Raw genomic sequence first — 115,343 nt, 5'->3', positions numbered from 1 at the left:
AAAACACTAGCGGACATCGGATTTACGGAAGAGGTTGAGGAAACAGGACATACCTTTGAAGAAAATGCGATCATCAAAGCCGAGGCCATTCAAGCCAAAGCAGGTGAAATGGTGATTGCAGACGACTCGGGTCTGTCGATTGATTACCTTGGCGGAAAGCCTGGCGTCTATTCAGCGAGGTACGCGGGCGAGCATAAAGACGATGCCGAGAACGTGGAAAAGGTGCTGAATGAGCTGCAAGGCATCAAAAAAGAAGACCGCACTGCTAGATTTAGATGTGCCCTGGCTGTCAGTATACCGGGGAAAGAAACAAAAACGGTAGAAGGATCAGTAGAAGGCTTTATCGCAGAAGAACCGATCGGCGAAAACGGCTTCGGATACGACCCAATTTTCATCGTCAAAGACAAAGACCAGACGATGGCCGAGTTATCACCAGAGGAAAAAAACAAGATCAGCCATCGAGCGGTCGCGCTTCAAAAGCTTTCATCACTGCTAGACGCAAATGAATAAGGGGGAATGAAGCCATGAAGATACTCATCATTAGTGACAGTCATGGACTCACAGACGAACTTCAAACCATTGCCAAACGGCATGCGGCTGAAGTGGACATGATGATTCACTGCGGAGATTCAGAACTCGAAACGAACCACCCAGCACTCGAAGGATACAAAGTCGTCAAAGGAAATTGTGACTTTATGGGCGATTTTGAAGAAGAGCTCCTGCTCCCACTGGATGGAGGCGGAAAACTATTTCTCACTCACGGACATCTGCATGGCATCAAACAATCCTTGCTTCAAGTCTACTACCGTGCAGAAGAGCTAGGCGCAGACATTATCTGCTTTGGCCACTCGCACATCCCAGGCAGTGAACTGCTAAGAGGAAAACTCCTCATTAACCCAGGCAGCGTGCACCTGCCAAGAGTGCGCAAAGAGCGCAGCTATGCTATACTGACACTAGATGGAAGCGAAGCAAACGTACAGTTTTTCACGGACGAAGGTCACGTCATACAAGACCTCGAAAACACTGTCACATTGGAAGGTATTTCATAAGGGTGCAGCATTTGCCCCTTATGAAAAAACTTTCGAAAAACCGTTGACTTTAAAGAACAATAGTAATATAATAAATCTTGTCGCTGAGGTAATACGCCAAAGCACACTACATAACAACATGTCCCAGTAGCTCAGCAGGATAGAGCAACGGCCTTCTAAGCCGTCGGTCGGGAGTTCGAATCTCTCCTGGGACGTATTTTTATTTAAAACCGTTAAAAAGCCAGAAACGTTGATAAAACAATGTTTCTGGCTTTTTTGTTTTCTCCTAGTTGTCGTTTTAAATTTTTTGCGCAAATTTTTCATATAATTAAACGAGCATAGATGCAAACGTCGAACATAGTATGAGTGTGTTGTATCTATGTGGCTGTGGCCTAAACGTTCAGAAACATAATAAATTGAGACTCTTTTAAATAGTACACTAGCGTGGGTATTTCTTAAACGGTGCGCATTAATTACTTTAATATGCAGTAGAAAAGGATGTAAAAGGTCTTTCACTTGATCGACCATTACACACGATCACAGCTGGCGGCAATAGATTCGGACTAGTGACCGTTGCCTTTTTGAATAAGTATTACGGTCAAGGCATAGGCCAGCAATTAGACGAGCCACTGTATACCATTACAACAAAATGCCGTTTCCCATTAACAACAGTTTGCACAAATGGCTAGAGGATCGCAGACATCGGATTGCGTATGTTGCAACCAAACGAACTATTTGCAGGGCAAGGGTTCCCGCCTGGATATACATTTAACATCGGTAATAAATCGGATCAAATACGTAGGGTGGGGAATAGTGTTCCGCCGCAATTCGCAGAGCAGCTGGCAAGGGCTAACCTCCCTGATGCGTGTGTACATGAACATATGAACAAATATAGCAAAGTGAATTAACAGCTTATTGGGGGTTAAGAGATTATGGAATGATTGAGCAAATTGGTTTATTGCGAACGGCCGTACTCGGAGGACAAGCCCAGTGGTTCATTCAAAGGGAAGTATGGTGACTTAGCATGCAGAGCTATCAGGAATAAGTGGAATAAGCGTTCAGTCTGGACCGTTGAAACCAAGCTAACCAAAGATGCTCATTTTCCAACATATCCAGTGGAGCTGATAGAGCCGTGTGTATTAGCTGGTTGCCAATTGTATTCGATCCATTCATGGGTTCAGGAACTACGGGTATAGCGGCACTCAAGCATAGCAGAAATTTTATCGGAATTGAATTATAAAGATCGCAAACAAACGCTTAAACGGCATACAAATTGAACTGTTGCATCACCTTTAAACATAGAGATGATCACAAAATAATTCCGATTGAAGAAGCCCTTGAGTATTTAACGAACGAAGAAGAAATGGTGCTGATTATTGATGGCAGCTTGCTATAAATAAAAAAGAGGGAATTTTCCCTCTTTTAAAAGTAATATTCACGTCAATGTTGTGTACCAGCAACGCTCATAATAACCATACCAGGTACCTTTCCAAGATCTCACACCTTTTAAGTACCAGTTATGGGTTCCATCGTTATGGATTGCTGGGATTGCATTTCTTGAATTGTAAGGGCCAACTTCTTTATTAGCGCATTCTTTCCATTGTTCATTTGGAGTAGCTGCTTCTGCCTGTGCAGTAAAAAAAGCAGATGAAGAAATTAGCAAAGCGAATGACAGAAATGAACTTGCAATTACTTTTGTAATTTTCATAGTTTGACTCTCCTTTATAGTTGGGATTAAAGACTTACAAGTTTAATAATACTATATATTCAAATTTAATCCATTTAAAAATTTATTTAGCATATATGGGAATAAATATTGGAGGTTATGAAATGAAGAAACTACTACTCACACTAACTATTATTATTGCGGCTGTGCTTTATGCGCCGTCTGCTCAGGCTGTTTAGTCAAACTGGCAAACCGAGGGATATGGTCATCAAGCACGAGTCTTTACGGATGATACCAATTACTATGCAGGAGCGAAAACGGTCGATTGGCGAGCTGAAAAGAAAGGATCGAGCACACTTTACTACACCACTGGCGTTTACAAAAAGAGATCCAATGGCGGGCTAACTGATACGAATCTTGTACAAAGGGGCAGCTTCAAAGCGTCAACGCCTCTAAAGTCATTTAGTGTAAGTGAAATTCGCAAACGTACCGGCAAAGGAACATACGTGATCCAGATTGATTGCTACACGGAGTCAGCAAAGAAAAAATACATCGGGACCTTTGAGTCCGTTAAATTCAGTATCCGATAGTCTGAAAGAGTATATTGAAGATTTTGGGGAGAATTACGGAATCGACATTCCATTAGAAGAATAAATCATATGACATAGATCGGTGCAAAATTGCCCTGGTCTATGTCTTTCATTGTTTATAGGAGGAGGTTGAGAAACATGGGAGCTGAACAATTGTGTTTACTGCCAGAAATCGATGAGAAACAAGTCGGGAATGCTCTGATAAAGGAGCTAAAGGTTTATAGAGCTCTCAAGATGAAGGAAGAAAACAGAAAGGAACAAGAGGCAAATGGTGCAACAGGCCTTTTTCCTTCTCTCAGGAATCAGGAAGTTTTAAATGAACTGATGGTACGGAAGATAGAAAGGGCGTTAAAAAATAGTTTAGACGAAATTGAACAAGATATTATCAGGATGAAATATCTTACATCACGATTCGTAAAAGATTTAGAAATAAGCGAAGAATTGGGATTGAAAAAACACCAGTACTATAGGTTGAAAAAGCAAACCACATTTAACCTCTCAACAGCACTGGGCATAATTTAATACAAAAAACACCAAATCCTATTAGTTAAGAAATATTTAAGATTTAATAGTTACTATCTTTAATTAGTGACAAAACAATAAAATGGAGGATTAATTGAAATGAGAAAAAAATTTATTAATTTAGTTGGCTTTGCTGCGGTAATGGCTGTTATTTTAACAGGTTGTTCGCAGTCAAAAAGCTCAGACGGTGTGAAAGCAAAAGCAGAAAAAGTCTCAGCTGAAAACGAAAAAAATAAAGGAAATGTGTATGTTGAAAGTGAATTTGCTCCATTAAAACGTGTCGTTATGTCTCAATCTGAAGTCTATTTTCCAGAAGATAGCGGCTCAAACATGATGGAAGATATGAACGATATTCAAATCAAAATGGAAAAAGAACGTGATGAGTTTAAGAAAATACTCCAGAAATACGATGTAGACATCCAAATGCCACGCCTTTTAACGGAGGATGAAAAGAAATTAGGTATAGCTGAAAATGGTATAACTGGTGGAGCTGGTGCTACGAATTTCTTTGTTAGAGATCCATTCTTTACAATTGGAGATCACATAATCGAAGGATCGTTTTTATCAACTTACCGCAGACTTGAAGTGCTTCCAGCAAGGGATATCCTTTTAAAAGAGGTAAAAGCGAACAAAAATCCATATGTTGCTGTTCCACAGCCCGATGTTTCAAAAGGCATAAATTCCAAGAATGGTCCATTTTTAGAGGGTGGAGATATTCTTGTGTACGGGAAAACAATTTTTGTTGGGAACTCTGGTCAAGCATCTAATAAAGAAGGAATCGATTGGCTCCGTAATTATTTAACACCAGATGGTTATAAAGTAGTTGAAGTAAAACTCGAAAAAAATACACTTCATCTAGATTGTGCTATTAGTTTTGTCCGAGACGGACTGATGATTGTGAATGAAGATTCACTACCAAACGGGATTCCAGATGAATTAAAGGATTGGGATAAAATAAAAGTAAGTTACAAAGATGCGCAAGATTTGGCCATAAATGGTTTACCTATTGATGAAAAAGTATATGTAACGGATTCTGCATATAAAAATACGATTGGAAAAGAACTAGAAAAAAGAAATATCAAGGTGGAATATGTAGATTTTAAAATAACAAGAAGCTATGGTGGCGCTTTCCGATGTACTACTCAACCATTACTCCGTAAATAAACTAGAGACGAAACATCCTTGTTAAGGATGTTCTTTTATTTAAATAAGAAAAAGCCGACAAAAAGGGGGATAAAAAGGGGACCTTTTTTCCTGTGTGGATCATCGTATGATAGAGACAAGCAAAACGAACGTGAATATTTTGTCCAAGACGGAGAGCCTGCGGACACTGATCAACACCTTTTACGGGTGCTGGTTGGTGTCCGTTTTTTATTTGTCGGAAAGGAGGATGAACATGAAGAAGGAGAAACCAAAAAAACAGCCGCAGGAGCTTACAGAAAGAGAGATAAAAGAGCTTATGGGTCACAAAACATGCAGCGGTTAAAAAGAGCCAAAGGCGGAGCCATGCGCCGAAAATAAAGGGGGAATTATCATGAATCAAACAAGCTTAGACATTCCGCAGATCGACGAGGAAAAAACAAGATTCAAAATGGAAAAGATGATGGAAAAATATAAAATACTTAGGTTGCAAACGCCGGAAGACTTTCTTCCAAAGATCACAACAACATACACCATTACGCCGCCGAGTTTCTCAAATCAGTTCCACTCAACCACAGAAGAAGCAGCGCTAAAAAAAATGGATTGGGAAATCGAGCGTGATCAATTCATGAAACGGATTCAGCGTGCAATCAATCGTTTTACGCAAAAAGAGCGCCGTATTTTAGTTATGCTCTATATGCAGGATGAAGAAATGTATGATTACGAGATTTACGCAGAAATGGGACTCAGTCAAAGGAATTATTATCGTGTTAAAAACAAAGCATATTATAGACTGGCATTCGCGCTTAGAGAAGAAGTATATAAGCAGGTGGATAAGTCATGAATTTCGTTCAGCCGATAAGGGACCTTGATCAGATCCATTATATAAAGAAATATCTTGGAGAGCGGAACAAAAGGAACTTGCTGCTTTTTGTGGCCGGAATCAATCTAGGCTTGCGTATATCTGATTTGCTGGAATTAAGGGTGAAGAATGTGAGAAAACAGTACGTATCCCTTAGAGAACAAAAAACAGGTAAAGAGAAAAGAATCAAAATAAACAAGACGCTTCGAAAAGCGATAGATCAATATATCAAAGACAAAGATGATCAAGAGTATCTTTTTAAGAGTAGAGAAGGACTCAACAAACCAATCAGCCGCAGCAGTGCATACAACATTTTGAGAGAGGCAGCGGAGTATGTCGGGCTAGATAGCATAGGTACACATACATTAAGGAAAACATTTGGATACTGGCATTATAAGAAGTTCAAGGATGTGGCCTTGCTGCAAGAAATATTCAACCACTCAAGTCCAGATATTACATTGAGATATATCGGGATCACACAAGACACAATGGATAGAACAATGGACGACTTCGGCTTATAGGCTCATCTGTTCAAATGGCAGGTGGGTCTTTTTTTGTGCTCTTTTTTATCAACTAACCATAATGAGAAAACGTCCAACTCATTTTAAGGAATTGGCTGAAAAGCAATAGGGGCAAAGGATTCAGCGATTCCCTGAGTTAGACACAATAATAGATATGGTTAATTGGTGGATTGTGTGGATAAATGACAATTCTAGATATATAATGATGTTAAAAATTGATTGGAGATTTATGGTGAAAGATAAACAAATAGGTGTTTCTCATTTTGTATACGTTTGTATCATTGCATTATTAATCATGTCATTTATATTAGTATTTGCTTTTGGTGGTAGCCAGGATGCTGGCAACCAAGTGAATGTAATGGCTACTGGAATTTCTATAATTCTAGCAGTGATTGCGATATTTATGACTTTAGTAGATGTCGCTGGTCAAAGGCAGTCAATTATTGATATCAAAGAAACTGCTGAAAAATTAGCTGAATCACAAACGATTTCTCAAGAAACTGTACAGAAGTCAATAGAAACATTAAATGAATTAGCTGATTTTAGAAAAGAACTGTTGAAATCAGTATCTGATTATAGAAATGGCACAGAGGAATTAATACTCGAATTATTTAAAAAGGAAGAGCAATCAATAAGTAAAGAAGAATTGCAAGAATTGTTAAATAAACTTAATAGGAAAACTTCAGATTTAGAATCAAAAGTACAAAAAATTGCTCCAAATGAAAAAATTGAATATAGATCGCAAAGGCAAATTCTTAATGATTTTAAACAATGGGTTAGAAGTAAATATCAAAATCAGTCAAAAATAAAAAGTAGCGAATTTTTCGAAGAAATATATAGAAAATTCCCTAATATGGAAATAGCAACTATTAAGAACTATATATTATATACAAGAGGTGTATATATAAGTACTGAAGAAAACGAAGACTATATTGATTTAGAAAAGTTAAAGAATGTTGAAGACACAAGACCATTTGTAAGAACAAAATCCGGCATAATTTTGTAAGTTGAAATAAAAAAGGCACACTTTTGGCACAATCTTGGCAAAGCGTTTTGTCTGAGAGTGGTTATGATGGTATTAGGTGATAAATTGAGAGCGGCTTCCATTACGGAGGTCGTTTTTTGTTCAAATACTCATAATCACTCTCTTCCTTCCGATAAAAATAAAAGGGGGGATAATATGTCTAATGAAAACAAATATCTTGAGTCAGCAAAAATAGCAGCAGAAACAGCTGCGAGTAATACACAACTCACGATGGTAGTGACCGTGATATGTACCTTGATTGCTTTGATAGGAACTGGATTAACTGCTTGGTTTGCATATAAAAGTGCATACAGGACAGCTGTTGTTGATACTTTGACCAAACAAAGGATAGAATGGTTAAATAACTTAAGGGCAAAATTTGTTGAATTTAATACCTTAGCTACTGAATTTTATTATAATAAAAATAATCCACATCAGACAAATTACAACGTTTTTGATAAATTTAATTTGTTAGATAAAACCAAAAATCATATTAGATTATTGCTCAATCCAAAAGAGCCTGTTGCTAAAAGTATTAATGTGAAATTTCAAGAGGTTATTAATCTTTTACTTGATGAGAATTCATTCCGTTCTTCACAATTAGGTGCTCTGCTACTAGTAATTGATAATTTTCAACAAATTATATTGAAAGCAGAGTGGAAGAGAATAAAAGAAGAGATAAAAAAAGGTAGAGAACTAAATCCAGATGAGGTAAGTGAGATTTACATGAATGTTTCTAAGAAACTAAAATTAGAAATTTAGCCTTGAGCATCCTGCGGGGTGCTTTTTATTTTGGGGAGGGACACAACGTGGACAACTCACTCAGGGAACTAATCATTAATACAGCAATTGGACACGCAATAAGGACAGACCAATTGTATAACGGTCTTAAAGCTCTTAATAAAAGGGGATGCATATGGGCGGATGGGGAGATCATCAGGGGATTAGGCATGCTTGGATCTTATGGAGTTAGGGCAGGGAAGCTATAGACAGCCTCCTACATGTCAGCCAGATTCTGTCCTATGAAGCAACACGATCCTATTTAGCATCATATCAAAGCCAGTACAGGGAGTTTTATGCCGTACAGAAAGTGGGACACCTTCATGCCTTTGTTTTGTTTGCGATGTTAGATGAGAGGAAAGCTGGTGAATCCAATGCCTACTAAACCGTTGAGAGAGTGTAAGGTGCGAGGATGCAGGGGGTTAACAAGGAATGGTTATTGTACTACTCATGCTGATGGTAAGCAGCAGGAAGCAAAGTATTACAACAACATGTTCGAGATAAACAATCAACAAGCTTTTACAAATCGAAAGAGTGGAAACAGACAAGACAACTTGTTCTAATGCGAGACAATTACCTTTGTCAAAGCTGTTTAAAACAAGATCGTGTCGTGCCTGCTGACATGGCACATCACATAGTGGAACTAGACTCAAACAAACGCCTAGACTAAACAACCTTGAAAGCATGTGTATATCACGTCTGCATCTGAATATCACGATGGGTAACAATAATAAACTGAAAAGCCCTTCCATAATAATGAAGGGACTTTTTTGTTATTTAACACGCTCGATGTTAGTATCTACTTCCGAGATCCATTTTTTTGTTGTGGTTGTTTTGTATTTGCCGTTAACATATATTTTTGTGTTTGCTTGGTATTCAGCTTTAGAATACTTCTTAATCCATCTATACTTTTGTACTGCTTTTAATTTTATTTCACCTTTTGCCGAGATATAACCAGATACCATCCCAGCAAACGCAGCCTTCTTTCTATGAAAAAATGTAATTTAATTTCATTATAAGAAAAAATGTTTTAATTCCAATTTTTATGTAATAGAATTTATATGATTTAAACAAAGGAGTGAGATGGCGGTGAAGCATTTTTTAACGGCAATCGTAGTAGCTATCATTGTGGGGATCATTGTTTATGTTGCAGATAATCGTTTAGGTATGTTTCCGTTGATGCTAATTTTAGCGGTTGCGATCTATATCGTAAGCAGGATTAGTGAATCATTGATAAAAAAATACTCCAAAGAAAATAGTTAATTACACAGCCCCTCCCACTGGAAGGGCGTTTTTTAATGAACCTTCATTTTTTCTTCTCTTTATCTCATTCTAATACAACATTAATTAAGACAAGCTTTTTAACAGCCTTACGAATCTCCTGCTCAGTCACCGCAGAGATTAATGTTAAATAGAAAGAACATTCTTTCTCTAACTTAAAAAATTAAGGTGTATAGTAGAAGGAGAATATGAAATGAGTAAGGAGGAATTCTGGGGTGTACAAAATCAAATCAGTGATTGACAAGGGGAGCAGTTCTTTGGCTACAGAGTTGATACTGGAAAAGGATATTTTATAGAAGAGCATGCTTTGACATTTATACTTTCCGAACATGATTACATATATGATGTACTTGAAGAGAAATTTGAGAAATGTTATGAGGATACAAGAAGCTAGTTAGTCACGCGCTTTCAGGAGAAAGCTGATTTAGAGATCTTTTCTATTGGTTTTGGGGACAGTGTGTATCCAAGCTTTGGAGGCTGGATGAAAACGGGGAACCTGCTTGTCTTGTGACGGATTTTTTAATAATGGACTGATGAGAAACCCATGAATCATGGGTTTTTTTGATGGAGGAATACAAAAATATGAATTGATTCTAATGCGGAAGTCTGATTTTAGAAATTTACAGGCGTATTGGGGAAACAGTAAGTAAATAAGTAATAAATATATATAAAAGTAACAAAAATATGAAAAAAATAAATAACTATCCGATATTTGTTGTGTAAACAAATTGAAGGAGTGTGGTTATCTTGAAAAAATGGTTTTTTATTTTCATTTTATTATTTTCTGCATTAAGTTATCCATTACAATCAATAAAAGCAGAAACACTTGAATGGGAAAAACGAGAAGAGCTACCAGATGCAAGAGTAGGAGCTGTAAGTGAAGTATATGATGGGAAAATCTATGTAATAGGTGGAACGGGTCCAAGTAAGGCATATTCTAATACTACTTATGTATATGATCCGAAGTTAGATAAATGGTCAGAAAAAGCTGGTATGAAAACAGGCCGTATGGGTGCTGCCAGTGTAATAGTAGATGAACGTATATATGTAATGGGTGGTAGAACAGAACAAGGATCCACAAATAGCGTAGAAGTTTATAATATCAAAACGGATACATGGGAGAATTCAGAAGACCTTCCATTTGAATTGAAGATATCTGCATATAATTTATACGCTGGTGTTATAGATAATAAAATCTATGTTGTTGGTTATAATAGTTCGTTAAAGCCAGAGAGGTACAATAATACATTTAGTTACGATACAAAAACAAAGGAATGGACAAAAAAGAAAAAATTCACCAATGAGGCTACTGCTGGAAATGCTGTGGTTATAAAAAATAAACTCTATGTTTTAGCTGGATCAGAATTAATAGGTCCAAAAACGTTTGAGTACGATCCATTATTAGATCAGTGGACAGTTTTAGGATCGGGAGCAATTGCACCTTATCATGATGCATTAAATTTTGAGGATTATATTATAAGAACAGGTGGAACTTCTAGAGTTACACTCTTTGATATAGAAGCTATGAAATCGAAAACTATACCTAACACTTCTGCACCTTATCGAATGGGACATGTATCAGCGCTTGTTGATGATACACTCTATGTAATTGGAGGAGTTGAACAAAGTTCAAGTGCTCCTACTAACGCTAGAGCAAATTTCAAAACTAATTTATCTATCTCGTTAAAGAGTCTAAAAAACACTGAAACCGAACCACCTGGCGACAAAGACCCAGAACCAACAACACCACCAAAAGACGATGCAACAGATGAAGACGGAGATGCTCTTCTCATCATCACAATGGTTAATGGCTTACAGAAAGAGTATGACCTTTCAATGAAAGAAGTCAACGCCTTCCTATCCTGGTACAAAAAACGTGATGCCGGCGAAGGTCCAGGGTTTTATGAAATTGACGAGCATGACAACAACAAAGGTCCCTTTGAAAGTAAGAAGGATTATGTGGTGTTCAAAAACATACTCATGTTCGAAGTCAATAAATATAAGAAGTAATTGATATCAAAGCCATCTAGTCAAACTAGGTGGCTTTTGCGTTTGTTCGACAGTTTTCACCAATTTTAAGGCAAATTTAAGCTTCCATTTCATTTCAATTACATTAAATCTTTGTTACAATAAGACAGCTTTGCCCGAAGACACGTTCATACTTTGGACATCTTTTTTTCATCAATTCTTAAAATTTTTATGTTTTGATATGAAACTCTTTTGATGATCCATGCGTCTTTATAAGTGTCAAAAGAAAAGAGGTTATCAATATGCTATTCAAAAAGCTATCAGAAAATAAGTCTGTAAAATGGATAGGATATACAAGCTTTTACTTACTTATTTTGCTATTATTGTTCTTTATTTACGGATTCCATACAGCAAATACGGGATCATTCATTTACAACGATTTTTAATTGGAGATTAAACTATGAAACTATTACACACGATTCATGAATACCAACAAACGAAACCGACACAGCCAGCATTTGTTTCTCAACATGCTTCGATCACATATGATGAGCTTTGGCGTCTATCAGACCAAATGGCTGGTGCGATCGATGCAGTCGCAACTGACAGTGCACCTGTCATTGTATACGGTCATATGGAGCCAGAGATGCTGATTTCTTTCTTAGGCAGTGTGAAATCAGGCAGACCTTATATTCCGGTCGACATCTCAATACCTGTCGAGCGCATCGTCTCAATCATTGAAAGCTCAAAAGCCAGTCTATTGATATGTGCAAATGAGCAGAATGTATTAGATGTAGAAGAACACATTGAAGTGAAGAGTGCGGCATCGCTTTTAGCACTTGAAAAAGAAGCACCGCCATCCACGCAGTGGGTTCAACAAGATGATGTTTTCTACATTATTTATACGTCTGGCAGTACCGGAAAACCGAAGGGCGTTCAGGTAACAGCCAATAATTTAGAAAGCTTTACAGAGTGGATGTGCCGTGACTTCCCAATTGGTGAGGGACGCACATTCTTAAATCAAGCACCATTTTCTTTTGACTTATCAGTGATGGATCTCTATCCAGCGCTTCAATCAGGCGGCACGCTGTACTGTTTAGTGAAAGATCTTGTGAATAAGCCGAAGGATATGTTTGCAGCGCTTGGTCAATCTGACGTTGAAGTGTGGACATCAACACCTTCCTTTGTGCAAATGTGCTTAATGGATCCTTCCTTTACAGGGGAGCTTTTACCAGAGTTGAAAGTTTTCTTGTTCTGCGGAGAGGCACTTCCTGTTTCTGTAGCAAGTGCGCTTCTTGAGCGTTTTCCTAAGGCGCAGGTTTTTAATACGTATGGTCCAACTGAAGCAACTGTTGCGATTACATCGATTGAAGTCACGCAGGAGATTCTTGATCAGCACGATTCTTTACCAGTGGGTTATGCCAAACCGGATACAGATATCGTCATTTTAGATGAAGAAGGCAAGACACTCCCTGATGGGAAAAAAGGGGAAATTGTCATCGTGGGGCCAAGCGTCACGAGAGGCTATTTAGGTGAACAAGCTTTAACGGATAAAGTGTTCTTTGAATACGAAGGACGCCCTGCTTACCGCACAGGTGACGCAGGTGTGGCGCAGGATGGTTTGATTACGTGCCACGGTCGTCTGGACTATCAAATTAAGCTACATGGATACCGGATGGAGCTTGAAGAAATTGAATATCATGTGAGCGAGACAACGTATGTCAATGCTTGTGTGATTGTGCCATTCCAGCCAAACGGTCATGTGGAGTACTTGATTGCAGCCATTGTTCCAGCAGCGCATTCTTTTGAAAAAGAATATCAGCTGACAAGTGCGATTAAGAAAGAAATGGCGGATTCACTTCCTGCGTACATGATTCCAAGAAAGTTTGTCTATCTTGAGCAGCTGTACATGACGCCAAACGGGAAGGTTGACCGTAAAAGAATCGCGAAAGAGGTTCTTCTATGATTCCGTTTAGTTCATTCTTTTTCTTCATTCTAATTGGTATTCTTCTTCTGCCGACGATGATTCTTGGTCTTCGCGGCAAAAGAATGCAGGGCTACAACATGTTTGCAACGGTTGTGGCACTCGCGCTTATTTTCTCAAAGGATGCACATGGCGCTTTGTTGCTGTTCTTGTTTACAGTGTGGCAAGTCTTGATCATCCGCCTATACCTTGCGTACCGGCTGAAGGCGAACCGTGCGTCTGTCTTCTATATGGCAGTGGTGGCATCGATTTTGCCGCTTGTGCTATCAAAGGTTTTACCGTTCTTTTTAACTCATCAGCCGCACCAACCGCCGCCAATGAACTGGCTGAGCTTTTTGGGGATCTCGTACTTAACATTTAAAGGTGTTCAGTTAATTATCGAGACAAGAGACGGCTTGATTAAAAAGAAAATCCCGATTCACCGTTTGGTCTATTTCATCGTCTTTTTCCCGACGATTTCATCCGGTCCAATCGATCGTTATCGCCGGTTTGAAAAGGATATGGATACACCGCCTGAAAAAGAAGCGTACAGTGACCTTCTATATGCAGGGATTCATAAAATTTTTATTGGGTTCTTATATAAGTTCATTATTGGTTATCTCATTCACACATATATTCTCATGAATATTCATCACATTAGTAGCAGTCACTTTGTTCAACAGTTAACGTATATGTATGCGTACAGTATGTATTTGTTCTTTGACTTTGCTGGATATACAGCATTTGCTGTAGGTGTGAGTTATATCATGGGTATTAAATCACCAGAAAACTTTAATAAACCGTTTATCAGCCGTAATATTAAAGACTTCTGGAATCGCTGGCACATGTCGCTATCCTTCTGGTTCAGAGATTATGTGTTTATGAGATTTGTGTTCTTTATGACAAAGAAGAAGTGGATCAAGAACCGAATGGCTGTATCAAATATTGGGTACTTTGTCCTCTTTCTATTGATGGGTGCTTGGCATGGTCTCGCCCTTCAATACATTATTTACGGACTATACCATGCAGTTGTGATGTCCGGTTACAATTTATTTGAGAAGTGGAATAAAAAGCACAAGTGGTGGCCGGATAATAAGGTCACAATGGTTGTGTCGATCATTATTACATTCCATGTGATTTGTTTCGGATTTTATATTTTTTCAGGAAAACCATTTCATCATTAATGATTAAGGGAGTAGAAAATTATGGAATTTAAAAATCAAGTATACGGTATTATTGCAGAGGTTTGTCAGGACGACGTTGTGAAAGAAAATCCAGAGATTGCAATTTTTGACGAAGGTCTTCTAGATTCATTTGGTACAGTAGAACTACTTATGGCAATTGAAAGTCAACTTGGAATTACTGTTCCGATTACAGAGTTTGATCGTGATGTGTGGGATACACCGAATCACATTGCTGAGCAGCTGGCAGAGATGAAGTAATGAAAAAGCGTTTTTTTGGGCCGCTTATTTTAGCGGCTGTTCTATTCATTGGTGTTCTTCTTGTACCAAATGCATGGCTCTCACATCTGATCCCAAAAGACAAATTACAAAAGTCAGCCACAGAATTAGATCCAGGGATGTTCCAAGGGCTTTATTTACAAGATGAAATGCTAAAAGATCCAACTTATTTGCCGATCTATGGATCTTCTGAACTATCCCGTTTTGATCCATATCACCCTTCGAATTTCTTTCATGAAAATCCTCAAGGGTTTACACCTTATCTTGTTGGAAAAGGTGGATCGCAATCATTAATTCATGCCATGAACTTTGCAGCGCATATGAATGAATTAAAAGGGAAAAAGCTTGTGTTTATCGTGTCCCCGCAGTGGTTTGTCAAAGGGGGATCAGACGAGAATCACTTTGCTCCTAACTATTCAGCGCTTCAGGCGCTTGATCTTGCTTATAATAAAGAAATTGATCCAGCTGTGAAAAAAAAGCTCATCAAAAGGATCATGAAGTTTAAGGCAGTAAAGAACGACATGGTCATCACAGAGCTTTTTAAAGCAGAGCTTTCTGGGAACAAATTCGCTTATGGCGCGATTTCTCCTATTGCAAAAATGTATTATGGCATGCTTCAAAAGAAAGACATGTACTATACGATCGGGTCTGGGCATGAGCGCAAGCATCGTCCGTCTCCTTCAGTGAAAGGGAAAACATGGACTGAGCTTGAAAAAGAAGCGAGCGTCTTAGGATCCGAAAAAGCAGGGGACAACCCGTTTTATATTGATCAGAGACTGTTTGATCGTAAGCTGAAGCCGATCATGAAAAAGATGAAGGATTCTCGTCGTGACAATTCTTATGCAGCATCACCTGAATATAAAGATTTCCAGATCATGCTGGATATTTTAAAACAGGCAGGGGCGAAGCCTTTATTCGTGACGATTCCCGTCAACGGAAAATGGTATGATTACACTGGTTTTCCGAAAGAGGGACGTACAGATTATTATCAAAAAATCAATCGTCAAATTCGAGATAATGGGTATGAAGTCGCAGATTTGACTTCGCATGAGTATGACCCATATTTCTTTAAGGACACGATTCATGTGTCGTATAAAGGATGGGTATACATCGATAAGGCGATCGAAAAGTTTTACAAAGAGCAGTAGATTGCAGCAGCTTTCTGCTGCTTTTTGTTTGTCGAATGAGTGGATTTCTTGTATAACTAAGGTGGAAGGGCTATGCTGAATATGGAGGCGATACGATGAATCGTTCTGAGGAAAAAGAACTATTAAAGCGTTCAAAGAAGCATTTTAATGATCATGCCTTTTGGGAAAAGTTAAAAAAGACGGCACAAAAAGCTGGAGTTTCTCTTGTCTATGCTGTGTTATTACTTTATTATACATTGCAAAAACCCGAAGTACCGGTTAAAGCGAAGACCCTCATCATTGGGGCGCTAGGGTACTTTATCCTTCCGATTGACCTGATCCCTGATACATTGGTGGGGATCGGCTACACAGATGATCTAGGCGCCATCACATTTGCTCTGCTTCAAGTCGCAATGTACATTGATGACGATGTCAAAGGAAAAGCAAAAGACAGGCTGGGAAAATGGTTCGGTGAAAAAAGCGATACGTCTTTCATTGATCAAAAGCTTGAAGATGGCGGTATGCCGTCTGCTTAAAGAAAAGCCTCCTAAACGGGGGCTTCAGCGTGTAGACAAACCCTCGCATTCTTTGTCAGTCCTGCGCTCCGGTGCTTGTTCTTCCTAGACTTCAAGGGTTTTCAACTACGCTGAAAAAAAGACAAAGGGCTAAAATAAAGGTCATTTTAGCCCTTTGTCAACAATCTATTGCCTCCTAAACGGAGGCTTTTTTCATTATCCTAAAAATTTCACGCAAACCGGATGCGGAACGGTGATGTCTGTTTGTAAGACAGTGAGTCGACCGGTTTCTTTGTCACGTTTGTATAACACAAGATTACTAGATTCTTGGTTTGAGCCGACGAGAAATTCTTCTGTTGGATCAAGGACAAAGTCTCTAGGCCAATTTCCTTCAGATGAAGCAATTTCAACGAGGCTTAGTTTGCCGTCATGATCTGCTTTGAAAATGGCAATGCTGTCATGTCCACGATTTCCTGCATACACAAAGTGACCGTCAGAAGACACATGAATGGCGCTGCCTTGATTATTCTCTGTGAAGTCATTAGGAATGGTTGCGATCGTTTGGATCTCTTCGAAATGACCATCTTCAAAGTAACGAAGTACAATGACCTCTGAGCTGAGCTCTGTCATCACATAGGCCACAGGTTTCGTTGGGTGGAATGTGATATGACGAGGGCCGCTTCCTGGTTTTGTTTCAAATGTATGGGTAAGCTCAAGTTTGCTGTTTTCTTTCTTATACGTATAAATTCCGTCTGTGCCAAGGTCAACAGCTACTGCAAATTGTTCATCAGGTGTCAAACCCATAAAGTGAGTGTGCGGTTTTTCTTGACGGTCTTCGTTTGGTCCAGTGCCTTCATGCTGCGCCTGTGACAGCGTGCGAATCACTGAGCCGTTTTCAGCATCAATTTCGTACATCTCTGCTGTTCCTTTATGATAGTTTGCTGTAAACGCTGTTTTCGTTTGGCTGTCCACGCTGACGTGACAAGGAGAAGCCCCATCGGCAAGCTCTTGGTTGATGAAACGAAGTGCGCCGGTGTCGGCATCAATTTGATACGCAGCAAGACCGCCCTGTGCTCCTTCTTTCACAACAGCATACACAAACTTTTGAGAATCTGAGACAGTTAAATATGTAGGATTTTCAAGTTCTGCAGCCACTTCTACTTGTTCAATCTGCTGCTTGTCCGTATTTAAAGTAAAAGAATAGATTCCTTTGCTGTCTCCTTTTGTATACGTTCCGATATAACCTCTGATGTTAGCCATGTATTGCCCTCCTTCTATTAGATGCTCTCATTCTATCACAAATTCATAGGAAAACGCTTTAGAAAGGCATGCTGAAGGAAAAAACAAACGCAATGAAATCTCACAATATTCTTCAAAAACCGTGTAAAAAAATATCACAAAAGCTTGTTCAAAAGAAAACCGTTCATGTAGAGTAAATAAATTGAAGAAAAAATACAAAAAATTTTAAGTTTTTTCATTCCTTGTCTAGCAAAGGTGTAAGCGTATACATTTTATTTTGATTAGTCTAAATTGTCTAATAATTTTAAAAATGCTGTTGACACTGTATGGAAAGCGGCGTAAGATGGGTTCAACAAAAGCAAACAGACACGCAGAGTAAGCGTGAGACACTTCAATATAAAGTGTCTGAAAATTCAACTACTTTTTGTTTGAAAGAGAGGGTGCTCACTGAAGATGGAAGACCAAAAGGAACAGTGGATCTTTTTAAACGATGAACTCGTGAAAAAAGAGGATGCGAAAATTTCAGTTTATGATCATGGCTTCTTATATGGTGACGGTGTGTTCGAAGGAATACGTGTTTATAACGGAAATATCTTTCGAATGAAAGAACATTTAGACCGCCTGTATGATTCCGCTAGATCCATTATGCTGAACATTCCATATTCACTTGAGGAGCTCACTGAAAAAATGATTCATACAGTTGAAAGGAACGGCCTAAAAGATGCCTATATCCGCCTTGTTGTCTCAAGAGGAGCCGGTGATCTTGGCTTAGATCCAAACAACTGTGGGAGAGCCAATACAGTGATCATTGTAGAGCCGCTGGCCATCTTTCCAAAGCACCTATATGAAACAGGTATTGATATTGTGACAGTACCAACGAGGCGAAATCGTCCTGACGTACTAAGTCCAAAAGTGAAATCATTAAACTATTTGAATAACATCCTTGTCCGAATCGAAGCCCATATGGCCGGTGTGAGTGAAGCGCTGATGCTGAACGATCAAGGGTACGTGGCAGAAGGTTCTGCAGACAATGTGTTTATTTATAAAAAAGGTAAGCTCTATACACCGCCAGGTTATATCGGCGCTCTTGAAGGCATCACAAGAAATGCCATCATGGAAATCGCAGAAGACTTAGGCTACGAAGTGAAAGAAGAACCTTTCACAAGACATGATGTGTATACAGCTGAAGAAGTCTTCCTGACAGGAACCGCTGCCGAAGTCATCGCTGTTGTAAAAGTTGACGGCCGTATCATTGGCGAAGGAAAACCAGGGTTCCACACAAACAAACTTCTTGAACAATTCCGCAAGCGAGTCGTTGAAGAAGGAGAAAAAGTAGTCTTTACCGATGAAAACATTCACGCAAGCTAAATAGATATCGATAAACGTTGAAGAGGACTAGTAGCTTTAGAGTCAGTATCTACAGAGAGCCGGTGCTAGCTGGAAACCGGTGTTACTTTCTAAAGTGAACTCACCTCTGAGTGTCTGCTTGAAATGATAGTAGGGCAGACCGAGTGACATTGCATCACTCGTTACCAAAATGGATGAAAGATGTCCATGAGACGGCAGCATGATTTGCCGTGAACAAGGGTGGTACCGCGAAAAACAAAGCTTTTTCGCCCCTTTGACCTAGTGAAAAGTAGTGTCATTGTGGGGTGAGAAGGCTTTTTTATATGGTCTCATATCTCTATCTTGAATGGAAAAGGGTGAAAGGACTTGACTGAAGCAAGACAAAGAGGAGGAAATCAAATGGGGACAAATGTACAAATGGAGACGGAAAAATCAAATGCACCACAAACGATGAACGGTGCACTCATGTTAATTGAAGCACTCAAAAGAGAAAAAGTAGAAGTCATTTTTGGTTATCCTGGCGGAGCTGTTTTACCGATCTACGATAAAATTTACGATTCTGGTTTATTTCATGTCCTGCCAAGACATGAGCAAGGAGCGATTCACGCAGCGGAGGGATACGCAAGAGTATCTGGTAAACCAGGCGTTGTTATTGCCACATCAGGACCGGGGGCAACAAACCTAGTCACAGGAATTGCGGATGCGATGATTGATTCACTACCTATGGTTATCTTCACTGGACAGGTGGCAACCTCAGTCATTGGATCAGATGCTTTCCAAGAAGCAGATGTACTTGGTATCACAATGCCAATCACAAAACACAGCTATCAAGTGAGACGTCCAGAAGAGTTACCGGGTGTCATTAAAGAGGCATTTCACATCGCAACAACCGGCAGACCTGGTCCAGTCTTGATTGATATTCCAAAAGATGTCGCTGGCATTGAAGGGACATTTGAATACGATCAGCCAATCGACTTGCCTGGTTATCAGCCGAAAATTGAGCCGAATTATTTGCAAATTCGCAAGTTAGTAGAAGCTGTAAGCAGAGCAAAGAAACCAGTTATTCTAGCAGGAGCTGGCGTTCTTCACGGCAAAGCGTCGGAAGAATTAAGGCAATATGTAGAGCAGCAGCAAATCCCTGTCGCTCATACATTGCTTGGGCTTGGTGGATTCCCAGCAAAGCACCCTCTTTTCCTAGGAATGGCGGGTATGCACGGCACATATGCAGCGAACATGGCACTACATCAATGTGACTTACTCATTTCAATCGGAGCGAGATTTGATGACAGGGTAACTGGCAACCTCAATCATTTTGCAAAGCATGCGAAGGTGGCTCACATTGACATCGACCCAGCGGAAATTGGTAAAAACATTCACACCCATATCCCAGTTGTTGGTGACAGTAAGCTAGTGCTTCAAGAACTGATCAAGCAGGACGGGAAACAAGGTAAATCAGACGAGTGGAAGAGCCAGCTAAATCAGTGGAAGGAAGAATATCCACTCTGGTATGTCGAAAACGAAGCTGAAGGCTTTAAGCCTCAAAAGCTGATCGAATACATTCATCAATTTACAAAAGGTGAAGCCATTGTGGCAACTGATGTCGGACAGCACCAAATGTGGGCTGCACAGTTCTATCCATTCGAAAATGCCGATAAATGGGTGACATCTGGTGGGCTTGGCACAATGGGATTTGGTTTACCGGCAGCGATTGGCGCGCAGCTAGCTGATCAAGAGGCAACGGTTGTAGCGATTTTAGGAGACGGAGGTTTCCAAATGACCCTGCAAGAACTTGCCGTTATCCGTGAGCTGAACCTTCCAGTGAAAGTGATTGTTCTCAATAATCACAGTCTTGGAATGGTAAGACAATGGCAAGAAATTTTTTACGAAGAACGCTACTCGCATTCTAAATTTTCAGAGCAGCCAGACTTTGTGAAATTATCTGAAGCTTATGGCATTAAAGGGATCAGAATCTCATCAGACGAAGAGGCGCAAGAAAAGCTAGAAGAAGCATTAACGTCTAGAGAGCCTGTTTTCATCGATGTCAATGTAGCGAGAGATGAGAAAGTATTCCCGATGGTAGCACCGGGGAAAGGACTTCATGAGATGGTGGGGGTGAAACCTTGAAAAGAATTATTGTGTTGACTGTATTAAATCGATCAGGCGTACTGAACAGAATCACAGGCCTTTTTACCAAAAGACACTACAATATTGAAAGCATTACGGTCGGCCATTCTGAGATTCAAGATGTATCACGCATCACGTTCGTCGTCCATGTAGACCAGGAGAAAGACATCGAACAGCTGACAAAACAGCTGAACAAACAAATCGATGTCCTCAAAGTAACGGATATTACAAACCAATCAATCGTTCAGCGAGAGCTGGCTTTGATAAAAGTCGTATCTGCACCAGCATCTAGAATGGAGATCACGGGGGTCATTGAACCTTTTAGAGCTTCTATTGTAGATGTGAGCAGAGAAAGTGTCGTCATTCAGGTGACAGGTGAGTCTTCAAAAATTGAAGCACTCATTGAATTACTTAAGCCATACGGCATTAAAGAAGTCGCCAGAACTGGCACCACGGCCTTTGCGAGAGATAATCAGCAAAAGCCACAAACAAATAAAACAATTTCAATTGTCTAAACAAAAGGAGAGAGTCAAATGGTAAAAGTATATTATAACGGTGATATTCAAGAAAACGTATTAAACGGTCAAAAGGTAGCTATCATTGGTTACGGGTCACAAGGTCATGCACATGCATTGAACTTAAAAGAGAGCGGCGTAGATGTCATTGTCGGCGTAAGAAAAGGCGGATCTTATACAAAAGCACAAGAAGACGGTCATCAAGTATTCACAGTAAAAGAAGCAGCAGCACAAGCAGATGTCGTCATGGTATTACTTCCAGATGAGCAGCAAAAGAAAGTATATGATGAAGAAATCAAAGATCAATTAGAAGCAGGGAATTCACTTGTATTCGCACACGGATTCAACGTTCACTTCCATCAAATTGTTCCTCCAAGTGACGTAGATGTGTATCTTGTGGCTCCAAAAGGTCCAGGACATCTTGTAAGAAGAACATATGAGCAAGGCGCTGGTGTACCTGCACTATTTGCTATCTATCAAGATGTATCAGGTCAAGCGAAAGACAAAGCACTTGCTTATGCAAAAGCAATCGGCGGAGCAAGAGCGGGCGTTCTTGAAACAACATTTAAAGAAGAAACAGAAACGGATCTATTCGGTGAGCAGGCAGTTCTTTGTGGAGGTCTTACTTCATTAGTAAAAGCAGGTTTTGAAACATTAACAGAAGCTGGTTATCAGCCGGAGCTTGCATACTTCGAGTGTCTGCATGAACTGAAATTGATCGTTGACCTTATGTATGAAGAAGGATTAGAAGGTATGAGATATTCCATCTCTGATACAGCGCAGTGGGGTGACTTCGTATCAGGACCACGCGTTGTGGATGCAAAAGTAAAAGAATCAATGAAAGCAGTCTTGACTGACATCCAAAACGGAACATTCGCGAAAGAATGGATTGTTGAAAACCAAGTGAATCGTCCACGTTTCAATGCGATCAATGCAAATGAAAATGAGCACCAAATTGAAATCGTCGGAAGAAAGCTTCGTGAAATGATGCCTTTCGTTAAACAAGGAAAGAAAAAGGAAGCGGTGAGCGTCGGTGCGAAAAATTAATTTTTTTGACACAACACTTCGAGATGGAGAGCAATCACCAGGAGTGAACTTAAATGCACAAGAAAAGCTAATCATTGCTAAGCAGCTTGAGCGCCTTGGGGTTAATATCATTGAAGCGGGTTTTCCCGCTTCATCCCGAGGGGATTTCTTAGGCGTACAAGAAATTGCAAGAACGATTAAGAACTGTTCAGTTGCAGGACTTGCACGATGTGTGAAAGGTGACATTGATGCTGCATGGGACGCATTAAAAGATGGAGCTCAACCAAGAATACACGTCTTTATTGCGACTTCTGACATTCACCTCAAGCATAAACTAAAGAAAACACGTGAAGAAGTGGTTGAACAAGCTGTTTCAATGGTGAAATACGCGAAAGAGCGCTTCCCAGTTGTTCAGTGGTCAGCAGAAGATGCATGCCGGACAGATCTTTCTTTCCTAGCAGAAATTGTAGAAAAAGTGATCGACGCAGGCGCAAGTGTCATTAACTTACCTGACACTGTTGGATACCTAGCACCAAAAGAGTACGGAAATATCTTTAAATATATGAAGGAACACGTTCCAAATATCGATCAAGTCATCTTGTCAGCACACTGTCATGATGATTTAGGAATGGCTGTAGCGAACTCACTTGCTGCCATTGAAAATGGAGCAGATCAAATTGAAACAGCTGTCAACGGTATTGGAGAGCGCGCAGGAAATGCTGCTTTAGAAGAAATTGCAGTTGCCCTTCATATTCGCAAAGACTTTTACCAAGTCGAATCAACCATTCAGTTGAATGAAATTAAGCGCACAAGTGATGTAGTGAGCAAATACTCAGGTATGATTGTACCGCGTAATAAAGCAGTCGTTGGAAACAATGCATTTGCCCATGAATCAGGTATTCACCAAGATGGATTCCTCAAAGAAAAAACAACCTATGAAATTATCTCTCCAGAGCTTGTAGGCGTCACAACAGATGTGCTTGTCCTTGGTAAACACTCCGGAAGACACGCGTTTAAAGACCGCTTAAAAACACTCGGCTTTAAATTGACTGAAGAAGAAATCAATAAGTTCTTCGAAACGTTTAAGAACTTAACAGAGAAGAAGAAAGAAATCACAGATGATGATTTGATCTCTATTATATTAGAAGAAAAAGTAGCAGATCGTAAAATTGGCTATGAATTTGAAAGTCTTCAAGTTCACTATGGGACAGAGCAAATGCCGACAGCAACAGTCTCTCTTAAAAATCAAGAAACGCAGGAAGTCATTCAAGAAGCAGCTACAGGTGCAGGCAGTGTAGAAGCTGTGTACAACACGCTTGAGCGCTGTATGGAGGAAAGAATTCATTTGCTAGATTATCGTATTCAATCCAATGGAAAAGGCAGAGACGCACTAGCGGAAGTATATGTCACTGTTTCAATAGAAGGAAAAGAAACAGCAGGACGCGGTGTAGCGCAAGATGTGCTGGAAGCATCGGCTAAAGCTTACGTCAATGCAGTGAATAGACATTTAATCTTTAAATCAAACCTAATAGAAATTGAGAAACATCACGCCATCTCATAAGAAAGGAGGAAGGGACTCATGAAAAAGAAAATTGCACTTTTGCCCGGCGATGGAATCGGACCGGAAGTCGTCACATCAGCCGTCGCTGTCCTGAAAGAGACAGCGGCTCAATTTCAACACGAATTTGAATTCGAAACAGCTCTCATTGGCGGTATAGCGATAGATGAAAAAAACAATCCGCTCCCTAAAGAAACAGTAGAAGTGTGCAAAAGCGCAGATGCGATTTTATTAGGAGCCGTTGGCGGACCAAAGTGGGATCAAAACCCGCCAGAACTTCGCCCAGAAAAAGGCTTGCTCTCCATTCGCAAGCAGCTGGACTTATTTGCGAACATCCGCCCTGTCAAAGTATTTGATAGCTTGAGTGAGGCTTCACCGTTAAAACAAGATCACATTAACGGAGTAGATTTCGTCATCGTTCGTGAATTAACTGGAGGCCTCTACTTTGGCGAACCAAGTGAGCGCTACACGGATGATGAAGGAAAAGAAGCTGCGGTTGATACACTTCTTTATACAAAGGAAGAGATTGTTCGTGTATTAAAAGAAGCGTTCGACATGGCGTTAACGAGACGGAAAAAAGTAACGTCTGTGGATAAAGCGAATGTTCTCGCTTCGAGTAAACTATGGCGGGATGCGGTAGAAGAAGTTGCATCCCAGTATCCAGATGTCGCATATGAGCACATGCTCGTCGATAATGCCGCGATGCAGCTGATTTATAAGCCCGCTCAATTTGATGTCATCGTGACAGAGAATATGTTTGGTGACATTTTAAGTGACGAAGCATCTATGATTACTGGCTCACTCGGCATGCTGCCATCTGCTAGTTTATCAAGCACCGGCCTTCATTTATATGAGCCGATTCATGGTTCAGCACCCGATATTGCGGGGCAAAATGTCGCAAACCCTCTGGCTACTATATTGTCAGCAGCCAGCTTGCTTAGAACATCCTTTGCTCTAGAAGAAGAAGCGGCTGCAATTGAAGCAGCTGTGGAAGCCGTTCTTGCCTCTGGCAAACGAACAAAGGACCTAGCAGCAAAAGAGGGAACGTATGAAACGACTGATGATATCACGAAAGCCGTTGTAGATGCACTCAAACAACGTACGAAAACCATTGTATAAATAGAAATCTTGTTGAATTAGGTAGAGGGAGGAAAAAGGGTTATGCCTCGAACAATCATCGAAAAAATATGGGATCAGCATGTTGTCAAAAATGGCGAGGGAAAACCAGACCTTTTATATATTGATCTGCACTTGGTGCATGAGGTGACGTCACCTCAAGCATTTGAAGGATTAAGACAAAAAGGGCGCAAGGTGCGAAGACCACAAAACACATTTGCGACGATGGATCATAACATTCCGACTGTGAATCGATTTGTGATCAAAGATGAGATTGCGAAGAAGCAAGTCAGTGCTCTAGAGCGCAACTGTGCTGAATTCGGGGTCCGTCTAGCTGACCTTCACAGTGTAGACCAAGGAATCGTTCATGTCGTTGGACCAGAGCTTGGTTTAACACTTCCGGGTAAAACAATCGTGTGTGGAGATAGTCATACATCTACTCATGGCGCATTTGGTGCACTTGCCTTTGGGATTGGCACAAGTGAGGTTGAGCATGTGCTTTCCACACAAACACTTTGGCAGCAGCGTCCGAAGACACTAGAAATTAGAGTAGACGGAACGCTTCAAAAAGGGGTAACAGCCAAAGATGTCATTTTAGCAGTCATTGGCGCGCATGGCGTGAAGTTCGGTTCAGGTTATGTCATTGAATACACTGGGGAAGTATTCAGAAACATGTCAATGGATGAGCGGATGACCGTTTGTAATATGTCAATTGAAGCAGGCGCAAGAGCAGGATTGATCGCACCGGATGAAGTGACCTTTGAATATTGCCGCGGACGCAAATACGCACCGCAGGGTGAAGATTTCGAAGCAGCGATCAAAGAATGGAAAGAATTAAGAACAGATCCGGGTGCGACCTATGATAAAACCATTGTTTTAGATGGAAATCATATTTCACCAATGGTCACGTGGGGAATTAACCCAGGAATGGTGCTCCCTGTGGATGCAGCAATTCCAGGACCTGAAGATTTTGCACAAGAAGATGACCAAAAAGAAGCAAAACGTGCTTATGAATACATGGGGGTTCACCCGCATCAGCGTATTGAAGATATTACGATTGAGCATGTGTTTATTGGCTCATGTACGAACTCAAGAATGACTGATTTACGCCAAGCCGCTTCTATGATTGAAGGACAAAAAGTAGCTGATCATGTCAGAGCGATTGTGGTTCCTGGCTCACAAAGTGTCAAACTGCAAGCAGAAGAAGAAGGTCTTCATAAAATTTTCCTAGAAGCAGGATTTGAATGGAGAGAATCTGGCTGTAGTATGTGCCTCAGTATGAATAACGATGTGGTGCCAGAAGGTGAACGCTGTGCATCTACATCAAACCGTAACTTTGAGGGACGTCAAGGGAAGGGTGCAAGAACGCATCTTGTCAGCCCGGCAATGGCTGCAATGGCTGCCATACATGGCCGATTTGTCGATGTCAGGAAGTTTAATCAAGAGAAAACAGTCGTGTAAGGAGTTGTGTCATAGATGGAGCCTTTAGTCACTCATAAAGGAAAAGCCGCTGTGCTTAACCGTATAAATGTAGATACAGATCAAATCATTCCGAAACAATTTTTGAAAAGAATCGAACGAACAGGATATGGCCGATTTGCCTTTTTTGACTGGCGATATTTGGCAGATGGTAGTCCGAATCCAGATTTTGAACTCAATCAGCCGATTTATGAAGGAGCCTCTATTTTGATCGCAGGCGAAAACTTTGGCTGCGGATCATCAAGGGAACATGCGCCTTGGGCACTTGATGATTATGGATTCAAAATTGTCATTGCCCCATCTTTCGCCGATATTTTTCATCAAAACTGTTTTAAAAACGGGATGCTTCCAATTCGTCTTGATTATGATGTGTGGAAAACGTTTGCTGCATCATATGAAAACAAAGGATATGAAATGACAGTTGATCTGGAAAAACAACAGATTCAAGACCATGAAGGGAATGTTACTCCTTTCGATGTAGATCCACACTGGAGAGAAATGCTCCTGAATGGCTATGATGAGATTTCATTAACATTGTTACTAGAAGATGAGATTCAAGCATTTGAAGAAAAACGTAGCAGCTGGCTGCGTGCATAAACAACGAGAAGCCGTCCCCGTGGTGTGACGGCTTCTTTTTTGCATGAAAACCTCTCGTTACTTGTGTTTACTAACCTTCGTTGGTAAACTGATAAAAAATATGCGCCCGAAAGGAACGTAAGCATGAAACATGACAAGAAGAAAGATAATGTCATTTTGTTTCCTGGTCTGAAAGAAAGACTGATTGAAAAAGGAATGGCAGCATTAAAAGATAAACAGTATCAAGAGGCGCTTCACTTATTTTCAGAAGCGAAATCGTATGATGACGATGAAGAATCCGATATTCATCTCGGTATGGCGATTTGTTTTCTAGAGCTTGGTGAGCTGCAGGATGCAAAGCGAGTCTGTGAAAAGATGCTACATGAAGGATATGGCCACTATTTCACTGTGCTTCAAGTATATATGACCATCTTAATTCAGCTGAAAGAGTACGAGGAAGTCAAACAAACAATTGAGGCAGTCCTTGAAGAAAATCACCTTCCAGCAGAAAGCGCGGAGCATTTTTATAAGCTGCTTGAATTTAGCAGAAAGATGATTGAATCACCAGAAGAGATTTTAGACGAAGACGAGGAAGGCAGCGGAGAAATCAATATAGATGAAATGCTCGAGCGGCCAGAAGAGCAGGTGCAGTTCATCCATTCGCTGAAAGACCGAAACATCACGCCGCATATGGGTCTATTAAATACGATCCTACAAAAGCCTGATGGAAACCCTTTGGTCAAATCATTGATCCTGCAACTTCTGTCAGATCATGATGTGGCAAAGCCGGTTCATGTGACGAAGTTCGGTGATTCTTTAACGCTTGTTCCTTCTGAGGCTGTCAAGCCAGAGCAAATGCCACTGCTTCAGCAAGTCCTTCGAAAGCTCGATGACACACTCGGCAATGAGAACCCAACCCTTTACCAAGGAGTTGAAGAGTTATGGCGCCGGCACTTATTTGTGCTATATCCATTTCTTCCTAAATATACGGATCCGAATCTTTGGGCTGCGGCACTTCATAAAGTCGGCTATGAAATGCATGGAATCGAGATTGACCTCGAAGAATTGCATTTATTGTATGATTTTAACGAACGAGAGCTGAGAGAAGCTTGTACAATGCTGAAAGATATTGAAGAAATTTCTTATTTGTAATTTGTCGATTTAGTTGAAAGACGGACTTGTTATGTTATAATATAATGGTTGTATTTGTGCATATATCGTGCGGTTGTAAGATTCCAACGGTTGAAAGACGTTATGTATAATCAAGTCAAATGTTGTATACATAAGACCGCTTCTTTAGCGGAGTGCGTGGTTTTTGATTGGACGAAGTCTTTATGATGCTTTAGAATGTAACAACGCACAATCTGAATAGATTTTTGGAGGGAAACACACATGTCAGTAAAATGGGAAAAACAAGAAGGTAACGAAGGTGTCTTAACAGTAGAAGTTGACGCTGAAACATTTAACAAAGCACTTGATGATGCATTTAAGAAAGTAGTTAAGCAAGTATCAATCCCTGGATTCCGTAAAGGGAAAGTACCACGTGGTCTTTTCGAGCAGCGTTTTGGAGTAGAATCTCTTTATCAAGATGCACTAGATATTCTTCTTCCAGTTGAATATCCGAAAGCAATCGACGAAGCTGGTATCGAGCCGGTTGACCGCCCTGAAATCGATGTTGAGAAAATCGAAAAAGGCGAAAGCTTAATCTTCACTGCAAAAGTAACAGTGAAGCCAGAAGTAAAACTTGGTGACTACAAAGGTCTTAACGTAGAAAAAGACGACACATCTGTATCTGATGAAGATGTCCAAGAAGAGTTAAAAGCTATGCAAAACCGTCAAGCTGAGCTTGTTGTCAAAGAAGAAGGCGCAATCGAAAACGGCGATACAGTTGTTCTAGATTTCGAAGGATTCGTTGATGGAGAAGCATTCGAAGGCGGAAAAGCTGAGAACTACTCTCTTGAAGTAGGTTCTGGTTCATTCATCCCTGGTTTCGAAGAGCAATTGGTTGGTCTTGAAGCAGGTGCAGAAAAAGACGTTGAAGTGACATTCCCAGAAGAATATCATGCTGAAGACCTTGCAGGTAAACCAGCTGTATTCAAAGTGAAAATTCATGAAATTAAAGCAAAAGAACTTCCAGCACTTGACGATGAGTTCGCTAAAGATGTTGATGAAGAAGTTGAAACGATTGCTGAATTAACTGAAAAAACGAAGAAACGTCTTGAAGAAGCAAAAGAAAACGAAGCAGAAGGCAAACTTCGTGAAGAGTTAGTAGCAAAAGCTTCTGAAAATGCGGAAGTTGACGTTCCTCAAGCGATGGTTGACACTGAGTTAGACCGCATGATGAAAGAATTCGAACAACGTCTTCAAATGCAAGGGATGAACCTTGAGCTTTACTTCCAGTTCTCTGGACAAGATGAAGATGCGCTAAAAGAGCAAATGAAAGAAGATGCTGCTAAACGCGTAAAATCTAATCTTACTCTTGAAGCAATTGCTGCTGCAGAAGACCTACAAGTGTCTGATGAAGAAGTGGAAGAAGAACTTTCAAAAATGGCTGAAGCATACAACATGCCAGTTGAAAATATCAAACAAGCGATCGGTTCTACTGAAGCAATGAAAGAAGATTTAAAAGTTCGTAAAGCAATTGATTTTCTTGTAGAAAACCGTTAATATGGTGCATAATAATAAAACAGGGCGCGAGTGACTCGTGCCTTGTTTTGTACAATTTTTGACTTATCATCGCTTCTTTTGGAAACGATAGTGTAAGTCGCATCTTTCTGTCATACATATCTCAATGTGCAGTGTTACAAACACATCATTACCGTCTTTTAGGAAAGTATGGTAAAATGCATACATACTGGACCCAGAAGGGTAGCTGACTGTTAGCTACAGGCAAGTGAAGAAGAATAAGGGGTGAAAGAATGTTTAAATTCAACGAGGAAAAAGGTCAATTAAAATGCTCGTTTTGCGGAAAAACGCAAGATCAAGTGCGTAAACTGGTCGCAGGACCTGGCGTATATATATGTGATGAATGTATCGAGCTTTGCACGGAAATAGTTGAAGAAGAGCTCGGTACTGAGGAAGAAGTTGAATTCAAGGATGTTCCGAAACCTCATGAAATCCGGGAGATTCTTGATGAATATGTCATCGGACAAGAGAATGCGAAGAAATCCTTAGCTGTAGCGGTTTATAACCATTACAAGCGGATTAATTCCAACAGTAAGATTGATGATGTTGAGCTTTCGAAAAGTAACATTTCTATGATTGGACCTACAGGAAGCGGTAAAACATTACTTGCTCAAACGCTTGCACGTATTTTAAATGTTCCATTTGCGATTGCAGATGCGACGTCTTTAACAGAAGCAGGTTACGTTGGGGAAGACGTAGAGAATATTTTACTAAAGCTGATCCAAGCAGCAGATTATGATGTAGAAAAAGCTGAAAAAGGCATTATCTACATCGATGAGATCGATAAAGTAGCAAGAAAATCAGAAAACCCTTCTATCACCCGTGATGTATCTGGGGAAGGTGTACAGCAAGCCCTTTTGAAAATTCTTGAAGGAACAGTCGCTAGTGTACCGCCTCAAGGTGGACGTAAGCATCCTCATCAAGAATTCATTCAAATTGATACAACAAATATCCTCTTCATTTGTGGTGGAGCCTTTGACGGCATTGAGCAAATCATCAAACGCCGCCTAGGTCAAAAAGTCATTGGATTCGGTGCGGAAAATAAAATTGAAGATCTTGAAAAAGAAGTCCTTCTATCAAAAGTTCTGCCAGAAGACTTACTTCGCTTCGGTTTAATCCCAGAATTCATCGGTCGTCTTCCGGTTATTGCAAGCCTAGAGCCGTTAGATGAAAAAGCACTTGTAGAAATCTTGACGAAGCCTAAAAATGCGCTCGTTAAGCAATATACAAAAATGCTTGAGCTTGATGATGTTGAGCTTGAGTTTGAAGAAGATGCTCTTAGCGAAATTGCGAAAAAAGCAATTGAGCGTAAAACAGGAGCTCGTGGTCTTCGCTCCATCATTGAAGGCATCATGCTTGATGTGATGTTTGATCTTCCATCTCGTGATGATATTGAGAAATGTGTCATTACTGGTGAAACGGTTGCTGATGGTGAGCCGCCACGTCTTGTCTTAAAAGACGGTACAGTCGTGAATAAAGATACAAAAACATCAGCATAAGCCCATTTGATGACTCCTGAATCTTTTGATTCAGGAGTTTTTTATTTATCGTGGAAGTTGTGTTTATTCCGTCCAGCTCTAGGAAATACTAGCAGACAGAAACCAATACATAACGATAGATGAAGGAGGGAGCACCGATTGAGCTGGACAGGAATCGTATTATTCATACAACTGTTCTTTGGTATCGTCATCGGGTTGTACTTTTGGAACTTACTGAAAAATCAGCGCACACAAAAGGTGACGATCGATAAAGAATCGAAGAAAGAAATGGAAGCACTCAGAAAGATGCGATCCATTAAACTGAGTGAACCTTTATCAGAGAGAGTCCGGCCAAAGGGGTTTCAAGATATTGTAGGGCAGGAAGACGGTATACGTGCACTTAAAGCTGCCCTGTGTGGACCGAACCCGCAACATGTCATCGTCTACGGGCCGCCTGGTGTTGGAAAAACAGCTGCTGCCCGTCTAGTGATGGAAGAGGCGAAGCGTCACGCTGATTCACCATTTAAAAAAGATGCAGTATTTGTTGAGCTTGATGCCACAACGGCAAGATTTGATGAACGAGGCATCGCAGACCCCTTGATTGGTTCCGTACATGATCCCATTTATCAAGGAGCAGGAGCCATGGGACAGGCAGGCATTCCGCAGCCGAAACAAGGAGCCGTCACACATGCTCATGGGGGCGTTCTCTTTATCGATGAAATTGGAGAACTGCATCCGATTCAAATGAACAAAATGCTTAAAGTGCTAGAAGATCGAAAAGTGTTTTTAGATAGTGCTTATTACAGTGAAGAAAATACGCAGATCCCGAATCACATCCATGATATTTTTCAAAATGGGTTGCCTGCTGATTTCCGACTGATTGGCGCCACGACAAGAACACCGGACGAAATTCCGCCGGCTATTCGATCAAGATGTTTGGAGATTTTCTTCAAGGATTTGGATCAGCATGAGCTGAAAATTGTTGCAGCTAAAGCAGTCGAGAAAATACAGAAGGAATTAAGTGACGAAGGACTGAACCTGTTAACATCCTATGTGAAAAATGGACGTGAAGCGGTCAACATGGTACAGATCGCCGCAGGTATGGCTGTCACTGAAAACCGAAAAGATATTACGATCGCCGATGTAGAATGGGTCATTCATTCAAGCCAGCTGACACCAAGATATGAACAAAAAGTACCGGAAAAGCCAAAGGTAGGAGTAGTAAATGGTCTTGCCGTGTATGGACCGAACAGCGGGGCTCTACTTGAAATTGAAGTGAACATTTGTAAAGCGCTTGAAAAAGGCAGTATCAATATTACTGGTATTGCAGAAGAAGAAAGCATCGGCAATCAGTCGAAATCAATCAGACGGAAAAGTATGGCGAAGGGCTCAGTTGAAAATGTCTTAACCGTGCTTCGAAACTTAGGCATACGAACAAATGAATATGATATCCACATTAATTTTCCGGCTGGTGCCCCGATTGATGGGCCATCTGCTGGAATTGCGATGGCCACAGCCATTTTCTCAGCCATTCATCAAATTCCGATTGATCATTTAACGGCGATGACCGGTGAGATTGGATTACAAGGTCAGGTGAAGCCGATCGGCGGTGTCATACCAAAAATCAAGGCAGCCAAACAAGCGGGTGTCAAAACAGTGATCATCCCTTATGACAATCAGCAGTCGATCTTAAAAGAGATTGAAGGGGTTACGATTGTGCCTGTGAAGCACTTCCAAGAAGTGCTGGATCAGTGTTTGGTCAATCCGCCAGATGAGAAGAAAGATGGACTAGAAGAAGAAATGAAAAGGAAATCTGTTTAATCCCCATCTCATATGGGGATTTTTTAGTGAAATAGATCTTTTTTTCTTTTTCAAGATAAAAAGAAAGGGTATACTACGGTAAGATCATCATTTCTCAAGTCTTTTACATTGTACAAGACTGAAACAGGTATATTATAATGATTCATACTAGTGACGGAGGTGTCTATCAACATGGCAGATGAAATCAAAAAGAATGTTCCGCTCCTTCCGCTGCGAGGCTTGCTTGTTTATCCAACAATGGTCTTGCATTTGGACGTTGGGCGCGAAAAGTCTGTTCAAGCATTAGAACAGGCGATGATGAACGATCATATGATTTTTCTAGCAACACAGCGGGAAATTTCAATAGATGAACCAGGTGAAGAGGAAATTTTCAAAGTCGGCACCTACACAAAAATTAAACAAATGCTGAAGCTGCCAAATGGAACGATCCGTGTGCTCGTCGAAGGCTTAAATCGAGCGCAGATCGAATCCTACATGGAGCTAGAAGACTATACGTCAGTCGATATTAAAGAGTTGACAGAAGAAGAATTAAAGGACGCAGAAGCAGAAGCACTCATGCGCACTTTGTTAGATCACTTTGATCAGTACATAAAAATTTCAAAAAAAATCTCAGCTGAAACATATGCAACGGTGACGGATATTGAAGAACCTGGAAGAATGGCGGATATCGTCGCTTCCCACCTTCCTTTGAAATTAAAAGACAAGCAAGAAGTGCTGGAAACAGTCGATGTCAAAAAACGGTTGAATCGGGTCATCAGTCTCATTCACAATGAAAAAGAAGTGCTAGAGATTGAAAAGAAAATTGGCCAGCGTGTCAAACGTTCAATGGAGCGAACGCAAAAAGAATATTATTTGCGCGAACAAATGAAAGCTATTCAAAAAGAGCTTGGAGACAAAGAGGGGAAAACAGGCGAAGTCAGTACGCTTATGGCTAAAATTGAAGAGTCCGGCATGCCAGATTCCGTTCGTGAAACGGCTTTAAAAGAACTGAACCGTTATGAAAAAATCCCTTCAAGCTCTGCTGAGAGTTCTGTCATTCGCAATTATATTGATTGGCTGATCAATCTGCCGTGGGGCACTTATACAGAAGATCGTCTAGATTTAAAGCTTGCAAGCGAAATTTTAGATGACGAGCACCACGGGCTTGAAAAAGTAAAAGAGCGGGTACTCGAATATCTTGCTGTTCAGAAACTGACAAATTCATTAAAGGGACCGATTCTTTGCTTGGCAGGACCTCCTGGGGTAGGGAAGACGTCACTTGCTAAATCCATTGCCAAATCACTCGATCGAAAGTTTATCCGTATCTCTCTTGGCGGTGTACGTGATGAATCTGAGATCCGTGGTCATCGAAGAACCTATGTAGGTGCGATGCCTGGTCGTATCATTCGCGGGATGAGCAAGGCGGGCACGATGAATCCGGTCTTTCTTTTAGATGAAATTGATAAAATGTCTTCTGACTTTAGAGGAGATCCGTCTTCTGCGATGCTTGAAGTGTTAGATCCAGAGCAAAATCATAATTTTAGCGATCATTATATTGAAGAGACATTTGATTTGTCTCAAGTCTTATTTATCGCAACTGCCAACAATTTAGCAACCATTCCAGGTCCACTTCGTGATAGAATGGAGATTATCACGATTGCAGGGTATACGGAAGTTGAAAAAGCAGAAATTGTGAAAGATCACCTTCTGCCGAAGCAGCTAAAGGAGCACGGATTAAAGAAAGGGAACTTGCAGCTTCGTGAAGCAGCGATTTATGATATGATTCGCTATTACACAAGAGAAGCAGGAGTCCGCGGGTTAGAGCGTCAGCTTGCGGCGATTTGCCGAAAAGCGGCAAGAGCAATTGTGGCTGAAGACCGCAAACGCATCACAGTGACGGAAAAAAACTTATCTGAATTCCTCGGAAAAAGACTTTACCGTTATGGTCAGGCGGAAACGACAGATCAGGTCGGCGTTGTCACAGGCCTTGCATATACCACAGTTGGCGGAGACACCTTGTCCATCGAGGTCTCACTCTCGCCGGGTAAAGGCAAGCTTTTGCTAACAGGTAAGCTCGGTGATGTCATGAGAGAATCTGCGCAGGCGGCATTCAGTTATGTTCGTTCAAAAGCAGATGAACTGAACATTGATCCTCAATTTAATGAAAAGCACGATATTCACATCCATGTTCCAGAGGGTGCGGTTCCAAAGGACGGGCCATCAGCTGGTATTACCATTGCGACGGCTCTTGTATCAGCACTCACAGGACGTCCTGTTTCAAAAGAGGTTGGCATGACAGGAGAAATTACGTTAAGAGGAAGAGTGCTTCCGATTGGCGGATTAAAAGAAAAAGCATTAGGCGCACATCGTGCAGGACTGAAAACGATTATTCTTCCAAAAGACAATGAGAAGGATATTGATGATATTCCTGAAAGTGTGAGAGAAGGATTAACTTTTATTCCGGTTTCACATTTAGATGAGGTGCTTGAGAAAGCGTTAGTAGGAGAGGGAAGATGAAAGTAACAAAATCAGATATCGTCATTAGTGCGGTGAAACCAGAGCAGTACCCGAGCGGGGGACTGCCTGAGATCGCACTTGCTGGACGATCAAATGTTGGAAAGTCCTCGTTCATTAACTCATTGATTAATCGGAAAAATTTAGCGCGTACGTCTTCTAAACCAGGAAAGACCCAGACGCTTAATTTTTACATTATTAATGATATGCTCCATTTTGTGGACGTCCCAGGTTATGGCTTTGCAAAAGTATCAAAAACAGAGCGCGAAGCATGGGGGAGAATGATCGAAACGTATATTACAATGCGTGAAGAGTTAAAAGCAGTCGTCCAAATTGTGGATCTGCGTCATAAGCCATCCGCAGATGATGTGAACATGTATGAATTCCTTAAATACTATGGAGTTCCTGTGATCATTATTGCGACAAAGGCCGATAAAATTCCAAAAGGCAAATGGGAAAAGCATGCGAAAGTCGTCAAACAGACACTCGACATCGACCCATCAGATGAATTAATCCTTTTCTCTTCTGAAACAAAAAAGGGAAAAGATGAAGCATGGAATGCGATTCTTGCGAAGATTAACAGTTAAAAGAAAGGCATCTGCACATAGCAGATGCCTCAGCGTGAAGACAAACCCTCGCATTCGTTGTCAGTCCTGCGTGCTGGTGCTCACGAATGACATATTCGCTCCGCGCCAGTACTCGTCCTTCCTAGACTGCAAAGGTTTTCTATCACGCTGAAAAGAAGACAAATGGCTAAAATCAAGTTCATTTTAGCCATTTATCAACATTCTAAGGCATCTGCACAATGCAGATGCCTTTTTATTGTATAAGTTATTTCCTTTTTAAAAATAATAAGAGGAGACTGACGGCAATCAATACATATGGCCAGTACAATTCAAAACCGGAAGTAGGGATCGAAAGTGTGCTAAGTTGCTTTGTAATTTGTTGAAAGAAATAAAGGAATAGACCGAGTGCAATGAGAACAACACTTTCTATTCGATATTCCTTTTTCTGTGATGATTTCATCAAAAGCGCGAGGCCGACGATGAACACAATCATCGTAAATGTATCTGGCCAGTGTTCTAATTTCGGCTGAAGGATAAAGTGTAGCGCAAGGCCTGTCATGAGCATACCGATAAACACATGAGAGGTTTCCTGTTCCTTCTTTCCTTGATATAAGAAAGCAAGGCCAAAAAGCAGTACAAGTGTATACCATTTCTCCTGATCTTTCCAAATGTCAAATTGATCTCCTGAGAGAATGGCATATAGTGCTACAGCCAGCAAAGTGAGCGGCAGCAAAATAGATTTCTTCTTCAAAGATGTCACCTTCTTATAAGCAGATCATTTGTCCGCACGCGCCAAATCTGGTAAATTGCTTGAAGTGATGATATGGCATTCGATGTCGAACATTTTTCTACTATATCACAACATTTTTGAAATCTGTTCACAATTTTTATCCAGTTAAAAATGAATATATGTTATAATCATTATAAATAATAAATTCTATATTGTAATTATTATAAATTAGACAGGGCGTTGGGGGTGCAAGCTGAAGTTATGCATATTCTTGTTGTGGGTTTAGATTATAAAACAGCCCCTGTTGAGATACGGGAACAGCTGAGCTTTGAACCGAGCGAGCTCGGAACAGCGATGTCCAAGCTTAAAGAAGAAAAAAGCATTCTAGAGAATATCGTCATCTCAACATGTAATCGAACAGAGATCTACGCAGTTGTAGATCAGCTTCATACTGGTCGGTTTTATATAAAAAGATTTTTAGCAGATTGGTTCGGTTTAGAAAAAGAAGATGTCTCTCCATATTTGAAGTTTTATGAAAATGATGGAGCGGTTGAGCATTTATTCCGGGTTGCCTGTGGACTTGATTCTATGGTCATTGGTGAAACACAAATACTCGGTCAAGTGCGCTCAAGCTTTAAAGTCGCTCAAGAGGAGAAGACCATTGGTACCGTTTTCAATTATTTGTTTAAGCAGGCGGTAACAGTTGCGAAGCGCTCTCATGCGGAAACAGATATTGCGTCTAATGCTGTATCTGTCAGCTATGCGGCAGTGGAACTTGCCAAAAAAATCTTTGGACGTCTTTCTGATAAACATGTCCTTATTCTTGGTGCGGGTAAAATGGGCGAGCTGGCGGCTCAAAACCTTCAAGGTCAAGGGATTGGCCAGGTAACAGTCATCAATCGAACGTTTGAAAAGGCCAAAGAACTGGCCGGCCGCTTTTCAGGAGAGCCTAAGAGCTTGAATCAATTAGAAAAAACTTTATCTGAAGCGGATATTTTAATTAGCTCTACTGGGGCTAAACAATTTGTGATTACAAAAGAAATGGTCGAAAAAGCGAACAAACAGAGAAAAGGCAGACCTCTATTCATGGTGGATATTGCAGTACCACGTGATTTAGATCCAGCTATTTCTGAAGTAGAAGGTGCTTTTTTGTATGACATTGATGACCTTGAGGGCATTGTGGCAGCTAACCTGAAAGAGCGCCGTGCAGTAGCTGAAGAGGTGGAGCTTCTCATCGAAGCTGAAATTGTGGAATTTAAGCAATGGCTTAATACGCTCGGAGTGGTTCCTGTGATTTCTGCTTTAAGAGAAAAAGCACTCTCGATTCAAGCGGATACGATGCAAAGCATCGAACGAAAGCTTCCAAACCTCACAAATCGTGAAATGAAGCTGTTAAATAAACATACGAAAAGCATCATCAATCAAATGCTGAAAGATCCTATCTTAAAGGCCAAAGAAATTGCCGGGGAGCCGAATGCAGAGGAAAAACTTTTACTCTTTAAAGAAATCTTTGATTTACAGGTTGAAGATGAAGAGCAAAAGGCAGAGCCGATGCAGGTGGAGCAAGGGGCATTTCAGCTGTTTAAAACAAATATGGCACAAGGCCTTGCTACAGTTGCCAGTGAGTGATTAGGCGATGATGGAATCCATTGTAGCGAGACTAGGTGAAGCGACGACCTTGATCTATGCACTCAGTGTCTTGTTCTATTTCATAGATTTTCTTCAACACAACCGGAAGGCTGGAAAAATGGCTTTCTGGTTGCTTTCTATTGTCTGGCTGCTGCAAACAGTCTACATGTTTTATATTATGATGGAAACAGACCGATTCCCTGTGTTGAATGTAGCAGAGGGGTTATATTTTTATACGTGGGTGCTTGTGACATTGTCACTTGTTTTGACAAAAGTATTACGCGTTGAATTTATTGTCTTTTTTACAAATGTGATTGGTTTTTCCATGATGGCGATTCACACCTTTACACCATCCGATCTTCATTCTGCCGAACTGACGGGAAAGCTGACGAGTGAGCTGCTCGTCATTCATATTACGATGGCCATTTTATCATACGGCGCTTTTTCACTTTCATTTGCTTTTTCACTACTCTACCTATTTCAATATCGTTTGCTGAAAAAGAAAAAATGGGGAAAATGGCTTTTGAGAATTGAAGACTTATCAAAGCTTGATCATATGGCGTATGTCTTAAATATTATTGGCGTACCGATGCTCTTGCTTAGTTTAATTCTTGGCATTATATGGGCATATATTTCGTATGATACGTTGTACTGGACAGATGCAAAGGTGCTCGGTTCGTTTATTATGCTGTTTTTATACGGCTTTTACTTATACATTAGACTGGTGAGAAATATGCAGGGCAAAATCGTGGCGCGATGGAATGTCGCTTCATTTCTTGTGCTGATGATCAATTATTTTCTGCTTGGTAGCTTATCAACCTTTCATTGGTTTCAATAATGATGAGTCTTAAGGGCATTGTCGGGAGGAAGACGTAATGCGTACAATTAAAGTAGGTTCTAGACGAAGCAAACTTGCGATTACACAAACAAAATGGGTCATTCAAAAGTTGTCTGAACTAAACCCTTCTTATTCTTTTGAAATTAAAGAGATTGTGACAAAGGGTGATCAAATTTTAGATGTGACCTTATCAAAGGTTGGCGGAAAAGGTCTGTTTGTTAAAGAGATTGAACAGGCAATGCTGAACCATGACATTGACATGGCGGTACACAGCATGAAAGATATGCCGGCCTCTCTTCCGGAAGGTTTAGTCATCGGCTGTATTCCTGAGCGTGAAGATGTGCGGGATGCATTGATTTCAAAGGATCATCTCCGTCTTCATGAACTGCCAAAGGGAGCGGTTGTGGGAACGAGCAGCTTACGGCGCAGTGCCCAGCTTCTTCAGGAGAGACCAGATCTTGAGATTAAATGGATCCGTGGAAACATTGATACGAGACTTGAAAAACTGAAAAATGAAGAATATGATGCGATTATTCTAGCGGCTGCCGGATTGTCTAGAATGGGCTGGAGTCAAGAAGTCGTGTCGGAATTTTTATCTCCTGATACTTGCCTTCCTGCTGTAGGGCAGGGCGCATTGTCGATAGAATGCCGAGGAGATGACGAAGAGCTATTGCAGCTGTTAGCTCAATTCACAAATGAGTATACAAAGAAAACGGTCCTTGCTGAAAGAGCTTTCCTTCAACAAATGGATGGAAGCTGTCAAGTGCCGATCGCTGGTTACGCAACGATGAATGAGCGTGATGAAATTGAATTGACAGGTCTTGTGGCATCTGCGGATGGGCATACGATTATTCGAGAAACCGTAACAGGTACTGATCCTGAGGCAATCGGAACAGCATGTGCGAAGCAGATGGCTGATAAGGGAGCAAAGGATTTGATCGACAAGGTGAAAAAGGATCTGTCTTCCCAATGACGATAGCCAAATCGCTTTACGGACAGACGGTGCTTGTCACTCGAAATGAACGTCAAGCGGGTGCGTTTCAGCAGAAAATTGAAGCGCTGAACGGCCATGCTGTTTTAACCTCTCTTATCAGGTTTGAGCCAACGCTGACAAAAGAAAAAGCGAAGGCATTTTTAGAAGATTTAGAAGCAAGCCATTGGCTTGTGTTTACGAGTGTAAATGGTGCGTCTTTTTTTCTCAGTTATATAGAGAAGCATCAATTACATCAAAGCTTATCCCACTTGAAAGTGGCGGCCGTAGGTGAAAAAACATCTGCCTATCTGATGCAGCACGGCTTAAAAGTGGATGTGGTTCCAGAACGTTTTATAGCAGAAGAACTGGCAGATGCTTTAATTGAACATGTACACCCAGAAGAATGTGTCTTTGTAGCAAAAGGTCACCTGTCACGAGATGTGGTGAAGAATACCCTCGTTCCGCTTGGCATTGACGTAAAAGAGTGGATTATATATGAAACAGTGAAGGATGAGGACGGAATTATCGCACTCAAGTCGGCAATGATGGAGCAATCATTTGATTTTATTACATTTACAAGCTCCTCCACTGTTCATTCTTTTATGCACGCCATGGAGGCTGATATCGATAGATTAGCTGCATCAGACACATGTTTTGTGAGCATCGGTCCTCTTACACAAGAGGCACTGCTTCAATACGGGATTTCTTCTGAAACCCCAGATACTTATACGATAGACGGGATGCTTGATTTGATGTGCCGTTTATCTGAAAGGAAGTTGAACCAATGATGAAATTTAACAGACACCGCAGATTGCGTACAAGCGCAGGAATGAGAGAATTGGTGAGAGAAACATTTTTAAGACCCTCTGATTTCATTTATCCCATCTTTTTTGTAGAGGGAGAGAATGTCCGGAAAGAAGTCCCTTCAATGCCGGGTGTCTATCACATTTCAGTTGATCTTGTGAAAGAAGAAGTCCAAGAGCTTGTTGACCTTGGGATTAAATCTATCATTGTTTTTGGGGTACCAGACCATAAAGACCATGTAGGCAGTGAAGCTTATCACGATCATGGGATTGTTCAAAGAGCAACGCTTGAAATCAAAAAGCATTTCCCAGAGCTTGTGGTCATTGCTGATACTTGCTTATGCCAATATACAGATCACGGACATTGCGGAATCGTTGAAGATGGAGAAATTTTAAATGATGAATCTCTTCAGCTCTTAGCGAAAACTGCTGTCAGTCAGGCTCGTGCAGGTGCAGATATCATTGCTCCATCAAACATGATGGATGGCTTTGTTATCGCAATTCGTGAGGCGCTTGATGAGGCCGGCTTTGTTCATGTGCCTGTGATGTCATATGCTGTGAAATATGCAAGTGCTTTTTACGGTCCGTTTCGTGATGCGGCGCATAGCACACCGCAGTTTGGAGATCGTAAAACGTATCAAATGGACCCTGCAAACCGCTTAGAAGCACTGAGAGAAGCGCAGTCTGATGTAGAAGAAGGCGCTGACTTCCTGATCGTGAAGCCGTCACTTTCATACTTAGATATCATGCGTGATGTGAAAAATGAATTTACACTTCCTGTTGTTGCGTACAATGTGAGCGGAGAGTATGCAATGGTGAAAGCAGCAGCTCAAAATGGCTGGATTTCTGAAAAAGAGCTTGTTCTTGAAATGCTGACTAGCATGAAACGTGCAGGCGCAGAATTAATCATTACGTATCATGCAAAAGATGCAGCGAAATGGCTCTCAGAATAAAGAACGGATAGACAGGAGGACATTGAAATGGGACGTAGCTATGAAAAGTCAAAGCAAGCATTTAAAGAAGCGCAGCAGTTAATGCCGGGTGGTGTGAACAGCCCTGTGCGCGCATTTAAATCAGTCAATACAGACCCGATTTTTATGGAACGAGGCAAAGGCGCAAAAATATACGATATTGACGGAAATGAATATATTGATTACGTCTTATCGTGGGGACCGCTTATTTTAGGTCATACGAATGACCGTGTGGTTGAAAGTATTCAGCGAGTAGCTGAACATGGTACAAGCTTCGGTGCTTCTACTTTAGTTGAAAATGAATTAGCTAAGCTTGTATCAGAACGAGTTCCTTCTATTGAGGTCATTCGTATGGTCAGCTCTGGAACAGAGGCGACGATGAGTGCGCTTCGTCTAGCACGTGGTTTTACAGGCAGAAACAAAATTGTGAAATTTGAAGGCTGTTATCATGGCCACGGTGATTCTTTGCTCATTAAAGCTGGTTCGGGTGTGGCAACGCTTGGACTTCCGGATAGCCCTGGTGTCCCTGAAGGTACAGCAAGCAATACGATCACCGTTCCATACAATGATTTAGAAAGCATCAAAGTCGCTTTTCAAGAATTTGGAGACGACATTGCAGGTGTCATTGTAGAACCAGTTGCAGGAAATATGGGGGTTGTCCCTCCGCAAGAAGGTTTCTTGCAAGGATTGAGAGACATCACTGAGCAATATGGCTCTTTACTCATTTTTGATGAGGTCATGACAGGCTTCCGTGTGGATTATCATTGTGCACAAGGCTATTTTGGCATTACGCCTGATCTGACATGTCTTGGTAAAGTCATCGGAGGTGGCCTGCCAGTTGGTGCTTACGGCGGTAGAGCGGACATTATGAGACAAATTGCGCCAAGCGGCCCGATTTATCAAGCAGGAACGTTATCCGGTAACCCGCTTGCGATGACAGCAGGTCTTGAAACATTAAAACAGCTGACACCTGAGTCTTATGAAGAGTTTAGACGCAAAGGAGATCGTTTGGAAGAAGGCATTTCAAAAGCGGCGAAAGCACATGGGATTCCATTAACATTTAACCGTGCCGGTTCCATGATCGGATTCTTCTTTACAAACGAACAAGTCGTCAATTACGATACAGCGAAAACAGCTGACCTCGCTTTATTCGCTGAATTCTACAAGGAAATGGCTGATCACGGCATCTTCCTTCCACCTTCACAATTCGAAGGGCTGTTCCTCTCAACTGCTCATACGGATGAAGACATCGAGTATACAATTGAGACAGTTGAAAAGGTATTTCAAAAATTAGCTCAGTAACCAAAAGCCGATATGGAGACATATCGGCTTAGATCGTTGACAAAGGGTTAAAATGAACTTTATTTTAGCCCTTTGTCTTCTTTTCAGCGTGAAAGAAAACCTTTCAGTCTAGGAAGGACGAGTACTGGAGCGGAGCGAATTTGACATTCGTGAGCACCAGCGCGCAGGACTGACACCGAATGCGAGGGTTTGTCTACACGCTGAGCCGATATGGAGACATATCGGCTTTTTGCTTTGCATAAAACCAATCATATTTTCACCGCCTTCTTCATACACCTGTATTGACATCTAATTTTATTTTGAAGGATTAGATGAAAGGAGGACACCGACTTGTCTCAAAATAATCGTTTACAGTTTTCGGTAGAAGAGTCCATTTATTTCAAAAACGGACAGGAAGTCAGTGAGCTACTGTCAATTTCTCTCGATCCTGACATTCTCGTTCAAGAAGTGAATGATTATGTTTCCATTAGAGGTTCACTCGAGCTAACAGGAGAATACAACATAAATCAAGAGGAGCTAATGGGTGAATCCAGTTCCTATGCATCATACAGGCAGGCTGATGAGGTGAAGGTAAGAGAGGACGGAACGGCGGAGCTGCTGCATCAATTTCCGGTGGATATCACGATCCCCAAGAACAAAATTAGTCATTTAAATGATGTATTTGTGTTTATTGATGCATTTGATTACCAGCTGACAGAAAGCCGTTTGCTCACGATTCAGGCTGATTTGGCCATTGAAGGTCTGTTAGATGAAGGAACGCCTGAACCACTTGTAGAAGAGCCATATGAATTTGTCCATCGTGCTGAAGAGGAATATGGCGATGTCACCTATGAATATCAGGCGCAGCCTGAATATGAAGAGCAAGAAATGTTGCCACGTGAAGAGCATGAAGAAAATGCAGAACAACAGGCCGCTTTGCAACATGAAGCGCGAACTGAACAAGAAGAGGATGAAATAGACATCGAGACGGTGATGGTGGAAGAAGCAGAAGAAGAGGAGGAATATGAGGAAGAAGAAGCCGTGGCGCTTGGGTATCGTTCCTTCCCAGAAGCTCAAGTACAAGAGCCGCCATTCTTTGACCCGCCTAAGCTTTTAGAAGAAGAAGAGCGGGATGAGACGTTCTTTGAGGTGGAAGTGAGGAAAGACCCTGAAGCAGAGAGCAAGGAAGAAGAAGAGCCGCCAGCTTATCCAGCCTTTGAATCACCTACTTATCAGATGGAACAGACGCAGGAAGAGCGGGATGACAGCTATCAGTTCGAACGATTATATGAACGTGAAGCACCAAAGGTGTATGAATCAGCTCAAGAAGCTGAGGAGTTTGAACATGACCAGAGAGAAGCGTCTGGCAGTGAGAATTCTCTTTATTTAACGAAGCTGTTCGCTAAGCAGGAGGAGGAAGATTTTTCTCGCATGAAAATATGTATAGTTCAGCAAGAAGATACGGTCGATCGTATTTGTGAGCGATATCAGTTGAATGTGCAGCAGCTCCTTCGAACGAATTCATTGTCGGTGGATGCAGAGCTTGAAGAAGGGCAGATTCTTTATATTCCTGAATATCAAAAAAGCAACGCATAGTATGAGATGATGGACCGAGAAAATGTGGTGAGAGAACGTGGATGAAATCCAATCTGTCCTATACGAATACGGGCTTGAGGCTGAATATATCGAACCTGTCAGTCCAGCTGTCGTTAGAGTGTATACAAAGCAGGGCGTATTTGCACTAAAGCGGGTAAAGCCCCATCGACACATGCAGTTTACAGAGCAAATGCTTGAACTAGAATCAAAAGGCTATCGCTCCTTTGTGCCAATTTATCGCACGAAGAGCGGTTCCTTTTTCTCAAATCATCGAGAAAGCCAGTACACGTATTATCTCATGCCATGGCTGACCAATGAAAAGAGAGAAGAGCAGGACGATAAACATGAATATTTATTTCAAGAGATTGCAAGACTTCATAAACGAACAGAAGTCATGATGGACATTACTGAGCAGGAAATAGAGGCTCACTACACCCAAATGAAAAGCAAATGGGAAACAGAGAAAGACATGTATGAACGATTTATCGAGCGGGCAGAACAAACATGGTATATGTCGCCATTTGAGCTGGCTGCTGCTATGTATTTTTCAGAAGCGATGTCTGCAAGTGAATTTGCACTTGAACGTTTAGAGGATTGGCATGAGGAAATGAAAGACCAAGAGACGACACGTATTGTGTTAAACCATGGGCAATTGTCGATCCATCACTTTTTGTACAATGATGTAGGTACAGGACATTTCACCAATTTTGAGCGGTCCAAAAAGGCTGCCCCCATTTATGACCTTTTGACCTTTTACTATCGCACATTCAAAACCTACCCTACTCCTTGTCCTGAATGCACATCTTTGTTTTATACGTATCAAAAGGGAAATAAACTTCGTGAGGAAGAGATTCATTTGTTCTTGAGCTACCTCGCTTATCCGCAGAGTTTGTTTGATACGGTGAAAGCCTATGAAGCAGGCGGACAGGATGAGATGGAAAGTTGTCAGGAGCTGTTAAGGGCGTATTGGCAAATGAAAAATTCTGAGCCGACCGTCATGAAAATACACGAAATTGAGCAGGCTAGACGCCTTGAAGAAGAACAAAACGCCTCGTCATCAGAAGAGTGACGAGGTTGTTTGCTGTTGCGCTATGAAATGTCTAACGAGGGACCTATACATAAGAGTGAGCCTGCAGCTTTCAGCTCTCTTAAAACCAATCAAGGTGAAAGGCACAGGCGAGAAATATAAGAATTCCTAAGATGAGGACGTCAAATGTTGTGGGAAAAATGATCGTGCGAAAGCCTTGAAATATGGCAATCGGGAGAACGACTTGGGAGGCAACTGCCCGAATTTGTCTAAGCCATGGGGGGAGTGTGTAAGGATTGATCTTTTTCAAAATAAAACGCCCTCCTTCTTTATTTTGTTATTATCATATGGGCAAAGAGGCAAAGGGTGCCTGCCCAATTTGTATAAAGAAGAAGAAAAGCGGAAAAGATGATTGACGAAAACAAAAGGCATTTAGTAATATTAATAAAAGATGAGTATAAGCTGATGAACGTGATATATCGTAAGCGTGGATCAGGAAGAGTACGAGCAAGACCCTAAAGAGAGGGAAACCAATAGCTGAAAGGTTTTCTAGGATGCACTTGTTTGGAAGGTCGCCTGTGAGCTTAATTTCTTGAAACATGTAGTAGAGAAATTCGGGAGATCCCCGTTATCCTTTAGAGAGTACGGGACACGTCTAAGTGTTTCGTGAAAAAAGGTGGTACCGCGAAAAAGCTTTTTCGTCCTTTTATAAGGATGAAAAGGCTTTTTTTATGTTTCATCAGCCGAAAAAATGTGGAGGTAACACAAATGGGAACAAATAATCAAGAAATGCCAACAAAGTACGATCCAAATGCGATTGAAAAAGACCGCTATACGTACTGGCTTGAAGGGAAATTCTTCGAAGCACAAAATGACAAAACGAAAGATCCATATACAGTCGTCATTCCTCCACCAAACGTGACAGGAAAATTACACTTAGGGCATGCTTGGGATTCAACTCTTCAAGACATCGTGACTCGTATGAAACGGATGCAGGGCTATGATGTTTTATGGCTACCAGGAATGGACCATGCGGGTATTGCAACACAAGCAAAGGTAGAGGCGAAGCTTCGCGAAGAAGGTGTGAGCCGCTATGATCTCGGACGTGAAAAATTTGTAGAAGAAACGTGGAAGTGGAAAGAAGAGTATGCCGATTTTATTCGCAGCCAGTGGGCGAAAATGGGTCTAGGTCTAGACTATTCGCGTGAGCGTTTTACATTAGATGAAGGCTTGAATAAAGCGGTCCGCCAAGTGTTTGTTCAATTGTATGAAAAAGGATTGATCTATCGCGGAGAATACATCATTAACTGGGACCCAGCAACAAAAACGGCCCTTTCTGATATTGAAGTCATCTACAAGGATGTGCAAGGAGCGTTTTATCACTTGAGATATCCGCTTGCAGATGGATCAGGTTCAATTGAAATTGCGACAACAAGACCTGAAACGATGCTGGGAGATACGGCAGTCGCTGTACATCCTGAAGATGAACGCTATCAGCATTTGATTGGGAAAACAGTTGTTTTACCAATTACAGGCCGAGAGATTCCAATCGTTGGGGATGACTATGTCGATATGGAATTTGGATCAGGAGCTGTAAAAATTACGCCGGCTCATGACCCGAATGACTTCGAGCTTGGAAACCGTCATAACCTAGAGCGCATTCTTGTGATGAATGAAGATGGCACAATGAATGGAAACGCACTTCAATACAAAGGAATGGACCGCTTTGAATGTCGTAAACAGCTTGTGAAAGATCTTCAAGAAGAAGGCATTTTGTTCAAAATTGAGGACCACATGCATTCAGTTGGTCACAGTGAGCGCAGTGGCGCTGTAGTGGAGCCATATTTATCAACACAATGGTTTGTGAAAATGCAGCCGCTCGCAGATGAAGCCATCAATCTGCAAAAAGGTGATGAGCAAGTTCAATTTGTTCCAGACCGATTTGAAAAGACGTATTTACACTGGATGGAAAACATTCGTGATTGGTGTATTTCTCGTCAACTATGGTGGGGACACCGCATCCCGGCTTGGTATCATAAAGAAACGAAGGAAGTATACGTGGGACTTGATGCGCCAGAAGATATTGAAAACTGGGAGCAAGATAACGATGTACTTGATACATGGTTTAGTTCAGCGCTTTGGCCTTTCTCTACAATGGGCTGGCCGGATGCAGACAGTGAAGACTTCAAGCGCTACTACCCAACCAATCTGCTTGTAACAGGCTATGACATCATCTTCTTCTGGGTATCCCGTATGATCTTCCAAGGTCTTGAATTCACAGGAGAAAAACCATTTAAAGATGTCCTCATTCATGGTCTTATCCGCGATGAACAAGGGCGTAAAATGAGTAAGTCACTTGGCAACGGAATTGATCCAATGGAGGTCATCGACAAGTACGGAGCGGATTCATTGAGATATTTCTTAGCGACTGGAAGCTCTCCAGGTCAAGATTTACGTTTTAGCTTTGAAAAGGTTGAATCCACTTGGAACTTTGCGAACAAAATTTGGAACGCATCCCGTTTTGCTCTCATGAATATGGATGGTTTAACGTACGATGAGCTTGATTTGACAGGAGAAAAATCAGTTGCTGATCAATGGATTTTAACACGCTTAAATGAAACAATTGAAAGTGTCACACAGCTTGCTGACAAGTATGAATTCGGTGAAGTGGGCAGACATTTATACAACTTCATTTGGGATGATTTCTGTGATTGGTACATTGAAATGGCGAAACTTCCGCTTTATGGAGAAGATGAAGCAGCGAAGAAAACGACTCGTTCGATCCTTGCGTATGTATTAGATCAAACGATGAGACTTCTACATCCGTTTATGCCGTTCTTAACAGAAGAAATCTGGCAACATCTACCTCATGAAGGTGAGTCCATTACTGTAGCGGCATGGCCTGAAGTGAAGCCGGAGCTTTCCAACGAACAAGCTTCTGCTGATATGAAACTGCTTGTTGAACTGATTCGTTCTGTTCGTAACATTCGCAGTGAAGTGAACACGCCAATGAGCAAACAAGTTGAGCTTTACATTAAAGCATCTACGTCTGATGTTCAGGAACGTTTAGAGAAAAATCGTTCATATATTGAGCGCTTCACGAACCCAAGTGTTCTTGAAATTGGCACAGATGTCCCAGCTAGTGATAAAGCGATGACGGCTGTTATTTCTGGAGCAGAACTCATTCTGCCGCTTGAAGGCTTAATCAACTTAGATGAAGAAATTGCCCGTCTGCAAAAAGAGCTTGATAAACTGACAAAAGAAGTGGAACGAGTTCAGAAAAAGCTTGGCAATGAAGGCTTTATGAAAAAAGCGCCTGAAAGTGTCGTAGAAGAAGAGCGTGCGAAAGAACGTGATTATGTCGCAAAACGCGAAGCTGTTCAAAAGCGTATTGAAGAGCTGAAAGCATAAGAGTGAAAAGACGGCTCCTAATGAATTGGAGTCGTCTTTTTTGAAAATTTCGTATGAAATGAGAGATGACATTGTTTACAACCTATCATGAAGCCATTGAATGGATTCATAGCAGACTCGCTTTCGGTGTCAAACCGGGACTTGAACGAATGAAATGGCTGATGGACAGACTAGACCATCCTGAACAAAAAATAAAAGCGGTGCATGTAGCTGGAACAAATGGAAAAGGATCAACGATTGCATTTACGCGATCCATTTTACAGTCAGCGGGCTATTCAGTTGGAACCTTCACCTCGCCATTTATTTTAACGTTCAATGAACGAATTAGTGTTAATGGGGAGCCGATTTTGGACGAAGAGTGGCTGAGTTTGGTGAACGAAATCAAGCCTTTAGTTGATGAATTAGATGACACTGAGCTTGGTGCAGCAACAGAGTTTGAGATTATTACAGCATGTGCGTTTGCTTATTTTGCCTATGTGCACCAAGTAGACTTTGTCCTCTTGGAAACAGGGCTTGGCGGAAGACTTGATTCTACAAATGTAGCAGCGCCCATCTTAACAGCAATTACGTCGATTGGACACGATCATATGGCCATTTTAGGCGACACACTTGATCAGATTGCAGCAGAAAAAGCTGGCATTATTAAAGCTGGGATTCCGATGATCACGGCCGTTCATCAAGCGGAAGCTCTTACTGTGATTCAACACAAAGCCGAAGAAAAGAATGCGCCGTTTATCTCGTTACATGATACTTGTACCTTTAGGGACCAGCATCCGACTGAAACAGGTGAACGCTTCACATTCACTACCCCAAAAAGGGAGTACTCGCAGCTAGAGACAGGGTTAATCGGAACGCATCAACGGCAAAATGCTTCCCTTGCTGTTCTACTCATTGAATGGCTGGAGCAAGAAGGATATATCCATGTGCTAAATGAGCAAGTTTATGAAGGAATTCGGCAGGCGGTGTGGGCTGGAAGATTTGAAAAGGTCCAAGATCAGCCTCTTGTTTATTTAGATGGTGCTCATAACGAAGAAGGAATGGACCGTTTAATCGAAACTGTACAAGCTCATTTTTCTAGTAAACAGGTTCATGTATGTTTTAGTGCGTTAAAAGATAAACCTTACAAACAAATGATCGAAAAGCTTGAAAGGATTAGTTCATCGATTCATTTTGTTTCCTTTGACTTTCCAAGAGCAGAATCAGCGGAAAAGCTTTATGCTTGCAGTCATTTAGAAGCAAAATCGTTTGATGAAGACCCTCGTGCAGTGCTTGACTTCATTCAGAAGAAAAGAGATGACCCTTCAGCAATGATTCTGGTGACAGGTTCCCTTTATTTTATCTCAGATGTACGAAGTCGTATTTTACAGTAAGGAAAAGACGCAAATTGCTTCTATGCAATGTGCGTCTTTTTTCTTTTGATATGTAGGAGAGGGGGAAAATCACTTTTTCGCAAGGTGATCAAAGGTGAATCGCTATGGTACAATCCGGTCTATTCTATTTCCGGAAGGAGTCACCTAATTTGATTGATTTTTTTATGTTTTTCACAGGCATGGTCATGGGGTCATTTTTTCATCTAGTTGGTGAGAGGCTTCCAATGAAGCGGTCTATTCTTTTTCCTCGTTCACACTGCGGAGCTTGTAAAGAGCCGCTTTCTTTTCACGACATGCTCCCGCTTTTTTCTTATATTGTATTGAAAGGGTCATGTAAGCATTGTGGAACCCGGCTCTCTTTGCTTTATCCAATGGTTGAGCTGTTGACAGGCGGCCTTTTTTTACTCGTTTATAGACATGCTGGTTTCTCTTTTGAGGGCCTTTTTCTTGTGAGTCTATGTAGTTTATTCGTGATTGCTGTCGTGAGCGATCTTTTTTATATGAGAGTACCCAACGAGCTCTTTCTCTTCTTTTTTCCTCTTTTCGTCATATACCGCACGCTAGAACCGCTTTTTATTTGGTGGGAAGGAGCGGCATCTCTTCTTATTTGTCTTCTTTTGTTTTATAGTTTAGAACATTTCAAGCCAAATAGTGTGGGGGGAGCGGATGTCAAACTATTTGGTGTGCTTGCATTTTGCTTCGGATTTAAGCCGTTTCTGACCATTCTTTTTCTTTCGTCTGTCACGGGAATGGTTTACGCAAAGGTGTTTTCTTACAAGGCAAATGAACCCTTTCCTTTTGTTCCTGCCATCGCTTGTTCTTTCTGGTTTTATCTTTTTTTGTGTGATCTGTTAAACCCAATTGGTGATTTTTTTGGATGAGAAAATTGGCGAACACTTTTTGAACCTGCCGACAAAAGTCTTGTTCTTTTTTTTATTGGCTATGTTAAAGTGTGAAACAGAAAGAAGGACGGGTTACATTCGCGCTATTTCATTGGACAGAAAGGTCTTTCTTACAAACAATGTCAGAAAGCGGGGAATGACAGTGAAAAAAAGGCAGGCAAAAAAACAAGGGTTAAAGGTCAATATTAATGGCAAGGAAGAAATGCTGCATGGAAAAGAGCATCAGCCTCAAAAACAGCAAGAGGATCAAGTGACGTTTTCGAACTGGGAGGAAAAGAGGCAGTCGGAACAGGAGACAGCCGCTTCCGGGGAAGAACCGTCCAAACCGAAAGAAGAAGATTTTCAATGGGACGATGCAGCTGATCACATTTATCATTCGGATCCAAAGGTCGTCACACCTTATCAAAAGAAAAAAGGTTCTTTTGACCAGAAGTTCAGTAAAAACCGCGGTCCCTTCAAACGAGTGATGACAACGATTGTGTTTGCAGTCGTTCTAGGGACAGGCCTCGGTGTATTTGCACTAAGTTTAAGCAAAGATGGATCTGCCAATCCATCAGGAGGCGATCATATCAGCGTCTCAGCATCTGGAAGCGGGCCTTCGGCGAAAGCTGGGGGAGATGCACCACCGGCTGATCTTGCAGATACGTCAAAGGACAATGAAGGTGAAAAAAGTGCAGCAGGTCATTTTTCAACCTTTGTGGTGCAGGCTGGAAAGTTTTCTTCTGAAAAAGGAGCAGATGACTTAGTTGACAGTTTAAAAGAGGCAGGATATGCAGGTAAAAAGGTATCAATGGATGATGGATATTATGTTATTGCCGGACTTGCCACAGAACAAGGAATGACAAGTGCCGTTGGGAAAAAATTGATCGATCAGCATTTTGAAGCATGGGGAGGAAAAGAACTCTCATTTCAAGTGCCGGATGAGCTGACAGGTTTAATAGAGAAGGCATCTGTCTTATCCTCTAAGGTGATTGCAGGAGAAGATGTGGATCAAAAAGAAGTCACTCAGTTGATTTCTGAGCTTGAAAATGCCAAAACAACTGACGCACCAGCCAAAAGCAGTTTGCTGAAAGCTGTACAGCTTTTAAATGACCCATCTGCTGAAAATGGCTGGAAATCTCAGCAAGCGCTATTGGATCAACTAAATACGTAAAATCATGTTTTTAACAGCCAAACTAGTCAAAAAATGACTAGTTTTTTTCTTTTGCTTCCAACATAATGATGTAGGAACATGAAAATGGCATTTTCGTTAATTGTCGGTAAGATGTTCATTTGATAGGATGAATGGGTATCTTATTTCTTAGGCTAAACCCTGAAAGGATGAACAAACATGAACCAGTTAATACTCGCATCTCAATCACCTAGAAGAAAAGAATTGCTTGATTTAGCAGGGTTTTCTTATGACATTCAAGCAAGTGATTTAAAAGAAGAAATAAATCGAAACCTTTCTCCTGCTGAGAACGTCCAATGGTTGGCAGAACAAAAAGCAAATGATATTCAAAAAATACATCCCAAAGCTGTGATCATTGGTGCAGATACAATTGTTGCAATTGATGGCAAATGTCTTGGAAAGCCAAAAGACAAGGAAGATGCAGCCTCAATGCTTCAATTATTGTCAGGTAAGACACATCAAGTCTTGACTGGTGTCACGATTCAATCAGAGAATAGAAAAGAAACATTTTATGAACAGACAGACGTGACATTTTGGCCGCTTACACAAGATGAAATAGACCGCTATATTGAAACCGGTGAGCCTCTTGATAAAGCTGGAAGCTACGGCATTCAAGGAAAAGGTGCCCTGTTTGTACAAAAAATAGACGGTGATTATTTTTCCGTTGTAGGACTCCCTATTGCTAAAACAGTCAGAGTGCTTGAAACATTTGGTATCACCCCTTTTTGATGACGGGAAGGAATCAAAAAAGGAGTGTAGATCTTGAATCATTTCCCTATGCTGCTGAAGCATTTTCCTCATGATGAAAAGCCGCGCGAACGATTTGTCAAATATGGCCCAAGCAGCTTATCAAACCATGAACTTGTCGCGATTCTTTTGAGAACAGGCACAAAAAAGGAATCAGTTCTTCAAGTGTCTGCAAGACTTTTGCAAACATTTGGTGGTCTTCGTTCTGTGAAGGAAGCTTCGATTGAAGAACTGTCAAAAATTCGAGGAGTTGGAAAAGCGAAGGCGATCTCTCTTTTAGCTGCTTTAGAACTCGGCACTAGATTACACCATCAAACGACGGACAATCGTTATGTGATCCGCACGCCGGAGGATGGTGCGAATTTTGTGATGGAAGATATGAGATTTTTGACGCAGGAGAATTTCGTTTGTCTTTATCTCAATACCAAAAATCAAGTTCTTCATAAACATACTGTGTTTATCGGAAGTCTAAATTCGTCGATTGTTCACCCGCGTGAAATTTTTAAAGAGGCCTTTAAACGTTCGGCCGCTTCATTTATATGTGTGCACAACCATCCATCTGGAGATCCGACGCCCAGCAGGGAAGATATTGAAGTCACACAGCGACTTTTTGAATGTGGAAAGCTGATTGGAATACAGCTGCTTGATCATCTAGTGATCGGTGATCAAAAATTTGTGAGTTTGAAGGAAAAAGGGTATTTGTAACACTTTTTTTTTCAATGTTTTACGATATAATAGAGTTTATGAGTTTTTCCCTAAAGGGAATTTTGGTTTAAGAAAGGAAGATACATACATATGTTTGGAATTGGTACAAAAGACCTTGGAATAGATCTTGGAACAGCGAATACGCTTGTTTTTATTAAAGGAAAAGGCATTGTTGTGAGAGAACCTTCGGTCGTAGCTTTGGAAACTGATACGAAGTCTATAGTGGCGGTTGGAAATGATGCTAGAAACATGATCGGTCGTACACCTGGTAATGTTGTGGCACTGCGCCCAATGAAAGACGGAGTCATTGCAGACTACGAGACGACAGCAACAATGATGAAATATTACATTAATCAAGCATTAAAAGGTAAAGGGCTTTTTGCTCGTAAACCGTACGTGATGGTGTGTGTACCATCTGGTATTACAGCAGTAGAAGAGCGTGCAGTTATTGATGCAACAAGACAAGCTGGTGCTCGTGACGCATACCCTATTGAAGAGCCATTTGCTGCGGCAATCGGTGCTAACCTTCCTGTATGGGAGCCAACTGGAAGCATGGTTGTAGATATTGGCGGCGGTACAACAGAAGTAGCCATTATTTCACTTGGCGGTATTGTGACATCTCAATCGATCCGTGTTGCAGGAGACGAGATGGATGATGCGATCAGCAGCTACATTCGTAAAACGTATAATCTTATGATTGGTGATCGCACGTCAGAAGCGATTAAAATGGAAATCGGTTCTGCGCAGCCTGACGTACATGATGAGATGGACATTCGCGGCCGTGACCTTTTAACAGGTCTGCCAAAAACGATCTCTATTACGGCAGAAGAAATTGCAAAAGCGCTTCGCGATACGGTGGAAACAATTGTCGATGCGGTCAAAATGACACTTGAAAAAACGCCACCTGAGCTGGCAGCAGATATTATGGACCGTGGAATCGTTTTAACAGGCGGTGGTGCATTGCTGCGTAATCTTGACAAAGTCATTAGTGATGAAACAAAAATGCCGGTCATTATTGCTGAAGATCCGCTTGACTGTGTGGCGATCGGAACAGGGAAAGCACTAGAACATATTCACTTGTTCAAAGGAAAATCTAAAGATAATCGATAATTGGGCTTAAATAAAGAGGTGTAAGACATGCCGCAGTTTTTTATGAATAAAAGATTAATGTTGCTCCTTGTCTGTGTCATCGTACTGGTGGCCATGATTGGTTTTTCAGTGAAAAGCGGCAGAGGTGCTTCATGGCCGGAAAAATTAGTGGGGGATACGACAGGCTTTTTTCAAGGTGTCTTTCATAAACCATCACAATTTATTGCCGGTATTTATGGGAACGTACAAGATTTAAAGAACACATATGATGAAAACGAGCGTCTTCGAAAAAAACTTGATGGACAAACCCAATATGAGGCGAAACTTCAAGAACTAGAAGATGAGAACAAAAAACTTCGCAAGCAGCTCGGATATGTGAACTCTATTCGTGACTACACGCCCATTCTTTCAACAGTCATTGCGAGAAACCCGTCCCTTTGGGATAGTTTTGTCATGATTGATAAAGGGAAAAAACAAGGCGTTGAAAAAGATATGGCGGTCACCAATGAGAGTGGTGCGTTAATTGGGAAAATTGAAAGTGATAAGCTCAACAATTTTACGTCGACTGTAAGGTTGCTAAGCTCTACAGATCAAAATAATAGAATTTCAACGAAAATTTTTGCGAAAAAGGGCAAAGAAGAACTCAATGGAATTATTAACGGTTATGACAGCAAGAAAAAAATGCTGACAATGAACATTTTAAAATCCGATGCTGATGGGGATGTCAAAAAAGGAGATCTTGTTGAAACATCTGGAGCAGGGGGCGTATTCCCGCAGGGCTTGACGATTGGAAAGGTAAGCGAAATTGAGCCGGACCATTACGGACTGACAAAAATTATTTATGTAGAACCAGCTGCTGAACTCAATAATTTAGACCGCGTGATTGTTGTGAATCGCAGCACAAGTACGGCAGATGCATCTCAATTAACGAAGGAGGAAGGCTCGTGAAACGTGTCCTTCTTGCTTTCGTCATGTTGTTTATTTTCGTATTTGACAGTATTTTTGTCGATTTAGTGAAGCTCCCATTTGTTTCAGATAATCAAATTTTAGCACCTCATTTCATCTTACTCGCACTTGTATTTATGACAGCTTTTGTGAATCAAAAATATGGTGTGATTTATGGATTTATCTTTGGGCTTTTATATGATATTTCGTATACAGGTATTCTTGGTGTTCATATGTTTGGCTTTGGTGCGCTCTGCTATTTGTTAGCAAAAGCCTTCAAAGTTCTCCAAACGAATATGTTAGTCGTTGTCTTTCTATCGATGATTGCTGTTGCAGTGATGGAGCTTTATGTGTACGGCGTTCAAGCGACGATTCAACCAGGTATTATGCCTTTTAATACGTATGTCATCGAACGCTTTATTCCAACGATTCTTTTAAATACTGCTGCGTCTCTCATACTTGTTGTGCCGCTTAGGCTCTTTTTCATCAATGTGAAACAAGGACTGATCGACGAATAAAAGCAGGAGTTTGTCCAATTACGGCGAAATGAGTATGTTGTTGAGGTGAGCATCTTGAAAACTCAAAAACAGCAGTATGTGACAATAAAAGGTACAAAAAACGGATTAACATTACAGTTAAATGATGACTGTTCGTTTGAAGACCTTCTTTCTGGCTTGCGAGAGGTTCTTTTACTTGAGCAATATACAGATGGAAGAGAAGGACATAAAGTCAATGTGCATATTAAACTTGGTTTTCGATATTTAACAGAGGATCAAGAGGCGCGTTTAACTGAAGCGGTGTCTGAAAATGAACATCTCGTCATTCACTCTATTGAAAGTGACGTCATGTCAACTGAAGAAGCGAGACGTTTAAAAGCAGAGGCTGAGATTACTTCTGTAGCAAAAATTGTACGCTCTGGACAGGTGCTTTATGTCGAAGGAGATCTTTTATTAATAGGAGATGTCAACCCTGGTGGAACCATTCGTGCAGGGGGAAATATTTTTGTGCTCGGTGCGTTAAAAGGTGTAGCGCATGCTGGATGTAATGGAAACAAGCAAGCTGTGATTGCGGCATCTCATATGATTCCAACCCAGCTTCGCATCGCACAGGTGTTTAACCGTGCACCGGATCAAAAAGAAGATGGAAATGAAATGGAATGTGCTTATTTAGATATAGATGGCAATATGATCATTGAACGCCTGCAGCAATTGGCTCATATAAGACCTAATCTGACAAGGCTTGAGGGAGGAATGTGAAATTGGGCGAGGCTATTGTGATTACCTCAGGAAAAGGCGGCGTTGGCAAAACAACAACATCTGCAAACTTAGGCACAGCACTAGCAATTCAAGGAAAAAAAGTGTGTCTAGTTGATACCGACATCGGCCTTCGGAACTTAGATGTCGTGATGGGGCTTGAGAACCGCATTATTTATGATCTAGTCGATGTAGTAGAAGGAAGATGCAAGATTCACCAAGCGCTTGTGAAGGATAAGCGGTTCGAGGATCTTTTGTATCTTTTACCTGCTGCTCAAACAAGCGATAAAACGGCGGTAGAGCCGGAGCAGATCAAAGAATTAATTCAATCATTGAAACAAGACTTTGATTATGTTGTCATTGATTGCCCTGCTGGAATTGAGCAAGGCTTTAAAAATGCTGTATCAGGTGCTGACAAAGCGATTGTGGTCACGACACCTGAAATCTCAGCTGTGAGAGATGCAGACCGAATTATCGGCTTGCTGGAACAAGAGGATATTGAACCGCCTCGTTTGATTGTGAACCGCATTCGTACTCACATGGCGAAAAATGGCGATTCGATGGATGTGGATGAAGTTGTCCATCATTTATCAATTGATCTTCTCGGCATTGTAGCCGATGATGATGATGTCATTAAGGCTTCAAACAATGGTGAACCGATTGTCATGGATGCTAAAAATAAAGTTTCCATTGCGTATCGCAATATTGCTCGCCGCGTACTAGGTGAATCTGTTCCTCTTCAATCCTTTGAAGAAGAAAACAAAGGGATGTTTGCAAAGCTGAAAGCATTTTTCGGTGTAAGAGCATAATGATTCACGTGAGATGAGACCGATTCGATGAGAATCGGTCTTTTTGTTGCATATCATATGAGGTCGCCACATAAAATGTACAAACTGTTTGTATGTAAAGGGTGATCTTATGAAAAGAGTGGACGAGTATCGAAAGAAAATAGCGCAGCGCCGCAAAATGAAGCAGCCAGCTGCTGCCCCTAAGAAGGCAGCTTTCAAGAAGAAAGATGATATCCCGCCATGGGTCATGTTAACAGAAGAAGAAAAGCATTCTGGCTCGGCTTCCTACGAGTCAACGTCTCATCAGCCGAAAAAATTTCGCCATCCGTTATTTCATTCAAATACATTTGTGCTTAAATGTTTACTTTCTGCCTCTCTTGTACTGATTGCCGCTATTTCATTTAAAGGGCAGGCGGGGCCTTTTCAGCAGCTAAAGCCGATGATCAGTCAAACCTTTGAACAAGATTTTCAATTTGCCGCCGCCAACCGGTGGTTTGAGAAAACTGTCGGAAACCCACTTGCCTTTTTAACCGATAAAAAAGAAGGACAAAAGGACGTACAAGCCAATCAAGAGCTGGCTGTCCCTGCCTCTGGAAAAGTGCAGGAATCCTTTACGCGAAATGGTGCTGGAGTGAAAGTTGAAACATCTGCTGAAGCCATCGATAGTATGAAAGAAGGCTATGTCGTAGAAGTGAAAAAGAAAAGTGATACGGGGCTCACAGTCGTGGTGCAGCATGCAGATAACAGCTACAGCTGGTACGGCCAACTAAAAGAAGCTGATGTGGCTTTATACGATTTTGTCGATAAAGGGGAAAAAATTGGTCAAATTGCGCTTGATAAACAAGGCAAGGGGACATATTACTTCGCCATTAAGCAAAATGAACAGTTTATTGATCCCATTCAGGTGATGACCTTTGAATAGATGGCTGCTCATGCTGACAAAGGTCCATGTTCACCCGCTCCTTTGGATAGTCATGGCATTTGCCATGCTATCAGGTCAAATTAAGCCGTTGCTTTGTCTGCTCATCATCGTCTGTGTCCATGAGCTTGGACATGCAGCGGCTGCTTGTTATTATCACTGGCGGATTCGGCGGATTTTTTTACTGCCATTTGGCGGGGCGGTAGAAGTAGAAGAGCATGGGAACCGTCCGCTAAAAGAAGAGTTGGCGGTCATTTTATGCGGACCGCTTCAGCATGTCCCGCTCCAGCTCGTCGCCTGGCTTCTCATGGAAGCCTCACTTATCTCATATGATGTCTTTACGATGTTTACTTTTTATAATGTAGCGATTTTTTTAGTGAACCTTTTGCCCATTTGGCCACTTGATGGCGGGAAATTATTCTTTTTGCTCTTATCTGTTTTTTACCCTTTCCAACAGGCACATGCCCTTGCAATAAAAGGCTCTCTCATTTTTTTCGGTCTTTTGACAGCAGGGTTACTCTGTTTTGCTCCGCTACAATTCAACGGCTGGATCCTGCTCACTTTTTTAGCCTACTCGCTTGTGATGGAGCACCGGCAGCGGCATTATATCAGGGTACGTTTTTTACTAGAACGTTATTACGGTAAAAAAGAGCAAAAGGTAGAGAAACTCATTCCGCTGAGAGCCGGTGCTGAGGAGAAAATATATGAAGTGATGGCGCGATTCCAAAGGGGCTGTAAGCATCCCATTATTATCGAACGGAATGGTGTGAAAATGAGCCAGCTAGATGAAAATGAATTGCTCCATGCTTATTTTTCAGATCGAAGAACCACCTCTTCCATGGAAGATCTTCTTTTGCCGTACTAATGGTGAAAATACATTGACATTCAGCGTCTAATTTGATATATTTTTTAATGTTATGGATATGTAGCACCCGTGCTACAACCGCGCGGAGCAGGTGTAAAGTGCCTATTGGCCCCCTGTATTCGGCGAGTCTGAGTTTATTAGGAGGTGCAGAGATGTACGCAATTATCGAAACTGGTGGTAAACAAGTAAAAGTTGAAGAAGGTCAAACTGTTTATGTTGAAAAACTAGCTGCTGAAGCAGGTGAAACAGTTACTTTCGAAAACGTATTGTTTGTCGGCGGAGACACTGTCAAAGTGGGTAACCCTTCAGTTGCTGGAGCAACAGTAACGGCTAAAGTTGAAAAACAAGGTCGCGGTAAGAAAATTACTGTGTTCAAGTACAAACCGAAGAAAAACAACCACAAGAAACAAGGTCATCGTCAACCTTACACTAAAGTTGTTATCGAAAAAATCAACGCTTAAGGCGTGTGAGTGATATGATCAAAGCAACCATTACTCGGTCGCCAGCAGATGAAAGCATTACGTCTTTTCAGATGACTGGACATGCCGAGTTTGCTGAAAAAGGTCAGGATCTCGTTTGTGCAGGTGTATCTGCTGTTGTTTTCGGGTCAGTCAATTCAATTATTGCACTGACAGGAATGGATCCACTGCTTGATATTGGAGATGAAGGCGGGTATTTCTCTTTTGAACTGCCAGCTGATACAGATCCAGTCACCTTTGAAAAAGCCCAGTTGCTTTTAGAAGGCATGGTCGTTTCCTTAGAAACAATTGAACGAGATTATCACGATTATGTGAGAATATCTACAAAAAAATAGGAGGTGAACTTCATGCTTAGATTAGATCTTCAATTTTTCGCATCTAAAAAAGGGGTAGGTTCTACAAAGAACGGACGTGACTCTGAGTCTAAACGTTTAGGCGCTAAACGTGCTGATGGTCAATTCGTAACTGGTGGTTCTATCCTTTATCGTCAACGTGGAACGAAAATCTATCCAGGTGAAAACGTTGGACGCGGAGGCGACGACACTCTTTTCGCTAAAATCGACGGAACAGTTAAATTCGAACGTTTCGGTCGTGACCGTAAAAAAGTGAGCGTATATCCTGCGGCACAATAATTGCTAAAAACTCCGGTCATTGACTGGAGTTTTTTTCACTATTCAGGGAGCTTTTGCGCTTTTTACAAGTAGTACCGAAGATGATAAAAGAAGATGCACTCCATAGAATATCAAAGAATGTTTGCTGACTTTGCCTCATTTTCTCCTATACGATCAGAAAAAACAACCTTTCCTCACATAACTAGTGTTTTTCTATGCTGTCTTCTCTGTTATAATTCAGGGAGACATATTGATGATAAGACTCCTAAAAGAGAGACCAAACGATTGGGAGTGCGATAATGGAAGAGATACCAAGTAAACAAAACGAAAAATTAACTCACGTTGCATTAACGAATGAATTGATCCATTTGCTTAGTCGTTCAAGACACGACTGGATGAATAAATTGCAGTTAATCAAAGGCAACTTGACATTAGAAAAATATGACCGAGTGTTCGAAATAATAGAAGAAATGGTCATTGAAGCACAGCATGAATCCAAACTCTCAAATTTAAAAATTCCCCAATTGGCCTATTACTTTCTAACCTTTAATTGGGAGTCGCATTTTATCACCCTAGAATATGAAGTGCTTGGTGAAACCCGAGACTTATCAGCATATGAATCGCAGCTGCTAACGGTATCACGGGAGTTGTTTTCGATATTCGATCAATCAGTTTGCCAAAAAACTGAAAATCATTTAACGGTCACTTTCCAAACGGATCATGAAGAGAATGATGTGATCTTATATTTTGATTTCAAAGGAAAATTAACAAGTTTGGATGCGTTAAATGCGTTTCATGACGCAAACTATCCATGTATGAGTATAACGCAATTTCATGTGACGAATCACGAGTCCATGATTGAGCTTTGTTTGAGGCAAGAACGAGATATGTGATGCAGAGAAACGGAGGAAGTTATGTTTGTAGATCAGGTTAAAGTGTATGTTAAAGGCGGTGACGGCGGAAACGGTATGGTGGCGTTCCGTCGTGAAAAATATGTGCCAAAAGGCGGGCCAGCAGGCGGCGACGGCGGAAATGGTGCAGATGTAGTATTTGAAGTAGACGAAGGACTCAGAACATTAATGGACTTTCGTTATAAGCGTCATTTCAAGGCGGACCGCGGTGAGCATGGAATGAGTAAAAACCAGCATGGTCGAAATGCGGAAGAAATGATTGTTAAAGTTCCGCCGGGTACAGTGGTGACAGATGCTGAGACGGAACAAGTACTAGCTGACTTGACAGAGCATGGACAGCGGGCTGTGATTGCCAAAGGTGGACGTGGCGGACGTGGAAATTCACGCTTCGCAACACCAGCAAACCCTGCACCACAGCTTTCTGAAAACGGTGAGCCAGGTAAAGAACGTGACGTCATCTTAGAATTAAAAGTACTTGCAGATGTTGGACTTGTTGGTTTCCCAAGTGTCGGGAAGTCAACGCTGCTTTCGATTGTCTCTTCTGCGAAACCAAAAATTGCGGATTATCATTTTACAACGCTTGTGCCAAACCTCGGAGTTGTTGAAACAGACGATAACCGAAGCTTTGTCATGGCGGATCTGCCGGGACTGATCGAAGGAGCGCACGAAGGTGTTGGCTTAGGTCATCAATTTTTACGCCACATTGAACGTACACGTGTCATTGTCCATGTCATTGATATGTCTGGACTTGAAGGGCGTGACCCATACGAAGATTACGTGACGATCAATGAAGAGCTTGAGCAATACAATATGAGATTGACAGAGCGTCCGCAAATCATTGTAGCGAACAAAATGGACATGCCGGATGCAGCTGACAATCTAGCGGCATTTAAAGAAAAATTAACAGATGACTATAAAGTGTTCCCAATTAGTGCGATCACAAGAGAAGGGCTTCGTGAGCTCTTATTTGAAATCGCCAATCAGCTTGAAACAACACCGGAATTCCCGCTCTACAATGAAGAAGAGCTCTCTGATAACCGTGTGATGTACAAGTTTGATGAAGGAGAAGCAGCATTTGAGATCTCAAGAGATCCTGATGGTACGTTTGTCTTAACTGGTAAAGCACTTGAGCGACTGTTTAAGATGACAGATTTCTCAAGAGATGAGTCAGTGAAACGATTCTCTAGACAGCTGCGCGGAATGGGCGTTGATGATGCCCTGCGTGAACGTGGTGCTAAAGATGGAGACATCATTCGTCTGCTTGAATTTGAATTTGAATTTATCGATTGATCAAAAGGAGGGTCCAGTTCATGGGCTCTCCCGTTTTTAAAAGGGGAGAAAACAGGTGAAAGAAGAAACGTTCTATTTAGTAAGAGAGGATGTACTTCCGGATGCGATGCGAAAAACGCTTGAAGTCAAAAAGCTTCTCGATCGCAAAAAAGCGGATTCAGTTGCTGATGCTGTTCAAAAAGCGGATTTAAGCCGCAGTGCTTTTTATAAATATCGAGATGCTGTTTTTCCATTTTATACTATGGTCAAAGAGCAGATCATCACATTGTTTTTCCACCTGGAGGATCGGTCTGGGGCTCTGTCTAGGCTGCTGCAAATTGTGGCTGACTCTGGCTGTAATGTGTTATCCATTCACCAAACGATTCCGCTGCAAGGAAGAGCGAATGTTACCCTGTCGATCAGTACGGCCGGCATGGCAGATGATATCAATACAGTCATGAATCAATTAAGAAAACTTGAATTTGTCGAAAAAGTTGAAATTCTAGGTTCTGGGGCGTAAAAGGAGAGATCATAGCAGATGAAGCAATTAACGGTAGGTTACTTTGGACCAGAGGCCACATTTACTCATTTGGCTGTCTGTTCTTGTTTTCCAAAAGAAGCAGAGCAACGGGCTTATGCAACCATTCCGCAATGTATGGATGCCGTGTCAAAGGGAGAAGTAGATTTGGCGGTCGTTCCACTTGAAAATGCACTCGAAGGATCTGTGAACTTAACGATTGATTATTTAATTCATGAGGACGCTTTGTCCATTGTGGGCGAAATGACAGCACCGATTCGCCAGCACCTGCTTGTCCATCCATCGAGAGCGGAGAGCTGGGAGACATTAGATGTGATTCAGTCACACCCGCACGCCATTGCGCAGTGTCATCAATTTTTGAAGAGGCAGTTCCCTAATATCCCGCATCGGCCAGTGGAATCAACAGGTTATGCAGCAAAATACATCAGTGAGCATCCAGATGAAGCTGTTGGTGCGATTGCGAATGAAATCGCCGCAAAAACGTACGGATTGACGATTGCGAAAAAAGACATTCATGATTATCCGCACAATCATACACGTTTTGTTATTTTACATAAAGAGGCGAAGGCATCGTTCCCAATGAATTCTGGTTTTTCTTCAAAGCCAAAAACGACCATTGTTGTCAGCCTGCCAAAGGATGATCAGTCAGGTGCATTGCACCGCGTGTTATCAGCTTTTTCATGGCGGAATCTCAATTTGTCCAAAATTGAATCGCGTCCGACAAAAACAGGCCTTGGACACTATTTATTTATCATTGATATCGAAAAAGAGATGGATGATGTACTTGTCCCTGGCGCCATTCAAGAATTAGAAGCGATTGGCTGTGAAGTGAAACTACTCGGCAGCTATCAAACATATGAATTAACGAATGAAAAATAGTGTCCTGCAGGGGACACTATTTTTTTAGTCTTTAATAAGAAATCCAGCGTCATCAAGCGCTTGAATGGCTTGGTCAAGCTGCTTTTGGCTGTAGGAAGTAAGGGTATGTAAGTGTACGCCGTCTGTCAGCTCTGATAAGTAGGAGGCGCCTGTATTAGAAATATGATGTACGAAGTCAGCCACTTGTTTGCGCGTACTCACTCGAATAGAGGCCGTTAGCTCCCCGTAGACAGGGTGCTCAATCATCACGTCTTTCACCGTTACACCGTAGTCTACAATCAGTGTGAGCTCCTCTTCTGTACGATGAGGATCGTGCTTGCAAGCGATAATCTGTTCAATTTCAGTTTCCGGTGTATGCTGCGCCATATACACATAGCCTTGGCTTGTGGCAATAATGGGTTCGTTTTTTGCTTTGAGTAATGAAATATCTTGTACAATGACTTGTCGTGAGACAGCGGCTTTTTTGGCTAAAAAACTTCCGGTGAGTGGTGTATCTGTCTCTTTCAGCCACTTTAAAATGGCGTTTCTTCTTTCTTCGCCAATGAGTTTTCTCTCTTGTTCCACGTTTTATGCTCCTTTCTTCTCCTTTTGCAAGCGCTCAAATGTATGCAAAAGCTGATCGATGTCATCCTTTGATGATCCTCGTCCAAATGATAGTCGAATGAATTGAAGGGCATCACGATCTGATACATGTAATGCCTTTACAGCAGGGGAAGGGTGATGATAACCAGAAGCGCATGCACTTCCAGTAGATATACAAATTCCCTGCCGATTACAAGCTAACATTACATATTGTCCTTCAAACCCTTCAAAAAAACAACCAATAATATGAGGGAGCGTGCGGCGCTGGTCATTTTCTTGCAGCATGCGGACAGGCAGCTGCCTTTTTTTTAGCTGCTGAAGAAAATAATCACGAAGCTGAATATCCAGCTGCTGCTGATGCTCTATTTTCAGCATGATTTGCTCGCTCGCGGCAACAAAAGCACCGATACATGGAACGTTCACTGTCCCTGGGCGTAGACCATTTTCCTGTACAGTATGTTGATATATAGGCTTCCAAGGGACATGTGCTCCCATATAGACAGCACCGGCGCCCTTAGGTGCATACACTTTATGACTCGAAATGGAGAGGGCATCAACCCCAAGTTCTTTAATCGACACATGCATTTTTCCGAATGTCTGCACTGCATCTGTATGAAAAAGAATATCTCTTTCTTTTAAGAGCGTCGCTAATTCAGCTAATGGCTGAATAATCCCAGTTTCTGAGTTGGCATGCTGGATGGATACTAGTCCGGTTTCAGGCAATAGAGCCTGTTTGAGAATCTCCTTTGTGATAATTCCTTCTTGATTCGGGTCTATGACCGTCACCTTCACACCGAGACGCTTCAAGGCATTGACCGCATGATGAACGGAAGGGTGCTCTACTGATGTGGTAATGACATGCTGTTTATGTGGAGGTAGCCCATTTATGATCGATTGAATCGCAAGGATATTGGATTCAGTTCCGCCACTTGTAAAGTAAATGCCATCAGGTTCGCCCTCTAGAATCGCTGCAAGTGATTGTCTGCTGTAAGACAAGATTTCATTTGCTCTTCCTCCTGCATCATGCAGGCTGCTCGCATTTCCGTAACATTCTTTGCTCAACTGCTGAAATACATGCAGTGATTCCTCAGAAACAGGTGTAGAAGCTGCATAATCTAAATAAATCAAATCCATCCATCTCCTGTGTGAAAATTTTTTCTTGTATTTATTGTAGTGTTGTGTAATGATATGTGTCAAGACAGGTGTAAATGACAGGAGGGGCAATTGTGTCATCTATTAAAAAAGTCATTGTGGTGGGGTCGGGCATTGCGGCTCTTTCCTTTGTGAATACGATCTCAGAGAACTGCCAAGTCATCATGATGACAAAAAAACAATTTTCCTCTAGTAATTCCATGCTCGCACAAGGGGGAATCGCTGCAGCCTTTTCCGCACATGATTCTGTCGATCAGCATGTGCAAGACACTTTAGCTGCGGGGTGTGGTCACAATGATGACAAAACTGTACAGGAGATCGTCCGTCATGGAAAAGATCTTGTAAAGAAGCTCGTAGAAGAGGGCTGCCCATTTGATCGAGATGAAACGGGAATCCCGCAGTTAGGTAAAGAGGGAGCCCATACGACCCATCGTATTCTGCATGCAGGAGGAGATCAAACGGGAAAAACCCTCGTGCAGTTTTTGAAAGGGAAGCTCGGCTCACACATTCATGTATACGAAAATCATCATGTCATGGATCTATTGGTTCATGAAGGGATATGTACCGGTGTTGTGTGGAAAGACGAAAAAGGTCATGTACATACAATGACCGCAGATGCAGTTGTATTATCCACTGGCGGCTGTGGATCCTTATATGAGACAAACACAAATGATCCGTCTGTGACAGGAGATGGTCTGATGATGGCCTATCGCGCAGGGGCACAGCTAGTAGATCTCGAATTTGTGCAATTCCATCCGACCCTTTTGACCACTTCAGGTAAAGCGATCGGGCTCGTATCAGAGGCAGTCAGGGGAGAGGGCGCCTATTTAGAAGATGAATCAGGCAGGCGGATCATGAAAGGAATCCACCCACAGAGCGATTTAGCGCCTAGAGATGTGGTGGCAAGGACCATTTTCCATGAGCAGCAACTCGGTCATTCCATTTATCTGAACATCCGTGATATTCCGCATTTTTCTGCACGTTTTCCTGCGATTGCTTCGATGTGTCAGCGTGCGGGAGTTGATATGGCAAGCGGAAGGCTGCCAGTTTCACCCGGTATGCACTTTTTAATGGGTGGAATTAAGGTGAATGAACATGGAGAAACAACTGTTCCATCACTTTTTGCCATTGGTGAAGCAGCTTGTACAGGTTTACACGGCGCCAATCGACTTGCAAGTAATTCGCTCTTAGAAGGTCTCGTTTTAGGAAACAAGGCGGCACGGTATGTTGAGCGGTTGCAAGCCCATCAAGATAAAAACCCTGCTCTTTCCATTCAAGAAGTATGGTCTGTCCCAACGGTGTCACAGGCTCAGCTCAGAAAATGGATGACAGCATATGCCGCAATTGTGAGAGATGAGAAAGGCTTACAGACTTTGCTCGATCATTTAGAACAAGTCTCTTTTCAGCAAATTAATGTGAAGAATATCACAAATGAACAGATCGAAATAACTAATCAATGGGCTTTAGCCATATGCCTTGTCCAATCTGCATTACTCCGAACAGAAAGCAGGGGCGGTCATTATCGCACCGATTATCCAAATCGGCACGATGCTTCGTGGCGAGCAAAACAGATTGTACATGAACAGGGCCATATTTATATCGTAAAAAATGAAAGGATTGGTGCCAAATGGAACGTTTACAGTTAAAGCAAATGCTCACTCATTTTTTAAAAGAAGATATTGGGTTTGGAGATGTATCCGCTGATGCCATCTTTGGAGACAAGAAAGGAACAGCTTACATCATGGCGAAACAATCAGGCGTATTGGCCGGGACGCAAGTCATTGATATGGGATACAAACTGCTGAATGAACAAGTTCAAACTGAGCTGTTTTTCCAGGAAGGTGATTGGATTCAGGAAGGGGCTGTACTGGCACAAATAACTGGCCCCGTCAACGACTTGCTGAAAGGGGAGCGGGTGGTGTTGAATATCCTGCAAAGAATGACAGGGATTGCTACACTAACGCATGAAGCAGTAGAGCGATTAGCTGATCCATCTATTACGATTTGTGATACGAGAAAGACGACACCCGGTTTGCGCATGCTGGAGAAGTACGCAGTAAAAGTCGGAGGTGGAAAGAATCATCGTTTCAGCTTATCCGATGGGGTGATGATTAAAGATAATCATATTGCGGCTTGTGGTTCTATCAGGGAAGCTGTGGAGAAAGCAAGAGCATACGCCGGTCATATGGTGAAAATTGAAGTGGAAATTGAATCAGAAGCACAGCTGATGGAAGCCATTGATGCCAAAGCAGATGTCATCATGTTTGACAACTGCTCTCCAGACGAAGTGAAGCGCTTTAAACAAATGACCCCTGAAACCATATTGACAGAGGCATCTGGCGGCATCACGTTAGAGAATGTGGCTAACTACCGGGGGACAGGTGTAGACCTTATTTCACTTGGATTTCTCACACATTCTGCTCCATCATTCGATTTTAGTATGAATATGGAATTCAGCCATAAAGGGGGAACGACTCATGTCCATGCTTGATGTGTTAGCAGCGCAGCATACAGCCATGATGCCAGATGAATATAAACGGCGCTCTTATGATGAAATGAAAGAGAGAGTATTAGAGATTAAACGCGCCTTTGGATCAAAGCTTTTTATACCGGGTCATCATTATCAAAAAGATGAAGTCATCCAATTTGCTGATGTGACAGGTGATTCATTGCAGCTTGCACAAATTGCTGCTGACAATCACGAAGCAGAATACATTGTATTTTGCGGGGTTCATTTTATGGCAGAAACGGCCGATATGCTATCAAAAAAGAATCAGCACGTCTTTTTGCCAGATATGAGAGCAGGTTGTTCAATGGCAGATATGGCGAATATGAAACAAACAGACAGGGCGTGGGATAAGCTCACTGAGCTGTTTGGAGATACGATCCTTCCACTGACGTATGTAAACTCAACGGCTGATATTAAAGCATTTGTCGGCAAACATGGCGGATCGACTGTCACATCTTCAAACGCTAAAAAAGTATTGGAGTGGGCGCTGACCCAAAAAGAGCGGATTCTTTTTCTTCCTGATCAGCATTTAGGGCGTAACACGGCCTATGATTTAGGGATTCCGCTAGAGGAAATGGCTGTCTGGGATCAAATAGAAGAAAAGCTCATCACCGACCAACCGCTTCATCGAATCAAAATGATTTTATGGAAAGGTCATTGCTCTGTTCATGAGAAATTTACCATTGAGAATATTGAACAAACGAGAAAACGAGACCGTGACATACAGATTCTTGTTCATCCAGAGTGTACACATGAAGTCGTAAAGGCTTCTGATCTAGCTGGTTCAACGAAATTTATTATTGATACGATCAAGCAGGCACCAGCAGGAAGCAAGTGGGCCATTGGAACAGAAATGAATTTAGTGAAACGCATCATTGACCAGCACCCTGACAAACAAATCGAATCCCTCAATCCAGATATGTGTCCATGTTTGACAATGAACCGTATTGATCTGCCTCATCTACTATGGTCACTTGAAAGCATTGAAAAAGGGGAGCCGGTCGGTTTGATTCAAGTGGATGAAGAGACGACAAAAGAGGCATTGCTCGCTTTAAATAAGATGCTCACCATTAAATAATGAAGTGTCCCCTCCTATCAGAAAACAAGTTTTTATCATATCGGCTTGTAAATAGGCATAAATTTATGTTGAAACATATTGTACTTCTGACATAACCGCTACGTTCACGTTTTGCATAGGAGGGGAAAACGTTGAAAATTCATATTGTGCAAAAAGGAGACTCCCTTTGGAAAATTTCAAAGAAGTACGGAGTCGACTTTCAAGAATTGAAAAAATTAAATTCGCAGCTCAGTAATCCAGATTTGATCATGCCAGGAATGAAAATCAAAATTCCATCTAGTGGTGTTCCTGTGAAAACCGATCATCACAAAGCAAAAGAAATGCCAAAAGCAAAAGAACACCCGTATGTAAAAGAAAAGCCAAAGGATGTCGTGCAAGTTCAAGATACGAAGCCGAAGGAAAAGCCGAATGAACCGGTACCTTATGTGCCACCAGTACCAAAGATTGAACAGCCAGTTTTTCCACAAGTTGATGTAAACTATTATCAGACGAATCTCTACCAGCCATTCACGCCTCCTCCCAAAAAAGAACATCATGAGAAAAAAGATCACGTTCATGAAAAGAAAGATCATGTTCATGAGAAAAAGGATCATAAAGATCACAAGGACCATTTTCATCATGAAAATAAGGATCATTTCAAAGATGAAGTGGCAAAGGGATATGATCCATTCATTCATATCCCACATCAAAAAGAGGAGGGAAAAGATATGGAACATAGTAATTACCCAAACCTTCCTAATTTCCCGCAAATGCCGAATGTTGGAGGGGCAGCAGTAGGGGGCATGGCTGAAAATAAAGAGCATCACCACCATCATCAAGAGTCATATGATCCTTATTATGGTTATGGTCATTACATGCCAGCAATGTATCCATATCCGCAGCAAATGGTACCCGCTTCTCCTATTTTACCGGGATCAGGCCTTTGTTATCCGGTACAGCCGTATTATCACCATCACATGATGCCGTATCCTTACCCGGCGGCTCAGCCTTATTATCCTGCGTATCAAGCACCGGCTTATTACGGTGAACATCATGAGCATCATGCAAACGATGGGCATCACTGGCACCACCATATGCATCCAAATGCAGGCGCAAATGCAAATGCAAATGCCAATGCCAATCAAGGCTTTTATCCAAACGCTCCAAATGAAGCATATGGCAAGGAAGACTGCGGATGCGATGATGGTATGAAGCATCATCAACCATGGCCTGGACATTATCCAAACCCTGTTCCATATGGTCAAATGGGTGCTTATCCAGCTCAGCCTTATATGCAGCAGCCTTATCAAAACCCATCTGTTTTTGCAAGACCAGAAGAAGACGAAGAAGATTAATGACACAAGGGACGATCTCAATCGTTCCTTTTTTTGTTTATAACTGACAGCTTGTTTTTGTCCTCAACTGTACATGCTAAAACAGAGCCTGTTTTGCGCTCATGAGATTCAATTTGTACAGGGGGTTTTTCGTTTGAGACAAAAATGGCAAAAAACAATCGCCTTAGTGCTTCTACCTATTGGATTAACGGCATGTGGTACAAATAACAATGCGGGTGTAGATACACGTCATAATCAATCAGGCCAGCCAGTTGGATACCACTCCAATCAACAGGCAACAGACAACAATCAAGATCATCAAGGACCGGTTTCTGAGCTTATGGAGGGAATGAACGGAAGAAATACAACAAATGTTGATTATCGTTCACGCCCTACACAGGATCAAGTGAGAATGCCACTTACTGGTGGAGATGGACGCTACAGTCATGGAGATATGAACTATCATAACCAAATGTCGTTCTCTGGCTACGATAAACAAGAGAACATCCAGCGTTCAAGAAAAATCGCTAACCGAGTGAACAAAATGAACCATGTGACAGACTCACAAGTTATGGTGACGGATGAAAATGTGTATATTGCTCTTAAAACAGATGGGCGCTTGACATCAGAGGGTGTATCACAAGTAGAAGAAGCAGCGACTCGTTATGCAGATGGTAGAGCTGTCCAAGTCATTAAAGACGAAGGCGCATTTACACGCTTCAGAGATATGAGAAAAACGCAATTTGAAACAGGTCAGACAGGCATGACCCGATAAGCTGGAATAAAAAAGGCTAAAGTTCATGACGAACTTTAGCCTTTCTTTAAAAATAAACTTTGATCCCGATATAAAATTCATAAAAGAAATAACAGCCAAATCCAAGTAATAAAATACCGGCAATAATGGATGTCCACTTAATCATTGTTCGGTTCATCACTTTTCTTGTTAGGGAAACAATCGTGAGAAGACCGATGTCATGAAGAAGAATCCCTGCCAAAATACCCGTAGCAGCCAATATAAATTCAGATGAATTTGTATTTTTATAAGCATCTGCCAGTACAGCACCAAACACAGATACCCAGAACACAAGGTTTCCAGGGGATACTGCGACGAGCAGCCCATTTCGGTATGTTTTAGCGAATGATTTATTCACTTTTTCTCCTGCTAAATGGATGTCTTGATCCGCATTTTTAATCGAATCGTAGGCAAGAATCATTAAAAAGATGGCACCGATCAGCCAGAGCGGAATTTGGATAAAGGGCAAAGATAAAAATTGAGCAAATCCAGCATATAAAGCCAAGATGAGTAATATATCGATGGTCATACCACCAGCGCCTACAGTTAATCCATGAAAGAATCCGTTTTTTAATCCCTGCTTTGTCATTTCAACCGTGATCGCTCCAACAGGTAGAGCAATTGAGAATCCAACGACGATAAATGTAAGAAATGTTTGCAATCGACTAGAACTTCCTTTGAATCATGTTTGTATAAAAATTCTCCGTTTAGATTAATTATACATAATAGGAGAAAAGGATCAATGATTATTTCTGATTTAATCGAAATGAGAGAGATAGATCGTGTATAGAAAGATGTATATCGTGAAGATCATGTATTCATTGTAGGGGAAAGGAACTATTTTCCTGAAACTTCTTTTTTTCATTTCTCAGCTATGCTACACTGTTGTGGAAATCAATATAAGTGACTAGGGGTGCCCGGAAATGCGGGCTGAGAGAGAAGACAAGCTTCTTAACCCTTTGGACCTGATCTGGCTCGTACCAGCGTGGGGAAGTTGAAGATGATACATGTGCCATATGAATGGCATACATGTTTTTTTCTGACGACGAAACCAGGTTCTTTACATAGAATCTGGTTTTTTGCTGGTGCTGATTCCATCCTGACCGGTCACACGAAAAGAAGGAGAGAACAGCAAATGAATGAAAAGACAAATGTTCCATCAACGCAATCTTTATTATCAAATTTTGAAGGCAGTCGAAAGGTATATGAACAAGGTTCAAGACCTGACATTTTGGTGCCAAAAAGAGAAATCGTGCTCACAAATACAGTGACACAAGCAGGTGATATCCAAAATGAACCGATTCGTGTGTACGATACAAGTGGACCGTATACAGATGAGGAGGCTCATATTGATGTCACAAAGGGATTAAAGCGTCTGAGATCAAAATGGATTAAAGAAAGAGAAGATACTGAAAGCTATGAAGGGCGTCAAGTAAAGCCAGAAGATAATGGATATCGCTTGAATGGGAAAGAATCCTTTCAAGCTGCCCATACAGATTTTCATCATGTGCCGCTCCGCGGGAAACAAGGTGCTTGTGTGACGCAAATGCATTATGCAAAAAAGGGGATCATTACGCCTGAAATGGAGTTTATCGCTTTGAGAGAACAGCTAAGTCCTGAGTTTGTTAGAGAGGAAGTGGCTAGTGGAAGAGCGGTCATTCCAGCGAATATCAACCATCCTGAAAGTGAGCCGATGATCATCGGGAAGAATTTTCACGTGAAAATTAATGCGAATATTGGCAATTCAGCTGTGACGTCGTCCATTGAAGAAGAGGTGGAGAAGATGACATGGGCAATTAGATGGGGGGCAGATACGATGATGGACCTGTCTACAGGAAAGGATATTCATACAACGAGAGAATGGATTATCCGCAATTGCCCAGTCCCAGTAGGAACTGTCCCGATTTATCAGGCACTTGAAAAAGTGAATGGAATCGCAGAAAATTTGACGTGGGAAGTATACCGAGACACATTAATTGAACAGGCAGAGCAAGGGGTTGACTACTTCACCATTCATGCGGGCGTCCTGTTAAGGTATATTCCGCTCACAGTCGACCGGGTCACAGGAATTGTTTCAAGAGGCGGAGCCATTATGGCAAGATGGTGTCTCGCTCATCATCAAGAGAACTTTCTGTATACCCATTTTGAAGAAATTTGTGAAATCATGAAAACGTATGACATTGCCTTTTCGCTTGGGGACGGGCTCAGACCGGGATCCATTGCGGACGCAAATGACGAAGCGCAGTTTGCAGAGCTGGAAACGTTAGGGGAATTGACAGAGATCGCTTGGAAACATGATGTACAGGTCATGATTGAAGGACCTGGTCATGTTCCAATGGATAAAATCAAAGAGAATGTCGATAAGCAGATGGAGATATGCAAAGAGGCACCTTTTTATACGTTAGGTCCTCTAACAACAGATATTGCACCGGGATATGATCATATTACATCCGCGATCGGTGCGGCGATGATTGGCTGGTACGGAACCGCCATGCTGTGCTATGTGACACCAAAAGAGCATTTAGGTCTGCCGAACAAAGAAGATGTAAGAGAAGGCGTCATCGCCTATAAAATTGCCGCACATGCAGCTGATGTAGCAAAAGGACATCCTGCTGCTCAAAAGCGTGATGATGCCTTATCGAAAGCGAGATTTGAATTCAGATGGCGGGATCAATTTCACCTGTCACTTGACCCAGAACGAGCGCTGGCATTCCATGATGAAACATTGCCTGCTGAAGGTGCTAAAACCGCTCATTTCTGTTCCATGTGTGGACCAAAGTTTTGCAGTATGAAAATTTCCCATGACATCCGCAACCAATCAGAAGAAGTGAAAAGAGAGATGGAGAAGAAGGCAAAAGAGTTTATCAATCAAGGTAGCCAAATCTATCAATCCTAAAAAAAACCTCGCACTCCTCTAGTGCGGGGTTTTATAAAACGGCTGAAATGGCTTTTCTCACGAGGTGGAAAAATGCTCTTACTGCAATCGCCATCGTTTCAACACTTGGGATGAGGGCATCTGTTAAATGAAACAGGACTGTTTGTCTCTCTGGAGATGTTCGTTTTTTCTTTTGTTTCATAAAGGTAGCCTCCTTTTCATTCAATATACATCTTTTGAACAGTATATAGATAGATATGTTGTGCGAATTTAAACAAAATTTAAACTTCTTGTGTTTAGAAGGAAAGAAGCAGGGGAAACGGATTGAATAGAGAATGAATGAAAAGAGCTGACCGATTCGGTTAGTGAACAAGACAGAGTGGAAGGTGATCTTATGATGAAAGTATTTAAGGTAACATTTCATATGAACAATGGGGAAGTGCTCGATTTCGAGCTGAAACGTCCAGCTACCTATGATGTGTATAAAAAAATTGAGGAAGCCAATCATTGGTTTAAGCTGAATAATGAAATCATTAACCTATTAAATGTGAATAGTATCCATGTAGAAACAGAATAAAACAGAAAGCCGCTCAAAGAGAGCGGCTTTCATTATGCAGTAAAATCATTTCGGTTGTTCAGCTGACCTCGAGACAGCCAGTTTTTCTTATACAAATAGGCAATCACTTCAAGCCATAGACGCGGCGCTTTTTTAGGGAAAAAAGGTTTTTGATAATAGGTGTATGCAGCTTTTAAATCATCCCATTGATGACATGTTTTCGTTTGCGTGAAGCGGGCGACGTCAATGACCCTGACGCGGCCATCCTTTGTTAAAATTAAATTTCGCAGATGAATATCAGAAGGATTCAAACCTTTCGCGCGTGCTTCTTCCAATGCATCATCTACTTGTTCAATCATTTGTTTTTTGATCGGAATGCCTTTTGTTAGGCATTCATAGAAAGTATAACCTTTAATATATTCCATTAAAATATACTGATCCCCAGACTCGTAAATCTCAGGATAGTAGGAGGAGCCGGAAAGTTTTTCATAAATTGCAGCCTCTTTGCGGGCGATATTTCGATAAGAAGGAAAAAAGACTTTTAACGCCATTTTCTTGCCGTCTTTTTTGTATGAAAATACATAGGCACTTCTTCCTTTGCCGCACAGCTCAAGCTCAGCCGGTTTAAAGACGAGCTTATTAAAACGCTTTTCTTCTTGATACTGAATCGATTCGGCTAATCTTTTGACATCTGACATTGACTTCACCTTCTTTGGTTTCAGTTTATGCGGCTGAAAAACGAATGATGAAAAAACCATGTAATTCGGTAGAGCAATGGATTGTATAAAACATAACATTTACGCACGAAGGATACAACGAAAGACTCTCAATATGTGTCAAGACATCGATTTGGTTAATGTATAGCAAAATGGGTCAAACTACATATGTCATGCATCGATCTTATGTTCTAAAGAGGTGTAAATAGTGAAAGTGAAAATAAAGTATTTCGTTACAGGACTTATCATGACAAGTGTACTCTTTTTCGCTGTTGATATGGAAGCAGCAGAACACTTGCAAAAAGAGTCAAAAACCATCAACGTTCAGCTTGAAAAGGTCTATCTAGACGGCGATGTAAGTATTGAAAGACAGCGGGCATCATTAGAAGACAAAGACACATTTTGGGCCCATTATAAGGGCTGGACATTGGTAGAACAGCGAGAGGATTTTGCCCTTTTTAGAAAGCAAATTGACGATATATCGCCTTTGAGTAAAGCAAATGGATATATCGGATTATCAGAAGACGGCGTGATTTCTACGTTTCATGGAAGGCCTGACGGGTGGGCGGAGCCTATTCATCTCTTTTTTCAAATTGATACGTCCCGCTTGGAAAGTCATGTAGAGCAGCAGCTTGCACAAGGCATTCCATTTCGAACAAAAGATGAATTTGAGCATGTGCTTGAAGTCATGAAACCTTACCGAAATGAACAATCGTTTTAATCGTATGACAGCTTGCTGGTGTGAAGACCGCAAGCTCTTTTTCATGGGTTGACTATGAAAAAAGGCTGAGCGAACGTATGTTAACTTTTATTACGGTTTTCTCTTCGATTTATGTTACAATGGAGAACAGTCAAAGAGGTGAAAACGGTGATAGAGTTTGTAAAAGGGACCATTGATTATGTGTGCCCGCAATATGTTGTCATTGAAAACGGCGGAGTGGGATATCAAGTCTATACCCCAAATCCGTTTATCTATCGAGTAACAAAACAAGAAACGATTTATACGTATCATTACATAAAGGAAGACGCTTTTTCGTTATATGGATTCCAAACACGAGAAGAAAAAGCGTTGTTCACAAAACTGTTAAATGTCACAGGGATTGGACCGAAGGGTGCGCTTGCGATTCTTGCTTCCGGTGACCCTGGCGCTGTCATTTCAGCGATCGAACGAGAGGATGAAGCTTTCCTCATTAAATTCCCGGGTGTTGGCAAAAAAACAGCACGTCAGATCATTCTAGATCTGAAAGGGAAGCTCGCAGATGTGGTGCCTGAAATGATAGGAAACTTATTTAACCACGAGGATCATATTCAGGTTGAAACACAGCAAAGCGCTTTAGATGAAGCGGTTGAAGCCTTAAGTGTCCTTGGGTATGGTGATCGTGAAATCAAAAAGGTTCTTCCTTTATTAAAAGAAGAGAAGAATCTTACAACCGATCAATATGTGAAAAAAGCTTTACAAAAAATGTTGAAATAGGGTGATGTCTCATGGATGAACGGCTCGTCTCAACTGAAGCAGACAACCATGAATCAGCCATTGAGCAAAGTCTGCGTCCACAGACGCTTAGTCAATATATTGGCCAGCAGAAAGTAAAGGATAATCTCAGCGTATTTATTGAAGCTGCCCGAATGAGGCAGGAAACACTGGATCACGTCCTTTTATATGGACCGCCGGGACTTGGGAAAACAACGCTTGCGTCGATCATTGCCAATGAAATGAATGTTCAGCTGCGTACAACGTCTGGACCGGCGATTGAACGCCCTGGCGATTTGGCGGCGATCTTAACATCTCTTGAACCTGGCGATGTTCTGTTTATTGATGAAATTCATCGCTTGCAGCGTTCAATAGAGGAAGTGCTATATCCAGCGATGGAGGACTTTTGTCTAGATATCGTGATTGGAAAAGGAGATACAGCACGCTCTGTGCGGCTTGATTTACCGCCATTTACGCTTGTAGGTGCTACAACCCGTGTTGGGCTTTTAACAGCGCCGCTTCGTGATAGGTTTGGGGTTCATGCAAGATTGGAATACTATGAGCAAAGAGATTTGGCTCACATTGTAGCAAGAACAGCCGAGCTGTTTGAGATTGGGATCGACATTCGTTCAGCTGAAGAGATTGCAAGAAGATCTAGAGGCACACCGAGGGTCGCCAATCGTCTGCTCAGAAGAGTAAGAGATTTTGCGCAGGTGCTCGGAAATCATGCGATCACACAAGACATTGCAGAAGATGCTCTTGAGCGTCTGCAAGTTGACAGACTCGGACTTGATCATATCGATCATAAGCTGCTTTTAAGTATGATTGAAAAATTTAGAGGCGGTCCTGTTGGACTTGATACGATCTCAGCGACAATTGGAGAAGAATCACATACGATTGAAGATGTGTACGAACCGTATTTACTGCAAATTGGTTTTCTGCAAAGAACACCAAGAGGGCGGGTCGTCACAAGAGAAGCGTATGAACATTTTCATATGGAGGTTCCGATTCGTGACTGAATTCCCTAAAATGTTGATGATTTTAGGTGGTGTCCTTTTTGCCGCAGGTTTAGTGTTTCAATTGGTTGGGAAACTTCCAGGCGATATTTTCGTGAAAAAAGGGAACGTAACGTTCTTTTTTCCTGTGATTACATGCATTGTCATTAGCATCGTCCTAACCATTTTACTCAATGTCTTCGGACGGATGAAATAACGTTAACTAGTTAACTACAGAATAGGTGAAGGAAATGAAGTTAGAATTATTTGATTTTGATTTACCAGAAAGATTGATTGCACAAGTGCCGCTTGAAAAACGAGATGCATCAAGACTGATGGTCTTACATAAACAAACAGGTGACATCACACATGATACATTCTCGCAAATCACAGATTACTTTCAAAAGGGTGATTGTCTCGTTTTAAACAATACACGTGTATTGCCTGCACGTCTGTTTGGAACGAAAGAGGATACGGGTGCTAAAGTGGAGCTGCTTCTTTTGAAACAAGAAGAAGGAGACAAATGGGAAACGCTCGTGAAACCAGCAAAACGTGTGAAAAACGGAACAGTCATTACATTTGGTGATGGACGATTAAAAGCGGTATGTACAGAAGAACTGGAACATGGCGGAAGAAAAGTTGAGTTTCAGTATACAGGCATTTTTTATGAAGTACTTGAATCTTTAGGTGAAATGCCGCTGCCTCCGTACATTAAAGAGCAGCTTGACGATCGTGAGCGTTATCAAACCGTTTATTCCAAAGAGGTTGGTTCGGCTGCTGCGCCTACTGCCGGTCTTCACTTTACAAATGAACTGCTGGATGCACTGAAAGCAAAAGGAGTGCATATTGCGTTTATTACGCTCCATGTAGGGCTTGGCACATTTCGACCGGTCAGTGCTGAACGCATTGAAGAACATGAAATGCACGCAGAGTTTTACGAAATGAATGAAGAAACGGCAGAAGAGCTTAATCGCGTACGCAAAGAAGGCGGGCGGATTATTTCAGTCGGAACAACTTCGACAAGAACGCTTGAAACCATTGCAAGTGCTTATGATGGTGAATTCAAAGCGTCAAGCGGCTGGACGTCGATTTTTATTTATCCAGGCTATACATTTAAGGCAATTGATGGCATGATCACGAATTTCCACTTGCCAAAATCGTCTTTAATTATGCTTGTCAGTGCATTAGCTGGACGAGAACACGTCCTAAAAGCGTACAATGAGGCTGTAAAAGAGGAATATCGATTCTTCAGTTTTGGCGATGCCATGCTGATTCAATAACATCATACAACAAAGACAGGAGGGCTCATTTTTGTCGCAATTACCGATACGTTATGAGTTCATTAAATCATGCAAACAAACAGGTGCACGTCTTGGACGCGTTCATACACCGCACGGCTCCTTTGAAACACCTGTATTTATGCCAGTTGGTACACTGGCTACAGTGAAAACAATGGCGCCTGAAGAGTTAAAAGCGATGGAAGCAGGCATCATTTTAAGCAATACGTATCATCTATGGCTGCGCCCGGGGCATGACATTGTCAAAGAAGCAGGCGGCCTGCACAAATTTATGAACTGGGATCGAGCGATTCTAACAGATTCAGGCGGTTTCCAAGTGTTTTCTTTAAGTGAATTTAGAAAAATTGAAGAGGAAGGCGTTCACTTCCGTAATCACTTAAATGGAGATAAGTTGTTCCTTTCTCCTGAAAAAGCGATGGAGATTCAAAATGCGCTCGGCTCAGATATTATGATGGCATTTGACGAATGTCCTCCGTACCCAGCAGAGTACGATTATATGAAACGTTCTGTAGAGCGGACAAGCAGATGGGCAGAGCGCTGCTTAACAGCGCACCAGCGTCCAGAGGATCAAGGACTGTTTGGCATTGTACAGGGCGGAGAATACGAAGAGCTTCGTAAACAAAGTGCAAAAGATCTTGTTTCACTTGATTTCCCAGGCTATGCCATTGGAGGTTTATCTGTTGGTGAACCAAAAGACGTGATGAACCGAGTGCTGGAGTTCACAACGCCATTTTTACCGGATGACAAGCCGAGGTACTTAATGGGTGTCGGCTCACCAGATTCATTAATTGACGGCGCGATTCGCGGTGTCGATATGTTTGACTGTGTACTGCCAACGCGAATTGCAAGAAATGGTACGCTCATGACAAGTGAAGGACGCCTTGTTGTGAAAAATGCTAAATATGAGCGTGATTTCAGACCAATCGATGAAAACTGTGACTGCTACACATGTAAAAATTACACACGTGCTTATATTAGACATTTGATCCGTACAAATGAGACGTTCGGAATTCGATTAACAACTTATCATAATCTTCATTTTCTGTTAAAATTAATGGAGCAAGTGAGAGAAGCTATCCGTGAGGATCGTTTAGGTGATTTTAGAGAAGAGTTTTTTGAGCGTTATGGCTTTAACAAGCCGAATGCGAAAAACTTTTAACGCATAAACGAAAAGCTTTACAATGCTTTAGAAAGGGGTGAGATAGAATGGATGGTGGTATGGGTTCAATCATTATGATTGTTGTCATGTTTGCTGTGCTTTACTTCTTGTTAATCCGTCCACAGCAAAAGCAACAAAAAGCTGTGCGTCAGATGCAGCAATCTTTATCAAAAGGCGATAAAATCGTCACAATCGGTGGTTTACACGGTGAAATCGACTACATTGATGAATCAAAAGTGGTCATCAAAACAAGCGAAAACAACCGTTTAACTTTCGACCGACGTGCTATTAGAGAATTAGCTGACAAAGGTTAATCCTCCAATACATAGCGATAAAAAAAGAGCGATATCATTCGCTCTTTTTTTATTTGCCCCGAAGATTAACGCCAATCATTCCCCCTAGCATACAAATTCCCAAAAAGGCTGCATGATAGATGAATTGTTCTGGTGAAAAGGTTTCTCCAAACCCTAAATATTGAAATAAAAAAACAGTGAGTGAAAAGATAAAAGAGGTCATGGCGCCAATGAGCCAGCCCCGTTCCTTTGCTTTCCCTCCAGAAATCATTCCTCCTAGAAAAAGTGCCGCAAAGGACAAGATCATGATCATCCATTTAAACGATGATTCCTGCATACTTGTGAAGGTAAGCATCAGTGATACAAGTAAGCTTGTGACAATCATCACGACAAAAATAGCAATTAAGCCAGATAAAATGCCTTTTCCTATTTGTTTCGTTTCCTGCATGTGATTCGTCTCCTCTCCAATTGACCGAAGCTTGTCTTTTACTAAAATGTATTCACGGAGAAGAAAAAATAGACATGTTTCTCGTGATAAAAACCGAGGCTTTCTTTTCTACATAAATAAAGTGTTTTGACACAAGCTATGGTGGAGAAGGAGGGTTTACATCATATGCAGGACATCTTAATTATCTCCATGAGAACAATCATTTTATATTTTCTCATTTGGTTTATCTTTCGTTTAATGGGCAAAAGGGAGATTGGGGAACTGAGTATTTTAGATCTTGTTATTTTTATGATGATCGCTGAAATTGCGGTGCTCGCCATAGAAGAAGTAGAGGATCACATGTTACATACAGTATGGCCGATCCTGCTGTTAACCTTCATTCAAATCACCCTTGCCTATTTGTCACTAAAATTCCAAGGTGTCCGACGTTTTCTCGACGGTAAGCCGGCCCTGCTCATCATCAACGGAAAAATAGATGAGGGTGCGATGAGAAAACAGCGATACAATTTTGATGATTTGCTGATTCAATTAAGAGAAAATAACATCGATAGTATCCAGGATGTCTCATATGCCATCTTGGAGCCTTCAGGAAAGCTCGCCGTTGTTGAAAAAGAAAACAAGCGCAAACATGCAGCGCTTGAGCTCCCGCTTATTGCAGACGGTGTGGTTCAGCATGATCATCTCAAGCAGATCAACCATGATGAACAGTGGCTGATAAAGGAGCTTGCCAAAAGAGGCTATCATGATATCGAGCAAATCTCTTACTGCAGCTTTAATCAGAAGAATTTTTATATTGATTTGAAAGATGAAATTATAAAGAAAAGATGAGCTACAGCAGCTTCCCAATAAACGGGATGCGGCGCAGCTCTTCTCGTTTCACTAGCCCAAGACAGATTAATAGAATGACATACAGCACGCACGTCAAAAAGATCATCATGACAAGCTCTAAAGGTGCGGAAAAGAGTCCGCTCGCTTGATGTTTCATCCATAAGCTGACTGCCCCAGTGCCGATGATCACAAGGACGCAAAGTCCATATTCTTTTAATGGTAAATGAATAGGCAGCACTTTACCGACAGTTGCCGCATGGAGCAACGTGACAAGAACGATGCCAATGAGGATCGCAAGCGCTGCGCCCATAATGCCAAAGCTTGGCTGTGAAGCAAGAACAAAGATCATGCCTGTTTTCACAACAGCTCCTATCAAACTGTTGGTCATCGCTGCCCCCGCTAAATTTAATGCTTGAAGGACAGCCTGCAGCGGCCCTTGAAAGTAATAGAGCAAAAAGAAGGGCGCCATGAATTTTACATAGACAGCGGCATGAGATGACCCATACATGAAGAGGGTTAAATTTTCTGCATACACGAAAAGGATAATACATGAAATGCCCCCGCTTAATAAACAAAGGCGCATCGCCTGCTTGAGCCGGTATTCGACCGTTTTGCGTTTGTTCTGTTCCATCCCCTCACTAATCGCTGGAACTAGTGCGGTGGAGAGAGAATACGTGATAAAACTAGGAAGTGTCAAAAGGGTGAGCGCAAGTCCCGTCAATTCTCCATACTGCCTTGTTGCTTCCACAGCTGCATAACCGGCAATCGCAAGGCTTTGCGCGACTACAATCGGTTCTAAAAACCAAGAGATATTGCCGATGAAACGGCTGCCTGTCGTTGGCAGGGCAATACTCATGAGCTGCTTAAACGTATCCTTCCCATCATGAATTGCCTTGAAAAAACGTTTTCGGATACGGATGGTCTTTTTATAACGAAAGGCAATCAGTAAGTAAGCAAGTGAAATCATTTCCCCGATGACAGATGAAATCATAGCGCCTGCTGCTGCGTATTCAATTCCATAAGGCAGGAACGCTGTTGTACATACTGCCACGAGTGAAATTCTTGCGACCTGTTCTAGTACTTGCGACATCGCAAGCGGGCTCATTTGTTGTCTTCCTTGGAAATAGCCCCTTAACACACTAGAGATCGCAATAACGGGTACGACGGGTGTAATGGCAAGCAGAGGATAGACCGTTCTAGGGTCTGTCAGCATATTTTCCGCCATAATAGGGGCAAACCATAAAAAGAGCGGCGTGAAAATCAGGCTGAGTGTTCCTGTTACCGCAAGGGACATCACTAGAATGCGTTTTGTTTTCTGTTTGTCACCACGGGCTTCTGCTTCTGCGACTAGCTTACTAATAGCAACAGGAAGTCCGAATTGTGTCAGCGTCACGGCGAGAAAAAAGGTAGGCGCTGCCATCATATAAAGCCCTACGCCTTCTTCACCAATGAACCTTGCAATCACAATTCGATTGACAAAACCCAATATTCTTGTAATAAAACCTGCTAAAATTAAAATAATCGTCCCTTTTAAAAACGTTTGCTTCGTCAAATCACAGATCACCTGCCTTCTCAAACGACATAGAATCATATACAATAAGATATGCGTGTATATCGTCCAAGCATGACAAGTCTCTCGATAAAAAACTGAAAAGGGGGAGCCTCACAATGACACAACATCCGGCTGCTATATATAAAGACCATCTAAAGCCTTTTCTGTTCAGTAAGCTTGAAGAATTCATCGTTTTGGGCTATAAAGATGTAGATTTAGAGGAATTATGGTCATACTTAGAGAATAAGAAGTGGAAGAAAAAACAAGAGTATCCAATTCATGAAATGGTTGCAGATATTTTATCTGTGAAAATTGGCGAATTTATGAACTATGCAACCGTTCAGTCGTTCAAAACGTCTGCTTTTTTGGACAGTGAAGATGGCAAGAATATGCTGGATGAACTGTTGAAATAAGCCATCTAAATGGATTCAGGTGTTTAAGGAGGAAATACATAATGAAAAAAGGGCGCATACTTGCGTTTTTCTTAGTGGTTCTGTTAATCGGAACTGGTGTGGGCTTATTAACGAAGCCCGTTGCGAAAGATATGACGCTAGGGCTGGACTTACAGGGTGGATTTGAGGTTCTGTATGATGTACACCCAGTGAAAAAAGAAGACAAGATCACAAATGGTGTTCTCGTCAGTACAGTAGAGGCTTTAAACCGAAGAGCCAACGTGCTTGGGGTCAGTGAGCCGAACATTTCGATTGAAGGAAACAACCGTATCCGCGTACAGCTTGCGGGTGTAAAAGATCAAAACAGAGCACGGGAGATTCTATCGACTGAAGCACAGCTTTCCTTCAGAGATACGAATGACAAAGAACTCCTAAACGGATCTGATCTTGTTGAAAATGGTGCAAAACAAACATTCAATCAAACGAATGAGCCGATCGTGACGGTCAAACTAAAGGATGCGAAAAAGTTTGGTGACGTGACAAAAAAAGTAGCGGCGATGGCACCAAACAATCAGCTTGTCATTTGGCTTGATTATCATAAGGGAGATTCCTTCAAAAAAGAAGTCTCTAAATCAAATCATAAGTATGTATCTGCGCCGAATGTAAACCAAGAAATTAACAGCAGTGACGTACAAATCGAAGGAAACTTTACGGTTCAAGAGGCAAAAGACCTTGCGAGCATTTTAAATGCCGGCGCATTGCCAGTAAAATTAACCGAAAAATATTCAACATCTGTGAGTGCACAGTTTGGTGAGCAAGCACTAAACGAAACAGTCTTCGCAGGAATTGTAGGAATAGCATTTATCTTCTTATTCATGCTGTTTTATTACCGATTACCAGGTCTTGTTGCTGTCATTACACTGTCAGCTTATATCTATATCACACTGCAAGTCTTTGACTGGATGGGGGCGGTCATGACACTGCCTGGAATCGCTGCATTGATTCTTGGGGTAGGGATGGCTGTCGATGCCAACATTATTACGTATGAGCGGATTAAAGAAGAGCTTAAGCTCGGTAAATCTGTCCGTTCTGCTTTCAGATCGGGTAACCGCAGATCGTTTGCCACGATCTTTGATGCAAACTTAACAAGTATTATTGCCGGCGGGGTTCTATTCTTCTTTGGAACAAGCTCTGTCAAAGGGTTTGCAACCATGCTTATCCTATCAATTTTGACAAGCTTTATCACGGCTGTCTTCCTATCAAGATTCCTTCTTGGCTTACTTGTAGAAAGCCGTTATCTCGATCGCAGAAAAGGCTGGTTTGGTGTTCGTCAGAAAGACATCATTGATATTCATGAAACAACTGAAAATACTGAACCGAAAACACCATTTGATAAATGGGATTTCGTCAGCAAACGTAAAGGCTTTATGATTTTCTCAGCAGCCATTACCATTGCTGGAATCATTGTGCTGTCGATCTTCAAGCTCAATGCAGGTATTGACTTTGCAAGTGGTACTAGAGTTGATATTCAAAGTGACCATAAACTGTCAACAGAACAGGTGGAGCAAGATTTTAAAAAGCTAGACCTTGAGACAGACAGTGTTGTGTTATCGGGGCAAAAAGAAAATCAAGCAGCAGCTCGATTTGTCGGTGTTCCGAATAAAGAAAAAATTGCTGAAGTGAAAGATTACTTCAAAGATAAATACGGAACGGAGCCTAACGTAAGTACAGTGTCTCCGACAGTCGGAAAAGAGCTTGCGCGTAACGCATTATACGCTGTCATCATTGCTTCGATCGGGATTATCTTATATGTATCCGTCCGATTTGAGTATAAAATGGCGATTGCAGCGATTGTCTCTCTGCTTTACGATGCATTCTTTATCGTTGCCTTCTTTAGTATTACGCGCTTAGAGGTGGATGTCACCTTCATTGCAGCGATACTCACAGTCATTGGGTACTCAATCAATGACACGATTGTCACCTTCGACAGGGTGCGTGAGCAAATGAAGAAACGCAAACCGAAAACGATCGAAGATTTATCGTACATTGTGAATTTAAGTTTACAGCAAACCTTTACGCGTTCTGTGAACACCGTGCTTACCGTACTTGTAGTGGTGATTGCACTTCTCATTTTCGGTTCAGCATCTATTACAAACTTCTCCATTGCCTTACTTGTCGGCCTATTAACAGGGGTGTATTCATCCCTTTACATTGCGGCACAAATTTGGCTGATATGGAAAGGTCGTGAGCTGAAAAAGCCGGCTAAAATCGACACAGAACAAGATATTTAAACAAGAAAGACTGCCAGCTTGGCAGTCTTTTTTTCATGCATCATATTTGTCATCGTCACAACAATAAGATGATATGTAAAAACATTTCGGGTTTCATTGATCTTGAAATGGTCTTTTGCTATAATGACATACGTTTAGATCAGTATAGAAAGCAAGTGTCCGTTTGGGGCATTTGGCTTTTATTCATTGGAGGGGCTGTTATGAAGGTTCGGGAAACTGAACTGCCAGGTATCGGTCACAAAGCCGAAATGATCACAAGAAATAATGAGAAGCTTGCCATTATCACACATGATGACGGCAGAAGAGAGATGTATCATTTTCAAGAAGATGATCACGAAGAATGTATTTCTGGTATCTTGCTTAGCGATGAAGAAGCAAGACAAATCTCGGCTATTTTAGGCGGCATGGTCTATAAACCAAAAGCGCTTGAGACAGTGGAGGTGGCCATTGATGAACTCATCATTGAATGGTTTAAGATTGAAAAGAACGCACCAGCTGTTAACCAGACGATCGGAGACCTGAGTGTTCGCCAAAACTATCAAGTAACAGTCATCGCCATTGTGAGAAAATCACATGAGAAAATTTTAAATCCAGGACCAGATACGGTGATTGAAGAAGGAGACACCCTTGTCATCTCTGGAGAAAGAAAAGAATTAAAGAGCCTCATTAAAGAAAAACTCAGCAGCTAAGCGCCCATGCTGATAGAAAACCTTCCGCCATGTTCTTTCGGTGTTTAAAAAGGACAAGAAAGAGGGAAGAATAAAAGAAAAAGCTTGGGGGATTTGTAGATGAATAAACAACAATGGACCATCATACTCGCATTTATTTTCGTATTAATTGTCTCAGTATTTGCTGTTATTAACGTGCGGCCTGTACAGGTAGACTACTTATTTGGAACGGCTGAATGGCCGCTGATCCTTGTCATTATCGGTTCTGTTCTGATGGGCGGACTCATTGTGGCTTTTGCGGGGATTTTCCAAATTGTGAAACTGAAACGTGAATTAAAAGCATTAAAAGCTGAACGTGCAGCCACTGTGACTGCCCCTACTGCTTCTCCAAAAAAGGTAGACAAAGACGTTCAAAAGAAAACGAATGTCACACCTTTAAAAGAACAGCCAGCGTCTTTTGACCGGAAGGAAAAATAATCTTCCAGTACAATTTCATAAAATAAAAATTGAAACCCCTCAGTCCACTCTAGTATAATAGTGTGGTTGAGGGGTGAATTTATGTTATTATCCAAAATGCGTTGGGAATATGAACATCCTAGCGAAGAAAAAGTGAAATCACTCTCTGAAAATCTGAATATTTCAGCGCTGACTGCATCACTTCTTGTACAAAGAGGACTCGAAGAAGTAGAAGAAGCGAGGTCTTTTTTATTTGATCAAAAAGCCGAATTTCATGATCCATTCTTATTAAAAGGAATGAAAGAAGCAGTAGAGCGCATCAACAAAGCGATCGAAGAGCAGGAATCGATTGTGATCTTCGGAGATTATGATGCAGATGGTGTGACAAGTACTTCTGTACTTTTACATACACTTAAAGAACGATCTGCGAAGGTAGACTTTTATATTCCAGATCGATTTAAAGAAGGATATGGGCCAAACGAACAGGCTTTCCGATATATCAAAGAGCAAGGAGCATCGCTTGTCATCACCGTGGATACAGGGATCGCTGCTGTAAATGAAGCACGTATTGCAAAAGAAATAGGATTAGACCTGATTATCACAGATCACCATGAACCAAGCGAGGAACTGCCTGAGGCACTTGCGATTGTACATCCTAAGCAGCCTGGTTGTGAGTATCCGTTTAAAGAGCTGGCGGGTGTCGGTGTTGCGTTTAAAGTGGCACATGCACTCCTCGGTAAACTCCCAGTAGAATTATTAGATCTTGCTGCAATCGGTACCATTGCGGATCTTGTCCCGCTGCATGATGAAAATAGATGGATTGCCAAAAAAGGTCTTATGCAGCTTCGACAGTCTAGACGGCCTGGGTTAAAAGCGTTATTAAAAGAAGCAGGCGCCACTCTTGAAGAAGCAAATGAGGAAACGGTCGGCTTTCAAATTGCGCCAAGGCTGAATGCTGTTGGACGAATTGAGCAGGCAGATCCGGCTGTTCATCTTCTCATGACTGAGGATATGGATGAAGCAGAAGAACTCGCTCGTTTTGTACAAGAATTGAACAAAGAACGGCAGAAAATTGTGAGTACGATCACGGAAGAAGCCATTCAAATGGTCGAAGAGACAGGTGCTGACCAGTCTGCTATCGTCGTAGCAAAAGCTGGCTGGAATCCAGGCGTTGTCGGCATTGTTGCCTCAAAATTGACGGATACATTTTCTCGTCCGGCGATTGTGCTTGGAATAGACGAAGAAACGCAGATGGCGAAAGGGTCAGCACGAAGTATTTCTGGCTTTGATTTATTTTTCCATTTGAGCAAGTGCCGTGACATCCTGCCGCATTTCGGTGGACACCCGATGGCAGCAGGAATGACACTTCAAGCGGATGATGTTCCTTTACTTAGGGAAAGATTGAATCAATATGCAAATGAAACGTTGACTGAAGAAGATTTTATTCCAATTCAACGGGTCGATGCAGTATGTAAAGTGGACGAAATGACGGTGCAAGCCATTGAAGAAGTGGGACTGCTGTCCCCGTTTGGTATGCAGAATCCTAAGCCGTTCATTATGATTGAAGACGCCCAGCTTGAAGACATCCGAACGATCGGGGCCAATCAAAATCACATTAAAATGTCACTAAAAGACGAAGACAAGCTGCTCGACTGTGTCGGTTTTCACCAAGGCAAACTAAAAGAAGAACTTGTCCCAGGGAGCCAAATTTCTGTCGTTGGCGAGGTCTCGATTAATGAATGGAATAACCGAAAGAAACCTCAGCTCATGCTAAAAGACGCTAGAGTCGATGAATGGCAGCTGTTTGATTTACGCGGGAAAAAAGATTGGGAAAAGAAAGTATCAACACTTGATCCAGCAAAAACGATGGTCTTCTGTTTTGACGAAGAAACAAAAAAGCAATCGGAGCTGGTGGATATTCCGATTCACCTTATTGATGCAGAAAATGTATCCACGTTTGATGTGCAGGAAAAGTATGTGATCTTTGCCGATGTTCCTGCAGACGAACACTTGCTCAAGCTGCTTTTAGAAAATCAACAACCAGCAAGAATTTATACGGTGTTTCAGCGGAAAGAAGATCACTTTATGTCCTCATTCCCGAGCCGTGATCAATTCAAATGGTTTTATGGATTCTTGTTCAAACGGGGAAGTTTTCCTATTAAAGAACAAGGCATGGAGCTTGCCAAACATAGAGGTTGGACAAAAGATACAATCATTTTTATGACAAAGGTGTTTTTTGAACTCGGTTTTGTTAAAATAGAGAATGGTGTGCTGTCAATAGTGCGTGATGCCCCTAAAAAAGATTTAACCGCATCATCGTCTTATACAGCAAAACAACGATTGATGGAACTCGATCAAACACTAACATATTCCTCAGCCAAAGAGCTGAAGGAATGGCTGAATAGCATGATGAGCGAAGTCTCACCTGTGCTTTGACGTACGAGGAGGAAAAGGAAAAGATGGATTTAAAACAATATGTGACAGTTGTACCTGACTACCCAAAGGAAGGTGTACAATTTAAAGATATTACAACGTTAATGGATAAAGGCGAAGTGTACCGTTATGCAACGGATCAAATCGTTGAATACGCGAAGGAAAGAGACATTGATCTCATTGTTGGACCTGAAGCGCGTGGATTCATTATTGGCTGCCCTGTAGCATACGCACTTGGTGTAGGTTTTGCCCCAGTTCGTAAAGAAGGAAAGCTTCCTCGTGAAGTCATCAAAGTCGATTACGGTTTGGAATACGGTAAAGATGTATTAACGATTCATAAAGATGCAATTCGTCCTGGTCAGCGTGTACTGATCACAGATGATTTGCTTGCGACAGGTGGAACGATTGAAGCATCCATCAAGCTGGTTGAAGAATTAGGCGGCGTTGTGGCAGGGATTGCATTTTTAATTGAGCTGACGTATCTTGATGGCAGAAAGAAGCTTGACGGTTACGACATCTTGACGTTAATGCAATACTAATGGAGTTTTACGCAAAAAGCACTCAGTAAGAAGGGTGCTTTTTTCCTATCAAAAATCTTTTAGCGGACTTCTTCTCTTTACATCTATCGAATTTTTCTTGATAATAAACTACAATACAGTTTTCATTTAAAAAGGTGATTCCATGGCGAACGAACAAGTTTTAACGGCGCAGCAGGTCATTGATAAGGCAAGAGAATACCTGTCCGCTGAACATATTCAATTTATAGAGCGTGCATACGAATATGCTGAAAATGCTCACAAGGAGCAATACCGGAAATCCGGTGAGCCCTATATTATCCATCCTATTCAAGTGGCGGGAATTCTTGTTGATCTTGAAATGGACCCTTCGACCATTGCTGGCGGCTTCTTGCATGATGTTGTCGAAGACACGGATGTGACATTAGAAGATTTAAAAGAGCATTTTAACGAAGAAGTAGCCATGCTTGTTGATGGTGTGACAAAGCTCGGAAAGATTAAATATAAATCACAAGAAGAACAACAGGCTGAAAACCATCGTAAAATGTTTGTTGCAATGGCGCAGGATATTCGCGTCATCTTAATTAAGCTGGCAGACCGTCTTCACAATATGAGAACACTCAAACACCTTCCGCAGGAAAAGCAGCGAAGAATTTCAAATGAAACCCTTGAGATCTTTGCACCGCTTGCGCACAGATTAGGGATTTCAAAGATTAAGTGGGAGCTTGAAGATACAGCCCTCCGCTATTTAAATCCGCAGCAATACTACCGGATTGTGAATCTCATGAAGCGCAAACGAGCGGAACGTGAGGAATACTTGGACGAGGTTGTTAATGAAGTAAAAGACCGCGTGTCTGAGGTGAACATTAAGGCTGAATTCTCCGGCAGACCGAAACATATTTATAGTATTTATCGAAAAATGGTCATGCAAAATAAGCAATTTAATGAAATATATGATTTGCTGGCTGTACGTATTTTGGTTGACAGCATTAAAGACTGCTATGCGGTACTTGGTATTATTCATACATGCTGGAAGCCGATGCCAGGCAGATTTAAGGATTATATTGCGATGCCAAAGCCGAACATGTATCAGTCTCTTCATACAACGGTGATTGGTCCAAAAGGGGACCCGCTTGAAGTTCAGATTCGTACAGTGGAAATGCACGAAATTGCTGAATACGGAATTGCCGCACACTGGGCGTATAAAGAAGGCAAAGAGTCAGCAGAATCGACGGAAGAAGCCGTTTTCCAGAAGAAGCTGTCTTGGTTTAGAGAAATCCTTGAATTCCAAAATGAATCCACAGATGCGGAAGAATTTATGGAATCGTTAAAAATCGATCTCTTCTCTGATATGGTGTTTGTATTTACACCAAAAGGTGACGTCATCGAGCTGCCGTCTGGTTCCGTACCAATTGATTTCTCATACCGGATTCATTCGGAAATTGGGAATAAAACAATCGGAGCCAAGGTCAACGGTAAAATGGTCACACTTGATCATAAGCTAAAAACAGGTGACATTATTGAAATTCTGACATCTAAGCATAGCTATGGACCAAGCCAGGATTGGGTCAAACTTGCCCAAACCTCCCAAGCGAAGCACAAGATCAGACAGTTTTTCAAGAAACAGCGCCGTGAAGAAAATGTCGAAAAAGGCCGAGAACTTGTGGAGAAAGAAATCAAAAACCTTGAGTTCGATGTCAAAGACATCTTGACCGCTGAAAATCTGCAAAAAGTGGCCGATAAGTTTAATTTCTCAAATGAAGAGGACATGTATGCAGCTGTCGGTTATAACGGAATTACGGCACTCCAAGTGGCGAATCGTTTAACGGAAAAAGAAAGAAAACAAAGAGATCAGGAAGAACAAGAGAAAACCGTTCAAGAAGTGTCTGTAGAGTCAAAACCATATCACGGGAAAAAACGGGAAGCTGGCGTGCGAGTGAAAGGCATTGATAACTTGCTTGTCCGTTTATCTAAGTGTTGTAATCCTGTTCCTGGTGATAGCATTGTTGGCTTTATTACAAAAGGCCGTGGCGTATCTGTTCACCGTGATGACTGTCCGAACGTGAAGACAGGAGAAGCGCAGGAACGGTTAATCCCGGTTGAGTGGGAGCATGAACAGCCTGCTCGAAACCGTAAAGAATACAATGTGGAAATCGAAATATTAGGATATGACAGACGCGGCTTACTTAATGAGGTGCTTCAAGCAGTCAACGAAACCAAAACGAACATCTCATCGGTTTCTGGTAAGTCTGATCGTAACAAAGTGGCGACGATCCATATGGCGATCTTTATCCAAAATATTAACCATTTGCACAAAGTGGTAGAACGCATTAAACAAATCAAAGACATTTACTCTGTTCGCCGATTCATGAATTAGAAAGGAAGTATATCGTCTATGAGGCTTGTTGTTCAGCGTGTGACGAGTGCATCTGTGAAAGTAGAAGAAGAGATCACAGGTGCCATCAATGAAGGCTATATGGTGCTCGTTGGGGTTACACATGAAGACACAGAAGAAGATGTGCATTACTTAGCTGAAAAGCTCGCACACTTGCGTATTTTTGAAGATGAAAACGGGAAAATGAATCATTCTTTGTTAGATGTAAAAGGAAGCGTGCTGTCTGTATCTCAATTTACTCTTTATGGTGATACGAGAAAAGGCAGACGGCCGAACTTTATGAAAGCTGCCAAACCGGATGTGGCGAATTCACTTTACGAATGCTTCAATGAAACGCTTAGAGAAAAAGGCATCCATGTTGAAACTGGACGTTTTGGGGCGATGATGGACGTCTCATTGACCAATTCGGGGCCTGTCACCATGTTGATGGACAGCAAAGAATAGAAAGACATTAGACTGTAGATAAACTCTTGCTGAGAGTTTGTTTAGAGTCTTTTTCTTTTGCGATCAAACAAAAAAGAGGCGCGCGGCCTCTTTTTTCTATCGGAAATATTGTTTTAATCCTTCTGTCATTCCTTCTGTCACTCGTTCTTGGTAAGAGGCGCTATAAATGATCGCTTCTTCTTGAGGATTGCTTAAATAGCCGAGTTCATATAAAAGGGAAGGGCGCTTGTTTTCTCTTAAAACAAAATAATCTCCAAATTTGACTCCTTTATCAGGGATCTGTGATCGTTTTGCGACTTCCGTATGAACGCTTGTCGCCAGACGTTGATCTTTGGATGCTTGATAATAATATGCGGTGCTCCCTCTGATACTTTGGTCCATAAAACTATCATAATGAAGACTAATAAATGCATCTGCATTTCGGTAATGTGAAGTGGCAACCCTCGATTGAAGGCTGATGAATGTATCATCACTTCTTGTTAAATAGACATTTGCTCCAGAAGCTCTTAACTTACCCGCCAGCAAATGAGCGGTTTTGATCGTGATATTCTTTTCAAATGCACCGTCTGCGCCGATCGTGCCGCTGTCTTTTCCGCCATGCCCAGGATCAAGAACAATTGTTTTGCCTTTTAAAGATCCAGTGCCAGACGATGAATCCTGCTGAGGTCTTGGTGCTTCGCTGCTATTTTTCTTTGTTTGAACGACCCAGCTCGCCACGTAGCCTGTTCCGCCGTTTGATAATGTCACCTCGTACCAGTCACCTTGCGTACGAACAATTTGATAAGCAGCTCCTTTTGTTGCTCTTTCTGCAATTCCAGCGGAGGTAGAAGCGCTTTTTCTAATATTCGTTCCATCATAAACGATGTACGCTTTCTGATGAGATGACGAAGAGGATGAATTCTTTTCAGGTGCTGCACTTGCTCCTTGGTTTGAGACAATATAATAACTTGCAACCCAGCCTTTAACGCCTTTTGCTTCGATTTCATACCAGCCATTTTGCTCCCGTAAAATGGTGACTTGAGTGTTGCGGGAAAGTGAAGCGGCCACTTGTGCGTTCGGTGCCGCCGATTTTCGAACATTCAAGCTTGATACGCCAACTGTGCCGGACTGTTTAGAACGAGCGGGCTCAGCTGAACTGGATGAAGAAGCGTTTTGTCCGCCAGAAATATAATCAGAGTGGACCCAGCCTTCTGCTTGTTTGTACGATATTTTTGTCCATTCACCGCTTGTGTCCAGCTTTTTAGCGGAAGCGCCCTGCGGGAAAGTGCCAATGACTTGATAGGAAGTCCCTGGGCCTGTCCGAATGCGAAGGTCAGAGGCTGTTGACGTAATCGAACTGCTTCCTTGCGTACTTTGACCTTGTGTCTTTTGCTTAGCAGGCTTTTGTGCATCAGATGACTTGGTAATCAGCCATGAGACGACCCAGCCTTTTTGTCCGTTCGATAGCCCGATCTGTACCCATTCTCCTTGTTCAGTGAGAATCGGGTAGCTTTCTCCTCGTTTCACAACTGCTGCGATCCCGTAGCTTAAACCAGGTCCGGTTCGCACATTGATTTCATCTGTTGCAACGACAGCTTGATCTGTTTGAGCCGTCGCATGTGTCATTGGCCAAGTGCTGGCAATGAGGACAAAACAGGTGAGCAGCAACATCATGTGATGGTGTGTTTTCAGATTCAAAACGGTGTTTTCCCCTCCCTTGTAAAACCGATGAATGTTAATTCGTTATGTAATGGATGAATTCCTTGCAGTTTCCCTAATAAAATTGAATCAATCTGTTTATACTAAATAAAAATGTGATAAAAGGATGTACAAACATGAGATTAAGCAGAAAATTAGGACGAGTGCAATATAATGGACATCGTGATATCGACCGCTGGCAGCACGACGAAATGGATCAACCAGGCTTCCTTGAAGAAACGGCATCTGAATACGGATGCACGTCAAAAGAAGAGCTGGAAAAGAAAAAGAGACACGGCAAGGGTTGACAGAGTGGCAGCACCGACCTTATTATAATATAAATCAACACACTTGAAAATTTAAAATGTGGAACTGATGATAGAGAATAGTAGGGTAAATTGCGTGAGCAGAGAGGAATCGCCTTAGGCTGAAAGCGAATCCGCATGGCATTTATCACGAAAGAACACTCTGTAGGTTTCCTGCTGAACACTCAAAAAATGAGTCATTAGGCGGAGAACGTGAATCTGCGTTAAGGATTTGAGCGGGAACATGGCTAGATCATGTTCCAACTAGGGTGGCACCACGGGTATAACTCTCGTCCCTACTATACACATAGTAGAGGCGGGGGTTTTTTATATGTCCACATAAAAAATGAATGATGGTCGTAGGAGGACGAAAAATGAGTTTTAATATTCCAAGAGGCACACAGGATATTTTACCGGGAGAATCAGAACGCTGGCAGTATGTTGAACAAATTGCGAGAGATACATGTGCAGCCTTTCAATACAAAGAAATCCGCACACCGATTTTTGAGCATACGGAACTGTTTGCACGAGGAGTAGGCGAGTCAACAGATATCGTTCAAAAAGAGATGTACACATTTGAAGACAAAAAAGGACGTAGCATCACACTTCGCCCAGAAGGAACAGCTTCAACTGTCCGTTCTTATGTTGAAAATAAACTGTTTGCACAGCCTGCACAGCCTACAAAGCTGTACTACATTGGACCAATGTTCCGCTATGAGCGTCCACAAACGGGAAGATATCGTCAATTTTATCAATTCGGAATTGAAGCGATCGGTTCAAAAGATCCTGCCATTGATGCAGAGGTCATTTCATTAGCGATGAGTGTGTATGAGAAAGCAGGTCTTTCCAACTTAAAACTCGTCATTAACAGCCTTGGTGACAAAGAAAGCCGTGCAGATTACCGTCAAGCACTTGTCGAGCACTTTGAACCAAGAATTGATGAATTCTGTCACGACTGCCAAATTCGTTTACATCAAAATCCATTGCGTATTCTTGATTGTAAAAAGGACCGCGATCACGAACTGATGGCAACGGCACCATCCATTCAAGATTACTTAAATGAAGAATCACGGACTTATTTTGAAAAAGTAAAACAATACTTAACCGATCTAGGCATTGAATATGTCGTCGATCCGAACTTAGTGCGCGGTCTTGATTATTACAATCACACTGCCTTTGAGATCATGAGTAATGCAGAAGGCTTTGGCGCGATCACAACATTAGCCGGCGGCGGCCGTTATGATGGACTTGTTGAAGGAATTGGCGGTCCTGAATCACCAGGTATCGGCTTTGCGATGAGTATTGAACGTTTCCTATCAGCGATTGATGCAGAGAAGATCGAGCTTCCTGTTCAAGACGGCATTGATTTATATATTGCGGCATTAGGAGATCAAGCAAAAGATTATGCTGTTGGCTTATTGAATCGTCTAAGAAAAGAAGGCATTTCAAGTGAAATGGACTATACAGGGAAAAAGCTAAAAGCACAATTTAAAGCGGCAGACCGCTTGAAAGCCAAGTTTATTGCAGTTCTTGGTGAAGATGAGCTAGCGCAGCAAATTGTAAACGTAAAAGATACGACAACGGGTGAACAAATTGAAGTAAAGCTTGATGAGCTGATTCAAATGATGAAAGCCCACCAGAAAGCGTAAAGAAGGAGTGGAATGTTTGTGTTTGGTAGAACTTTTTATTGTGGAGAAGTAACAGAAGACCAAATCGGTCAAACCGTTGTATTAAAAGGATGGGTACAAAAACGTCGTGACCTTGGCGGATTAATCTTTATTGACCTGCGTGATCGTACAGGCATTGTGCAAGTTGTCTTTCATCCAGACCAATCAAAAGAGGCTCTTGAGACAGCAGAATCGATTCGGAATGAATATGTCCTTGATATTAAAGGGACAGTGGTCGCAAGAGAAGAAGCCACGATCAACCCAAATTTAAAAACAGGCAAAATTGAAATTCAAGTCGACACAGTCACTGTTTTAAATGAAGCCAAGACGCCTCCATTTGTGATTTCAGATCAAGCGGATGAGGTATCAGAAGATGTGCGCTTAAAATACCGCTACCTAGATCTTCGCCGCCCTGCGATGTTTGAAACGATGAAAATGCGACATGAAGTCACAAAAGCATTCCGCCATTTCTTAGATGATCACGGCTTTCTAGACATTGAAACGCCAATTTTAACAAAAAGTACGCCAGAAGGTGCGCGTGACTATCTTGTGCCAAGCCGTGTACACGAAGGAGAATTCTATGCGCTGCCGCAGTCTCCGCAATTATTTAAGCAATTGCTCATGGTGTCTGGGATGGACCGCTACTATCAAATCGCTCGCTGCTTTAGAGATGAAGACTTGCGTGCTGACCGTCAGCCGGAATTTACACAAGTCGATATTGAAATGTCCTTTATGAGCCAAGAAGACATCATGACGCTTGCTGAAGAGATGATGGCAAAGGTGATGAAAGATGTCAAAGGCGTTGACCTGACATTGCCATTACCTCGTATGACGTACGATGAAGCGATGAATTCCTATGGTTCTGACAAGCCAGATACCCGATTTGACATGAAGCTTGTCAACATTTCAGACACGGTAAAAGACTCAGATTTCAAAGTCTTCAGCGGTGCTGTAAACAATGGCGGAGCTGTCAAAGCCATTAATGTCAAAGGGGCTGCAGCAAACTACTCAAGAAAAGACATCGATGCACTTGGTGCATTTGCAGCGAACTATGGTGCAAAAGGTCTCGCTTGGCTAAAAGCTGAAGGGACAGAGTTAAAAGGACCAATCGCTAAATTCTTTGATGAGTCAAAACAAGCAGAATTAAAAGAACAGCTTCAAGTTGAAGAAGGCGACCTTTTACTTTTTGTCGCTGACAAAACGTCTGTTGTCCATGATGCGCTTGGCGCACTTCGTTTAAAACTTGGCAAAGAGCTTAAACTCATCGATGAGTCTGTCTTCAATTTCTTATGGGTAGTCGACTGGCCGCTCCTTGAAAAAGATGAAGAAGAAGGCCGCTTCTATGCTGCTCATCATCCTTTCACAATGCCAGTTCGTGATGATCTTGAATTAATTGAAACAAGTCCAGAAGATATGAAAGCTCAAGCGTATGATCTTGTGCTGAACGGCTATGAGCTTGGCGGAGGTTCTATTCGTATTTTTGAAAAGGACATTCAAGAGAAAATGTTTGGTTTACTTGGCTTTTCTAAAGAAGAAGCGTACGATCAGTTCGGCTTCCTTCTTGATGCATTTGAGCATGGTGTGCCTCCGCACGGCGGAATTGCGCTTGGACTTGACCGCTTAGTGATGCTGCTTGCCGGCCGATCTAACCTAAGAGATACCATTGCGTTCCCGAAAACGGCAAGTGCAAGTTGTGTTCTCACAGATGCTCCTGGCACTGTAAGCGCAGCGCAGCTAGATGAACTGAGTTTGGCTATTAAAACAAAAGTAAAACAGTAAAATAGGCGCATGTTTATAGGCATGTAAACGCTTGAAAAAGGGACATGCCTATGATATGCTTTCATCAACCAATAAATAAAGTCCTGATACGTACGGTGGTTACCTAGTTTTGACCGAACATTTTTTTCTACGGGAGCTTGCCTTTCCTTTCTGCATAAATGCCTCTTCTGAGGACTTATAAAGTGAGGGAGAAAGCACCCACCTGCATGGTGCGGGGTTCAAAACGAAGGAAAAGCTGGCGGCGTGATCGGGACTTTTTTGTGTTTTTTTCTATTTGAGAAGGATGACGGAGAACGCTGAATATGATATGATTCTTTCGATTCATTTTAAATAAAGGTGGAGTGAGGCACTTGTTACATCAGTTTTCAAGAAACGAGCTTGCCATTGGCAAGGAAGGCTTAAATATATTAAAAAACAGTACAGTTGCAGTGCTTGGAGTAGGCGGCGTAGGTTCTTTTGCAGTAGAAGCTCTTGCTCGTTCAGGTGTTGGCCGTATTGTTCTTGTTGATAAAGATGATATTGATATTACAAATGTAAACCGGCAGCTGCCAGCTCTGCTATCAACGGTTGGTCAGCCTAAAGTTGACTTAATGCAGGCAAGAATTGCTGACATTAACCCAGAATGTGAAGTTGTTGCGCTCAAAATGTTTTATACAGAAGAAACATATGAACAATTCTTTGAGTATCCACTTGATTATGTCATTGATGCATCAGATACAATTCATTATAAAATTCATTTAATGAAAGAGTGCCTGAAACGCGATGTGAACATTATTTCGAGTATGGGTGCTGCAAATAAAACAGATCCGACACGCTTTAAAATTGATGACATCTCGAAAACACATACAGACCCAATTGCGAAAGTCGTCAGAACACGCCTGCGGAAGGAAGGCATTCGTAAGGGAATTGAAGTTATTTTCTCTGATGAAAGTCCGATTGTCATTCGTGAAGATGTGAGAAAAGAAGTTGGAAATGATGAAGCGAAAATTCGTAAGGCACAAATGCCGCCATCATCCAATGCGTTTGTTCCATCTGTGGCTGGACTGATCATGGGTGGTCATGTCATTATGAAACTGTTAAAAGACATTCCGATTACACGTGTGAAAGATAAATAAACAGCCCGCCTGCTTAGAGCAGGGGGCTTTTTTTTATTTTTGCCGTCTTAAATTTTCATACACTTGCTTTAGTGCACCTTCAAATTTTCCAGTTTGCTTTGGTTCATAATATTGCTTGTTTTTCAGCGGGTCAGGTAAATATTGCTGCTTCACCCAGCCATTTTCATAATCGTGCGGATATAAGTAATCGGCGCCCCTTCCAAGTGCTGCTGCTCCTTTATAGTGGGCATCTTTTAAATGAACGGGAACTTCACCAATTTTCCCCGTGCGAATATCATGCAGTGCCGCATCAATCGCTTGGTAAGCGGAGTTTGACTTTGGAGAAAGACACAGTTCAATCACGGCATTAGCGAGTGGAATTCGTGCTTCTGGAAAACCAACTCTCTCAGCTGTTTGAACAGCGCTTAACACACGTGGCCCTGCCTGCGGACTGGCTAGGCCAATATCTTCATAAGCCATCACAAGTAATCGTCTCGAAATGCTTTCAAGGTCTCCCGCTTCAATGAGTCTTGCAAGGTAATGCAGCGCAGCATCTGCATCAGATCCTCTAATGGATTTTTGAAAAGCCGAGAGGACATCATAATGGGCATCACCGTTTTTATCATGCGAGAAGCTCTTTTTTTGTAAACATTCTTCTGCTGCAGCTAGAGTGATCGTGATCTGTCCAGATTCATCCGCTTTTGTCGATAAGACGGCTAGTTCGAGCGCATTTAAAGCGGAACGCACATCTCCTCCGCATCCATTTGCAAAATGATTCATTGCCTCCTCATCAACTTTGACCGAATAACCGCCAAGCCCGCGATGTTCATCCTGTAAAGCTCGAGATAATGCAACTTTAATTTGCTCTGTTTCCAGCGGCTTCAGCTCAAATATTTGTGTCCGGCTGCGGATGGCTGGGTTAATCGCATGATACGGATTAGCTGTTGTCGCGCCAATTAAAATGATCATGCCATTTTCTAAATACGGAAGAAGGAAATCCTGCTTCCCTTTATCGAGTCTGTGGACTTCGTCTAAAATCAAGATGACCTGACCACTCATTTTCGCTTCAGCGGCGACAGCTTCCATATCTTTTTTGTTATGAATCACCGCATTCAATGTACGGAAGGCAATGCTTGTACTGCCAGCGATTGCAGTTGCAATGGATGTTTTGCCGATTCCCGGCGGTCCGTATAAAATCATCGAGGACAAATGTTTTGCCTCGACCATTCGTCTAATAATTTGACCTTCCCCAACGAGATGCTCCTGCCCAATAATGTCTCCAATATGACTTGGGCGCATCCGATACGCTAAAGGTTTCATGATTATCTCTCCTAAAGCAATGTCTTGTTTGTATAGAGTACCGAAATTTCTTCAAATAGAAAAGGGATGCGTCCTCGTTTTGAGCTCAGAACCCGCAAATGAAAGTTGGCTAAAAGTATGATATAATTGCTTTTGGTCTATATAAGCGTATATGAAATCAGAAAAATAATTGATGACATAGAAATAGAAAACGCAGAGGTGTTTAACTTGAAAATTTCTACTAAAGGCAGATATGGTCTGACGATCATGATCGAATTAGCCAAAAAACATGGCGAAGGCCCTACATCATTAAAATCAATCGCTCAAAACAATGATTTGTCTGAGCATTATTTAGAGCAGCTTGTATCACCACTTCGCAATGCACGTCTTGTGAAAAGTATCCGCGGAGCGTATGGCGGCTATGTGCTTGCCCATGAGCCAAACGAGATTACAGCCGGTGATATTATTCGTGTATTAGAAGGACCTATTAGTCCTGTTGAAGTGATCGAAAACGAAGAACCAGCAAAGCGTGCACTTTGGATTCGTATTCGTGATGCAGTAAAAGACGTACTAGACAATACAACTCTTGAAGACTTGGCAAGCTATAAAGATGACGAGGATCAAGAGGCGTATATGTTCTATATTTAGATCAGAGGTGTACCGTAAATGGAACGTATCTATTTAGATCATGCAGCCACAACGCCGATGGATCAACGGATTGTGGACAAGATGATGCCTTACTTTACAGAGATATTTGGCAACCCCTCTAGTATTCATTCATATGGGCGCGAGGCAAGAAAGTGGCTCGATGAAGCAAGGGAAGTCATTGCAGGAGAATTACACTGTAAGCCGCAGGAGATCATCCTCACAAGCGGAGGAACAGAGGCAGACAACTTGGCCATTACAGGTGTGGCAATGGCAAGGCAGCATGAAGGAAAACATATCATCACAACAAAAACTGAGCATCATGCAGTGCTGCATACATGCGAACGCTTAGAGAAGCTTGGTTTTGATGTGACGTATTTAGATGTGGATCACACTGGATTGATTCATCTTGATCAATTAAAACAAGCACTAAGAGACGATACAATTCTTGTGACCATCATGTACGGCAATAATGAAACGGGTGTGATTCAGCCAATTAAAGAAATTGGTCAACTTTTACACGAACACACTGCTTATTTTCATACAGACGCAGTACAGGCATTTGGGACAATATCAATTGATGTCACAGAACTTCATATCGACCTCTTATCTGCGTCCGGTCATAAACTAAATGGCCCGATGGGAACAGGTTTTTTATACGTCAATGAGCGTGTAAAACTTTCACCACAGCTATTCGGAGGAGAACAAGAAAGAAAACGCCGTGCTGGCACTGAAAATGTGGCGGGAATCATTGGGCTTGCAGAAGCAGTTCAATTAACAAAGCAAAATAGAAGAGAAAAAGCAGTGCATTATGGTAAGCTCAAAGAAGCGATGCTGCAAGTATTCGAAGAGGAATCACTCAATTTCTCTATCAATGGACATCCGAAAGAGACATTGCCGCATATTTTAAATGTCCACTTCCCGGGCGTTTCTATTGAATCGTTACTTGTGAACTTAGATATGGAAGGGATTGCTGTTTCAAGCGGGTCAGCATGTACGGCTGGATCTGTCCTTCCTTCGCACGTATTAAGCGCCATGTATGGTGAAGAAGCAAAAGAGCTGACATCCTCAGTCAGAATAAGCTTCGGTCTTGGAAATGAAGAGGAACATGTGAAGCAGGCGGCGCATAAGATAGCGGCTGTCGTGAAACGCCTAGCCAAATAAATGCTCCCTTTTGTTCGTGTGTGAAAAATGAAACAGCTAGGCACCTGAAGAACGAAACGCGCACGTTGTTTCATTGAAATTGGAGTTGATGAAGATGACAAAAAGACCTGAAGACACAAGAGTTGTGGTCGGTATGTCCGGAGGCGTCGATTCATCAGTTGCTGCGCTCATGCTAAAGGAGCAAGGCTATGATGTGATCGGCATATTTATGAAAAACTGGGATGACACAGATGAAAATGGTGTATGTACAGCAACGGAGGACTATGAGGATGTCATTCGTGTTTGTAACCAGATTGGAATCCCATATTATGCAGTGAATTTCGAGAAACAGTATTGGGACAAAGTGTTTCAATATTTTCTTGATGAATATAAAGCAGGCAGAACGCCGAATCCAGATGTCATGTGTAATAAAGAAATTAAGTTCAAAGCATTTCTTGAGCATGCATTGTCGCTTGGAGCGGATTATTTGGCAACAGGCCACTATGCCCGTGTCGACAGAACCGGCGATGAAGTGAAAATGCTAAGAGGTCTTGATACAAACAAAGACCAAACTTATTTCTTGAATCAGCTGACTCAAGAACAACTTGATAAAGTATTGTTCCCAATCGGCGATTTAGAGAAAAAAAGAGTGCGTGAATTAGCGAAAGAAGCAGAGCTCGCAACAGCAACGAAAAAAGATTCTACGGGCATCTGCTTTATTGGGGAAAGAAACTTTAAAACGTTCCTTAGCCAATATTTGCCTGCACAGCCCGGTGTGATGCAGACAATGGACGGAGAAGTAAAAGGTGAACATGATGGACTCATGTATTACACGATCGGTCAACGCCAAGGACTTGGCATTGGCGGAAGCGGTGATCCGTGGTTCGTTGTTGGGAAGGACTTAGAGAAAAATATCTTATTTGTTGAACAAGGCTTCCACAATCCGCTTTTATACTCTGAAAGTATTTCAGCTGTTAACATCAGCTGGACGCGTCCTCATATTGTCGGCGAAAACGGTGAACTCACATGCACAGCGAAATTCCGATACCGTCAAGAAGACCATCATGTAAAAGTCAAAATGACAGGTGAGCAGGAAGCAATGGTGATCTTTGATGAACCCGTTCGTGCTGTCACTCCAGGACAAGCTGTTGTTTTTTATGATGGCGAAGAATGTCTTGGCGGCGGGACCATTGACGATGTCTTTAAAGATGGCCAAAAGCTGTCGTATGTGTAACATGTGTTAAAAACCTCAACGTCGCTGTTGAGGTTTTTTAATGAAAGGATGAAGAGAGCGAATGAATCATAACGAAATCGGTATTGAAGCTTTAAATCAAGGGAACATCGAACAGGCAGCTGAAGCTTTTACGAAAGCCATTGAAGAAAGCCCAAAGGACCCGGTTCCATATATCAACTTTGCGAATTTACTTTCAAGTGTTCATGAATTTGAACGTGCTTTGAACTTCTTTCAAAAAGCCATTGAACTTGATCATACAGCAGCTGCAGCCTATTACGGAGCAGGAAATGTTTACACGATGAAAGAAGACTTTATGAAAGCGAAAGACTATTTTGAGCAAGCGCTACAAGCTGGAATGGAAAACAGTGATTTGTTTTATATGTTAGGGCAGACACTGATGAAATTAGAGCAGCCGAAGCTTGCGATGCCTTATCTTCAGCGTGCAGTTGAGTTAAACGAAGAAGACAACGAAGCAAGATTTCAATTTGGCATGTGCTTAGCGAATGAACATCTGCTGGAGGAAGCGGTCGCAGTCTTTACTGAAGTGATTACGCGAGATCCGCAGCATGCAGACGCCTTTTATAATGCAGGCGTTGCGTATGCGTATTTAGAGAAAAAGGACGAAGCGCTTGAAATGCTAGGAAAAGCCATTGACGTGCAGCCTGATCATATGCTTGCATTGCAAGCGCAAAAGCTGATTCAAGAGGCAGAATAACCGGAAGGAGGGAAGACCTGTGCAGGAACATCCAGATCAAATGAAGCTTGAAGATGAACCGTTTTTAAAAGGGACGGTTCAAGCCGTTATTTTCCATAACGAAAGTAATTTATACTCTGTGTTAAAAGTAAAAGTCATTGAAACATCAGAGAATTTAGAGGAAAAAACAGCATCTGTCACAGGGTACTTCCCAGCGCTTCATGAGGAGGAAACCTACACCTTCTATGGCAAGGTCACAAGTCATCCGAAGTTTGGCGAGCAGTTTCAAGCCACTCATTTTCAAAAGGAAGTCCCTACAACAAAGCAAGGCATCATTCATTATCTCTCTAGTGACTTGTTTGAAGGGATTGGGAAAAAGACGGCGGAAGAAATCGTCGGCAAGCTTGGCAATCAGACGCTTCATCAAATTATGCGTGATCCGTCTGTGTTGTATGACGTCCCTCGCCTGTCAAAAAAGAAGGCTGATAAGCTGGCTGCCGCACTTCAAGAGCATCAAGGGCTTGAGCAAATCATGATCAGCCTGAATCAATATGGTTTTGGTCCTCAGCTTAGCATGAAGATTTACCAAGTATACGAGAGTGAAACGTTGCAGAAAATTGAAGAAAATCCTTATCAGCTCGTCAAAGACGTCGAGGGGATTGGCTTTATTAAAGCAGATGAACTCGGCGCTAGAACAGGGATATCTGGAAATGATCCAGACCGCATTCGTGCAGCTCTTTTGTATACCGTTGAGACAGCAAGCCTGCAGGACGGTCATACATACATACAAACGAAAGATCTGATTGTCGAGACCCGTAAACTGCTGAATCAAACCGGCAATGACTACAAAGTGACTGAAATGGACGTTGCCAATCAGATCATTGCACTTGGTGAAGGGAAAGACATGATTATTGAAGATGAGCGCTGTTATCATCCGTCGCTCTTTTATGCGGAGCAAAGTGTGGCAAAACGCATTCAAAAAATTGTCGCTCAAACGGAATATGCAGATCAATTTCCTGAATCAGAATTTCTGCTTGCACTCGGTGAACTGGAGGAACGGCTTGGTGTCCAGTATGCACCAACCCAAAAAGAAGCCATTCAAAAGGCACTCATGTCTCCAATGCTGCTTTTAACAGGCGGACCGGGTACAGGGAAAACGACGGTCATTAAAGGGATTGTCGAGCTTTACAGCGATCTTCACGGCGTATCTCTTGACCCGGGTGATTATAAAAAAGATGAAGCATTTCCGTTCGTGCTTGCCGCACCAACTGGACGTGCTGCGAAACGAATGACAGAATCCACTGGACTTCCTGCTGTGACCATTCACCGGTTGCTAGGCTGGAATGGATCAGAAGGCTTCTCACATGATGAAGACCAGCCGATTGAAGGAAAACTTGTCATCATTGATGAATCGAGTATGCTGGATATTTGGCTGGCGAACCATTTGTTTAAGGCGATCCCAGATCATATTCAAGTCATTATGGTTGGAGACGAACATCAACTTCCATCTGTCGGACCTGGTCAAGTGTTAAGAGACCTGCTTGCGTCACAAGCTATACCGGCAGTGACACTAACTGATATTTACCGGCAGGCAGACGGTTCCACAATTGTTGAGCTTGCGCATGATATGAAAAATGGCGTCCTGCCAAAAGATATTACTGCACGTTCAAAAGACCGATCCTTTATAAAATGCTCAGCTGATCAAATGAAAGAAGTCATTGAGAAAGTCGTCAGCAATGCTGCTCAAAAAGGCTATTCAGCTAAAGACATTCAGGTACTTGCGCCCATGTATAAAGGAAAAGCAGGCATTAATGAGCTCAATAAAATGCTGCAGCACATTTTGAATCCTAAAAAACCAAAGGGCAGAGAAATCCCGTTTGGTGATGTGGTGTACCGGACCGGTGATAAAGTGCTTCAGCTTGTGAATCAGCCGGAGAATAATATTTTTAACGGTGATATTGGCGAAATTGTCTCGATCTTTTATGCGAAAGAAAACACGGAAAAAGAAGATATGGCGGTCATCTCCTTTGATGGAAATGAAATCACGTTTACGAAAAAAGATTTTCATCAATTTACACACGCTTATTGTTGCTCGATTCATAAATCCCAGGGCAGTGAATTCCCAATCGTGGTGCTGCCAGTCGTTAGAAGTTATTATCGAATGCTTCGAAGAAATTTGCTTTACACGGCCATTACACGAAGTAAAAAGTTTTTAATTTTGTGCGGCGAGGAATCAGCATTAGAGTGGGGCGTGAAAAATAATGAAGACTCCCTCAGACAAACATCTTTAACCATGCGTCTTACTGAAACGGAAGAAATCATGGACGCTGAGCTAGCAGCCCTCCAAAAAGAACTTCCTTTCAGCGTACACGATGCCAATATTGGCATGGAGGGAATCACCCCGTTTGATTTTATGCAAGAGTAAATGGCTTCCTTCATGGAAGCCATTTCTTCGTATGAGTCATAGAGGAAACGCACACGATAAGACTGTTCCGAAAAGGTGGTTGATCACATTTTGAGAACATGTCGAGAGCTTGAAGGACTGACGATCTATACAGACGAGCTGTCTCATTCACTTGGGGCGATCAAAGATATTTGCTTTTTAGCCGGCGGCAGCTGCGGGGGATATGTTTTAGATGGGAAAAAGAAAGACTGTGCTTTTATTCCATTCTCAGCTGGCGACAAACTGACAGACAAAGGTCTATATGTGAGCTGCCAGAAGGGCATCGAGATAGATACCTCCGCCCCATCCTTCTTCTTTTCGAAATTAAAAAAGAAAATGATCCGTACGCCAGATGGTGAAACATTAGGTGTTTTGGAAGATGTATACTTTTGTACAAATTCGGGCACAATCGTAGCATATGAACTCTCGGACGGCTTCTTTACAGAGCTATCAGGGATTCGAAAGCAGCTGCATGCTGCCGGAACCTTGATGGATGTTCAAAAGGAAGCACTTGTTCTAAACCGAACGTAAAGAGGTGCTGAGTATGCTCATTTGCCCAAATTGCAAATGTAAAGACATCGGAAAAATTGGGGTCAATCAATATTATTGCTGGGGCTGTTTTATTGAATTGACACTGTCAAAAGGCAAAATATCTACTCACCAAGTGGAGGAAGACGGTACACTAAGCAGTTTAGACGACCTGTTTAGTGACGATGAACGTTCAATTCAACTATAAGTGTTAAGGGGGAATTTCGAATGGGCAAAATGACTTCTTCACTATTAACGCTTGGTGCAGGTGCACTCGCATATCACTTTGCAAGTCGATATGATATGCCATCTAAGCGGGATATGAAAAAGATGAGAAAACGAGTTATGCGAATGCTTTAAACAAAAAGGGACATCCACCATGAGCGGATGTCCTTTTTTTATGCCTGCCTGTACTCTAATCTCCGTGCAAGTATAGACAAGCTGAAGTTCACAACAAAATACATCATGGCCGCCAAGAGGAAAATAGGAAGTAAATAAGATTGGCTTTGACCATTTAAAATCTGCGCGTGATGCAATAGTTCTGGAAGGGCAATCACAACGGCAAGCGATGTATCTTTTAAAAGAGAAATAAATTGACTGACAATCGGCGGGACCATTCGGCGTAATGCCTGTGGCATGATAATCATTTTTAATGTTTGTATATAGGTTAAACCAGAGGATCTGGCCGCTTCGATTTGTCCTTTATCAATTGATTTTAATCCGCTGCGAATAATTTCTGACAGCATGGCAGATTCAAACACGGTTAAAGCCGCAATGGCAGAGGCTGTAATGCTTAGCTTAATGCCGATTTCAGGCAGGGCGAAATACGTAAAAAAGATGATCAGCAAAAGCGGCAGGTTCCGAACGGTTTCAACAATGACCGCAAGCACCTTTGATAAAATAGGGATTTGTGCGAACCTCAATGTGCCAACGACTAATCCGATGATAAAGCTTAAAATGATGGAGATAAAAGCCACTTTTAAGGTGACAGCAAATCCTTCAAGTAAAAAGGCGAGATGATCGGGCTGGTAGGCACCTATAAAATCCATTGTGTTTTCCTCCTTTCTAGTGGCTTCGGGCTAATCTTTTTTCTAAATAACCAACGCCTAGACTAAGCGGAATGGTCAATAGAAGATAGAACATGGCAACAAAGATGTATACATCAAATGTCACAAACGTTCTCGAAGCGATAAGGTCTCCTTGGTACATCAGATCAAACCCTGCAATGACACCTAAAATAGACGAGTTTTTCACAAGGTTGATAAATTGATTCCCAAGTGGTGGAATGACAATTTTGATTGCTTGCGGCAGAATAATATATCGCATCGTTCCGCTATATGACAGACCAGAAGCTCTAGCTGCTTCCATTTGTCCAAGCGGTACAGCTTGTATACCTGCACGAATGGCTTCAGCGATAAAAGCAGACGTATAAATGGAGAGGGCAATGGTTCCTGCTGTAAAGCCATCTGCCACAATGCCAAGTACCGGTAAACCAAAAAAGAACACAAAGGTGATCAATAATAACGGAATATTCCGAATAAATTCCACGTAAGCCGTCCCTAACCAGTTGAGCGGCCTTAGTGGCGCAATTCTCATAATGGCAATGAGTGTACCGATGAAAAAGCTTCCAATCAACGCAATGACACTTGCACCAATCGTATATTTAAACCCTTCTAAATAAAGATGGAAGTTCTCAGTTAAAATGGAAAACCGCAGCAATCAGTTCACTTCCTTCCTAATCAATAGAGGAGCCGGCAAGCGGCTCTCCTGAGGGTGTTGAGATTGATCGAGTCAATTGATTATTCTTTGATCCATTTTTTATGAATCTTGTCATACTCTCCATTATCTTTTAATGCCTTTAACGCTTTATTAATGGCTTCTGTCAATTTTTCATCGCCTTTTTTCACAGCGATGCCATAAGGCTCATCGGTAAATGTTCCGCCAACGACTTCATAATTTGAATCTTCGTCTGCCATGCCAAATAAAATTGCATTATCAGTTGTCAGAACTTGCCCTTGATTTGATTTTAAGGCTGTAAAGGCTTCTTGGTAATTTTCAAATTCTAAAACGGATGCTTCTGGTGCTTTTTCGCGAATGTTTTGAGAAGAAGTGGACCCTTTCACTGCAAGCACCTTCGTACCTTTTTTAAGATCATCAATCGATTGAATGTCGCTGCCTTTTTTCACAAGCAGTGATTGTCCTGCTTCAAAGTAAACATCTGAGAAATTGACCTCTTTTTTACGCTCTTCTGTGATCGTCATTGTGGCAACAATGGCATGAATATCTCCTTTTTGCAGTAAAGGAATTCTTGTTTTAGATGTCACTTCTTTGAATTCTGCTTTTCCTTCATCACCGAGCATTTCTTTAGTGATCGCTTTTGCGATATCAATATCAAACCCTTCAATATCCCCGCTACTAGGATTTTTTAGACCGAATAAACGAGTATCGTTTTTCACACCGAAAACGATTTTTTTGTCTTTCTTAATGGCTTCTAATGAGCTGCCTTGTTTTGCATCAGTTGAGCCTTTCTCGGCAGATCCACAAGCAGCGAGAGCGATCATACAGAAAGTCATCAACAGTAATAGGCCAAAGCGTTTCATTTTTTTCATCAAATTCATTCCCCCTAGTGATTTAAAATACGGCTTAAAAAGAGCTGAGCGCGTTTCTCGCGCGGTTTTTCATAAAAGGCAGCTGGTGTAGATTCTTCAAGAATTCTTCCTTCATCAATAAACACAATACGGTCCGCGACTTCACGGGCAAACCCCATCTCGTGCGTGACAACGACCATTGTCATTCCTTCCCTTGCCAGCTGTTTCATCACATCTAGTACCTCACCGATCATCTCTGGATCAAGAGATGATGTTGGTTCATCGAAAAGCATGACCTCAGGTTTCATTGCAAGTCCCCTTGCGATTGCCACACGCTGCTGCTGTCCTCCTGAGAGTCTAGAAGGGTAGGTGTCTGCTTTTTCAGGAATGCCAACTTTATTTAAATAAAATTCAGCTGTTTCCTTTGCTTCTTCTTTGCTCACTTTTTTAACCTTCATCGGCGCAAGCATAATGTTTTCTAGCACCGTCTTATGCGGATAAAGATGGAAGTGCTGAAACACCATCCCGATATTTTGCCTGATGAGATTGATGTTGGTTTTCGGATGCTGAACAGACACTTGATTGACAAGGACTTTTCCTTCATCAATGCTTTCAAGACGATTGATACATCTGAGCATCGTGCTTTTTCCAGACCCTGAAGGACCGATGATCACAACAACCTCACCTTTTTGAATATGTAGGTTAATGTCCTTAAGTACATGGAACTGGCCGTAATGCTTGTTGACTTCTTCGAATGTGATCATGAAGAACCTCCTCTTCTAATGATTGAGCTAAAGTGGATTCTAGCATAAATGAGGCGAAAATAAGAAAATAATGGAATATTTTCTAACGAGATTTTACAGCAAACAGTGACTTTGGATGGAGCCGTATGTTTCATGTGTATTCATTTTTAACAAAGTTAGGACAAATTTTATTTACATGGATAATTGCAGAAGTTGGTTAAACAATAAGAAGAGAGGTGAAAAAGGTGAAAAAACGTCCGATCGAGTTTCTAATATATGCTGCAGGTGTACTGCTTGTCCTTGCGTCTTTACTCATTTTGGTTCAGCTCGACGAGTTATGGATGCCTATTTTTTTATTGCTCAAAGCGGTTTTGATCCCGCTTCTTATCGCTATTTTTATTTCTTATCTTCTTTATCCAATTGTTGAAAGACTACATAAGCGAGGTTTGCCAAGGACGGTCAGTCTCTTATTGATATATGTGCTGTTTTTTGGCGGCATTGGTTTGGCTGTGTATAAAGGGGCACCGGTTTTAATCGCTCAGTTAAATGAATTGTCGGAGCAAATTCCCATGCTTGCCGAAACGTATAATGGTGCTTTATCACATGTTCATCGTCATACAAGCCACTGGCCTGATGGACTGCATGAACGGCTGGATCGTTTTATTGTCCAATCTGAGACGTATGCCGCAAATGGGGCAGAGCGGATGATTCTTAGCTGTAAAGTACTGCTTGATTACGCCTTAGTTGCTGCACTTATCCCTTTTCTTGTTTTTTATATGGTGAAAGATATGAACACGATGAAGCGGGCAGCATGGTATTTAACCCCGCCAAGCTTTCGAAAAAGGGGACATGCCTTTGTGAAAGCAGTGGATGACTCACTTGGGGATTATATTAGAGGACAATTGCTTGTCTGTTCTTTAATTGGGGGAGCTGCTGCCATTGTTCTTTGGCTGTTTCATATTCCATATCCGCTTGTACTAGGTATGTTAATCGGTGCAACGAATGTCATTCCGTATTTTGGCCCGATTATTGGAGCGATTCCAGCTGTCTTTATCGCTTTTACCATCTCAGTGAAGTCAGTGATCATTGTGCTAATTACAGTAGCCGTGCTTCAATTTTTAGAAAGCAATGTACTGAGTCCGATCATTGTCGGGAGAAGCCTGCATATGCATCCTGTCGTAATCATGCTGGTGTTACTCGCTGGAGGTGAGCTGTTTGGCTTGATTGGAATGATTTTAGCCGTGCCGTCCGCAGCTATTATGAGGGTCATCATTGTGCAATATATTCACATGAGACGAAGCGTTCATTGACAAGACGAGCCGAGTTGTCTATAATAATTTCGATTCATACATATTGAATTCAATGACGGACCCGAGTACGTTAAAAAGCTGTTGCAGAGAGAGGCTTTGTTTGCTGAGAAAAGCCTTATCAGACCTTTAACGGAAGCTAGTCCCGAGTGCAGATAAACACTGCCGCTCTCTTCCGGCGTTATCGGATGTGAAGGTGATAGACGCATATGTCTATAATCAGGGTGGTACCGCGAGAGCATCTCGTCCCTGTGTAAGTAGTTTTTTGCTTGCATAGGGCGAGATGTTTTTTCGTTTGTGTGAAGATTGAGGAATAAAAAAGGAGGATTTATGATGAAAACTTTAACTTCAGCTCAAGTACGTCAAATGTTTTTAGATTTTTTTAAAGAAAAAGGACATGCTGTCGAACCGAGTGCGTCCCTCGTACCGCATGACGATCCAACACTTTTATGGATTAACAGCGGGGTGGCAACATTAAAGAAATACTTCGATGGCCGCGTCGTGCCTGAGAATCCGCGTATTTGCAACGCACAAAAATCAATTCGTACAAATGACATTGAAAATGTAGGGAAAACAGCACGCCATCATACGTTTTTTGAAATGCTGGGCAACTTCTCTATTGGAGACTATTTCAAAGAAGAGGCAATCGAATGGGCTTGGGAATTCCTCACAAGTGACGAGTGGATTGGCTTTGATCCGAATCTGCTATCTGTAACGGTACATCCAGAGGATGAAGAAGCGTATGTTCTTTGGAGAGATAAAATTGGTGTCCCTGAGGAACGAATTATTCGTCTAGAGGGCAACTTCTGGGATATTGGCGAGGGGCCAAGTGGTCCGAATACAGAAATTTTCTATGATCGCGGAGAAGCATATGGCAACGACATGAACGACCCTGAATTATATCCAGGCGGAGAAAATGAACGTTATCTAGAAGTATGGAATCTTGTTTTTTCTGAATTTAACCATAATCCAGATGGTACATACACACCGCTTCCGAAGAAAAACATTGATACAGGAATGGGTCTTGAGCGTATGGTCTCTGTGATTCAAAACGTACCGACGAACTTTGATACAGACCTGTTCATGCCGATTATTCGTGCAGTAGAAACGATTTCTGGAGAAAGCTATGGGGAGTCAAAAGAAAAAGACACAGCATTTAAAGTCATTGCTGACCACATTCGTACTGTTGCCTTTGCCGTCAGTGACGGAGCACTTCCTTCTAATGAAGGCCGAGGTTATGTGTTAAGACGTTTGCTGCGCCGTGCTGTGCGTTATGCAAAAACGATCCATATCCACCGTCCATTTATGTATGACCTAGTTCCAGTTGTTGCGGAGATCATGAAGGATTTCTATCCAGATGTTCAAGCAAAAGAAGAATTTATTGCAAAAGTGATCAAAAATGAAGAAGAGCGTTTCCATGAGACACTGAATGAAGGGTTAGCCATTTTATCAGAAGTGATCAAAAAAGAACGAGACAATGGCAGCTCACAAATTTCCGGTAAAGATGTGTTTAAGCTTTATGACACATATGGATTCCCGGTCGAACTTACAGAAGAATATGCAGAAGATGAAAACATGACAGTTGATCGTGAAGGCTTCCAGCTAGAAATGGAGAAGCAGCGTGAACGTGCAAGAAATGCCAGACAAGATGTAGGTAGTATGCAGGTTCAAGGCGGGGCTTTAGGCGATATTAAAGCAGAAAGTACGTTTGTGGGCTATGAAAATTTAACTGCAGATGCTCGTATTATCGAATTGCTTCAAAACGGTGAAATTGTCACAGAAGCTCACGAAGGGGAAACGGTGCAAATTTTATTA

At 41.8% G+C, this 115,343-nt stretch carries 113 protein-coding genes, 1 tRNA gene, 1 other RNA gene, 3 pseudogenes, 1 riboswitch and 5 other annotated features (2 of these 124 running past the window's edge); of the genes and pseudogenes, 101 read left to right on the top strand and 17 right to left on the bottom strand.

Annotated features, from left to right (window positions below; genetic code table 11):
* From MKY11_RS13140 to MKY11_RS13120, 5 genes and pseudogenes are all read left to right on the top strand, one after another.
* Positions 1 to 510, top strand: partial view of an XTP/dITP diphosphatase gene (locus tag MKY11_RS13140; RefSeq protein WP_342501477.1) — the 3' portion only. The gene continues 93 nt to the left of window position 1, outside the view; 510 of the gene's 603 nt are visible here — the last part of the coding sequence; its start codon lies beyond the left edge, outside the window; the stop codon is at positions 508 to 510.
* Between the two features lie 14 nt (positions 511 to 524).
* Positions 525 to 1,049: a metallophosphoesterase gene (locus MKY11_RS13135; protein WP_008345914.1), complete on the top strand. Its 525-nt coding sequence runs from the start codon at positions 525 to 527 to the stop codon at positions 1,047 to 1,049.
* A gap of 120 nt (positions 1,050 to 1,169) precedes the next feature.
* Positions 1,170 to 1,243: transfer RNA gene (locus tag MKY11_RS13130), tRNA-Arg, on the top strand.
* 498 nt (positions 1,244 to 1,741) lie between these two features.
* Entirely contained in the window at positions 1,742 to 1,936 is a 195-nt protein-coding gene (locus MKY11_RS13125; RefSeq protein WP_342502111.1) for a DNA cytosine methyltransferase, read from the top strand.
* Between the two features lie 248 nt (positions 1,937 to 2,184).
* Positions 2,185 to 2,324 (top strand): annotated as a pseudogene (locus MKY11_RS13120) (DNA methyltransferase); the annotation flags it as partial.
* Between the two features lie 139 nt (positions 2,325 to 2,463).
* Here MKY11_RS13120 and MKY11_RS13115 read toward each other — a convergent pair.
* Positions 2,464 to 2,736, bottom strand: coding sequence for an LCI fold-containing protein (locus MKY11_RS13115; protein ID WP_268362836.1), 273 nt, complete (start codon positions 2,734 to 2,736; stop codon positions 2,464 to 2,466).
* Positions 2,737 to 2,858: 122 nt separating this feature from the next.
* Here MKY11_RS13115 and MKY11_RS13110 point away from each other — a divergent pair.
* The 16 genes and pseudogenes from MKY11_RS13110 to MKY11_RS13035 all read left to right on the top strand — a co-directional run bounded on the left by MKY11_RS13110 (position 2,859) and on the right by MKY11_RS13035 (position 16,468).
* Positions 2,859 to 3,284 (top strand): annotated as a pseudogene (locus MKY11_RS13110) (hypothetical protein).
* A gap of 138 nt (positions 3,285 to 3,422) precedes the next feature.
* Entirely contained in the window at positions 3,423 to 3,806 is a 384-nt protein-coding gene (locus MKY11_RS13105; protein WP_284565134.1) for an ArpU family phage packaging/lysis transcriptional regulator, read from the top strand.
* A gap of 99 nt (positions 3,807 to 3,905) precedes the next feature.
* Complete coding sequence (locus tag MKY11_RS13100; protein ID WP_200964054.1) at positions 3,906 to 4,970, top strand: arginine deiminase family protein; 1,065 nt, start codon at positions 3,906 to 3,908, stop codon at positions 4,968 to 4,970.
* Between the two features lie 370 nt (positions 4,971 to 5,340).
* Positions 5,341 to 5,790: an ArpU family phage packaging/lysis transcriptional regulator gene (locus MKY11_RS13095; protein ID WP_284565133.1), complete on the top strand. Its 450-nt coding sequence runs from the start codon at positions 5,341 to 5,343 to the stop codon at positions 5,788 to 5,790.
* A complete protein-coding gene (locus tag MKY11_RS13090; RefSeq protein WP_060596944.1) occupies positions 5,787 to 6,329 on the top strand; it encodes a site-specific integrase in 543 nt (180 codons plus the stop codon). The genes MKY11_RS13095 and MKY11_RS13090 overlap by 4 nt, the downstream gene beginning before the upstream one ends.
* A gap of 232 nt (positions 6,330 to 6,561) precedes the next feature.
* Positions 6,562 to 7,335 carry a hypothetical protein gene (locus MKY11_RS13085; protein ID WP_342501476.1) on the top strand — a complete coding sequence of 258 codons (774 nt, stop codon included), beginning with the start codon at positions 6,562 to 6,564 and terminating at the stop codon, positions 7,333 to 7,335.
* Positions 7,336 to 7,509: 174 nt separating this feature from the next.
* Complete coding sequence (locus MKY11_RS13080; protein WP_284565131.1) at positions 7,510 to 8,115, top strand: hypothetical protein; 606 nt, start codon at positions 7,510 to 7,512, stop codon at positions 8,113 to 8,115.
* A gap of 392 nt (positions 8,116 to 8,507) precedes the next feature.
* Positions 8,508 to 8,823, top strand: a pseudogene (locus MKY11_RS13075) (HNH endonuclease); the annotation flags it as partial.
* A gap of 393 nt (positions 8,824 to 9,216) precedes the next feature.
* A complete protein-coding gene (locus tag MKY11_RS13070) occupies positions 9,217 to 9,396 on the top strand; it encodes a hypothetical protein (RefSeq protein ID WP_017358156.1) in 180 nt (59 codons plus the stop codon).
* A gap of 765 nt (positions 9,397 to 10,161) precedes the next feature.
* Positions 10,162 to 11,424, top strand: a complete 1,263-nt coding sequence (locus MKY11_RS13065) for a DUF1668 domain-containing protein (protein WP_342501475.1) — start codon at positions 10,162 to 10,164, stop codon at positions 11,422 to 11,424.
* Between the two features lie 254 nt (positions 11,425 to 11,678).
* Positions 11,679 to 11,828, top strand: coding sequence for a teichoic acid D-Ala incorporation-associated protein DltX (locus MKY11_RS13060; RefSeq protein ID WP_024427820.1), 150 nt, complete (start codon positions 11,679 to 11,681; stop codon positions 11,826 to 11,828).
* Between the two features lie 14 nt (positions 11,829 to 11,842).
* Positions 11,843 to 13,348 carry a D-alanine--poly(phosphoribitol) ligase subunit DltA gene (gene dltA / locus MKY11_RS13055; RefSeq protein ID WP_342501474.1) on the top strand — a complete coding sequence of 502 codons (1,506 nt, stop codon included), beginning with the start codon at positions 11,843 to 11,845 and terminating at the stop codon, positions 13,346 to 13,348.
* Positions 13,345 to 14,529, top strand: a complete 1,185-nt coding sequence (gene dltB / locus MKY11_RS13050; protein ID WP_268412653.1) for a D-alanyl-lipoteichoic acid biosynthesis protein DltB — start codon at positions 13,345 to 13,347, stop codon at positions 14,527 to 14,529. The genes dltA and dltB overlap by 4 nt, the downstream gene beginning before the upstream one ends.
* Positions 14,530 to 14,550: 21 nt before the next feature.
* Entirely contained in the window at positions 14,551 to 14,787 is a 237-nt protein-coding gene (gene dltC / locus MKY11_RS13045; protein WP_003216498.1) for a D-alanine--poly(phosphoribitol) ligase subunit 2, read from the top strand.
* Positions 14,787 to 15,953 (top strand): D-alanyl-lipoteichoic acid biosynthesis protein DltD, encoded by a 1,167-nt coding sequence (gene dltD, locus MKY11_RS13040; protein ID WP_048002087.1) that lies wholly within the window; start codon positions 14,787 to 14,789, stop codon positions 15,951 to 15,953. Before dltC ends, dltD begins: the two co-directional genes overlap by 1 nt.
* Before the next feature lie 95 nt (positions 15,954 to 16,048).
* Positions 16,049 to 16,468 carry a YkvA family protein gene (locus tag MKY11_RS13035; protein WP_342501473.1) on the top strand — a complete coding sequence of 140 codons (420 nt, stop codon included), beginning with the start codon at positions 16,049 to 16,051 and terminating at the stop codon, positions 16,466 to 16,468.
* A 195-nt stretch (positions 16,469 to 16,663) separates the two neighbouring features.
* Here the strand turns inward: MKY11_RS13035 and MKY11_RS13030 are convergent, their stop codons facing one another.
* The gene (locus MKY11_RS13030) at positions 16,664 to 17,707 is read right to left on the bottom strand and encodes a lactonase family protein (protein WP_342501472.1); all 1,044 of its coding nucleotides are present in this window, start codon (positions 17,705 to 17,707) and stop codon (positions 16,664 to 16,666) included.
* A gap of 432 nt (positions 17,708 to 18,139) precedes the next feature.
* On the opposite strand from MKY11_RS13030, the gene ilvE reads away from it, so the two are divergent.
* From ilvE to yihA, 14 genes are all read left to right on the top strand, one after another.
* The gene (gene ilvE, locus MKY11_RS13025; protein WP_008342856.1) at positions 18,140 to 19,054 is read left to right on the top strand and encodes a branched-chain-amino-acid transaminase; all 915 of its coding nucleotides are present in this window, start codon (positions 18,140 to 18,142) and stop codon (positions 19,052 to 19,054) included.
* An 8-nt stretch (positions 19,055 to 19,062) separates the two neighbouring features.
* Positions 19,063 to 19,310 (top strand) — a binding site (T-box leader).
* A gap of 122 nt (positions 19,311 to 19,432) precedes the next feature.
* A complete protein-coding gene (ilvB, locus tag MKY11_RS13020; protein WP_268362608.1) occupies positions 19,433 to 21,157 on the top strand; it encodes an acetolactate synthase large subunit in 1,725 nt (574 codons plus the stop codon).
* Positions 21,154 to 21,672, top strand: coding sequence for an acetolactate synthase small subunit (ilvN, locus tag MKY11_RS13015; RefSeq protein WP_007501584.1), 519 nt, complete (start codon positions 21,154 to 21,156; stop codon positions 21,670 to 21,672). The genes ilvB and ilvN overlap by 4 nt, the downstream gene beginning before the upstream one ends.
* Before the next feature lie 18 nt (positions 21,673 to 21,690).
* The gene (ilvC, locus tag MKY11_RS13010; RefSeq protein ID WP_007501581.1) at positions 21,691 to 22,719 is read left to right on the top strand and encodes a ketol-acid reductoisomerase; all 1,029 of its coding nucleotides are present in this window, start codon (positions 21,691 to 21,693) and stop codon (positions 22,717 to 22,719) included.
* Positions 22,706 to 24,259, top strand: coding sequence for a 2-isopropylmalate synthase (locus tag MKY11_RS13005; protein ID WP_008342850.1), 1,554 nt, complete (start codon positions 22,706 to 22,708; stop codon positions 24,257 to 24,259). Before ilvC ends, MKY11_RS13005 begins: the two co-directional genes overlap by 14 nt.
* 18 nt (positions 24,260 to 24,277) lie before the next feature.
* Entirely contained in the window at positions 24,278 to 25,375 is a 1,098-nt protein-coding gene (gene leuB / locus MKY11_RS13000; RefSeq protein ID WP_178896990.1) for a 3-isopropylmalate dehydrogenase, read from the top strand.
* Between the two features lie 42 nt (positions 25,376 to 25,417).
* Positions 25,418 to 26,833, top strand: coding sequence for a 3-isopropylmalate dehydratase large subunit (gene leuC / locus MKY11_RS12995; protein ID WP_041090960.1), 1,416 nt, complete (start codon positions 25,418 to 25,420; stop codon positions 26,831 to 26,833).
* Positions 26,834 to 26,848: 15 nt separating this feature from the next.
* On the top strand, positions 26,849 to 27,448 hold the full coding sequence (gene leuD, locus MKY11_RS12990; protein WP_008342843.1) for a 3-isopropylmalate dehydratase small subunit: 600 nt from the start codon (positions 26,849 to 26,851) through the stop codon (positions 27,446 to 27,448).
* 123 nt (positions 27,449 to 27,571) lie between these two features.
* A complete protein-coding gene (ddcA, locus tag MKY11_RS12985; RefSeq protein WP_008342841.1) occupies positions 27,572 to 28,579 on the top strand; it encodes a DNA damage checkpoint antagonist DdcA in 1,008 nt (335 codons plus the stop codon).
* A 240-nt stretch (positions 28,580 to 28,819) separates the two neighbouring features.
* On the top strand, positions 28,820 to 30,094 hold the full coding sequence (tig, locus tag MKY11_RS12980) for a trigger factor (RefSeq protein ID WP_017358146.1): 1,275 nt from the start codon (positions 28,820 to 28,822) through the stop codon (positions 30,092 to 30,094).
* A gap of 251 nt (positions 30,095 to 30,345) precedes the next feature.
* Positions 30,346 to 31,611 carry an ATP-dependent protease ATP-binding subunit ClpX gene (gene clpX, locus MKY11_RS12975; protein ID WP_017358145.1) on the top strand — a complete coding sequence of 422 codons (1,266 nt, stop codon included), beginning with the start codon at positions 30,346 to 30,348 and terminating at the stop codon, positions 31,609 to 31,611.
* Positions 31,612 to 31,749: 138 nt separating this feature from the next.
* On the top strand, positions 31,750 to 33,411 hold the full coding sequence (gene lonB, locus MKY11_RS12970; protein ID WP_007501566.1) for an ATP-dependent protease LonB: 1,662 nt from the start codon (positions 31,750 to 31,752) through the stop codon (positions 33,409 to 33,411).
* 171 nt (positions 33,412 to 33,582) lie between these two features.
* A complete protein-coding gene (gene lon, locus MKY11_RS12965) occupies positions 33,583 to 35,907 on the top strand; it encodes an endopeptidase La (RefSeq protein ID WP_096881697.1) in 2,325 nt (774 codons plus the stop codon).
* Positions 35,904 to 36,491 carry a ribosome biogenesis GTP-binding protein YihA/YsxC gene (gene yihA, locus MKY11_RS12960; protein ID WP_007501562.1) on the top strand — a complete coding sequence of 196 codons (588 nt, stop codon included), beginning with the start codon at positions 35,904 to 35,906 and terminating at the stop codon, positions 36,489 to 36,491. The genes lon and yihA overlap by 4 nt, the downstream gene beginning before the upstream one ends.
* Before the next feature lie 244 nt (positions 36,492 to 36,735).
* Here the strand turns inward: yihA and MKY11_RS12955 are convergent, their stop codons facing one another.
* A complete protein-coding gene (locus MKY11_RS12955; protein WP_024718411.1) occupies positions 36,736 to 37,221 on the bottom strand; it encodes a hypothetical protein in 486 nt (161 codons plus the stop codon).
* A 240-nt stretch (positions 37,222 to 37,461) separates the two neighbouring features.
* On the opposite strand from MKY11_RS12955, the gene hemA reads away from it, so the two are divergent.
* From hemA to ysxE, 8 genes are all read left to right on the top strand, one after another.
* Positions 37,462 to 38,829 carry a glutamyl-tRNA reductase gene (gene hemA, locus MKY11_RS12950; RefSeq protein ID WP_024718410.1) on the top strand — a complete coding sequence of 456 codons (1,368 nt, stop codon included), beginning with the start codon at positions 37,462 to 37,464 and terminating at the stop codon, positions 38,827 to 38,829.
* Between the two features lie 7 nt (positions 38,830 to 38,836).
* On the top strand, positions 38,837 to 39,667 hold the full coding sequence (locus MKY11_RS12945) for a cytochrome c biogenesis protein (RefSeq protein ID WP_007501558.1): 831 nt from the start codon (positions 38,837 to 38,839) through the stop codon (positions 39,665 to 39,667).
* A gap of 37 nt (positions 39,668 to 39,704) precedes the next feature.
* A complete protein-coding gene (gene hemC, locus MKY11_RS12940; RefSeq protein ID WP_024718409.1) occupies positions 39,705 to 40,640 on the top strand; it encodes a hydroxymethylbilane synthase in 936 nt (311 codons plus the stop codon).
* Entirely contained in the window at positions 40,637 to 41,428 is a 792-nt protein-coding gene (locus tag MKY11_RS12935; RefSeq protein ID WP_008342826.1) for a uroporphyrinogen-III synthase, read from the top strand. Before hemC ends, MKY11_RS12935 begins: the two co-directional genes overlap by 4 nt.
* Positions 41,425 to 42,396: a porphobilinogen synthase gene (gene hemB, locus MKY11_RS12930; protein ID WP_007501555.1), complete on the top strand. Its 972-nt coding sequence runs from the start codon at positions 41,425 to 41,427 to the stop codon at positions 42,394 to 42,396. Before MKY11_RS12935 ends, hemB begins: the two co-directional genes overlap by 4 nt.
* A gap of 27 nt (positions 42,397 to 42,423) precedes the next feature.
* A complete protein-coding gene (gene hemL / locus MKY11_RS12925) occupies positions 42,424 to 43,716 on the top strand; it encodes a glutamate-1-semialdehyde 2,1-aminomutase (RefSeq protein WP_039167003.1) in 1,293 nt (430 codons plus the stop codon).
* Between the two features lie 330 nt (positions 43,717 to 44,046).
* Entirely contained in the window at positions 44,047 to 45,291 is a 1,245-nt protein-coding gene (locus tag MKY11_RS12920) for a LysM peptidoglycan-binding domain-containing protein (protein ID WP_342501471.1), read from the top strand.
* A 37-nt stretch (positions 45,292 to 45,328) separates the two neighbouring features.
* A complete protein-coding gene (ysxE, locus tag MKY11_RS12915) occupies positions 45,329 to 46,360 on the top strand; it encodes a spore coat protein YsxE (RefSeq protein ID WP_035391224.1) in 1,032 nt (343 codons plus the stop codon).
* Positions 46,361 to 46,439: 79 nt separating this feature from the next.
* On the opposite strand, the gene MKY11_RS12910 is transcribed toward ysxE, so the two are convergent.
* Positions 46,440 to 46,631: a hypothetical protein gene (locus MKY11_RS12910; protein WP_024718406.1), complete on the bottom strand. Its 192-nt coding sequence runs from the start codon at positions 46,629 to 46,631 to the stop codon at positions 46,440 to 46,442.
* A 166-nt stretch (positions 46,632 to 46,797) separates the two neighbouring features.
* Positions 46,798 to 47,027: a binding site (T-box leader), on the top strand.
* 59 nt (positions 47,028 to 47,086) lie between these two features.
* On the opposite strand from MKY11_RS12910, the gene MKY11_RS12905 reads away from it, so the two are divergent.
* The 20 genes from MKY11_RS12905 to pheA all read left to right on the top strand — a co-directional run bounded on the left by MKY11_RS12905 (position 47,087) and on the right by pheA (position 65,170).
* The gene (locus tag MKY11_RS12905) at positions 47,087 to 49,729 is read left to right on the top strand and encodes a valine--tRNA ligase (protein ID WP_024718405.1); all 2,643 of its coding nucleotides are present in this window, start codon (positions 47,087 to 47,089) and stop codon (positions 49,727 to 49,729) included.
* A gap of 65 nt (positions 49,730 to 49,794) precedes the next feature.
* Positions 49,795 to 51,099: a folylpolyglutamate synthase/dihydrofolate synthase family protein gene (locus MKY11_RS12900; RefSeq protein WP_144679871.1), complete on the top strand. Its 1,305-nt coding sequence runs from the start codon at positions 49,795 to 49,797 to the stop codon at positions 51,097 to 51,099.
* 149 nt (positions 51,100 to 51,248) lie between these two features.
* Positions 51,249 to 51,980 (top strand): prepilin peptidase, encoded by a 732-nt coding sequence (locus MKY11_RS12895; RefSeq protein ID WP_342501470.1) that lies wholly within the window; start codon positions 51,249 to 51,251, stop codon positions 51,978 to 51,980.
* Positions 51,961 to 53,154 carry an SPOR domain-containing protein gene (locus tag MKY11_RS12890; protein WP_342501469.1) on the top strand — a complete coding sequence of 398 codons (1,194 nt, stop codon included), beginning with the start codon at positions 51,961 to 51,963 and terminating at the stop codon, positions 53,152 to 53,154. The genes MKY11_RS12895 and MKY11_RS12890 overlap by 20 nt, the downstream gene beginning before the upstream one ends.
* Before the next feature lie 177 nt (positions 53,155 to 53,331).
* Entirely contained in the window at positions 53,332 to 53,901 is a 570-nt protein-coding gene (locus MKY11_RS12885; RefSeq protein ID WP_007501543.1) for a Maf family protein, read from the top strand.
* Between the two features lie 48 nt (positions 53,902 to 53,949).
* Positions 53,950 to 54,624: a DNA repair protein RadC gene (gene radC, locus MKY11_RS12880; RefSeq protein WP_026050121.1), complete on the top strand. Its 675-nt coding sequence runs from the start codon at positions 53,950 to 53,952 to the stop codon at positions 54,622 to 54,624.
* Between the two features lie 90 nt (positions 54,625 to 54,714).
* Positions 54,715 to 55,734 carry a rod shape-determining protein gene (locus MKY11_RS12875; RefSeq protein WP_007501538.1) on the top strand — a complete coding sequence of 340 codons (1,020 nt, stop codon included), beginning with the start codon at positions 54,715 to 54,717 and terminating at the stop codon, positions 55,732 to 55,734.
* Between the two features lie 27 nt (positions 55,735 to 55,761).
* The gene (mreC, locus tag MKY11_RS12870) at positions 55,762 to 56,661 is read left to right on the top strand and encodes a rod shape-determining protein MreC (RefSeq protein WP_007501536.1); all 900 of its coding nucleotides are present in this window, start codon (positions 55,762 to 55,764) and stop codon (positions 56,659 to 56,661) included.
* Positions 56,658 to 57,176 (top strand): rod shape-determining protein MreD, encoded by a 519-nt coding sequence (gene mreD / locus MKY11_RS12865; protein ID WP_342501468.1) that lies wholly within the window; start codon positions 56,658 to 56,660, stop codon positions 57,174 to 57,176. The genes mreC and mreD overlap by 4 nt, the downstream gene beginning before the upstream one ends.
* 54 nt (positions 57,177 to 57,230) lie before the next feature.
* Positions 57,231 to 57,914 (top strand): septum site-determining protein MinC, encoded by a 684-nt coding sequence (gene minC, locus MKY11_RS12860; RefSeq protein WP_007501533.1) that lies wholly within the window; start codon positions 57,231 to 57,233, stop codon positions 57,912 to 57,914.
* 2 nt (positions 57,915 to 57,916) lie between these two features.
* Complete coding sequence (minD, locus tag MKY11_RS12855) at positions 57,917 to 58,720, top strand: septum site-determining protein MinD (protein ID WP_017358134.1); 804 nt, start codon at positions 57,917 to 57,919, stop codon at positions 58,718 to 58,720.
* A gap of 109 nt (positions 58,721 to 58,829) precedes the next feature.
* Positions 58,830 to 59,621, top strand: coding sequence for a M23 family metallopeptidase (locus MKY11_RS12850; protein ID WP_342501466.1), 792 nt, complete (start codon positions 58,830 to 58,832; stop codon positions 59,619 to 59,621).
* Positions 59,614 to 60,483 (top strand): M50 family metallopeptidase, encoded by an 870-nt coding sequence (locus MKY11_RS12845; protein WP_041506793.1) that lies wholly within the window; start codon positions 59,614 to 59,616, stop codon positions 60,481 to 60,483. Before MKY11_RS12850 ends, MKY11_RS12845 begins: the two co-directional genes overlap by 8 nt.
* Before the next feature lie 66 nt (positions 60,484 to 60,549).
* Positions 60,550 to 60,623 (top strand) — a sequence feature (ribosomal protein L21 leader region).
* A 12-nt stretch (positions 60,624 to 60,635) separates the two neighbouring features.
* Positions 60,636 to 60,944, top strand: coding sequence for a 50S ribosomal protein L21 (rplU, locus tag MKY11_RS12840; protein WP_003216781.1), 309 nt, complete (start codon positions 60,636 to 60,638; stop codon positions 60,942 to 60,944).
* A 14-nt stretch (positions 60,945 to 60,958) separates the two neighbouring features.
* Complete coding sequence (locus MKY11_RS12835) at positions 60,959 to 61,297, top strand: ribosomal-processing cysteine protease Prp (RefSeq protein WP_007501524.1); 339 nt, start codon at positions 60,959 to 60,961, stop codon at positions 61,295 to 61,297.
* Between the two features lie 12 nt (positions 61,298 to 61,309).
* A complete protein-coding gene (gene rpmA / locus MKY11_RS12830) occupies positions 61,310 to 61,594 on the top strand; it encodes a 50S ribosomal protein L27 (RefSeq protein WP_003216586.1) in 285 nt (94 codons plus the stop codon).
* A gap of 278 nt (positions 61,595 to 61,872) precedes the next feature.
* Positions 61,873 to 62,466 carry a sporulation initiation phosphotransferase B gene (locus MKY11_RS12825; protein WP_007501522.1) on the top strand — a complete coding sequence of 198 codons (594 nt, stop codon included), beginning with the start codon at positions 61,873 to 61,875 and terminating at the stop codon, positions 62,464 to 62,466.
* A 21-nt stretch (positions 62,467 to 62,487) separates the two neighbouring features.
* A complete protein-coding gene (gene obgE, locus MKY11_RS12820) occupies positions 62,488 to 63,774 on the top strand; it encodes a GTPase ObgE (protein WP_007501521.1) in 1,287 nt (428 codons plus the stop codon).
* A gap of 55 nt (positions 63,775 to 63,829) precedes the next feature.
* Positions 63,830 to 64,273 carry an ACT domain-containing protein gene (locus tag MKY11_RS12815; RefSeq protein WP_008342790.1) on the top strand — a complete coding sequence of 148 codons (444 nt, stop codon included), beginning with the start codon at positions 63,830 to 63,832 and terminating at the stop codon, positions 64,271 to 64,273.
* Positions 64,274 to 64,291: 18 nt separating this feature from the next.
* Positions 64,292 to 65,170 (top strand): prephenate dehydratase, encoded by an 879-nt coding sequence (pheA, locus tag MKY11_RS12810; RefSeq protein WP_024718396.1) that lies wholly within the window; start codon positions 64,292 to 64,294, stop codon positions 65,168 to 65,170.
* A 24-nt stretch (positions 65,171 to 65,194) separates the two neighbouring features.
* Here pheA and MKY11_RS12805 read toward each other — a convergent pair whose 3' ends face one another.
* The gene (locus tag MKY11_RS12805) at positions 65,195 to 65,734 is read right to left on the bottom strand and encodes a transcription repressor NadR (RefSeq protein WP_024718395.1); all 540 of its coding nucleotides are present in this window, start codon (positions 65,732 to 65,734) and stop codon (positions 65,195 to 65,197) included.
* Between the two features lie 3 nt (positions 65,735 to 65,737).
* Positions 65,738 to 66,886: an IscS subfamily cysteine desulfurase gene (locus MKY11_RS12800; protein WP_047947113.1), complete on the bottom strand. Its 1,149-nt coding sequence runs from the start codon at positions 66,884 to 66,886 to the stop codon at positions 65,738 to 65,740.
* Positions 66,887 to 66,978: 92 nt separating this feature from the next.
* On the opposite strand from MKY11_RS12800, the gene nadB reads away from it, so the two are divergent.
* The 5 genes from nadB (at position 66,979) to MKY11_RS12775 (ending at position 72,579) form a co-directional block, all read left to right on the top strand.
* A complete protein-coding gene (gene nadB / locus MKY11_RS12795; protein WP_342501465.1) occupies positions 66,979 to 68,550 on the top strand; it encodes an L-aspartate oxidase in 1,572 nt (523 codons plus the stop codon).
* Positions 68,532 to 69,395, top strand: coding sequence for a carboxylating nicotinate-nucleotide diphosphorylase (gene nadC / locus MKY11_RS12790; RefSeq protein ID WP_342501464.1), 864 nt, complete (start codon positions 68,532 to 68,534; stop codon positions 69,393 to 69,395). The genes nadB and nadC overlap by 19 nt, the downstream gene beginning before the upstream one ends.
* The gene (gene nadA, locus MKY11_RS12785) at positions 69,382 to 70,491 is read left to right on the top strand and encodes a quinolinate synthase NadA (protein WP_274660641.1); all 1,110 of its coding nucleotides are present in this window, start codon (positions 69,382 to 69,384) and stop codon (positions 70,489 to 70,491) included. The genes nadC and nadA overlap by 14 nt, the downstream gene beginning before the upstream one ends.
* A 131-nt stretch (positions 70,492 to 70,622) precedes the next feature.
* Complete coding sequence (gene safA / locus MKY11_RS12780; protein ID WP_326116668.1) at positions 70,623 to 71,825, top strand: SafA/ExsA family spore coat assembly protein; 1,203 nt, start codon at positions 70,623 to 70,625, stop codon at positions 71,823 to 71,825.
* A 133-nt stretch (positions 71,826 to 71,958) separates the two neighbouring features.
* Positions 71,959 to 72,579 carry a YhcN/YlaJ family sporulation lipoprotein gene (locus MKY11_RS12775; protein ID WP_017367717.1) on the top strand — a complete coding sequence of 207 codons (621 nt, stop codon included), beginning with the start codon at positions 71,959 to 71,961 and terminating at the stop codon, positions 72,577 to 72,579.
* A 46-nt stretch (positions 72,580 to 72,625) separates the two neighbouring features.
* Here the strand turns inward: MKY11_RS12775 and MKY11_RS12770 are convergent, their stop codons facing one another.
* Positions 72,626 to 73,258 carry a LysE family transporter gene (locus MKY11_RS12770; RefSeq protein ID WP_041090919.1) on the bottom strand — a complete coding sequence of 211 codons (633 nt, stop codon included), beginning with the start codon at positions 73,256 to 73,258 and terminating at the stop codon, positions 72,626 to 72,628.
* A 238-nt stretch (positions 73,259 to 73,496) separates the two neighbouring features.
* Positions 73,497 to 73,606: riboswitch (TPP riboswitch) on the top strand.
* Positions 73,607 to 73,732: 126 nt separating this feature from the next.
* On the opposite strand from MKY11_RS12770, the gene thiC reads away from it, so the two are divergent.
* On the top strand, positions 73,733 to 75,493 hold the full coding sequence (gene thiC, locus MKY11_RS12765; protein WP_058336774.1) for a phosphomethylpyrimidine synthase ThiC: 1,761 nt from the start codon (positions 73,733 to 73,735) through the stop codon (positions 75,491 to 75,493).
* A gap of 31 nt (positions 75,494 to 75,524) precedes the next feature.
* Here thiC and MKY11_RS12760 read toward each other — a convergent pair whose 3' ends face one another.
* On the bottom strand, positions 75,525 to 75,674 hold the full coding sequence (locus MKY11_RS12760) for a hypothetical protein (protein WP_281215551.1): 150 nt from the start codon (positions 75,672 to 75,674) through the stop codon (positions 75,525 to 75,527).
* 192 nt (positions 75,675 to 75,866) lie between these two features.
* Here MKY11_RS12760 and MKY11_RS12755 point away from each other — a divergent pair, with 192 nt between their 5' ends.
* On the top strand, positions 75,867 to 76,049 hold the full coding sequence (locus tag MKY11_RS12755) for a hypothetical protein (protein ID WP_008342761.1): 183 nt from the start codon (positions 75,867 to 75,869) through the stop codon (positions 76,047 to 76,049).
* A 32-nt stretch (positions 76,050 to 76,081) separates the two neighbouring features.
* Here MKY11_RS12755 and MKY11_RS12750 read toward each other — a convergent pair whose 3' ends face one another.
* Complete coding sequence (locus MKY11_RS12750) at positions 76,082 to 76,726, bottom strand: serine/threonine protein kinase (protein WP_041506800.1); 645 nt, start codon at positions 76,724 to 76,726, stop codon at positions 76,082 to 76,084.
* A 226-nt stretch (positions 76,727 to 76,952) separates the two neighbouring features.
* Here MKY11_RS12750 and MKY11_RS12745 point away from each other — a divergent pair, with 226 nt between their 5' ends.
* From MKY11_RS12745 to yajC, 7 genes are all read left to right on the top strand, one after another.
* A complete protein-coding gene (locus MKY11_RS12745) occupies positions 76,953 to 77,465 on the top strand; it encodes an intercompartmental signaling factor BofC (RefSeq protein ID WP_342501463.1) in 513 nt (170 codons plus the stop codon).
* A 147-nt stretch (positions 77,466 to 77,612) separates the two neighbouring features.
* Positions 77,613 to 78,218 (top strand): Holliday junction branch migration protein RuvA, encoded by a 606-nt coding sequence (gene ruvA, locus MKY11_RS12740; RefSeq protein WP_047947106.1) that lies wholly within the window; start codon positions 77,613 to 77,615, stop codon positions 78,216 to 78,218.
* A gap of 11 nt (positions 78,219 to 78,229) precedes the next feature.
* Positions 78,230 to 79,234, top strand: coding sequence for a Holliday junction branch migration DNA helicase RuvB (ruvB, locus tag MKY11_RS12735; RefSeq protein ID WP_007501501.1), 1,005 nt, complete (start codon positions 78,230 to 78,232; stop codon positions 79,232 to 79,234).
* Complete coding sequence (locus MKY11_RS12730) at positions 79,227 to 79,427, top strand: DUF2905 domain-containing protein (protein ID WP_008342752.1); 201 nt, start codon at positions 79,227 to 79,229, stop codon at positions 79,425 to 79,427. Before ruvB ends, MKY11_RS12730 begins: the two co-directional genes overlap by 8 nt.
* A 34-nt stretch (positions 79,428 to 79,461) precedes the next feature.
* A complete protein-coding gene (gene queA / locus MKY11_RS12725; protein ID WP_039167059.1) occupies positions 79,462 to 80,490 on the top strand; it encodes a tRNA preQ1(34) S-adenosylmethionine ribosyltransferase-isomerase QueA in 1,029 nt (342 codons plus the stop codon).
* Positions 80,491 to 80,521: 31 nt separating this feature from the next.
* Complete coding sequence (tgt, locus tag MKY11_RS12720; RefSeq protein ID WP_008342748.1) at positions 80,522 to 81,667, top strand: tRNA guanosine(34) transglycosylase Tgt; 1,146 nt, start codon at positions 80,522 to 80,524, stop codon at positions 81,665 to 81,667.
* Positions 81,668 to 81,714: 47 nt separating this feature from the next.
* On the top strand, positions 81,715 to 81,981 hold the full coding sequence (gene yajC, locus MKY11_RS12715) for a preprotein translocase subunit YajC (protein WP_003216659.1): 267 nt from the start codon (positions 81,715 to 81,717) through the stop codon (positions 81,979 to 81,981).
* A 49-nt stretch (positions 81,982 to 82,030) separates the two neighbouring features.
* Here yajC and MKY11_RS12710 read toward each other — a convergent pair whose 3' ends face one another.
* On the bottom strand, positions 82,031 to 82,408 hold the full coding sequence (locus MKY11_RS12710; RefSeq protein WP_007501492.1) for a TIGR04086 family membrane protein: 378 nt from the start codon (positions 82,406 to 82,408) through the stop codon (positions 82,031 to 82,033).
* A gap of 165 nt (positions 82,409 to 82,573) precedes the next feature.
* Between MKY11_RS12710 and MKY11_RS12705 the strand changes: the two genes are divergently transcribed.
* On the top strand, positions 82,574 to 83,236 hold the full coding sequence (locus MKY11_RS12705; RefSeq protein ID WP_024718383.1) for a DUF421 domain-containing protein: 663 nt from the start codon (positions 82,574 to 82,576) through the stop codon (positions 83,234 to 83,236).
* Position 83,237: 1 nt separating this feature from the next.
* On the opposite strand, the gene spoVB is transcribed toward MKY11_RS12705, so the two are convergent.
* Complete coding sequence (gene spoVB, locus MKY11_RS12700; protein ID WP_342501462.1) at positions 83,238 to 84,788, bottom strand: stage V sporulation protein B; 1,551 nt, start codon at positions 84,786 to 84,788, stop codon at positions 83,238 to 83,240.
* A gap of 116 nt (positions 84,789 to 84,904) precedes the next feature.
* Here spoVB and MKY11_RS12695 point away from each other — a divergent pair, with 116 nt between their 5' ends.
* The 8 genes from MKY11_RS12695 (at position 84,905) to dtd (ending at position 94,382) form a co-directional block, all read left to right on the top strand.
* The gene (locus MKY11_RS12695; RefSeq protein WP_003216788.1) at positions 84,905 to 85,201 is read left to right on the top strand and encodes a post-transcriptional regulator; all 297 of its coding nucleotides are present in this window, start codon (positions 84,905 to 84,907) and stop codon (positions 85,199 to 85,201) included.
* Between the two features lie 41 nt (positions 85,202 to 85,242).
* On the top strand, positions 85,243 to 87,471 hold the full coding sequence (gene secDF / locus MKY11_RS12690) for a protein translocase subunit SecDF (protein WP_017358118.1): 2,229 nt from the start codon (positions 85,243 to 85,245) through the stop codon (positions 87,469 to 87,471).
* Between the two features lie 200 nt (positions 87,472 to 87,671).
* Entirely contained in the window at positions 87,672 to 88,160 is a 489-nt protein-coding gene (locus MKY11_RS12685) for a cation:proton antiporter regulatory subunit (protein WP_008342734.1), read from the top strand.
* A 99-nt stretch (positions 88,161 to 88,259) separates the two neighbouring features.
* On the top strand, positions 88,260 to 88,616 hold the full coding sequence (locus MKY11_RS12680) for a lipopolysaccharide assembly protein LapA domain-containing protein (RefSeq protein ID WP_025207709.1): 357 nt from the start codon (positions 88,260 to 88,262) through the stop codon (positions 88,614 to 88,616).
* 81 nt (positions 88,617 to 88,697) lie between these two features.
* Positions 88,698 to 91,031, top strand: coding sequence for a single-stranded-DNA-specific exonuclease RecJ (gene recJ / locus MKY11_RS12675; RefSeq protein ID WP_058336587.1), 2,334 nt, complete (start codon positions 88,698 to 88,700; stop codon positions 91,029 to 91,031).
* A 23-nt stretch (positions 91,032 to 91,054) separates the two neighbouring features.
* Complete coding sequence (locus tag MKY11_RS12670; RefSeq protein WP_008342729.1) at positions 91,055 to 91,567, top strand: adenine phosphoribosyltransferase; 513 nt, start codon at positions 91,055 to 91,057, stop codon at positions 91,565 to 91,567.
* Positions 91,568 to 91,709: 142 nt separating this feature from the next.
* Positions 91,710 to 93,920: a bifunctional (p)ppGpp synthetase/guanosine-3',5'-bis(diphosphate) 3'-pyrophosphohydrolase gene (locus MKY11_RS12665; RefSeq protein WP_008342726.1), complete on the top strand. Its 2,211-nt coding sequence runs from the start codon at positions 91,710 to 91,712 to the stop codon at positions 93,918 to 93,920.
* 18 nt (positions 93,921 to 93,938) lie between these two features.
* Positions 93,939 to 94,382, top strand: coding sequence for a D-aminoacyl-tRNA deacylase (gene dtd, locus MKY11_RS12660; RefSeq protein ID WP_008342725.1), 444 nt, complete (start codon positions 93,939 to 93,941; stop codon positions 94,380 to 94,382).
* Positions 94,383 to 94,478: 96 nt separating this feature from the next.
* Here dtd and MKY11_RS12655 read toward each other — a convergent pair whose 3' ends face one another.
* A complete protein-coding gene (locus MKY11_RS12655) occupies positions 94,479 to 96,059 on the bottom strand; it encodes an SH3 domain-containing protein (RefSeq protein ID WP_144679885.1) in 1,581 nt (526 codons plus the stop codon).
* A 137-nt stretch (positions 96,060 to 96,196) separates the two neighbouring features.
* Between MKY11_RS12655 and MKY11_RS12650 the strand changes: the two genes are divergently transcribed.
* The 5 genes from MKY11_RS12650 (at position 96,197) to MKY11_RS12630 (ending at position 100,925) form a co-directional block, all read left to right on the top strand.
* Positions 96,197 to 96,367: a YrzK family protein gene (locus MKY11_RS12650; RefSeq protein ID WP_003216250.1), complete on the top strand. Its 171-nt coding sequence runs from the start codon at positions 96,197 to 96,199 to the stop codon at positions 96,365 to 96,367.
* Positions 96,368 to 96,425: 58 nt separating this feature from the next.
* Positions 96,426 to 96,665, top strand: a binding site (T-box leader).
* Between the two features lie 73 nt (positions 96,666 to 96,738).
* Positions 96,739 to 98,013, top strand: a complete 1,275-nt coding sequence (gene hisS / locus MKY11_RS12645) for a histidine--tRNA ligase (RefSeq protein ID WP_008342721.1) — start codon at positions 96,739 to 96,741, stop codon at positions 98,011 to 98,013.
* Between the two features lie 18 nt (positions 98,014 to 98,031).
* Positions 98,032 to 99,810 carry an aspartate--tRNA ligase gene (aspS, locus tag MKY11_RS12640; protein ID WP_026050119.1) on the top strand — a complete coding sequence of 593 codons (1,779 nt, stop codon included), beginning with the start codon at positions 98,032 to 98,034 and terminating at the stop codon, positions 99,808 to 99,810.
* A 77-nt stretch (positions 99,811 to 99,887) separates the two neighbouring features.
* Positions 99,888 to 100,068, top strand: a non-coding RNA gene (gene ssrS / locus MKY11_RS12635) — 6S RNA.
* Between the two features lie 92 nt (positions 100,069 to 100,160).
* Complete coding sequence (locus MKY11_RS12630) at positions 100,161 to 100,925, top strand: tRNA threonylcarbamoyladenosine dehydratase (protein WP_008342718.1); 765 nt, start codon at positions 100,161 to 100,163, stop codon at positions 100,923 to 100,925.
* Positions 100,926 to 100,958: 33 nt separating this feature from the next.
* Here MKY11_RS12630 and MKY11_RS12625 read toward each other — a convergent pair whose 3' ends face one another.
* Entirely contained in the window at positions 100,959 to 102,224 is a 1,266-nt protein-coding gene (locus MKY11_RS12625; protein ID WP_342501461.1) for a replication-associated recombination protein A, read from the bottom strand.
* Positions 102,225 to 102,431: 207 nt separating this feature from the next.
* Between MKY11_RS12625 and MKY11_RS12620 the strand changes: the two genes are divergently transcribed.
* The 8 genes from MKY11_RS12620 (at position 102,432) to MKY11_RS12585 (ending at position 109,250) form a co-directional block, all read left to right on the top strand.
* Entirely contained in the window at positions 102,432 to 102,851 is a 420-nt protein-coding gene (locus tag MKY11_RS12620; protein WP_008342713.1) for an Rrf2 family transcriptional regulator, read from the top strand.
* An 18-nt stretch (positions 102,852 to 102,869) separates the two neighbouring features.
* Positions 102,870 to 104,012, top strand: coding sequence for a cysteine desulfurase family protein (locus MKY11_RS12615; protein ID WP_058336590.1), 1,143 nt, complete (start codon positions 102,870 to 102,872; stop codon positions 104,010 to 104,012).
* Positions 104,013 to 104,106: 94 nt separating this feature from the next.
* Positions 104,107 to 105,225 (top strand): tRNA 2-thiouridine(34) synthase MnmA, encoded by a 1,119-nt coding sequence (gene mnmA, locus MKY11_RS12610; RefSeq protein ID WP_008342709.1) that lies wholly within the window; start codon positions 104,107 to 104,109, stop codon positions 105,223 to 105,225.
* Between the two features lie 61 nt (positions 105,226 to 105,286).
* On the top strand, positions 105,287 to 105,940 hold the full coding sequence (locus tag MKY11_RS12605; protein WP_342501460.1) for a tetratricopeptide repeat protein: 654 nt from the start codon (positions 105,287 to 105,289) through the stop codon (positions 105,938 to 105,940).
* Positions 105,941 to 105,959: 19 nt separating this feature from the next.
* A complete protein-coding gene (locus MKY11_RS12600; protein ID WP_193803762.1) occupies positions 105,960 to 108,344 on the top strand; it encodes an ATP-dependent RecD-like DNA helicase in 2,385 nt (794 codons plus the stop codon).
* Positions 108,345 to 108,434: 90 nt separating this feature from the next.
* Positions 108,435 to 108,893: a PRC-barrel domain-containing protein gene (locus tag MKY11_RS12595; protein ID WP_041506817.1), complete on the top strand. Its 459-nt coding sequence runs from the start codon at positions 108,435 to 108,437 to the stop codon at positions 108,891 to 108,893.
* Between the two features lie 13 nt (positions 108,894 to 108,906).
* Positions 108,907 to 109,098: a hypothetical protein gene (locus MKY11_RS12590; protein WP_003216308.1), complete on the top strand. Its 192-nt coding sequence runs from the start codon at positions 108,907 to 108,909 to the stop codon at positions 109,096 to 109,098.
* Positions 109,099 to 109,118: 20 nt separating this feature from the next.
* Positions 109,119 to 109,250 (top strand): YrzQ family protein, encoded by a 132-nt coding sequence (locus MKY11_RS12585; RefSeq protein ID WP_008342695.1) that lies wholly within the window; start codon positions 109,119 to 109,121, stop codon positions 109,248 to 109,250.
* 38 nt (positions 109,251 to 109,288) lie between these two features.
* Here MKY11_RS12585 and MKY11_RS12580 read toward each other — a convergent pair whose 3' ends face one another.
* The 4 genes from MKY11_RS12580 to MKY11_RS12565 form a co-directional block, all read right to left on the bottom strand.
* Positions 109,289 to 109,939 (bottom strand): amino acid ABC transporter permease, encoded by a 651-nt coding sequence (locus MKY11_RS12580; protein WP_008342693.1) that lies wholly within the window; start codon positions 109,937 to 109,939, stop codon positions 109,289 to 109,291.
* A gap of 16 nt (positions 109,940 to 109,955) precedes the next feature.
* Positions 109,956 to 110,609 carry an amino acid ABC transporter permease gene (locus MKY11_RS12575; protein WP_268363284.1) on the bottom strand — a complete coding sequence of 218 codons (654 nt, stop codon included), beginning with the start codon at positions 110,607 to 110,609 and terminating at the stop codon, positions 109,956 to 109,958.
* A gap of 80 nt (positions 110,610 to 110,689) precedes the next feature.
* Complete coding sequence (locus MKY11_RS12570; protein ID WP_113767040.1) at positions 110,690 to 111,499, bottom strand: transporter substrate-binding domain-containing protein; 810 nt, start codon at positions 111,497 to 111,499, stop codon at positions 110,690 to 110,692.
* A 14-nt stretch (positions 111,500 to 111,513) separates the two neighbouring features.
* The gene (locus tag MKY11_RS12565; RefSeq protein ID WP_342501459.1) at positions 111,514 to 112,242 is read right to left on the bottom strand and encodes an amino acid ABC transporter ATP-binding protein; all 729 of its coding nucleotides are present in this window, start codon (positions 112,240 to 112,242) and stop codon (positions 111,514 to 111,516) included.
* 224 nt (positions 112,243 to 112,466) lie between these two features.
* On the opposite strand from MKY11_RS12565, the gene MKY11_RS12560 reads away from it, so the two are divergent.
* Together MKY11_RS12560 and alaS are read left to right on the top strand one after the other, a co-directional pair.
* Complete coding sequence (locus tag MKY11_RS12560; protein ID WP_017358104.1) at positions 112,467 to 113,531, top strand: AI-2E family transporter; 1,065 nt, start codon at positions 112,467 to 112,469, stop codon at positions 113,529 to 113,531.
* Positions 113,532 to 113,574: 43 nt separating this feature from the next.
* Positions 113,575 to 113,782, top strand: a binding site (T-box leader).
* A 79-nt stretch (positions 113,783 to 113,861) separates the two neighbouring features.
* Positions 113,862 to 115,343: the 5' portion of an alanine--tRNA ligase gene (alaS, locus tag MKY11_RS12555; RefSeq protein WP_256689356.1), read on the top strand. Its footprint extends 1,155 nt past the window's final position; only the first 1,482 of its 2,637 coding nucleotides appear in the window; it begins with the start codon at positions 113,862 to 113,864; its stop codon lies beyond the right edge, outside the window.

Source organism: Bacillus sp. FSL W7-1085 (assembly GCF_038595035.1).
GTDB lineage: Bacteria > Bacillota > Bacilli > Bacillales > Bacillaceae > Bacillus > Bacillus altitudinis.
This window is presented reverse-complemented; position numbering and strand designations above follow the sequence as displayed.

What these genes read in the sequence shown, in the direction of transcription:
- MKY11_RS12680 (WP_025207709.1), top strand. Translation starts at nt 88,260, where the DNA reads ATGAATAAACAACAATGGACCATCATACTCGCATTTATTTTCGTATTA.
- hisS (WP_008342721.1), top strand. Translation starts at nt 96,739, where the DNA reads ATGAGTTTTAATATTCCAAGAGGCACACAGGATATTTTACCGGGAGAA.
- MKY11_RS12585 (WP_008342695.1), top strand. Translation starts at nt 109,119, where the DNA reads ATGGGCAAAATGACTTCTTCACTATTAACGCTTGGTGCAGGTGCACTC.
- MKY11_RS12850 (WP_342501466.1), top strand. Translation starts at nt 58,830, where the DNA reads ATGAAAAGAGTGGACGAGTATCGAAAGAAAATAGCGCAGCGCCGCAAA.
- MKY11_RS12885 (WP_007501543.1), top strand. Translation starts at nt 53,332, where the DNA reads ATGAACCAGTTAATACTCGCATCTCAATCACCTAGAAGAAAAGAATTG.
- nadA (WP_274660641.1), top strand. Translation starts at nt 69,382, where the DNA reads ATGTCCATGCTTGATGTGTTAGCAGCGCAGCATACAGCCATGATGCCA.
- rpmA (WP_003216586.1), top strand. Translation starts at nt 61,310, where the DNA reads ATGCTTAGATTAGATCTTCAATTTTTCGCATCTAAAAAAGGGGTAGGT.
- MKY11_RS13100 (WP_200964054.1), top strand. Translation starts at nt 3,906, where the DNA reads ATGAGAAAAAAATTTATTAATTTAGTTGGCTTTGCTGCGGTAATGGCT.
- thiC (WP_058336774.1), top strand. Translation starts at nt 73,733, where the DNA reads ATGAATGAAAAGACAAATGTTCCATCAACGCAATCTTTATTATCAAAT.
- MKY11_RS12905 (WP_024718405.1), top strand. Translation starts at nt 47,087, where the DNA reads ATGGGAACAAATAATCAAGAAATGCCAACAAAGTACGATCCAAATGCG.
- MKY11_RS12760 (WP_281215551.1), bottom strand. Translation starts at nt 75,674, where the DNA reads ATGAAACAAAAGAAAAAACGAACATCTCCAGAGAGACAAACAGTCCTG.
- hemL (WP_039167003.1), top strand. Translation starts at nt 42,424, where the DNA reads ATGGGACGTAGCTATGAAAAGTCAAAGCAAGCATTTAAAGAAGCGCAG.
- hemA (WP_024718410.1), top strand. Translation starts at nt 37,462, where the DNA reads ATGCATATTCTTGTTGTGGGTTTAGATTATAAAACAGCCCCTGTTGAG.
- pheA (WP_024718396.1), top strand. Translation starts at nt 64,292, where the DNA reads ATGAAGCAATTAACGGTAGGTTACTTTGGACCAGAGGCCACATTTACT.
- hemC (WP_024718409.1), top strand. Translation starts at nt 39,705, where the DNA reads ATGCGTACAATTAAAGTAGGTTCTAGACGAAGCAAACTTGCGATTACA.
- MKY11_RS13035 (WP_342501473.1), top strand. Translation starts at nt 16,049, where the DNA reads ATGAATCGTTCTGAGGAAAAAGAACTATTAAAGCGTTCAAAGAAGCAT.
- queA (WP_039167059.1), top strand. Translation starts at nt 79,462, where the DNA reads ATGAAGTTAGAATTATTTGATTTTGATTTACCAGAAAGATTGATTGCA.
- MKY11_RS12685 (WP_008342734.1), top strand. Translation starts at nt 87,672, where the DNA reads ATGAAGGTTCGGGAAACTGAACTGCCAGGTATCGGTCACAAAGCCGAA.
- MKY11_RS12695 (WP_003216788.1), top strand. Translation starts at nt 84,905, where the DNA reads ATGACACAACATCCGGCTGCTATATATAAAGACCATCTAAAGCCTTTT.
- MKY11_RS12800 (WP_047947113.1), bottom strand. Translation starts at nt 66,886, where the DNA reads ATGGATTTGATTTATTTAGATTATGCAGCTTCTACACCTGTTTCTGAG.
- dltA (WP_342501474.1), top strand. Translation starts at nt 11,843, where the DNA reads ATGAAACTATTACACACGATTCATGAATACCAACAAACGAAACCGACA.
- dltB (WP_268412653.1), top strand. Translation starts at nt 13,345, where the DNA reads ATGATTCCGTTTAGTTCATTCTTTTTCTTCATTCTAATTGGTATTCTT.
- ruvB (WP_007501501.1), top strand. Translation starts at nt 78,230, where the DNA reads ATGGATGAACGGCTCGTCTCAACTGAAGCAGACAACCATGAATCAGCC.
- MKY11_RS12750 (WP_041506800.1), bottom strand. Translation starts at nt 76,726, where the DNA reads ATGTCAGATGTCAAAAGATTAGCCGAATCGATTCAGTATCAAGAAGAA.
- hemB (WP_007501555.1), top strand. Translation starts at nt 41,425, where the DNA reads ATGATGAAATTTAACAGACACCGCAGATTGCGTACAAGCGCAGGAATG.
- MKY11_RS12875 (WP_007501538.1), top strand. Translation starts at nt 54,715, where the DNA reads ATGTTTGGAATTGGTACAAAAGACCTTGGAATAGATCTTGGAACAGCG.
- ilvC (WP_007501581.1), top strand. Translation starts at nt 21,691, where the DNA reads ATGGTAAAAGTATATTATAACGGTGATATTCAAGAAAACGTATTAAAC.
- MKY11_RS13090 (WP_060596944.1), top strand. Translation starts at nt 5,787, where the DNA reads ATGAATTTCGTTCAGCCGATAAGGGACCTTGATCAGATCCATTATATA.
- MKY11_RS13115 (WP_268362836.1), bottom strand. Translation starts at nt 2,736, where the DNA reads ATGAAAATTACAAAAGTAATTGCAAGTTCATTTCTGTCATTCGCTTTG.
- MKY11_RS13125 (WP_342502111.1), top strand. Translation starts at nt 1,742, where the DNA reads ATGTTGCAACCAAACGAACTATTTGCAGGGCAAGGGTTCCCGCCTGGA.
- MKY11_RS13095 (WP_284565133.1), top strand. Translation starts at nt 5,341, where the DNA reads ATGAATCAAACAAGCTTAGACATTCCGCAGATCGACGAGGAAAAAACA.
- MKY11_RS12670 (WP_008342729.1), top strand. Translation starts at nt 91,055, where the DNA reads ATGGATTTAAAACAATATGTGACAGTTGTACCTGACTACCCAAAGGAA.
- dtd (WP_008342725.1), top strand. Translation starts at nt 93,939, where the DNA reads ATGAGGCTTGTTGTTCAGCGTGTGACGAGTGCATCTGTGAAAGTAGAA.
- MKY11_RS12650 (WP_003216250.1), top strand. Translation starts at nt 96,197, where the DNA reads ATGAGATTAAGCAGAAAATTAGGACGAGTGCAATATAATGGACATCGT.
- MKY11_RS13105 (WP_284565134.1), top strand. Translation starts at nt 3,423, where the DNA reads ATGGGAGCTGAACAATTGTGTTTACTGCCAGAAATCGATGAGAAACAA.
- MKY11_RS12900 (WP_144679871.1), top strand. Translation starts at nt 49,795, where the DNA reads ATGACATTGTTTACAACCTATCATGAAGCCATTGAATGGATTCATAGC.
- MKY11_RS12935 (WP_008342826.1), top strand. Translation starts at nt 40,637, where the DNA reads ATGACGATAGCCAAATCGCTTTACGGACAGACGGTGCTTGTCACTCGA.
- MKY11_RS13030 (WP_342501472.1), bottom strand. Translation starts at nt 17,707, where the DNA reads ATGGCTAACATCAGAGGTTATATCGGAACGTATACAAAAGGAGACAGC.
- ilvE (WP_008342856.1), top strand. Translation starts at nt 18,140, where the DNA reads ATGGAAGACCAAAAGGAACAGTGGATCTTTTTAAACGATGAACTCGTG.
- MKY11_RS12835 (WP_007501524.1), top strand. Translation starts at nt 60,959, where the DNA reads ATGATCAAAGCAACCATTACTCGGTCGCCAGCAGATGAAAGCATTACG.
- secDF (WP_017358118.1), top strand. Translation starts at nt 85,243, where the DNA reads ATGAAAAAAGGGCGCATACTTGCGTTTTTCTTAGTGGTTCTGTTAATC.
- MKY11_RS12580 (WP_008342693.1), bottom strand. Translation starts at nt 109,939, where the DNA reads ATGGATTTTATAGGTGCCTACCAGCCCGATCATCTCGCCTTTTTACTT.
- yihA (WP_007501562.1), top strand. Translation starts at nt 35,904, where the DNA reads ATGAAAGTAACAAAATCAGATATCGTCATTAGTGCGGTGAAACCAGAG.
- nadC (WP_342501464.1), top strand. Translation starts at nt 68,532, where the DNA reads ATGGAACGTTTACAGTTAAAGCAAATGCTCACTCATTTTTTAAAAGAA.
- MKY11_RS12755 (WP_008342761.1), top strand. Translation starts at nt 75,867, where the DNA reads ATGATGAAAGTATTTAAGGTAACATTTCATATGAACAATGGGGAAGTG.
- MKY11_RS12705 (WP_024718383.1), top strand. Translation starts at nt 82,574, where the DNA reads ATGCAGGACATCTTAATTATCTCCATGAGAACAATCATTTTATATTTT.
- MKY11_RS12945 (WP_007501558.1), top strand. Translation starts at nt 38,837, where the DNA reads ATGATGGAATCCATTGTAGCGAGACTAGGTGAAGCGACGACCTTGATC.
- tig (WP_017358146.1), top strand. Translation starts at nt 28,820, where the DNA reads ATGTCAGTAAAATGGGAAAAACAAGAAGGTAACGAAGGTGTCTTAACA.
- dltC (WP_003216498.1), top strand. Translation starts at nt 14,551, where the DNA reads ATGGAATTTAAAAATCAAGTATACGGTATTATTGCAGAGGTTTGTCAG.
- ddcA (WP_008342841.1), top strand. Translation starts at nt 27,572, where the DNA reads ATGAAACATGACAAGAAGAAAGATAATGTCATTTTGTTTCCTGGTCTG.
- MKY11_RS13070 (WP_017358156.1), top strand. Translation starts at nt 9,217, where the DNA reads ATGGCGGTGAAGCATTTTTTAACGGCAATCGTAGTAGCTATCATTGTG.
- MKY11_RS12825 (WP_007501522.1), top strand. Translation starts at nt 61,873, where the DNA reads ATGGAAGAGATACCAAGTAAACAAAACGAAAAATTAACTCACGTTGCA.
- MKY11_RS12665 (WP_008342726.1), top strand. Translation starts at nt 91,710, where the DNA reads ATGGCGAACGAACAAGTTTTAACGGCGCAGCAGGTCATTGATAAGGCA.
- dltD (WP_048002087.1), top strand. Translation starts at nt 14,787, where the DNA reads ATGAAAAAGCGTTTTTTTGGGCCGCTTATTTTAGCGGCTGTTCTATTC.
- leuD (WP_008342843.1), top strand. Translation starts at nt 26,849, where the DNA reads ATGGAGCCTTTAGTCACTCATAAAGGAAAAGCCGCTGTGCTTAACCGT.
- leuB (WP_178896990.1), top strand. Translation starts at nt 24,278, where the DNA reads ATGAAAAAGAAAATTGCACTTTTGCCCGGCGATGGAATCGGACCGGAA.
- mnmA (WP_008342709.1), top strand. Translation starts at nt 104,107, where the DNA reads ATGACAAAAAGACCTGAAGACACAAGAGTTGTGGTCGGTATGTCCGGA.
- radC (WP_026050121.1), top strand. Translation starts at nt 53,950, where the DNA reads ATGCTGCTGAAGCATTTTCCTCATGATGAAAAGCCGCGCGAACGATTT.
- MKY11_RS12565 (WP_342501459.1), bottom strand. Translation starts at nt 112,242, where the DNA reads ATGATCACATTCGAAGAAGTCAACAAGCATTACGGCCAGTTCCATGTA.
- ilvB (WP_268362608.1), top strand. Translation starts at nt 19,433, where the DNA reads ATGGGGACAAATGTACAAATGGAGACGGAAAAATCAAATGCACCACAA.
- MKY11_RS12605 (WP_342501460.1), top strand. Translation starts at nt 105,287, where the DNA reads ATGAATCATAACGAAATCGGTATTGAAGCTTTAAATCAAGGGAACATC.
- MKY11_RS12570 (WP_113767040.1), bottom strand. Translation starts at nt 111,499, where the DNA reads ATGAAAAAAATGAAACGCTTTGGCCTATTACTGTTGATGACTTTCTGT.
- MKY11_RS13080 (WP_284565131.1), top strand. Translation starts at nt 7,510, where the DNA reads ATGTCTAATGAAAACAAATATCTTGAGTCAGCAAAAATAGCAGCAGAA.
- leuC (WP_041090960.1), top strand. Translation starts at nt 25,418, where the DNA reads ATGCCTCGAACAATCATCGAAAAAATATGGGATCAGCATGTTGTCAAA.
- MKY11_RS12615 (WP_058336590.1), top strand. Translation starts at nt 102,870, where the DNA reads ATGGAACGTATCTATTTAGATCATGCAGCCACAACGCCGATGGATCAA.
- lon (WP_096881697.1), top strand. Translation starts at nt 33,583, where the DNA reads ATGGCAGATGAAATCAAAAAGAATGTTCCGCTCCTTCCGCTGCGAGGC.
- yajC (WP_003216659.1), top strand. Translation starts at nt 81,715, where the DNA reads ATGGATGGTGGTATGGGTTCAATCATTATGATTGTTGTCATGTTTGCT.
- rplU (WP_003216781.1), top strand. Translation starts at nt 60,636, where the DNA reads ATGTACGCAATTATCGAAACTGGTGGTAAACAAGTAAAAGTTGAAGAA.
- recJ (WP_058336587.1), top strand. Translation starts at nt 88,698, where the DNA reads ATGTTATTATCCAAAATGCGTTGGGAATATGAACATCCTAGCGAAGAA.
- obgE (WP_007501521.1), top strand. Translation starts at nt 62,488, where the DNA reads ATGTTTGTAGATCAGGTTAAAGTGTATGTTAAAGGCGGTGACGGCGGA.
- MKY11_RS12710 (WP_007501492.1), bottom strand. Translation starts at nt 82,408, where the DNA reads ATGCAGGAAACGAAACAAATAGGAAAAGGCATTTTATCTGGCTTAATT.
- clpX (WP_017358145.1), top strand. Translation starts at nt 30,346, where the DNA reads ATGTTTAAATTCAACGAGGAAAAAGGTCAATTAAAATGCTCGTTTTGC.
- MKY11_RS13135 (WP_008345914.1), top strand. Translation starts at nt 525, where the DNA reads ATGAAGATACTCATCATTAGTGACAGTCATGGACTCACAGACGAACTT.
- MKY11_RS12590 (WP_003216308.1), top strand. Translation starts at nt 108,907, where the DNA reads ATGCTCATTTGCCCAAATTGCAAATGTAAAGACATCGGAAAAATTGGG.
- MKY11_RS12625 (WP_342501461.1), bottom strand. Translation starts at nt 102,224, where the DNA reads ATGAAACCTTTAGCGTATCGGATGCGCCCAAGTCATATTGGAGACATT.
- mreC (WP_007501536.1), top strand. Translation starts at nt 55,762, where the DNA reads ATGCCGCAGTTTTTTATGAATAAAAGATTAATGTTGCTCCTTGTCTGT.